A 111,820-nucleotide genomic window follows, 5' to 3' on the forward strand; every position below is an offset into this window, starting at 1 on the left:
CAGGGCGACCCGCGACTGGTACAGGTCGTCGGCACGGGGCGACAACAGCCTGCTGGCCTCGTCGTGACGCCCGTTCGCAGCCAGCTGCCCGGCTTGCACGATCCGTTGCATTGCCGCGGTGGTTGTGCCCAGCCTCTCCTTGTCAGGCAATGCATCGACCTGTCTCAGCGCATTGGCCGCCAGGCTGGTGTCCCCCTCACGCTGCGCCAGCCAGGCGTTGGCCAGCAACATCGACGTGAGATCCGCGCGGTTGGAAGGATCCCAGGCGGGGTCGGCGATCGCGCTCACCAGCGCCTGGGCGGTCGCCAAACGGCGCGATCTCAGCAAGGACACACCGGCCGTCTGCGCCACCACGCTTGAGATGAAGCGGAACTGCAGGTTCATGAACGCATCCTGCTGGCCGCTCGTCTCAACGGCGTTTTCCACTGCTGCCCGGGCCTGCTCCCACCTTCCCTGGTCAAGCGCCAACGACACCCGGTCGATCATGGGCACCAGATCGGTAGCCGCATAGCCGCTGGGCCTGATGGCCTCCAGTGCGGCCATGGCTTCGACGGGTCGTTCAAGCACCGCCAGCACATTGGCGATACGCCGGCCCTGGCCCGCCTGAGTCTCGTTCCCGATTTCCCGCAAGCGCTTCAACGCAGGTTCCGCCGCTCCCTTGGCGAGCAGGACGCGCGCCAGGAAGTCGGCCGCCAGCGGTCGCAACGGATCCTGCGGTACATCGGCCGCCTGTGCATATGGCAAAGCCTCGTCCATGCGATTGACGGTGAAAAGGTGCCACGCGGAGTTCGCCTGGCCGGCGAAGTCGTCGGGATAGAGACCGGCCATCAGTTGCCATTTTTCCAACGCCTGCACCGGCGCCCGCAACTCGGCCTCCCAGGCATCCAGGTAGAGGCGCTCCCGATCGGGCAGGCGGTGCCGCAGGGCCAGTGCGCGGTCGAGGAAAGGCATCGCAGACGGCCGCTGCGAACGCGCCACCATGACCCGCGCCGCGCCAAGGTAGCCAAGCGCGAACTCGGGATCCAGCGTGGTGGCCTCGTTATACATCTGCATCGCCTGCTGCCACTTTCCCTCACGCGTGGCCTGCAATCCGAGCGCATATGCGCGCAAGGCATGAAGGTTTGACGTCGTCACCGATGGCAATGGCTGTGACGCAGCCTTGACCGATGCCCGGGTTTCACCCAGATGCCCGCGCAGCCGCGAGGCGATGGCATCGACCGAGGCCAGCAGCGAATCCAGGCCGCGGCCATCGACGAAATCCGAACGGATCGTGGCCTGCGTATGCGGGTCGACGATCTCCATGCTCAGGCGCAGCTTGCCCCCAACCTCGGAGACCGCCGGCAGTATGACCAGACGTGCGCCGTCACGCAGCGCCACTTCGGAAGCCAGCGTACGGTCCAGTCGCGAAGCCACGGGATCGCGGCGCATGCGGGACAGGGTGTCGCGCGTCTTCATGTCGCTGAGCACGTTGACGTGCCGCGACTGCTCCAGGCTGACACGCAGGGCCTGCATCACCGAATCATCCAGCAGGGCATTGCCGGTCAGGTTGCGCAGATCGCCCATCACCACCCAGTCGCGTTCGGCGAAAGCGATGGCCGGCTCCGGGCGCATGAAGAACCAGGCGCCCACGCACAGCGCCGCCAGCAGCGCCGCCTCCGCCACCAGCGCCATCGGGCGCCGCCAGAACGGTAGGTCGCGCCACGCCTTGGGCGTGCTGCGCGGCGTGCGCAGCGGGGCGAACCCCGGTTCGCCGACCTCGAACACTTCCTGGGTGGTCGGCACGCCCTTGAAATGCCAGCGGCCATGCGACTTCCACAGCAGGTGCCCGCTGCGCGCGCCCAGTTCGCGCGCGGAGCGGTGCGCCAGCGATTCGGCCACCGCCGAGAGCAGGATCTGCCCGGGCCGCGCCAGCGCCATCAGGCGCGCCGCCAGGGGCTTGGCCAGCCCCTCGACCTCCAGCGGCTTGGCGCCGGCCTGCACCGCCTCGACACTGTTGTGCCAGGTCAGCACCTCGCCGACGTGCATGCCGGTGCGCGCCTGCAGGTCGATGCCGCGCAATTTGCCCAGCTGCTCCAGGCCCTGCCGGTAATCCAGGGCGAAGCCGAGGCCGTTGACCGGGCGCTCGAACAACAGCAGCAGGCCGTCGGAGCGGTCGATCATGCGCCCCTTCCACTGCTGCTGCAGGCGCAGCACCAGCCGGTCGTGCTCCTGGAACAGTTCCGCGGCCGCGGTGTCGCCGAGCCGCTCCACCAGTGCCACCGAATCGCACAGGTCGGTCAGCAGCAGCGTGTGCACGCGGGGGGCCGGCGCTTCCGCCGCGGGATCCATGTCGGGGGTGGCGGGCGCCTGCTGCATGTCAGCCGGCTCCCAGCCAGTCCACCGGCCATTGCAGCCGGTTGCCGCCACGCCGCTTGGCCTCGTACAGGGCGCTGTCGGCATGGGCGTACCAGTCGTTCCAGTCGCGCGCCGGGTCGAGCAGGCAGGCGCCGATGCTCACCGGGCAGACCCGCGGCACCGGCTGCGAACGCTCCAGCAGGCCATGCACGGCGTGCAGGATGAAGCCGGCCACGTGCTCGAGCGCCGCGGCATCGGCCTCATGCACCAGCAGGCAGAACTCGTCGCCGCCCAGGCGGCAGGCCAGGCCGCCGGGCTGCACCACCGAGCGCAGGATGTTGGCGACCGCCTGCAGCACGCGGTCGCCGACCAGGTGGCCGTGCTCGTCGTTGATGCACTTGAAGCGGTCGCAGTCGATCAGCAGCAGCCCCTGCGGCGGGGTCCGCGACGGCTGCCGGCATTCCTGCAGGTAAAGGGTCAGCCCGCGGCGGTTGTGCAGGCCGGTCAGCTCGTCGGTCCGCACCAGTTCCTCGGTGTGGTTGAGCTGGTGCGTGGTGGTGTAGAGGTTGTCCAGCGCCGCTTCCAGGTCGTGGTTGCGGCGGCGCAGCTGCCGGATCAGCATCTGTTCGTTGGAGACCACACGCATGATCGTGCGGCGCAGGAAGAACGCGACGCGGCCGGGGTCGTGGTCCACCAGTTTCTGGAAATCGGGGTGCCCGAGTTCGAGCAGGGACAGTTCCGTCGCGGCGCGGGCATCGGCACCGCGGCGATGGTCGCCGATCAGCAGGCCCAGCTCGCCGAAGAACTCGCCCGGACCCAGGTACTTGACCACCAGGTCCTCGCCGAAGTTGAGGTCGACGATGCCGCTGACGATGACGAACATGGCATCGCCGGAATCGCCACGGCGGAACAGCACCTCGCCGGCGGCGACCTCGCGCTGCCGGCCGAACCGCGAGAACAGCGCGAACTCGTCGGGCGACAGGACCGGATGCACGATTTCGGCCATCGCCATATGAGCGACGCCCAGCTCGCGATCATCGGCCATGATTGCAGCATTGTCGCTGGTCATTCCCTCAGCCCCACCGCCCCTCCGTCCCCAGGGGCTAGCGCGGAAGGATAGCACCGCCACCCGGCGCGGACGATGCCGGAAACCGGCTTGAGCCCCATTCAGCCGGCCAAGAACAAGGGCGGCCGTCGCGGCCGCCCCAACACCATACCCCGGCTGCTGAAAACGTATCGAAAACGCCGTTCAGGCGGCCTTGCCGGCCTGGAACTGGGCCTCCTCGGTGGACCCGGTGAGCGCGGTGACGCTGGAGGCGCCGCCCTGGATCACCGTGGTCACGTCATCGAAGTAGCCGGCGCCCACTTCCTGCTGATGCGACACGAAGGTGTAGCCCTGCCCGCGGGCGGCGAACTCCGGCTCCTGCACCTGCTCCACGTAGTGGCGCATGCCTTCGCCGCGGGCGTAGTCGTGGGCGAACTTGAAGGTGTTGAACCAGTTGATGTGGATGCCGGCTAGGGTGATGAACTGGTACTTGTAGCCCAGTGCCGACAGTTCGTCCTGGAAGCGGGCGATGGTGCGGTCGTCCAGGTTCTTCTTCCAGTTGAACGACGGCGAGCAGTTGTAGGACAGCAGCTTGCCGGGGCTGGCCGCATGCACCGCCTGGGCGAACTCGCGGGCGAAGCCCAGGTCCGGGGTGCCGGTCTCGCACCACACCAGGTCGGCATACGGCGCGTAGGCCACGCCGCGGCTGATCGACTGCTCCAGCCCGTTGCGCACCCGGTAGAAGCCCTCGGCGGTGCGCTCGCCGGTGACGAACGGCGCGTCGTTGGGGTCGAAGTCGCTGGTCAGCAGGTTGGCGGCCTCGGCGTCGGTCCGCGCCAGCACGATCGTCGGCACCCCCAGCACGTCGGCCGCCAGGCGCGCGGCGACCAACTTCTGGATCGCCTCCTGGGTGGGCACCAGCACCTTGCCGCCCATGTGGCCGCACTTCTTCACCGCCGCCAGCTGGTCCTCGAAGTGCACGCCCGCGGCACCGGCCACGATCATGTTCTTCATCAGTTCGTAGGCGTTGAGCACGCCCCCGAAACCGGCTTCGCCGTCGGCCACGATCGGCAGGAAGAAGTCGATGGCGTCCTCGGCCTTGAGCTTGCCGTCGACGATGTTCTTCCACTGGATCTCGTCGGCGCGCTGGAAGGTGTTGTTGATGCGGCGGACCATGGTCGGCACCGAGTCGTAGGCGTACAGCGACTGGTCCGGGTACATGGTCTCGGAGGTGTTGCCGTCGGCGGCCACCTGCCAGCCGGACAGGTACACCGCTTCCAGCCCGGCCTTGGCCTGCTGCATCGCCTGGCCGGCGCTGATCGCGCCGAACGCGTTGACGTAGCCCTTCCGGGCATCGCCGTTGAGCAGTTTCCACAACCGTTCGGCGCCGCGCCGGGCCAGGGTGTGCTCGGGCTGCACGGTGCCGCGCAGGCGCACCACGTCGGCGGCGCTGTACGGGCGGCGCACGCCGGCCCAGCGCGGGTTGCTGTCCCAGTCGTGCTGCAGGGCGTCGATCTGTTGCGTGTAGGTGCTCATGGTGGAACTCCTTGGGGGGCGGGCGTGCGGGAAGGGGGAATGGCAGCGCGGGACTCAGTCGATCTGCCGGTAAGCGGGCAGGGTCAGGAACTCGGCCAGCTCGTCGGCGCGGCTGAGCGTGTCGAGCAGGTCGATGGCCTGGGCGATGCGGCCGCCGCCGGGCAGCGTGGCGGTGTCGCCCAGGCGCGCGGGCAGCGCGCGCAGGGTGGCGTCGAGCAGCGCGCCGTCGATGGCGGTGCCGTCGTCCAGGTGCTGGTTGCCGGCGTGCAGCCACTGCCAGAGCTGGCTGCGGCTGATCTCGGCGGTGGCGGCGTCCTCCATCAGGTTGTGGATCGGCACGCAGCCGTTGCCGTCCAGCCACGCGGCCATGTAGCGCACGCACACTTCCACGCTGTTCTCGAACCCGGCGCGGGTGATGGTGCCGGCGCAGGGGGCCACCAGCTGGTCGCGGGTGACGTGCACGTCGCGGCGCAGCACGTGGTGCTGGTTGGGGCCGGGCATGTGCTCGTCGAAGATCGCGCGCGCCACCGGGATCAACGCCGGGTGCGCCACCCAGGTGCCGTCGTGGCCGGCGCTGACCTCGCGCAGCTTGTCCGCGCGCACCCGCGCCATGGCCTGCTCGTTGGCGGCCGGGTCGTGGTTGATCGGGATCTGCGCGGCCATGCCGCCCATCGCATGCGCGCCGCGGCGGTGGCAGGTCTGGATCAGCAGCTCCGAATACGCCTTCAGGAACGGCTGGGTCATGGTCACCTGGCCGCGCTCGGGCAGCACCTTGTCGGCATGCCGGCGGAAGGTCTTCAGGTAGGAGAAGATGTAGTCCCAGCGGCCGCAGTTCAGGCCGACGATGCGCCCGCGCAGCGCGTGCAGGATCTCGTCCATCTCGAACACCGCCGGCAGCGTCTCGATCAGCACCGTGACCTTGATCTGCCCGTGCGGCAGGCCGAGCATGCCCTCGATGTGCGCCAGCGCGGTTTCCCACAGCGCCGCCTCCTCCATTGACTGCAGCTTGGGCAGGTAGAAGTACGGGCCGCGGTCGCGGCGCATCAGCGCACGGGCGTTGTGGAAGGCGAACAGCGCCGCGTCGAACAGGCCGCCGGCGATCGGCTGGCCGTCGACCAGCACGTGCTTCTCGTCCAGGTGCCAGCCGCGCGGGCGCACGATCAGGACCGCCTGCTCGGCGAACGGCCGCAGCGTGTAGTGCTTGCCGGGCGTACCGTCGGCCGCCGCCGGCGCGGTGTACTCCAGGTCGCCGCGCACCGCGCCGATCAGCGCCTGCTGGCCGGCCAGCAGGTTGCGCCAGGTCGGCGAAGTCGAATCCTCGAAATCGGCCATGAACACCCGCGCGCCGGAGTTCAGCGCGTTGATGACCATCTTCGGGTCGGTCGGGCCGGTGATCTCGACGCGGCGGTCCTGCAGCGCGGCCGGGATCGGCGCCACCGTCCAGTCGCCCTGGCGGAGGTGCGCGGTGTCGGCGCGGAAATCCGGCAGCCCGCCCTGGTCGAAGAACGCCTGGCGCTGGCGCCGCGCCGCCAGCCGCGCCTGGCGCTCGGGCTCCACCGCCCGGTGCAGCGACACCAGCAGCGCCAGCACCCCGGCCGGCAGCAGTTCCGCCTGGCCGGCGAGCCGGGCGGCCACGGTGATGCCCGGCGTCGGGCGGGCGGGCGTGGACGGGACAGAGGGGGCGACGGCGGACATGGCGGAACCCTGCGGGTGTCGGGGGACTCCACCGTGCCGCCGGGGTCACTTATTTATCAAAACAGTTTTTGCAATACACAACATAAGTTGTGCTAATAATCCGCCGAAATGACGCCGAAGACGCCCGCAAACCCGCGTTTTTCCTACAAGTCCGACCGGCTCAAACCGCTGCGCGCGTTCTGCCAGACGGTCCGCCTGGGCTCGGTGTCGCGTGCTTCGGAGGCGCTGTTCGTCAGCCAGCCGGCGGTGAGCCTGCAGTTGCAGGCGCTGGAGCGGGAGCTGGGGGTGGTGCTGTTCGAGCGCAGCGGCCGGCGCCTGGTGCCCAGCCGCGAGGGCCAGCTGCTGTACGAGATGGCGCAGCCGCTGGTGGAGAGCCTGGACGGGCTGGAAGCCAGCTTCCGCGACAAGGTCCGCGGCCTGGATGCCGGGGAACTGACCGTCGCCGCCAACACCTCGACGATCCTGTACCTGCTGCCGAAGATCGTCGAGGCGTTCCGCCAGCGCCACCCCGACGTGCGGCTGGTGCTGCAGGACGCGATCAGCGCCGACGGCACCGAACTGCTGCGCGGCGATGCCGCCGACCTCGCCGTGGGCTCGATGCTGGACGTGCCGGGCGACCTGAGCTACGCGCCGGTCTACGACTTCGAGCAGGTGCTGATCACCCCGCGCGGGCACCCGCTGGCCGGCAGGCGCGAGATCACCCTGGAGGACCTGTCGGCATTCCCCCTGATCCTGCCGCCCAAGCGGCAGATCACCTGGCGGCTGGTGGACCTGGTGTTCCAGCGCCACCGCGTGCCGTACACCGTGGCGCTGGAGGTCGGCGGCTGGGAGGTGATCAAGCAGTACGTGGCGATGGGCATGGGCATTTCCATCGTCACCGCGCTGTGCCTCAACGACGCCGACCGCGAACGCCTGGCGATCCGCCCGATGACGCGTTATTTCCCCACGCGCAGCTACGGGGTGACGGTGCGCCGCGGCAAGGTGCTGTCGCCGCAGGCGCGCGCCTTCATCGCATTGATCCGGCCCGACCTGTTCGCCCCGCGCCAGTACGACGACACCGGCCATTCGGAGCGCTGAGCCGCGCCAGGCGCGGCTTAACGCAGCAGGCGCGGTTCCGCGCTAGCGTGGCCGCACCCGCCAGCGCGGCATACCGGAGCTCCGCCATGGATCGCACTCTGCTGTTCGCTGTCAGTCTCGCCCTCACCCTGTCCCTTTCCGCCTGCAACCGCACGCCGGCCGGCAACGACGCCCCGCCCGCACCGGCCGCCAGCGGCACGCCCGCCGCGCCGCCCGGGCTGATCCCGCGCGATGCCCTGTTCGGCAACCCCGAGCGTGCCAACGTGCAGATCAGCCCCGACGGCCGCTACCTGGGCTGGGTCGCCGCGGTCGACGGCGTGCTCAACGTCTGGGTCGCCCCGGCCGACGACCTGGGCAAGGCGCGCGCGGTCACCACGGACAAGACCCGTGGCATCCGCCAGTACTTCTGGAGCCACCGTCCCGACACCCTGCTGTACCTGCGCGACACCGGCGGCGACGAGAACTTCCACCTGTTCGCGGTGGACCTGGCCAGCGGCCAGGCGCGCGACCTGAGCGATTTCCCGGCCACCCGCGCCGAGGTCGTCGGGGTCAGCCACCTGCACCCGGAATCGGTGCTGGTGGCGATGAACGACCGCGACCCGAAGTGGCACGACCTGTACCGGGTGGATCTGGCCAGCGGGCAGCGCACGCTGCTGGAGAAGAACACCCGGCAGATCGCCGGCTACATCGCCGACCCGGACTTCAAGGTGCGCATGGCCAGCCGCGCGCGCGAGGACGGCGGCAACGACCTGCTCGAACCCGATGGCAAGGGCGGCTGGAAGGTCACCGGGCAGATCCCGTTCGCCGATTCCCTGACCAGCTTCCCCGGCGGCTACACCAGCGACGGCAAGACCCGCTACTTCTTCGACTCGCGCGACCGCGACACCGCCGCGCTGTATGCCATCGACACCGGCACGGGGGCGAAGACCCTGGTCTACGAGGACGCCCGCGCCGATATCGACAGCGCGCTGGACGACCCCATGACCCAGCGCGCGCAGGCGGTGGCGGTCAATTACCTGAAGAACGAATGGAAGGCGGTCGACCCGGCCATCGCACCGGACCTGGACAAGCTCAAGGCGATCGGCCCGGGCAGCTTCAGCGTCACCTCGCGCACGCTCGACGACAAGACCTGGATCGTGGCCTACTCCGCCGCCGAGTCGCCGGTCACCTACTACCGCTATGTGCGCGGCGGCACGCCGGAGAAGCTGTTCGTCGCGCGCCCGGCGCTGGAGGGCAAGGCGCTGGTGCCGCAATGGCCGCAGGAGATCCGTTCGCGCGACGGGCTGACCCTGGTCAGCTACCTCAGCCTGCCGCGCAGCGCCGACGCCAACGGCGACGGCAAGGCCGATGCCCCGGTACCGATGGTGCTGCTGGTGCACGGCGGGCCGTGGGCGCGAGACGACTACGGCTACAACGCCTACCACCAGTGGCTGGCCAACCGCGGCTATGCGGTGCTGTCGGTCAATTACCGCGGCTCCACCGGCTTCGGCAAGGCCTTCACCAACGCCGGCGACGGCGAATGGGCCGGCAGGATGCACGACGACCTGATCGACGCGGTGGACTGGGCGGTGAAGAACGGCGTGACCACCCGCGAGCAGGTGGCGATCATGGGCGGCAGCTATGGCGGCTACGCCACCCTGGTCGGGCTGACCTTCACCCCCGACACGTTCAAGTGCGGCGTGGACATCGTCGGCCCCTCGAACCTGGACACCCTGCTGTCCACCATCCCGCCCTACTGGGCCGCGTTCTTCGAGCAGTTCGCCAAGCGCGTGGGCGACCCGCGCACCGCGGCCGGCAAGCAGCTGCTGGCCGAGCGCTCGCCGCTGACCCGCGTGTCCGCCATCCGCCGGCCGCTGCTGATCGGCCAGGGCGCCAACGACCCGCGCGTGCGCCAGGCCGAGAGCGACCAGATCGTCAAGGCGATGACCGAGCGGAAGATCCCGGTCACCTACGTGCTGTTCCCGGACGAAGGCCATGGCTTCGCGCGCCCGGAGAACAGCAAGGCGTTCAACGCCGTGGCGGAGGGTTTCCTGGCGCAGTGCCTGGGCGGCCGCGCGCAGCCCATCGGCGCTGACTTCCAGGGCTCGAGCATCACCGTGCCGACCGGCGCGGACGGGGTGCCCGGCCTGGCCGAGGCGGTCGGCACCCACGTGCAGGACATCCGCCGCTGACGCGGTGCGCGTTGCGGGCGGCCCGGTCGCGGTGACCGGGCCGCCAACTCATTGGCCCCTCCCGGCGCATGGCGCGCTCAATGCGCGCAGTCGCAGCCCTTCCAGCCGGCCCGCTTGCTGGTCTGGCCGATGCCCGGATTGAAGACATTGCCAGGATCGAGCTGCCGGTAGAACGCGGCCAGCGCCGGCTTGGCCGGATACAGGTGGCCGACATTGTGTTCGGCCGGGTACTCGGCGCCGCGCGCGTCCAGCAGCGCCCACATCGCATGCTCGATCGCCAGCGGGTCTTCGCCCTTGCGCGCGATGTAGTCCTGGTGGAACACGTGGCACAGGAAATGGCCGTAATACAGCTTGTGCAGCAGGCGCGCGTCGAGCCCGGCCGGCAACCGCTCGAACCAGTCGCGGTCGTCGCGGCGCAGCGCCACGTCCAGGGCGACGATGTCCTGCACCCGGTCGCGGTGCACTTCGCGGTAGCGCACCGCCGCGCTGGCCACCGCGAAGCGGTGCAAAAACGCCTTGCGTCCCTCCTCCGCGGTGCAGTGGAAGAAGCCGCCTTCGTGGCCGTCGAAGAAGCCGCGCAGCCAGGCCCCGGTCTGCGCCGCGTCGCGCGCGGACACCTTCAGCAGCAGATGATGTTCGTAGCGCAGGCGGAACTCGCCCATGCGCCTGGGCAGGTGCGATGGCAGCAGGCCGGCCAGCACCTGCAGCACCCGGTCGCTCACCCCGCGCAGGCCCAGCCGCTCGAACCAGCCATCGACCCGGCTTTTGCAGGCGAAGGCAGCCGGCACGCGCGCGGTGCCGAGCCGGTCGATCAGCAGGAACACGTCCTTGCCGTAGCGCTCGCCGATGTCGTAGGCATCGCGGTGGATGTACTCGCCGGCGATCGGCAGGCGTTCGAAACCGGTGAGCAGCTGGCGCCGCAGCGCGGTGAGGCTGTCGGTGCGGTTGCTGCCGATGTAGAAGACCTCGGCCGGCTCTTTCTCGAAGGTATCCAGGCGCACCGCGAACACCGCCAGCTTGCCGGCCGAGCCGGCTGCCTCGTGCAGCCGTGCCGGGTCGGCGTTGAAGCGCGCCGGGGTGCCGGCATCCACCTGCCGCACCTGCGTGGCGTAATGCGGGTCGGAGGCGACGCGGCCGCCACCACTGCCAACGTCGGCCGGCGTGTAGTCGCCGGCCTGCAGGCGCGTCAGGATCTCCTCGGGGCTGTCGCCCAGCGCGATGCCAAGGTGGTTGACCAGGTGCAGCCGGCCCTCGGCATCGACCTGCGCGAACAGCGCCAGCTCGGTATAGGCCGGCCCGCGCCGCACCAGCGCGCCGCCGGAGTTGTTGCAGATGCCGCCCAGCACCGAGGCGCCGATGCACGAGGAGCCGATCACCGAGTGCGGCTCGCGCCCGAGCGGTGCCAACACCTGTTCCAGCCGGTCGAGGGTGGCGCCCGGCAGGCACAGCACCTGGCGGCCGCCGTCCAGCAGCTGGATGCCGTGCAGGCGCAGCGTGCTGACCAGCACCACCGGGCGGCCATAGTCATCGCCATCGGGCGTGGAGCCACCGGTGAGCCCGGTGTTGGCCGCCTGCAGGATGATCGCCGCGCCGCCCTGCACCGCCGCCTGCAGCACCTGCCACAGCTCCAGCAGCGTGCCGGGCCGCACCACCGCCAGCACCGGGCCCTCGCCGAAGCGGTAGCCCCGGCGGAAGCGGCGCGTGGCCCGGTCGCCGGTCAGCACGTGGCGCTGGCCGACGACCGCGCGCAGGCGCCCCAGCAGCGCCGCGCTCACCGCAGCCGCACCAGCGAATCGCGGCCGATGTCGGCAATGCGGCGCGCACCGGTCAGGGTCATCGCCACCCGCATCTCGCTGGCGACCAGGTCCAGCAGGTGGGCGACACCGGCCTCGCCGCGCGCCGCCAGCGCGTAGACGAAGGCGCGGCCCAGCAGCACGGCATCGGCGCCGAGGGCGAGCATGCGCACCACGTCCAGGCCGCTGCGGATGCCCGAATCGGCCAGGATCTTCAGCTCGCCCTGCACCGCATCGGCGATCGCCGGCAGCGCACGTGCGGTGGACGGCACGCCGTCGAGCTGGCGCCCGCCGTGGTTGGACACGACGATGCCATCGGCGCCGAACTTCACCGCGTCGCGCGCGTCGTCCGGGTCGAGGATGCCCTTGATCAGCATCGGCCCCTTCCAGAACGCACGGATCCACTCCAGGTCCTTCCATGAGATCGACGGGTCGAAGTTGCTGCCGAGCCAGCCGATGTAGTCCTCCAGCCCGGTCGGGTGGCCACGGTAGGCGGAGATGTTGCCCAGGTCATGCGGCCGCCCGCACAGGCCCACGTCGAAGGCCCAGCGCGGATGGGTCACGGCCTGCAGGTAGCGGCGCAGCGCCGCGTTGGGCCCGCTCATGCCCGAATGCGCATCGCGGTAGCGCGCGCCCGGCACCGGCATGTCCACGGTGAACACCAGGGTGGTGACGCCCGCCGCCTGCGCCCGCTCCAGCGCGTTGCGCATGAAGCCGCGGTCACGCAGCACGTACAGCTGGAACCACATCGGCCGCCGGATCGCCGGTGCCACTTCCTCGATCGGGCAGACCGAAACGGTGGACAGGGTGAACGGAACGCCGCGGCTGTCGGCCGCGCGCGCGGCCTGCACCTCGCCACGGCGCGCATACATGCCGGTCAGCCCGACCGGCGCCAGCGCCACCGGCATCGCCAGCTTTTCGCCGAACAACTCGGTCTCCAGGCTCAGGTCGGCCATGTCGCGCAGCACGCGCTGGCGCAGGGCCACGTCGGCCAGGTCGGACACGTTGCGGCGCAGCGTGTGCTCGGCGTAGGCGCCGCCATCGATGTAGTGGAACAGGAACGGCGGCAGGCGGCGGCGTGCGGCCGCGCGGTAGTCGGTGGAAGCGGAGATGATCATGGGTCGGCCGTGGCGGAAGGCAGGCGCGAGGCCCGCGCGCGCCGGGCCTCGTTCTCGTCGAGCGTGCGCAGCGTGGTGTGCACGAACTCCAGGTGGGACAGCGCGGCGGCGCGCGCGCGTTGCGGGTCGCCGGCCAGCACCGCATCCATCATCTCGCGGTGCTGCGCGGACAGCGGCGAGAAGGTGCGCGGCGAGGTGTACAGCCGCTCGCGGCTCTGCGAGATGTTGGTCTGCAGCAGGTCGAACAGGCCGCGCATCACCTGCAGCAGCACCAGGTTGTGCGACGCCTCGGCGATGGACAGGTGGAAGTCGGCGTCGGCGCGGGCTTCGCCGGCGGGGTCGTCCCTGCCGTGCGCATCCAGCATCGCGGCGTAGGCGCCGGCGATGCGCGCGCGGTCCTCGGCGGTGGCGCGCAGCGCGGCATGCCAGGCCGCGGCGCCTTCCAGCGCATGGCGGATCTCCAGCACGTCGAAGCGGTACTCCGGGTCGCCCTGGAACAGCGGCAGGTATGGCGCCAGCGGTTGTTCAATGGCCTGCCGCGCGCGTGCCGCCGGTTCGGCGACGAAGGTGCCGCCGCCCACGCGCGCGACCAGCAGGCCCTGGCTGCCCAGGCGCGCGATGGCCTCGCGCAGCGCGGTGCGCGATACGCCCAGCTGCGCCGCCAGCAGGCGCTCGGCCGGCAGCCGGTCGCCGGGCCGCAGCCGCCGCTCGCGCACCAGCGCTTGCAGTTGTTCGGCGACCCTGTCCGACACCCGCTGTGGCGGGCGGCGCGGCACGTTCACGAGCGCCGCTCCCCGGGCCGCGCGCAGGCGGCCGGGCGCGACACCCCGGCACGACGCGCCCGCTCATGGAAGTGTGGCGAATGCTTCATGTCCACTCCGGTCGCACGCGGCCGGCGCTGCCTTGCCGGCCCGCCGCGGTCACGATTGGTATTACCAAATGATCCATAACTGCCGGTTCGGGCCCGCACGGCAGGGACAGGCCCCGCGAAGAACGTATTAGATCATGGCAGCGCGCATGTATTGGACAGACCAATCCTGACGCAGAAACGCGTCGGTACCTGCTACAGCGGCCGCCAGGCCGGGCCGCTGCCCCGCCGCCAGTACACCGCCCGCGCCCTGCCGTACACCGCGTCGGCATCCACCAGGCCGAAGAAGCGGCCATCGAGGCTGTTGCCGCGGTGATCGCCGAGCACCAGCAGCTTGCCGGCGGGGATGAGGATGCCGTCGATGTCGGGGCCTCCGCCGGCCGCCAGGTCCAGCGTCACCTGCCGCTCGCCGAAGCGCTCCTGGCGCGGCACGCGGCTCAGCCGCTGGCCGTTGATGCGCAGGTAGCCGTCGTGCAGTTCCACCCGGTCGCCCGCCACCGCCACCACGCGCTTGATCAGCCGCGTGCCATCGACCGGCGAGTCGAACACGGCGACGTCGCCGCGCCGCGGGTGGCCGGTATCGAGCAGGCGCAGTCCGGTGAACGGCAGGCGCAGCCCGTACGCGCGCATGTCCACCATGACCCGGTCACCGGGCTGCAGCGTGGGCTGCATCGAGCCGCTGGGCACCTGGTAGTGATTGGCCAGCGTGTCGCGCGCGGCGCACAGCAACAGCAGCATCAGCGCCAGCGGCGGCGCCTCCCTGCGCAGCCACTGCCATGGCCCGCGCGGCGCGCGGCCGCTGCGGGCGGACGAATCGATGCGCATGACGTGCTCCCCGTGGGTGGTGTGGCATGCGACCGCGGCGCCGGCCGGCAAGTTCCCGGCGCTACGCATTGTTTACGCCGCCAGCGGCCTGGCTGCATGGCGGTTTTACGCGCCGGCGGCGCATCGTGGCGTCACCGCGCTTCCCGCGCCTGACATCCAGCCATCATGCCTCGTCCCTGCCTGCACCCCACCCCCGCGCCGGCCCACAGGCCGCAGTCGGTCTTCCTGCTGCGCGGGCCCGACCTGCCCGGCAACGCGCCCCACATGCCCGCCCCGCTGCCCGCCGCGGTGCTGCAGTCGGTGGTCAGCCGTGCGCTCGAGGCCGACACCACGCTGGCCCTGCGCGACTGCCGCTCCGAACAGGAACTGCTCGAGGCCCTGTGCGTTGCCGACCACGACCCGGCCGACGTCGTGCTGCTGGCGCCCGGCGCCTGCGTCTCAAGCGAGCGGCTGCGGCGGCTGTTGCCGCGCCTGCGCAACGCCTATGTCGAAGTACATGACACTGCCGCCGATGCCAACCCAGCGCAGCTGCCGGAAAACGCGGGCCACCGCCTTGCGGTCGCCCACGGGTGCGGCGCGCAGAGCTACGTGCTGGCGCTGGAGGTGGCATTGGAGCACCTGGCCTGCAACGACGCCGGTGAGCGGGTGCATGTCGGCACCTGACGGCGGCACCCGCCACTACGCGGCCGGCTACGAGATCATCGCCGACGGCCACCCCCGCTGGTGGGGCCAGATCGGCGTCAGCGTCGGCGCCGGCGATCTGCCGGGCGACGATCCGCAGGCGCTGCTGCAGCACATCTGCGGGTTGGCGGCGCGCCGGCACGACGCGCTGCCGGCGCAGGTACGCCTGTTGCTGCTGGTGCGCCTGTGAGCGCGCCACCGGCGGCACAGGCACGAACGGCAGGGCTGCCCCTGCCGTTCGTGCAGCCGGCGGACGCCGGATCGAGCGCTTACTTCAGCCCGCGGTGCTTCAGCAGCGGCTCCACGCTCGGATCCTTGCCGCGGAACTCGCGGTAGGCGGTGGCCAGGTCGCGGGTATTGCCGATGGACAGGATCCGGTCGCGGAACACCTGGCCGTTCTCGCGGGTCAGGCCGCCGTGCTCCTTGAACCACTCGAAAGCGTCATGGTCGATCATCTCCGCCCAGAAGTAGGCGTAGTAGCCGGCCGAATAGCCGCCGCCCCAGATGTGGTCGAAGTAGCTGCTGCGGTAACGCGGCGGTACCTGCGGCAGGTCGACGCGGTACTGCTTCAGCGCCGCGGCCTCGAACGCATCCACGTCCTGCCGTGGGGCATCGGCGCCCTGCGTGTGCCAGGCCAGGTCGAGCAGCGCCGCGGCCAGGTACTCGGTGGTGGCGTAGCCCTGGTTGAAGGTCCTGGCCTTGGCGATCCGGTCCACCAGCGCCTGCGGCATCGGCTCCCCGCTCTGGTAGTGCTTGGCGTAGTTGGCGAACACCTTCGGGTCCGACGCCCAGTGCTCGTTGAACTGCGACGGGAACTCGACGAAATCGCGCGGCACCGCGGTACCGGCCACGCTCGGGTACTTCGTATTGGAGAACATGCCGTGCAGGGCATGGCCGAACTCATGGAACATCGTGGTGACGTCGTCCCAGCTCAGCAGCGCCGGCTGCCCGGCGGCGGGCTTGGTGAAGTTGCACACGTTGTAGACCACCGGGCGGGTACCGGCCAGGCCGTCCTGCTCGACGAACACGTCCATCCACGCGCCACCGGACTTGCTGTCGCGCTTGTAGAAGTCGGCGTAGAACAGCGCCAGCGGCTGGCCGTTGGCATCGGTGACCTCGAACACGCGCACGTCCGGGTGGTAGACCGGGATGTCCTTGCGTTCCTTGAAGGTCAGCCCATAGAGCTGGTTGGCGGCGAAGAACACGCCGTTCTGCAGCACGTTGTCCAGTTCGAAGTACGGCTTGATCTGCGCCTCGTCCAGGTCGTAGCGGGCCTTGCGTACCTGCTCGGCGTAGAAATCCCAGTCCGAGGCCGCGGCCTTGAAGCCGCCGTTCTGGGCGTCGATGACCTTCTGGATCTCGGCCAGTTCACCGCGCGCCTTGGCGGTGGCCGCCGGCACGGTGTCGGTCAGCAGTTTCAGCGCGTTGGCCGGGGTCTGCGCCATCTGGTCGCCGAGGTTGTAGGCGGCGTAGTTGGGGAAGCCCAGCAGTTTCGCCTTGGCCGCGCGCAGCTGCGCCAGGCGCTGGATGATCGCGCGGGTGTCGTTGCCGTCGCCCTGCTCGGTGCGGGTCTCCGACGCCTGCAGCACCCGTGCGCGCAGGTCGCGGTCGCGCAGCGAGGCCAGCACCGGCTGCTGGGTGGTGTTCTGCAGCGCCAGCACCCACTTGCCGTCGAGCTTGCGGCCCTTGGCCGCCTCCCCGGCGGCGGCGATGTCGCCGTCGGACAGGCCGGCCAGTTTCGCCTTGTCGTCGACCACCACCGCGCCGGCGGCGGTGGCCGCGACCAGCTTGTTGTGGAAGTCGTTGGCGAGCGTGGCTTCCTCGGCGTTGTACTGCTTGAGCGTTTCCTTGTCGGCGTCGTTGAGCTGGGCGCCGGCCTTGACGAAGCCCTTGTAGGTTTCCTCGACCACGCGCAGCTGCTCCGGATCCAGCCCGGCGCCGGCGCGCGCGTCATAGACCGCCTTCACCCGCGCGAACAGCCTGGGGTCCAGGTGGATGGCGTCGCTGTGCGCGGCCAGCTTCGGGATCACCTGTTCCTGGATCTTCTGCCGTTCCGGATTGGTGTCGGCCTGCACCACGCCGAAGAACACGCGGCTGGTGCGGTCGAGGATGGCGCCGGACTGCTCCAGCGGCAGCAGGGTGTTGTCGAACGTGGCCGGCTCGGCGTTGGCGGTGATCCGGGCGATCTCGGCCAGCTGCTGGCGCATGCCTTCCTCGAACGCCGGCAGGTAGTCGCTGTCCTTGATGCGGTCGAACGCCGGCGCCTGGAACGGCAGCGTGCTGGCGCTCATGAACGGGTTGGTCGACGCGGCGGCGGGATGCGCGGCGGTAGCGGTTTCGGGGGTCACGGGGGCAGTGGACTCCTTGCCGGAACAGGCCGCCAGCGCGAGGCTGATGGCGGCGGCCAGGGTGAGGGTACGCGACATGTGATGTGCTCCTGCGGAACGGGGATGCGTGCGATCACGCACCCTACTCCGTCGGCCGCGCGCTGGCATGTGCCGGTGGTGGCGCCTGGGTGTGCGGCCGCTGCCGGCTGCTCAGCCCGCCCGCCCGCCGCGCAGCGCGGCGAAGGCGGCCAGTGCATCGGCGCGGCCCGCGGCCAGGTCCACCTGCGGCCGCGCCGGGTAGCCCGGCGCCAGCCGGCGGGCCAGCTCCGGGTGCTCCCAGAGCGCGAACCGCGCCGGCAGCGGCAGCCGCGCCAGTTCCGGCACCCAGCGCGCGACATAGGCGCCCTCCGGGTCGAACCGGCGCGCCTGGCTGACCGGGTTGAACACGCGGAAATACGGTGCGGCGTCGGCGCCGGTGCCGGCGGTCCACTGCCAGCCCTGGGTGTTGTTGGCCAGGTTGGCATCCAGCAGCGTGTCCCAGAACCAGCGCGCGCCGTGCAGCCAGTGCTGGCGCAGGTGCTTGGTCAGCCAGCTGGCCACCACCATGCGCACGCGGTTGTGCATCCAGCCGGTATGCCACAGCTCGCGCATGCCTGCATCGACGATCGGCACCCCGGTGCGCCCGCGCCGCCACGCCTCCAGCCGCGGCTCGTCGGGCGCCGCCCACGGGAAATCGTCGAAGCGCGGGTCGAGGTTGTGCTCCGGCACCCGCGGGTAGTGGTGCAGCACGTGGTGGGCGAACTCGCGCCAGCCCAGCTCGGCGAGGAAGCGGTCGCGGTCCGGTTCGGCGATGGCATCGCCAGCATCCAGCACCGCCGCGGCGATCCGGCGTACCGACAGCTCGCCATGGTGCAGGTGCGGCGAGAGCCGCGAGGTACCGGCCTCGGCGGCGAAATCACGGCGCTGCGCGTAGCCGTGCACGGCACCGTCGAGGAATGCCTGCATGGCCGCGCGGGCACCGGCCTCGCCGGGGCTGAAGTGCTCCCAGAAGCCCGTATCCCAGGCCGGCACCGGCGCCGGCAGCAGGTCGTCCAGGCGCTCACCGGGGGGCAGGCCGGGGACGTCCGCCGACGGCAGCCGTGCCGGCGCATCCCAGGTCGACAGCGGCCGCCACTGCGCGCGCGCCGATTTCCAGAACGGGGTGAACACCCGGTACGGGTCGCCCTGGCGGGTGGCCAGTTCCCACGGCTCGAACAGCAGCGCGCCGTTGAAGCTCTCCGCGTGCAGGCCGGCCTGGCGCAGGCTGCGCTTGATGTGCGCGTCGCGCTGCTCGATGGCCGGCTCGTAGCGGCGCGTCCACAGCACCGCCTCGGCACCGGTGCGCGCGGCCAGCGCCTGCAGGGTGGCGAGCGTCGGCCCGCGCGCCAGCAGCAGCCGCGAACCGCGCCGCTGCAGTTCTTCGGCGAGCGCCGCCAGGGCGCGCCGGCGCCACGCGCGCGACGCCGCGCCGGGCGCCCAGTCGCCTTCCTCTTGCGGGGCGTGGATGTAGACCGGCAGCGGCCGCAGGCCGCGGTCCAGCGCCGCACGCAGCGCCGGGTGGTCATCCAGGCGCAGGTCGTCGCGCAGCCAGATCAGTGCGATGCCCATGGCCTACACCGTGCCGCGGTTGCGGCCGATCCACGGCCGGTACCAGTGGCGCACCGCCACCATGTCCGCGTTGTCGTCGCCGCTGGTATGGAACGGCGGGCCGAAGCCGATGACCTTGTCCGGGTAGTGGAAGTACGCCGGCACGATCGGCACCTGCGCCATGCGCGCGATGCGGATGAAGCCGCTCTTCCATTCCTTCACCGGCTTGCGCGTGCCTTCCGGCGCCAGCGCGAACCAGATGCGTTCGCTGCCCTGGATCATCGCCACCGCCTGCCCCACCGTGCCCTGCGGCGAACTGCGGTCCAGCGGCACCACGCCCAGCCGCCGCAGCACCGTGCCCAGCGGCCACCAGAACAGTTTGTCCTTGCCGAGGATGCGCGCCTCGATGCCCAGCGCCATCTTCGCCGCCAGGCCCCACAGGCCGTCCCAGTTGGACGAATGCGGCGCGGCGATGACCACGGCCTTGCGCAGGTCGGGGATCGGCCCGACCACACGCCAGCCGCCCAGGCGCAGGACCGTGCGCCCGAGCCAGCGCACGAAGCCGCTGCCGCCCACGTGCGGCACGTTCGCGGGAACGGGCGGAACCACCGGCCCCCGGGCCGGCGAGGAAGGGTTGTCCAAGCGTTACTCCCAGTTGCGTTGCGAGCGGCCGCGCTTGACCTGCGCGCGCTCCTTCTTCTGTTCCAGCCGGCGCATCCTGGAGCCGTGGGTGGGCTTGGTCGCGACCCGCGCCTTGGGGACCACCATCCCGGCGCGGATGAACTCCGCCAGGCGCTCGCGCGCATCGGCGCGGTTGCGCTCCTGGGTACGGAAGCGCTGCGCGTCGATCACCAGCACGCCGCCCTCGGTGAGCCGCCGGTCGCGCCGCGCCAGCAGGCGCGCGCGCAGCGGCTCCGGCAGCGACGGCGAGCCGGCCACGTCGAAACGCAGCTCGACCGCGCTGGACACCTTGTTCACGTTCTGCCCGCCGGCGCCACTGGCGCGCACGAAGCGCTCGACGATCTCCGCTTCCGGAATCGCCAGCCGCGCCGAGACCTGGAGGGCTTCACTGACCATCGGCGCATTGTAAGCGCGTCGCCGGCCGCCGCGAGGGGGCACGGCGGCCGCGCGGGCTACAGGTCGGGCCAGTCGCGGGCGGCCCAGCGCCGGTAGGCGCGGTAGTGGTGGATGGCGAAGCCGGCGAACGACGGTTCGGCGCCCAGCGCCTGCTCGACCTTGCGCACCTCGCGCTCGAACACCCTCGGGCCTTCCTCGTGGAAGGTGACCTTGTTGATATCGTTGGAGGACACCTCCAGCCCGATCACCACCTGCTTGCCGACGCGGTTGGCGTAGGCGATCTCCTCGGCCGCGTGCGAGAGGATGCTGTCGCGACCCTCGGCCTTGTCGCGGTAGTCCATCAGCGCGACATAGTCGTAAATGTCGATGGCATGCTCGCTGACCGGGCGCAGCGTGCCCTTCCATTCCAGGGTGATGCCGTCCAGCCAGAACGGGATGGCCGGGCCCACCTGCAACTGAGCGCCGGACGCGCGTTTGATCCGCATCAGCGCGTCGCTCATGTCCAGGAAGCCGACCAGCAGGCGCTCGCGGGTTTGGTCGTTCCACTCGTCGAGGATGTGCGGCTCGATGTCGAGGTTGACGCCGTCGAAGCGCGCCGCCGCCGGCGCCGCGGCGTTGTACTCGACCACCCGCCGGAACATGGCCTCGGCCTCGGCGCGGTAGGCCGGCAGCACGTAGTTCTCGGTGTTGAGGTAGGCCGAGCCCAGCAGCGCGTACACCTTCATGCGCTGCCCGTGCAGGCGCTCGATGAAGGCACGGTACAGCTGCGGCTGGTCGACGATGAGGTTACGGCCGCGGTAGGCGTCGGCGTACAGGTACACCGTGTCGATATGCTGCGACTTGAGGTAGGCCACCGCCTCCTCGGCCACGGCCGGATCCTCGACCATCGCGTAGGACTCCGCCTCCCAGGTCCAGATCGCGCGGCTGGCGCCGGCGGATGCCGCCAGCGGCAGGACGCACAGAACCAACAGCAGGCCCAGACTGATGCGCAGGTGTGTCACGGCGAGGTTCCCGTTGCGTTGACCGCGTCCACCGGCAGGCGATAGCGCCCCTGCCCGATGGCCTTGCCGGTGTCCGGATCGGACGGAAACACGGAGACATAGCAGCGCGCGCTGCAGGCGTCGGGCCGCGGCAGCTGCAGCTGCACCTGCTGCCGTCCGCCCGCGGGCAGGGCCAGCGCCTGGCCGTACACTTCGTGCAGTTCGCTGCCGTCGGCGGCGGTCAGCACCGCCAGCGGCACGAAGGTGCGGCTGGGTGTGCCGTCGCCATTGCCGAACACCATCGACAGGCGCAGGCCGTTGCCGGCCGGCACCACCTGCGCCGATTCCATGGACAGCCCGGCCATGGCCGGGCCCGCCGGTGCCTGCACCTGTATCTGCGGCGCGGCCTGGTAGGCCACCAGCACCGGTCTGGCCGCGTCCGGGTCCAGCGCCTGCTGCTGCATGAAGATCGCATTGGCCTGCGTGTAGCGCTGCAGGCGCGCATTGGCCCACGCCAGCAGCGACGCATCATCGACCTCGGCCAGGTGCATGCCCTCCTGCAGCTGGTAGAGCTTGCCGTCGTACAGCCACCAGCGGTCGGCCAGGTACTCCACCGCGCTGGTCTTGGTCTGCTTCAGCGGCAACGCGTGGATGTTGCGGAACGTGTCGGCCATGTCCAGGCCGGTGCCGAGCCACGGCGTCCGCGCCGGCCGCTTCAGCCCATAGGTGTTCGACAACAGGGCCAGCAGCGACGGCGTCACGTCCAGCTGCGACGAAACCGCGCGGATGCGCGCGGCGCGCTTGAGCAGCGGCGAGAAGATGATCAGCGGCACGTGGTAGCGGTCGACGTGCTCGCCCATCGGGATTTCCGGCAGGCGATGGTCGCCGGTGATCAGGAACACGGTGTTGGCATACCACGGCGCCTTGGCCACTTCGTCGAAGTAGCGGCGCAGCTGGTCGTCGGTGTAGAGGATGCTGCTGTAGATGTCCGCCTGCGCCTGGTAGGACGGCAGCTGCGCCGCCGGAATCCGCAGCTGGGCCAGGCGCTGGGCGAACTGCGCGCGGTAGGCGTCCTGGCCGGGGAAGCGGTAGCTGGTGTGCATGGTGATGGTCTGCATCGCCAGCAGGAACGGCGGCTGCAGGCGGCCACTGTCGGCCAGCACCCGCGACACCAGCTCCTTGTCCGGGTAGCCCCAGGTACTGAACGGGTTGCGCGCGTAGCCCGGACCGAAGGAGTTCATGTCCACCAGCGTCTGCACCTGCTGCAGGCGCATGTAACCGCTCTCGTTGTCGAAGCCGGTGTCGGTGCCGTTGTAGAAGGCCGTGTGGTAGCCCTGCTGGCCAAGCACGCTGAACAGGCCCGGATGCGGCGGCATGCGGTCGCCCAGCGCGGTGAACCCCTGGTCGGCGAACGGCGCCGAGCCCAGCAGGCTGGGCAGCACGCCGAAGGTACGGCCCTGGTTGGCCAGGAAATTGTCGAAGTACAGGCTGCGCGTCGCCAGCTCGTCGAGGAACGGGGTGAAGCTGCCCAGCGTGGCCTCCGGGCCGGAGAACGAGCGCCCCAGCCCCTCCACCACGATGACCACCACGTTCGGCGGGTGGCCGTCGGCGGTGGGCGAGAACCAGGGACCGAGCGTGTCCGGCGTGCGTTCGTCGTGCAGGAACGGGTAGTGCGGATCCAGCGCCGGCTCGCCGGGGTCGGCGGCCGCGGCCGCGCCGCCGGCCGCGGCAGGCGCGGCTGCGTCCTGCCAGCGCCATACGTCGGCGCCGAACCAGGCCAGCTTGTTGCTGGCCAGTCCGCGCGCCGGTTCGTCCTTCAGTGCGGCGGCGCCGGCCGGCAGCGGTACCAGCCAGGCCAGCAACCCGGCCACCAGCAGCAGCGTGGTCCACAGCACCGAGCCACGCGCATCGCGCCGCACCCACCACCACAGCCCGGCCCACAGCGCCAGCAGCGGCAGGCCGATGGCCAGCACGGTGCCGGCGTCCAGCGGCGCCCCGTCGCCGAGCGCGGTGCGTATTTCGGCCAGGCTGTAGCCGAACAGGTCCGCGCCCAGCGGCACGCGCGCCACCTGGTAGTACTGGTCGAGCATGCCCTGCACGATGATCAGCAGCGACCAGGGCACGGCCACCGCCACCGCGCGCAGCAGCGGCCGCCGCAGCGCCAGCAGCGGCAGCGACAGCAGCAGCAGTACCGGCACCGTGCGCAACAGCACCAGCAGCGCCTGCGCCAGCGCGACCCCGGCGACCGTCCACTTTTCCCCGCTGCTCCACGCCATGCCGGCGCTGCCGCCGATCACGCTGGCCGCGACCAGTACGCACTGCGCCAGCAGCAGCGCCCGGAAACCGGAGGAGAACCGCGGGTACGCACTGCCCTGGCGTCCGGTGTTCATCGATGCACTCCCGTCACCAGCGCGAATAGACCGACAGCGACAGCCGCTTCTCGGCAAAGCCACCGTCGTCGTCGGCATAGCCGGCGCCGAGCTTGAGGCCCCAGTGCGGCGCGAAATAGTGCATCCACGCAACACCGACCGCGGCATTGCTGTTGCGCACCACGGTGCCGAAACGGTCCATGTCGGTGCTGCGGCCGGTGCCGGCGTTCACCTCCCAGTAGTCGTCCGCATCGCCGCGGTAGTAGTTGCGCAGCAGCAGCCGGTGGCTCCAGCTGCCCGAGCCCACGCCCGGCACGTGCTGCAGCTTGTAGCGGCCATACCAGTTGCCGACGTAGCGGCCCACGCCGATGCCGTAGAACTCGGTGTTGCCGGAGAAACGCAGGTGGTCGACGCTGGCCGACAGCTCCCAGCCACTGCCCACGCCCTGGAACACCTCGGCGCGCCAGGCCTGCTTCGGCAGCACGCCGGCCGACGGCCCCTGCTGGTAGCGCAGGTTGGCATAGGCGCGGGTCCACAACGGCACGTAGCCATCCAGCGCCCAGGCGGTGTCGTTGCGGCCGAAATGGTCGGCGCGCAGCAGTTCCAGGCCCAGCGAACCACGCTCGAAGTAGCGGCGCAGCGTCAGGTTGGCGTCGTTCCAGCTCTGCCGCCCGCCACTGAAGCCGGTGTGGTCCCAACCGGCATTGGCACCCCACCTGTAGCCGCCGGCGATCATCGCGTCGGGGTTGGCCGTGCGCGGCAGCAGGCTCTGCCGCAGCGAATCGACCTCGGCCGGGTCCGCACCCATCGCCAGCGCGGCATCGAAGTCGGCGCGCGCGGCCGCCGGCTGGCCGGCGTCGCGCAGCGCACGGCCACGCGCGATCCGCGCCTGCGGGTCCTGCGGCGCCAGTTCCACCCAGCGCGCGTAGGCGTCCACGGCCTGCTGCGGGCGGTCGCTCCAGCGGTACAGGTCGCCCAGTGCCGACCACGCGTCGGCGTAGCCGGGGCTGGTGCGTACCACGGTGCCCAGGTCCGCCTCGGCGGCCGCGTACTGGCCGTCCCAGGCATAGGTGCGGCCGCGCGCCAGCAGCAGGTCGCCGTTGCCGGGGTGTTCGGCCAGCAGCGCGGTGTAGCGCTCGATCGCCTCGGCGCGCTGCCCGCCGGTGGCCAGGCCGCGGATCTGCGCCATCTGCGCGGTGAGGCTGTCCGGCGCGCCGTCCTGCGCCAGCGCCGGGCCGGCCATGACGGCCAACGCCAATGCCAGGCCCTTTGCCAGCGACCGGTGGGTGGATTGGAAACGCGATGACTCGGCCACGGGAATATTCCTGTTGGTCACGGGGTGGGTCCGCCACGGTCCGGGCGGAGGGGGGCTGCCGGCACCGCGGCCGGCGGCAGGTCGTCTTCCGGCAGCTGCTGCCAGGAGCCGTCGCGCTGGATGCGGCCCCAGCCATGGCGCTTGCGCGGCCGCAGCAGCCAGTTGACGGTGCCGGCCAGGCGCCACAGCGAGTTGATCTGGCGGTAGCCGAAGTTCTCCAGCACCGCCACCACGAACAGCCGCAGTTGCTGGCGCGGGCGCGCATACAGGCCGAAGGACAGCTCCTCCAGCAGCATGGCGTTGACCGACAGCAGCACGCCCATGCCCACCGCCGCGACCAGGAACACCAGGAACACATCCAGCGGCACCAGGCCGAGGATGGCCAGCGAGATCATCGCCACGTAGCCGATGACCTCGATCGCCGGCCCGAAGAACTCGAACAGCAGCATGAACGGGAAGGCGATCCAGCCGACGACGCCGCCGCGGCGGTTGAACATCAGCGACAGGTTCGACCACAGGCTTTCGGCCAGGCCGTACTGCCAGCGCATGCGCTGGCTGCGCAGCGACTTCAGGTCGGCCGGCACCTCGGTCCAGCACACCGGGTCGGGCACGAACACGATGCGGTAGTCGCGGCCTTCCCTGCGCAGGCTGCGGTGCATGCGCACCACCAGGTCCATGTCCTCGCCCACGGTGTCGGCGCGGTAGCCGCCGACCGCGACCACGCGCTCCTTGTAGAACACCCCGAACGCGCCGGAGATGATCAGCAGCGCGTTCATCGGCGACCAGCCCACGCGCCCGAACAGGAACGCGCGCAGATACTCGACCAGCTGGAAGCTGGGCAGCCAGCGGTCGGGCAGGCCGATCCGCGACAGCTGCCCGTCGCTGACGGTGCAGCCGTTGAGCACGCGCACCACGCCACCGCTGGCCACCACCCGGCGGTCCTCGAGGAACGGCCGCACCACCCGCGACAGGCTCTCCGGCTGCAGGATGCTGTCGGCATCCATCACGCAGAACAGCGGATAGCGCGCGCAGTTGATGCCGGCGTTGATCGCATCGGCCTTGCCGCCGTTGGCCTTGTCCACCATGCGCACGCGCGGATGGGTCGGCGACGCGTAGACGCCCTTCACCGCCTCGGTCTTCAGCCGCGCGCGGTAGGCCTCGGGCACCATCACCAGGCCGAACGCCTGGATCAGCGCCTCGCGGGTACCGTCGGTGGAGCCGTCGTTGATCACCACGATCTCGTAGTCCGGGTAGCAGGTCTTGAGCAGCGAGCGCACCGAGGACACCACCGATTTTTCCTCGTTGTGCGCCGGCAGCAGCACGCTCACCGGCGGCTGGTACTCGCGCAGCGCCTCCGGCAGGTAGTTGGCGCGGTGCTCGCGCATGTAGCGCACGATCTGGTACGCCGAGATGTAGTTCAGCACCAGGTACGCCAGGTTGATGGCCACGAAGTAGGCCATGAAGAACCATTGCAGCGAGACCATCAGGTGCACCCACGGCACCTGGTAGAAATGATCGAGGACCATCTGCCAGTAGGTGTTCATGCCTTGATCCCCAGGCGGTGCTCGGACAGCACGTGGTCGATGATGTCGCGGCCATAGGCGTCGGCCAGCCGCTCCTTGATCTGCAGCAGCGCCTGCTGGCCCGCGCCGGGCAGCGCCAGCAACGCCTGCGCGGTGCGGTAGCGCACCCACCAGACACTGTCCGCCAGCAGCGGTTCCAGCAGGCCGCGGTCGCCCGGCTCGCCCATGCGTCCGAGCGCCGCGGCCGCGTGCATGCGTACGTGCCAGCGCGGCGAATCGAGGAAGCGCTTGGCCCGCTCGCGGTCCTGCGGGTCATTGAGCAGCTGCAGGCACACCGAGATGACGTGGTCGTCCACCTGCGCGTCGAGCAGCTGCCGCACCACCCCGGCCGCCTGCGCGGGGGCGATGCGCGCCAGCAGGCGCACCAGGGTCGCGGCCGTGTCGGTGTTGGCGCGCAGCAGCACGCTGGACAGCTCGCGCGCCGCGCTGCCGTCGTGGTTGTCGGTGAGGATCCGCGCCACGCTGCCCGGGAACCAGTCCTCGCGCGAGGCGATCATCGGCACGAACAGCGCCATCGCCCGCGGCGGGTCGATCTGCGCCAGCGCGCGCGCGGCGCACAGCGACACGATCGGGCTGGGGTTCTCGAGGAAGCCGGACAGCTCGTCGAACAGCCGCGGGTCGCGCAGGTGGCCGAGGGCGATGATCGCCATCGCGCGGTCGTGGTAGCGTCCATCGAGTTGCCGGCGCGCGGCCTCGACCAGTCCGACCCGCTCGCCCAGCGCCGCCAGCCGGCGCGAATCGGCCTCGGGCAGCGATTCATGGATCGTGTTCCACGCCTCGATGAACCCGTGCGCCTGGCGCGCGTCAAGCCGACGCAACGGCGGGGAGGCGCCGGCCAGCTCCTGTTTCAGTACCTGCATCCAGTGCTCGCGCTCGCGGAAATCGCGCCTTTCCCGCCGCAATGCGCGCATCCTGAGCAGCACGACCCCGGCCAGCAGCAGACAGGACATCGTGATGGTCAGCACCGCAACCCAGAATGCAATCACCACTACCGGCGAACCGTGCAAAAGACTGTCCATGTTCTTCTCCCTGTCACAGAAGCGGCATCCATGTCCGCGTTGGAATATCTCTAGGCTAATACCGGCAAAAAGACGCAAAGTTTTTGTGACTTGAGTCACAATAATCACACATGCTCACCAACGTGCAACTGCATCGGGAGTGGGAAGATGAAGAAATCGTTAAGAAACAAGCTGCTGATCCTCGGCGCATGCCTGGCGCTGCTCGGCGGTGCCGCCGGCGTCTGGGTCCTGCTGCACCCGGCCAGCTTCGTGGTGCAGCCGTGGCGCGCCCAGCAATCGGTGACCGGTGCGCGCTTCGTGTTCGGTCCCTACCCGGTGGATGCGGACATGCACCGGCTCAAGGCCGAGGGCATCACCACCATCATCAGCCTGCTCAACCCGCAACTGCCCTACGAGGCGGCGTTGCTCGACGATGAGAAGGAACGTGCCGCGCGCCTGGGCATGCGGGTGCTCAATTTCCCGATGGGCAGCATCCTCGGGCAGCGCTTCGGCGCCGACTACGAACGCAATTCGCGCGCCGCGGCCGATGCCGCCATCGCCAGCCCGGGCACGGTCTACATCCACTGCTATCTGGGACTGCACCGCGCCGCCAGCGTGCGCGATTACCTGGAGCAGCACGCCGGCCAGGCCGCCACCAGCGAGTTCGACGGCTCGCTCGAACACGGGCGCAGCGAACGACAGCTGGCCAACGAACGCGCCCAGGGCCTGTACGAGCAGGACGACTATGCGGGCGCCCTGCGCGAGCTGGCCACCGTGCAGCCGATGGACTATGCCGCGTACGTGCTCACCGGCTGGGTCCAGCTGCGCCGCGGCGAGAACGTGCTGGCGCGCGATGCGTTCCGGCGGGCCACGCTGATGCCCGATCCCAAGGCCGACGCCTGGGGTGGCCTGGGCTTCGCGCTGCTGCGCCTGGACGACCTGCAGGGCGCGTCCACCGCGTTCGAGCAGGCGCTCAGGCTCTCGCCCGACGACAACGACGCGATGCAGGGCATGGCCCAGGTGCTCTACCGGCAGGACCGGACGGAGCAGGCGCGCGCCCTGCTCGAGCGGCTGCACGCCCAGGCCCCGGACAACGCCGAGGTCAATGCGCTGCTGGAGCGGCTGAAGCAGCCGGCGGACGCTTCCCGCTAGGCCGGGCGGGGAGCCGACAACGGGCGGCGGCATCGGCTAGGCTGCACCTTTCCCGGAAGGAGCAGCCCATGTCGACCGCTTACTGGTGTGTGTTGATCGCCGCGATCCTGCCTTACGTCTGGGTGGCGGTGGCCAAGATGCGGCCCGGCTACAACAACCGCAATCCACGCGCCTGGGTCGCCAGAAGCGACAACTACCTCGTGCAGCGCGCCAACGGCGCGCACCTGAACGCGTTCGAGAACTTCGCCCCGTTCGCCGCCGGCGTGATCCTGGCGCAGCTGGCCGGCGTGGACCCGGCGACGGTCAATCCGCTGGCCATCGCCTTCGTGGTGTTCCGCGTCCTGCATGGCGTGCTCTATGTCGGCGACAAGCCGTTGCCGCGCAGCCTGGCGTGGCTGGGCGGCTTCGCCTGCAGCGTGGCGCTGATCGTGCTGGCCGCGCTGGCCGCCGGCCGCTGATCCAGCGGCGCTTGCCGGCCACCGGCAGAGGCATCCAGCGCCGCCGCGGAAGGCCGCTTTGCCGGCTCGCGGTTGGGCGCATACGCGGCGGCTGCCGGATCAGTCGCGCCGCGGGTCCAGCGCGTCCTGGTCCCAGCCCAGCAGCGCGAACGCCTTGCGGAACTCCGCGTCCAGCGGCGCGCTCACCTCGATACGGCGCCCGTCCTGCGGGTGCGGGAACGACAGCCGCTGCGCGTGCAGCAGCATGCGGTGCACGCCGTGCATGCGGAACGTGCGGTTGTGGCGGCCGTCGCCGTGGCTGGTGTCGCCGATCAGGTGGTGGAACACGTGTTTCAAGTGGCGGCGGATCTGGCGGAAGCGCCCGGTCTGCGGCTGGCAGCGCAGCAGCGCGTAGCGCGAGGTCGGGAAGCCGTTGGAGGGCACCGGCAACTCGCCGGTCAGCAGCTTCTGGAAGTGGGTGACGGCCGGCTTCTTCAGCGGCTTGCCGGGGCCGCCGTCGAGGTCGTGGTCGACGCTGAAGACGTCCTCCGCCGGCCAGCCGCGGCACACGGCCAGGTAGTGCTTGCCGACGTCGCCGCCCATCAGCGTCTTGCCCAGCGCACTGGCGGTGTCGCGGTCGAAGGCCAGCAGCAGGCAGCCGCTGGTGGCACGGTCCAGGCGGTGGATCAGGAAGATCGGCCGGCCCAGCTGTTCGCGCAGGCGGTCGGCGAGGAAGTCGTCCTCGCCGCGCGCCAGCTTGCTGTCGTGGACCATCAGCCCGGCCGGCTTGTCGACCACCGCCAGCCAGTCGTCGGCGTACAGCACCGGCAACGTCCGGTCAGGCAGCGATGGCGTGGTGTCGTGATCCATGGTTCGGCATACCTGCTCGGGCACGCCCTGCGCGCCCGGTTCGTGGAAGCCCCGTTGCAGCGGAGCGGGGAAGACGCCGGGCGTCAGGACTTCATCGGCGCGACGGTGATGCCCATGCGCAGCATCAGCTGCGCGACCTGCAGGGTGTCCAGCCGCGCACCTTCCAGGTCGACCACGCGCAGGTCCAGGTCGCCCAGTTCCGAGGCGGTCAGGTCGCAGTGGGTGAAGTCGGCCGAGCGCCAGTCCAGCGCCGAGAAATCCCCGCCGGACAGGTCCGAGCCGCTGAAGCTCGCACCGGCGACGTTGGCGCCGGTCCAGCGGTTGTCCGGCAGCGCGCACTTCTCCAGCGTCACCCCGGAGAAATCGGCATAGGCAAGATTGGACTGGCGGATCACCGCGCTGCAGAACCAGCTGCGCGCGGTGATCTGGTTCATGAAGCTGGCCCTGGAGAAATCCGCGCCCTGCGCCCGGCATTCCACGATCTCCAGCCCGAGCGCCTTGGCGAAGGCGAAACCGCACAGGCTCAGGTCGCACTGGCGGAAACGGGCCTCCTTGAGCTGGGCGCCGTTGAAGCGGCAACCGGCCTGGGTGTCCGCATCGTAGAAAACGCAGTTCACGAACGTCGTGCCAGTCAGGTCGGCACCGGAGAAATCGCAGTTGCGGAAATGCGTGCTGGCAACCGTGGCACCGGTGAAGCGGTCCCGGTCGATGCGCGCGTTGCTGACGACCGTGGCTGCCGTGGCGGCGCCGGCGCTCATCGCCGCAGCCATGCCGAGGCCAGCGCCAGCGCACCCACGCCGCCGCTGATCCACGACCACAGCGGCACCGTGGCCCACTGCGGGCCGCCGGCATGCAGGCCGTGCAGCAGCGCCGCCACCACCAGCAGGCCGGCACCGGCCACCGCGGTGACCACGCGCCGCTGCATGCGCTGCAGGGTGTGGTCGAGGTTGACGATGTCGCGCGAGCGCATCGACAAGGCATGCTGGCCCTCGACCTGCTGGCGCAGCCAGGCATGCACCAGCACCGGCATGTCCGGGGTGCGGGTCATGATCTCCGGCAACCGGCGGCGCAGTTCCCGCAGCGCGCGGCGCGGGCTGTAGCGCTCGCGCAGGATGCGCTCGAGCACCGGCCGGGCCACCGCCCAGATGTCGATCTGCGGGTCGAGCTGGCGGCCCACGCCCTCGATGTTGAGCAGGGTCTTCTGCAGCAGGATCAGCTGCGGCTGCAGGGTCAGCTGGTAGCGCTGCGCGGTGCGGAACAGCTTGAGCAGCACTTCGGCCAGCGAGATCTGCGACAGCGGGCGGGTGAAGTACGGCTCGCACACCGCGCGCACCGCCGCCTCCAGGTCGTCGATGCGCACCGTGGCCGGCATCCAGCGTGCCTGCACGTGCAGTTCGGCGATGCGCCGGTAGTCGCGGTTGAAGATGGCCATGAAGTTCTCGGCCAGGTAGTACTGGTCCTCTTCCGAGAGCTGGCCCATGATGCCGAAATCCAGCGCGATGAAGCGCGGGTTGTCGCGCCGCGCCGGATCGGTGTCGACCCAGATGTTGCCGGCGTGCGCGTCGGCATGGAAGAAGTTGTCGCGGAACACCTGCGTGTAGAACACGCGCACGCCCTTGGCGGCCAGTGCGCTGCGGTCGATGCCGGCCACGTCCAGCGCGGCGATGTCGTCCGAGGGAATGCCCCAGACCCGCTCCAGGGTCAGCGCGCGCTCGGCGGTGTGGCTCCAGATCACCTCGGGCACGTACAGGTCGTCCGAGTCCTGCCAGAAGCGGCGCAGCACGCTGGCGTTGGCGCCCTCGCGCTGCAGGTCCAGCTCCGCGGCCAGGGTGGTCTCGATTTCCGCCACCACCTCGCGCGGGCGGATCTTGTCCGCACGCGGGTGGGTGCGCTCGACCAGCGCGGCCAGCGAACGCAGCAGCGCGATGTCGGCGTCGATCTGCCGTTCGATGTCCGGGCGCAGCACCTTGACCACCACCTGGCGGCCGCCGGCCAGGGTGGCCGCGTGCACCTGCGCGATCGAGGCCGACGCCAGCGGCACGGTGTCGAAGCTGGCGAACGCCTCGGCGACCGGCCGGCCCAGCGCCTGCTCGACGATCTGCCGCGCGCGCTCGCCGTCGAACGGCTGCACCCGGTCCTGCAGCAGGGTGAGTTCGACCGCCACGTCCGGCGGCACCAGGTCGCGGCGGGTGGACAGGATCTGCCCGAACTTGACGAAGATCGGCCCCAGCTCCTGCAGCGCCAGGCGCAGGCGCGCGCCGCGCGGCAGCGAGGCGATGTCGCCGCGCGCGCGCGGCACGAATGGCCTGGCGATGCGCAGCCAGCGTTCGGCCGGGGTACCGTCGAACAGGTCGTCGAGCCGGTAGCGCAGCATCACCCGGCCGATGCGGCTGGCGCGGAACATCGCGCGGGTCGCCTTCATGCCCGGCCCCCGCTGCGCAGCCTGGCCACGCGCGCGGCCAGGCGTTCGACGTCGTCGCGGATCGCATCGACGTCATCGTGGAAGGCATCCAGTTCGGCCCGCGGCAACACGTCGCGCGATTCCTCGGTCACGTATTCGGCCGCGGTCCGGGCCAGGTCGGTGGCGCTGCGACGGGCCTGCACCAGCGCCGCGCGCAGGGTCTGCGCCACCTGCACCCCCAGCACCTCGCCGAACACCGCCACGAACGGCTGCTGCCAGTCCGGATCGAAACGCGTGGCCAGCTGCTGCAGGCGCCGCGCCAGTTCGGCGTCGCCGGATACCTTCACCCGCCCGGCCGGTGCCGCGCCGGCGCTGCGCCGCGCGTTGGCCAGCAGCGGCAGCTGCGCCAACACCCCGCCCAGGGTGCTGCGCACGGCCAGGTCCGGCTCCTGCGCGGCGTCCACCGGGCCGACCGTCAGGCGCTGCCCGGCCACCCCGATCTGCAGCGCCAGCGCGGGCGACTCCAGGGTCAGGGCGATGCGCCGGCCGTCCAAAGGCGCCAGCGCGGCGCGGGTATCGGGGTCCAGCGCCAGCGCACGGTTGAGCGCCGTTTCCAGCGCGCGGCCGGCCAGCGGCTTGATGAACTTGAAGGGGGATGCAGGCATGCGCGGCATTCTACCGAAGCGGGAACGCGGGAATGGCGAACGCGGACTGCCCGGGCGCGGCGGGCGGGGGGTGCCGCGCACCGGGGCGGGCAGGTGAACGCACCGGGCACCGGCGAGCCCGTCCGCGCCTTTGCCTGTTCCCCATTCCCGGCCATTCCCCCATGCTATGCACACCCGCATCAGTGCAATCGGCAGGAGCAACAGGCAATGGGCAAGACCCGGGTCGGCATCATCTTCGGCGGTCGTTCGGCCGAACACGAGGTCTCGCTGCAGTCGGCGAAGAACATCCTCGACGCGCTGGACAAGGAGCGCTTCGACGTCAGCCTGATCGGCATCGACAAGCAGGGCCACTGGCACCTGAGCGACCCGCAGCAGTTCCTGCTCAACCCCGGCGACCCGGCGAAGATCGCGCTGAACCGCTCCGGCAACGCGCTGGCGGTGCTGCCCGGCCGCGAGCAGGCGCAGCTGGTGCCCAGCGACCCGGCCACGGCGCTGGCGCAGATCGACGTGGTGTTCCCGATCGTGCACGGCACGCTGGGCGAGGATGGCTCGCTGCAGGGCCTGCTGCGCATGGCCAACCTGCCCTTCGTCGGCTCCGGCGTGCTCGGCTCGGCGGTGGCGATGGACAAGGACGTGGCCAAGCGCCTGCTGCGCGATGCCGGCCTGCCGGTGGCGCCGTTCGTGTGCTTCAGCCGCGCCACCGCGGCCAGCGCCGACTACGACACGCTGGTCGCGCGGCTGGGCACGCCGCTGTTCGTCAAACCGGCCAACCAGGGTTCGTCGGTGGGCGTGAGCAAGGTGCGCGATGCCGGCGAGTTCGCCCGCGCGATGGCGCTGGCGCTGTCCTTCGACCACAAGGTACTGGTGGAATCGGCCATCGTCGGCCGCGAGATCGAGTGCGCGGTGCTCGGCAACGACCACCCCGAGGCCAGCGTCTGCGGCGAGGTGGTGGTGCACGACGACTTCTACGCCTACGACACCAAGTACATCAGCGCCAACGGCGCCGAGACGGTGATCCCGGCCGACATCCCGGCCGAGGCGCAGGAGCGCATCCGCGCCATCGCCATCCGTGCCTACCAGGCGCTGGACTGCGCCGGCATGGCCCGGGTGGACGTGTTCCTGACCCCGGCCGGCGAGGTGGTCATCAACGAGATCAACACCCTGCCCGGCTTCACCCGCATCAGCATGTATCCCAAGCTGTGGGGCGCAAGCGGGCTGGACTACACCGCGCTGATCACCCGCCTGGTGGAGCTGGCGCTGGAGCGCCACGCCGCCGACAAGGCGCTGCGCAGCTCGATCACCGGCGCCTGATGATGGCCGCCCGCGCCGCCGGCCATCGCGCGCCGCGGGCCTGACCGGGAGCCGTTGCGCGCATGGCCGCCCAGCCCCCACGCCCATTGCCGCGCATCCCGGCCATGGTCTGGGCGCTGGGCCTGGTCAGCCTGCTGACCGACATCTCCTCGGAGATGATCCACAGCCTGCTGCCGATGTTCATGGTCGGCACGCTCGGCCTCACGGCGCTGGCGGTCGGCCTGATTGAAGGGCTGGCCGAGGCCACCGCGCTGATCGTCAAGGTGTTCTCCGGCGTGCTCAGCGACTGGCTGGGCAGGCGCAAGGCGCTGGCGCTGCTGGGCTATGCGCTGGGCGCTTTCAGCAAACCGCTGTTCGCCCTCGCCCCCGGCGCCGGGCTCATCGTGGCCGCGCGCCTCACCGACCGGGTCGGCAAGGGCATTCGCGGCGCACCGCGCGACGCGCTGATCGCCGACATCACCCCGGCCGCGATCCGCGGCGCCGCGTTCGGGCTGCGGCAGTCGCTCGACACCGTCGGTGCGTTCGTCGGGCCGTTGCTGGCGGTGGGACTGATGCTGCTGTGGGCCAACGATTTCCGCGCGGTGTTCTGGGTGGCGGTGATTCCCGGGCTGCTCGCGGTGGCGGTGCTGGCGCTGGGCGTGCGCGAACCGCCGCGCCAGGACGGCGTGCGGCGCGGCAATCCGATCCGCCGCGACAATCTGCGCCGGTTGCACGGGACGTACTGGTGGGTGGTGGCACTGGGCGCGGTCTTCACCCTGGCCCGTTTCAGCGAAGCGTTCCTGGTGCTGCGCGCCCAACAGGTGGGCATCGCGGTGGCGCTGGTGCCGCTGGTGATGGTGGCGATGAACCTGGTCTATGCCGCCAGCGCCTACCCGTTCGGCAGGCTTTCCGACCGGCTGAGCCATGTCCACCTGCTGGGCGGGGGCCTGGCCGTGCTCATCGTGTCCGACGTGCTGCTGGCGACGGCGCGGCACTGGGGCATGGTGATCGCCGGCGTCGCGCTGTGGGGCATCCACATGGGCATGACCCAGGGGCTGTTGTCGGTGATGGTCGCCAACACCGCGCCGGCCGACCTGCGCGGGACCGCCTACGGCATGTTCAACCTGGTCAGCGGCGTCGCCCTGCTCGCGGCCAGCCTCATCGCCGGCGCGCTGTGGGATGCCTGGGGGCCGTCGGCGACCTTCTGGGCCGGGGGCGTGTTCGCGGCCCTGTGCCTGGCCGGGCTGCCCGTCCTCCAGCGCAGGCTGCCGCAGGAAACTGGCCCCACGCCCTGAGCGGGGGCCATCCCTGCGCCTGCGGGGTCATCCCTTCTTGCGGAACAGCGAGATCACCGCCAGGACCAGGAACACCACGAACAGGATCCAGGCGATGTTGCTGGCGGCGCCGGCAATGCCGGAAAAACCCAGCAGCGCGGCGATGATGGCGATGACGAAGAACACGACGGCGTAGTGGAGCATCAGCATCTCCCTTTGTGTGAGAACCCGGGCTCCATCCTCGGCAAAGCGCGGTGGCGGCACGGTGACGGGGACGTGATCGCCAGATGATGGGCGCCAGCGTGCCTCAGCCGGCCGCCCGTACGCTGTCGCGCAGCCGGCGCAGGCCCTCCTCGATCGATACCCGCGGCACGTAACCGAAATCGCGGCGCGCCGGTTCCATCGAATACCAGTGCGGCGTGCACAGCTGCTCGGCGAGGAAGCGCGTCATCGGCGGCTCTCCGCGCAGGCGCAGCAGCGGCCACAGCGTTTCGCACACTGCGCCGATGCGGTAGGCCGCCTTGAACGAAATCGACTTCTCCACCGGCGGCGCGCCCATCGCCGCGAGTAGCTTGTTGAGCAGCTCGCGCATCGGCAACGGCTCGCCGTTGGAGATGAAGTAGGCCTTGCCGGCGCAGGCCGCGCCCGCCACCAGGTGGTCGAAGGCGTCGAAGTGCGCCTGCGCGGCGTTGTCGATGTAGGTGGTATCGACCTTGTTCAGGCCGTCGCCGACGAAGCGCAGGCGTCCGGCGCGGGCGCGCTCGGCCAGGCGCGGCACCAGCTGGTTGTCGCCCGGGCCCCAGATCAACCGCGGGCGCAGCGCCACGGTCGCCAGCTCCGGGCCGTTGGCGGCCAGCACTTCCTGTTCGGCGATGGCCTTGGTGGCCGCATACGGTGCCTGGAAATCCTCGCCGTAGGGCACCTGGTCCGCGCCCAGCCCCTCCACCGGATGGGTGGCGCGGTGGGTCACGCTCGGCGTGGAGGTGTACACCAGCCGGCCGATGCCGTGCGCGCGGCAGGCATCGAGCACGTTGCGGGTACCCACCACGTTGGCCTGGAAGTAACTGTCGTAGCTGCCCCACGCACCGGCCTTGGCGGCGTTGTGGAACACCGCATCCACGCCCGCGGCGGCATGGCGCACGGCGCTGGCATCGGCCAGGTCGCCGCGGATCTGGCCCACCCCCAGCGTGGCCAGCGCCGGGTAATGGCCGCGGTTGAAGCTGAGCACTTCGTGTCCGCGCTCGACCAGCCCGCGGCACAGCGCCTGCCCGAGGAAACCGCCGCCACCGGTGACCAGGATCTTCATGCGTGTTCCTTCAGTTGCGTGGCGGCCCAGGCGGCGAGTTTCTCGCGGCCGATCTTGGCGTTGTGGCGGATATCGACCGGGAACCCGGCATGGCGCAGGAAATGGCCGATGCCAGCCAGGTGCGGGTGGCGTGCGGCCAGTGTGCGCAGCTGTGGCTCGACCGTGGCCGCATCGGCGCCGGGCAGCAGTTCGTAACACAGCACCGGCAACTGTCTGCCGAACTCGCCGACGCCGACCAGCGCGGTGCGGCGCACGCCGGGTACGGTGTTGAACACCGGCTCGGCCTGTTCGGTGTACAGCGGCCCGGTGGCGGTTTCCACGCGCTGGGTCTTGCGCCCGCAGAACCACAGCCGGCCTTGGTCGTCGAACCAGCCGACATCGCCCATGCGGTGCACGATGCGTTCGCCGCCATCGCCCAGCGCCTCGCGGATCTTGGCCGCGGCGGTGGCCTGCGGGCGGTTGTAATAGCTGTCGGTGGTGGTGGGGCCGGCGACGGTGATCTCGCCCACCTGCCCGGCCGGCAGTTCGCGTACGCCGCTCCAGTCGGGGATCGGCGCGTCGTCGATGGCGATGATGCGCACCACGTTCGGCGCCACCACGCGGCCGACGCAGGTGCCGGCGCCGGCTTCGGTCGCCTCGCGGGTGTCCTCCAGCTCGCGGCCTTCGATGACCGCCACCGGCAGGCATTCGGTGGCGCCGTAGGGCGTCCAGAACTGCGCGTGCGCCGGCAGCAGTCCGCGCATCTTCGCCACGATCTGCGGCGGTACCGGCGCGCCGGCCGAGGTCACCCGGGTCACCGTCGGCAGCGGCTGGCCGTGCTCGGCCAGCACCCGCATCAGCGCCGGCGAGCCGAACAGCTGGGTCACGCCGAAGCGGGCGATGGCGTCGTGCAGCCGGCGCGGGTCGGCGCTGCCCGGCCGGGTCGGGTCCATGTCCGGAATCACGCTGGTCAGCCCCAGCGCCGGGTCGAACAACGCGAACGGCGGGAAGGTCGGCAGGTCCACGCCGCCGGCCTCGATGCCGAACGCATTGCGCAGCAGCTCGACCTGGCCGAGGAAGTGACGGTGGCGGTAGACCACGCCTTTGGGCACGCCGGTGGAGCCGCTGGTGAACAGGATCGCGGCGACGTCGTCGGGCGCGGTGTCGGCCAACTGGCTGCCGGCACCGGCGCCGGCCGCCTCGATCTTCGCCAGGGTGGTGCCACCCCAGCCCCAGCGGGGGCCGACAGTGACCAGCCGGGTGGCCGATTTCGCCCAGCCCAGCAGCAGCCGCGCCACGTGCGCCAGGCCGATGCCGACGAAGGCCTGCGGCTGCGCCTCGTCCAGGCACTGGCGCAGCGCGCGGCGGTCGATGCCGGGGTCGACCAGCACCGGCACCGCGCCGATCTTGAACAGGGCGAACATCAGCAGGAAGAACGCCGGTCCCGGGCGCACCATCACCACCGTGCGCACGCCACGGCCGATGCCATGGGCGGCCAGGCCGGCGGCGATGGCGTCGCTGCGGGCATCCAGGGTGCGGTAGTCCAGGGCCACGTCGTAGGCGGCCATGCCGCCGGCGCCGGGCCGGCCGGGGCAGCGGATGGCGATCTGGTCGGGCCGTTCGCGCGCCAGTTGCGGCAGGCGCGCGGCGATGTTGCACGGTTCGTTCATCTTCCTATTGTCGCCGCTGAAGAAAATTCTTGCGCGTGGCCCGGCCGCGTGGAAAATTTTCCACCTCCTCCCGCCCGCACCGCCGCCCGAAGGCCGGCCGCCATGCTCCATCCCTGCCTCACCTGCGGCGCCTGCTGCACCCAGTACCGCGTCGCCTTCCACTGGATGGAATCGGACGAGGTCACCGAAGGCGGCGTGCCGCACCAGCTGACCGAACGCCTGGATGCGCACCGGCTGTGCATGCGCGGCACCTATTCGGACCCGATCCGCTGCGTGGCGCTGGATTCGGAGATCGGCGTGTATTCGCGCTGCAGCATCCACCCCAACCGCCCCAGCGTGTGCCGCGAGGTCGATGCCTCGTGGGAATACGGCAAGGCCAGTTCGCAGTGCGACCGCGCGCGCATCGCCCATGGCATGGCGCCGCTGACCCTGGCCGACTGGCGCTGGCGCGACGACGCCGACAACGACGACCATCCGGACGACAGCGGCAACAGCCCGTCCTCGCCGCGCGCGGCTTGAGCGCGGATTCGCGCTACGCCACCCCACGGTTTGCATTGCAGACCGCGGGCCCCGGCTCACCCTTTTCCAGATCCCCCGCGCCTGTCGGCGCGCGCCCTTGACCCAAGGGGGCGCTTCGTTGGTCGCAGATGGCGCCAGGCCGTCGCGTTGCAGGAGCAGGGCAGGGGCACGCCGAGGCTCAGTCGAGCGGATTGCGCTCCAGGAAGGCGCGCACCGCCGGCACGATGACGACGTGCTTGTCTTCGAGCACGTAGTGGTTGGCGTCCTCGAAGGCCATCACCTCGGCCTGCGGCAAGGCCTTGCGGAAGCCGGCAAGGAAGTGGTGGTCGAAGCAGATGTCGCGCAGGCCCCAGGCGATGAACGCCGGGCGGTCGGCGAAGGACGGCAGCGCCGCGGCGGCGCGCTCCAGCAGCGGCCAGGCCTTGTCGGCGGGGGACAGCGGGATGTCCTGCATGAAACGGATGGTGGCGATGCGGTTGGCCCAGCTGTCATAGGGCGCCACGTAGGCGCGGCGTACGTCGGCCGGCATGCGCCGCGACACGCCCAGCCACGAGGCGCCGGCCGAGAACGCATTGAAGGTGCGGATGAACCACTCGCCCGGTTTCCAGTGCCGGCCCATGGCGATCTGCCACGGCATCGGCTTTTCCGCCGGCAGCGGGAAGGCGGCGGTATTGGTGATGACCAGCCGCCTGACCTGGGCGTGGTGCGACAGCGCCCAACCGAAGCCAATCATGCCGCCCCAGTCATGCACCGCCAGCGTCACCGGTCCGCGGATGCCGAGGTGGTCGAGCAGCGCGGTGAGGTCGTCCACCCGCGACTGCAGGGTGTAGTCGTAGCGGCTGTCGTCCGGTTTGTCGGACAGGCCCATGCCGATGTGGTCGGGGACGATGCAGCGATATTTATCGCTCAGGCCGTTGACCAGGTGCCGCCATAGGTAGCTCCACGACGGATTGCCGTGCAGCATCACGACCACCTCGCCGTCGCGCGGGCCTGCGTCGATGTAGTTCATCGACAGGCCGGGGCGGACATCGAAACGGTGGCGGGTGGCGGGGTAACCGGGAAAGTTCAAGCGCGGACCTGTCTGGATCGGATACGTCCGCCGCGGACGCTGCCGGCGGCGGACGATGGACGGATGGCCCGTTGCGGGCGCGGCAGATTGTCGTGCCAAACCGCCGGATTGACCAGTTCGGACGCGCCGTTCAGCCGCAGCTCGTCTTGAACGACGCCGACGAGGCGGACCCGATCGACAGCAGGATCACCCGGCAGTTCTGCCCGGCCGCGCTCTGGTAGGCGATGGAATCCCCGCTTTTCAGCCACTTGGTCTGGTCGTCCTGCCCACTCGCGCTGATGCTGACCTGGGCGCTGGAGGAGCGGATCATCTGCACGCCCAGCACCGACGACGCGTCCAGCGCCATCCCCGTGTTCTCGGACAGGATGATGTCGTAACCGCCCTGGACCCCCGACTGCCGGCCGGCCACCTGCGACAGCCGCTCGTTCTCCTGCCTGGCCAGCGACAGCTGGGCGAACAGGCCCGCGTTCATGGCCTTCATCTCCCCGACCGCCCCCTTCACCTCGGCCAGCGCCGCGCGTCCGCCGCCGTCCACCGAACTGCCGAGCGCGCCCAGGCTGTCCTGCAGTTTCTTGAACGCGGCGTCCTGGTCTTCCTTCATGCGCACCAGATAGGCGTCCGGATCGCGGAACTTGTCGCGCACATGGCCATAGGCCTCGCTGCCCGCCACGCCCACCGCGAGCAGGGCCAGCGCCACCAGCGTGCGCTTGACCGGTTCGCCCTTGCTCGCGCTGTCGCGCTGCCCCCAGTACCAGCCTAGCGCGCGCCGGACCATCCCCTGCCGTGCCGGCGGATCGCCCTTCTCCACCGCAGCACCCTTGTCGTTGTCCCTGTTTTCCATGACGCCCCCTGATGGCTCGATAGCGCGAAGCCGGCAAGCGCGCTTCGCGCTCCGAGCATAATCCAGGCACAGGCGTACCGCCCGCGCACGCCTCCAGCCATGGGAGAGGAAGAAGGACATGCACGACTTCGATGCGCTGATGGCACGCATCCGCGCCTGCCGGCTCTGCCAGGCGCAGTTGCCGCTGGGCTGCCGGCCGGTGCTGCAGGCCTCGCCGGGCGCGCGCCTGCTGATCGTCAGCCAGGCACCGGGGCGCAAGGTGCACGAGAGCGGCATTCCCTTCAACGATCCCAGCGGCGAGCGCCTGCGCGACTGGCTGGGCATCGACCGGCCGACGTTCTACGACGCCGCCAGGGTCGCCATCGTGCCGATGGGCTTCTGCTTCCCCGGCACCGGCAGCAACGGCGACCTGCCGCCGCGCCCCGAATGCGCCCCCACGTGGCATCCGCAGTTGCTGCCACGGCTGGAACAACTGCGCCTTACGCTGGCGATCGGCCAGTACGCACAGGCCGGCCTGCTCGGCGACCGACGTGGCCGCACGCTCACCGGGACCGTGCAGGCCTGGCGCCAGCACCTGCAGCGCGGCGTGCTGCCGCTGCCCCACCCCAGCCCGCGCAACCGGCTGTGGCTGGTGCGCAACCCGTGGTTCGAAAGCGACCTGCTGCCGGTACTGCGCGCGCGGGTGGCCGACGCGCTGGCCGGCTGAGCCGGCCGAGCACCGCGATCCCCATGCCGGCCAGCGCCGGATACCGCTAAAGCGGAACGTCGCGCCTGCCGGTCCGATCCGCTGCGATCCGCGCGGATGCGGGATCCAGGCCCGCAGCGACTACCATGCACGCCCACCCCACCGAGCGGCCGCCATGTCCACGCCTCCCAGTTTCCTCGACGACCACCAGATCGAACGGCTGTCCAGCCTGCTCGAACAGCGCGCGGTGCCCTTCAAGGGCCTCAACCTCGAAGCGCTGGACGGCTTCCTGTCGGCCCTGGTGGTCGCGCCGGTGGCTGCACCGCCGGGCCAATGGCAGCCGCAGGTCTGGGGCGGCCAGGCACCGCGCTGGAACGACGAGGACGAAGCCCTGCAGGTACAGAACCTGCTGATGGGCCACTGGAACATGTGCGCCGCGCGCGCGCGGTTCGAGGGCGACGACCTGCCCGACCACCTCGCGCCGCTGATGTGGTTGCCGGAGGACCCGGAGCAGGCCGAGGAAGCCCTGGACGAATCCGAGCTGGATGTCGGCCGGGACTGGGCGATGGGCTTTTTCACCGCGGTCATGCTGCATGAAGCGCAATGGGACGCGTGGCTGGACGAACACGCATGGATCGAGGAGATCTTCGACCTGCTCGACCAGTTGGCCAGCGGCGAACGGATCGATCCGGAGAACCCCGACGCCCCGCCGGCCAGGGTCAGCTATCGCGAACGCCTGGATATCTGCATGGAACTGCCGGCGATGCTGGCCGACCTCAACCACCACCGCGTGGATACCCTGACCCCGCGCGTGCCGATCCGCCGCGACGCCGGACCCGGCCGCAACGACGACTGCCCCTGCGGCAGCGGAAAGAAATACAAGAAGTGCTGTGGGCTGAACTGAGCGCGCCCGGCAAGCGTGCCCAACCGGTCGCTGCCGGGCGACGGAGCCACGGCCAGCACGAACGCGCGACACCGGGCCGGGGATGCACTGCCGGCCTCTCCGGCCCGGCACAGGTCCGGGGATCGCGCCACGCGCTCCCGCCCCGGTAGTACGGGCCGGGCCCCGCCTCCGCCAGGCGCCTGGCTGGCGCCGACCTGCGCGGCGGGTGCTGTCACGCAAAACGCCCGCAAGTGCGGCTTGCGGGCGTTTCACGGGCTCACACCGGTACGGCCGGGCGGGCCATTGCGGCAACGCAGCCGCTGGCTTACCAGACCACCTCGGCCATGGTGCAGTTCAGGCCCGAGCCGATGCCCATCAGCGCCACGCGGTCGCCCTTCTTGAGCTTGCCCAGCTGGCGCAGCTTGCTCAGCACGATCGGCACCGACGCCGGACCGACGTTGCCGTGCTCGCCGAAGATGGTCATCACCTTCTTCGGGTCGATGCCGAACGCCTTGATGAAGGCGTTGGTATGCGGCTGGCTGACCTGGTGGATGACGAACTGGTCGATCTCGTCCACCGCCCAGCCCAGCGCCTGGCGGGTGGCCTCGAAGGTCTTGGTGGCCAGCTTGATGCCTTCGATCAGCAGCAGCCGGGTGTCGGTGACCATGCGATCGAGGTTGCCCACGCACAGCTTGTTCCACTGGTTGGCCGCGCGGGTCACGCCGCCCTTGTAGCGCGGCGCGTCGGGCACCAGCTCGGCGCGGGCCAGCACCATGGCGGCGGCACCGGAGCCGGTGGTCAGCGCGGCGAACTCGTCGCGCAGCTGCTGCGCGGTGACGTCGGGCGCGCTCATCCGCTCCAGGGTCTTTTCATAGACCAGGTTGGAGCTTTCGCCGTCGACGATCAGCGCATAGTCGATGTCGCCGCGCTCGATCATGCGCGCGGCCACGTCCATGCCATTGATGAAGGCCAGGCAGGCGTTGGCGATATCGAAGGTGACGCAGTCCTCGCCGATGCCCAGGTTGCCCGAGACGATCGACGCGGTGGACGGCTCCAGGTAGTCGCGGCTGACCGAGGTGTTGACCAGCAGGCCGATACGGTCCGGCGACACGCCCGCATCCTCCAGCGCCTTGCGCCCGGCCAGGGTGGCCGCGTCGGACGCCTGCATACCCGGGTCCCACAGGCGGCGCGCATGGATGCCGGCGACATCGCCCAGCATGTCCGCACGGATGCCCAGACGGTCCAGCGTCGGCTGCAGACGCTCGTTGATTTCCTTGGAGGTCAGGGTATGCGGCGCGTCGACATGCGCCAGTCCCGCGATGGAGACATTCTGGAAGGGCATCGGAAGGCGCCAGGACTCAGGCGAAGGGGGCGCCATTCTAGCGGCTGCCCGGGTTTGACGCATCTTTAACGGTTTGCGGCCGCTGCGTATGGGGAGCGGACCAGCACCCGATCGGCCGGATGCCCGGCAGCGGGCGTGCTTCCGGGCGCCGCGTACGCCGGTGGCGGCCCCGCCCAACGCGGGCGGGCGACGCTGGCGCGGGCCCGCGCGCGTCGCGTCAGCGGCACTGCCAGGCGGCGTAGCGCTGGCTGCCGTCGGCCGGCGCGGCCAGGGCCTGGATCGCGTTGGCACCGGCACTGGGCGCCTCGTTGCGCGCCAGGGTTTCCAGCTCTTCCTGCACGCGCAGCGGGTTGCGGTTGTAGAAGCCGACCTTGCTCTTGACCGAGACCACGATCTCGCCCTTGGCCACGCAGCCCGGCGCCACCGGACCGGCCGGCAGCACGCGCACCGCCTTGCCACCGCTTTCGATCGGCACCCAGGTGCAGGCGGCGGTGCTGGCAATCAGGGCGGTAAGGAGCAGAGCGCGCATGGACAGGTCCTTGTTGGAATCGGAACGGATTGTGCCGGGCATGGATGAATCGGTGATGATCCGCGGCCCGCTCGCGGGGGAGCGGGCCGCGATGGTGCTGCATCACTTGGCGGCCGGCACCGGGTTGCCGTCGCTGTCGATCACGGTCACCTCGCCCAGGCCCAACGCACGCACCGGTGCCTCGGTCTGCTTGAGGTCGCCCACCACCACCCAGGTCAGCCGCGCCGGGTCCAGCGTCCGCGCCGCTTCGGCCACCTGCGCCGGGGTCATCGCCTCGATCTCGGCCTTGCGCTTGAACACGTAGTCGTCCGGGCGCTGGTAGCGCACGATGCCGCCGATGGTGTTCATCACCGCCGAGGCGGTCTCGTAGGCGCCCGGCAGGCTCAGCGTCTGGATGTTGCGGATGCGGGCGACTTCGTCCGTCGTCGGCGGCCGCTGGCCGCTGGCGAACTGGCTGATCTCGGCCTGCATTTCCTTCATCGCGTCGCCGGTCTTGTCGATCTGCACCGGCGCCACCGCCATCCACGGCCGCTGCCCCAGCGCGCCGCTGGCGCTGGAACGGGCACCGTAGGACCAGTGCTTGTCCTCGCGAAGGTTCATGTTCAGGCGCGAGGTGAAGTCGCCGCCCAGCACGCCGTTGGCGATGTCGAAGCGGGTCGCGCCGGCGTCCATGGTGGAGGGCACCACCTGGCCGGCGAACAGGTTGGCCTGCACCGCGCCGGGCTGGTCGATCAGGTACACGCGGGCCTTGTCCGGGCGCGCGACCGCAGCCGGTGCGGCCACCTTGGGCGCCGGGCCCTCGCCCTTCCAGTCGCCGAGCTGGCGGTCCAGCAGCGGCACGATCTCCTTCAGCGTGGTGTCGCCGACCACGACCAGGGTGGCGTTCTCCGGGCGCACCCAGTCCTTGTGGAAGGACAGCAGGTCTTCGCGGCCCAGCGCCTGGATCGCCGCTTCGTCGCCGCTGCCGGTGAACGGGATGGCGTACGGGTGGCCCTTGCCGTACAGCAACGGCGGCAACACCCGCATCGCCACCGCGTTCGGGTTGACCTTCTCCTGCTTGATGCCGGCGATCCAGGTGGCCTTGATGCGGTCGATCTCGCTCTGGTCGAAGCGCGGCGCGCGCAGCGCGTCGGCATACAGCGCCAGCGACGGCGCCAGGTTCTCCTTCAGCGCCGACAGGTAGACATTGGCGCCGTCGAGCGAGGCGCCGGCGCCGATGCGCGCACCCAGCGCGTCGGCGGCATCGGCGAAGGCCAGCGAGCCGAGCTTGCCGGCGCCTTCGTCGAGCATGCCCATGGTGAAGTTGGCGGTGCCCGGCTTGCGGCCCTGGTCGGCGGTGAATCCGCCCGGGAACTCGTAGCTGAACTGCACCACCGGGATGTCATGGCGTTCGGCCAGCACCACCCGCGTGCCGTTCTTCAGCGTGGCGCGCTGCAGCTGCGGGAACTTCAGCTCCGGGAAGGTCGCGGTCTGCGGCACGCCGGCGCTGCGGTCCACCTGCGAGGGCAGCACGCGGTACTTGGGGTCGACCGCCGGCACGTTGAACGGCGCGGGCTTGCCCGAGGGCAGCTCGGCCAGCGCCACGCGCTCGCCCGGCTCGACCACCAGGGTGTGGTCTCCCACCCCCAGCCACTTGGCGCCGACCGCCTTGAGGTCGGCGACGCTGGCGTTCTGGATGTTGGACAGCGAGGCGCGGAAGCAACCCGGGTCGCCCTCGTACACGGCGCACTCGGCCAGCGCATCGGCCTTGCCGCCGAAGCCGCCGATGCGCTCGATGCCGCGGATGAAGCCGGCACGGAACGCGGTCTTGGCGCGCGCCAGCTCCTCGGCGCTGGGGCCGTCGGCCACCAGCCGCTTCAGTTCCTCGTCGATGACCGCTTCGACCTTGGCCGGGTCCACGCCCTGCTTGACCGTGGCCATGATGATGAAGTTCGAGCCCAGCTGCGACGGGCCGACCATGGTGCCGATGTTGTCCACCAGCTTGTCCTGGTGCAGCAGCCGCTGGTCCAGGCGCGAGGACTTGGCGCCACCGAGCACCTGCGCGAACAGCTGCAGCTGGTCGATGTCGGTGGTGCCGACCTGGGCCACGTTCCAGGCGCGGTAGATGCGTGCCTGCGGCACCTTGTCGGTCATCACCTCGCGGGTGGAGGCGGCGCGCTTGGCCACGTCCACCTTCGGCTGGGCCATGGTCGGGCCGGCCGGGATGTCGCCGAAGTAACGGGCGACCTTTTCCTTGGCGGTGGCCACGTCGATGTCGCCGGCCAGCACCAGCACCGCGTTGTTCGGGCCGTACCAGGTGCGGAACCAGGTCTTGACGTCTTCCAGCGAGGCGGCGTTGAGGTCGTTCATCGAACCGATCACGCCGTGGTGGTACGGATGGCCGGCCGGGTACAGCGCTCGGGTCAGCTTGTCCCACACCTGGCCATAGGGCTGGTTCTCGCCCTGGCGCTTCTCGTTCTGCACCACGCCGCGCTGCTCGTCGAGCGCGGCCTGGTCGATCGCGCCGAGCAGGTGGCCCATGCGGTCGGACTCCATCCACAGCGCCATGTCCAGGGCGGTGGTGGGCACGTTCTGGAAGTAATTGGTGCGGTCGGTGTTGGTGGTGCCGTTCTGGTCGGTGGCGCCGACCTGCTTGAAGGGCTCGAAGAACTCGCCGTGGTGGTTCTCGCTGCCCTGGAACATCAGGTGCTCGAACAGGTGGGCGAAACCGGTGCGGCCGGACGGCTCGTCCTTGGCGCCGACGTGGTACCAGATGTTGACCGCCACGATCGGCGCCTTGCGGTCGGTGTGCACCACCACGCGCAGGCCGTTGGGCAGGGTGAACTCCTCGAACGGGATGTCCACGGCCGTGGCCGGGGCGGGTGCCTTGGCGGCGGCCGGCAGGGGCAGGCCGGCGAATCCGCCCAGGGCAAGGCCGAGCGCGGTGGCGAGAAGCGCGGTCCGGGGTGTTGCTGCGTTCATCCCACTTTCCTTGAGCAATGAATATGAACGCCGATCCTAACCGCCCGGGCCGGCCGGCCGCATACGCCATGGGTCATGGGGGGGGATCGGCACGGGGGCGGTCCTGTCGCGCCGCGTCTCCCCTCCGCGCGGCCTGCGTGGGTCATGACCGCTGCGGCATTCACGGCCGCGCGGATGTCCGCGGACGCCGGTCACCGACGCCGCCGTCCGGACAGCGGACACCGTGCATCGAGATAAAACACATAATAATCAACAGGATAAATGTGGCACGCATCCTGCTTCATGGTTACCTGCAGCGCAGCCGGATCAAACAAAACATGACTGGACGCTGAACAAATCAACGGAAAGCAAAAAATCACTTGCGTCCCGAGATTTGGTGTACTACCTTACTACCACACCACCGCTCACACACACCAAACAGGCCCGCCATGAACACCAAATCCATCGCCATCGCCTTCGCGCTTGCCGCCGGCTTCGCCACCTCCGCGCATGCATCCAACATCGTCACCCTGGAAACCGTGCAGGTGCGTCCGTCCGCCGACCAGCTGGCCCAGGCCGAGCACGAACGTTCCAGCGCCATCCCGACCCTGTCCTCGGTGCAGGTGCGCCCGACCGCCGGCCAGATCGTCGAACTGGCCGCCGAGCAGGCCGCCGCCCAGCTGGCCGCACACACCCCGGTGGCGATCGGCGCCAGCATCGGCCAGTGGATGGTCTCGCTGCCGGCCATCACCGTCCGCCCGGACGCCCAGCAGGTCAAGGCGCTGGCTACCGAGCTGGCCAGCGATACCCTGGGCCAGGTCGCCAACGGGATGGTCGCCAAGTGAGTCGTCATCGCGATCCGGACCTGTCCGTGCCACGGCGGTACCAGGCACGCAGCACCGCTTCGCCCGCGGCAGGCTGCAGCGGCGCGGACAGGTCCTAGCCGGATTGCCACGGCGTAAACTGCGCCGATGACCGTCGCCCCCGTTTTCCATGTACTGCTGTACCAGCCCGAGATCCCGCCCAATACCGGCAACGTGATCCGGCTCTGCGCCAACACCGGCGCGCGGCTCCACCTGATCGAACCGCTCGGCTTCGACCTCAGCGACAGGCAGCTCAAGCGGGCCGGCCTGGATTACCACGAATACGCGCGCCTGCAGGTCCATCCGGACCTGGACACCGCGCTGGCGCGGATCGCGCCCAGCCGCCTGTTCGCCATGAGTACCCGCGCCAGCGTGCGCTACGACACGGTGCACTTTGCCGACGGCGACGCCTTCCTGTTCGGCCCGGAAACGCGCGGCCTGCCACAGGCACTGCTCGACGCCCTGCCCGCCGGCCATCGCCTGCGCCTGCCGATGCAGCCGGACAACCGCAGCCTCAACCTGTCCAACTCGGTCGCCGTGGTGGTGTTCGAGGCCTGGCGCCAGCACGGCTTCGCCGGCGGCCAGTAACCGCAGCGCCCGGCAACGGCGAAAGGCGGCGCCGCTCCGGTATGCTCGCCGGCCCCGCATACCCATGCGCCAATCAATGGAAGGATCAATGCAGCGCATCGCAATTGCCATCGGGCTGATCGGCCTGGTGGCCCTGGGCCCGCTCCGCGCCTCGGCGAACCCGGTCATCGACACCACCCGGCCCACGGCCGCGCAGATCGAGCGCATCCAGGCCGAGCTGGCCGGGCACAAGATCTACAGCGAACTGAAACCGGCCGACCATGCGCAGGTGGTCAATGCGCTGTCGCGCATCCAGGAAAAGCTGGGCAGCGACGGCGTCCTGTCCGGCCTGCATCCGGCCGCGCAGGCGGACGTGGTCAACGACCAGGAACTGGTCAACACCCTGCTTGCCAAGGCCAGGGCGGACAGCCGCCTGGTGTGCCGCCGGGAAGTGCCAACCGGCAGCAATCGCCCGCAGACCATCTGCATGACGGTCGCCGAACGCGCCGCCGCGCGCGAGCGCAGCATGGACGTCATGCGCAAGACCGGCATCAGCCGGCCGGAAATAATTCCCTGACCCCCGGTGGCGGCGGACTCACCCGCCGCCCACCACGCCCGCCGCCTGCAACGCCCGCAGGCGGCCGGCATCGAGCGACAGCACCTCTTCGAGCACCTGCGCGGTGTGCTGCCCCAGCACCGGGGCGGCCTGCCGGTACTGCAGTGGCGTAGCCGAGAACCGCACCGGGTTGCGCACCCCCGGCACGCTGCCGCCCGCCGCATGCGGCAGGTCGATGCGCAGTCCGCGCGCGCGGACCTGCGGATCGTCGAAGACCTGGTCGACGCGGTTGACCGGGCTGGCCGGCACCTGCGCCCGTTCCAGCTCCTGCAGCCATTCGCCGGCGCTGCGCGTGCGCAGCCGCTGCTGCAGCAGCGGCACCAGTGCGGCGCGATGCGCCACCCGCCCGCTGTTGGTCGCATAGCGGGCATCGGCGGCCAGCTCCGGGGTGCCGATCACCTCGCACAGGCGCGCGAACTGCGCGTCGTTGCCCACCGCCAGCATGAAATGGCCATCGGCCGCCGGCATCACCTGGTACGGCACGATGTTCGGGTGCGCGGTGCCCTGGCGGCCCGGCACCTGGCCACCGACCAGCCAGTTGGACGCCTGGTTGGCCAGCCACGCCACCTGCGTGTCCAGCAGCGCCAGGTCGATCTGCTGGCCCTGGCCGGTGCGTTCGGCATGGCGCAGCGCCGCCAGGATCGCGGTGGCCGCGTACATGCCGGTCATCAGGTCGGTCGCGGCCACGCCCACCTTCTGCGGGCCACCGCCGGGCGCGTCGTCGGGTTCACCGGTCACGCTCATCAATCCGCCGATGGCCTGGATGGCGGCGTCGTAGCCGGCGCGTCGCGCGTAAGGCCCGTCCTGGCCGTAACCGGTGATCGAGCAGTACACCAGCGCCGGGTTGAGCGCGCGCAGGCTGGCGTAGTCCAGCCCGTACTTCGCCAGCCCGCCGACCTTGTAGTTTTCCACCAGTACCTGGCAGCGCGCGGCCAGCGCGCGGATCAGCGCCTGCCCCTGCGGCTGGGTGAAGTCGATGGCGACCGAACGCTTGCCGCGGTTGGCGCACAGGTAGTACGCCGACTCGGTGGTGTCATTGCCCGCGGCGTCCCTGAGGAACGGCGGCCCCCAGCCACGGGTGTCGTCGCCCACGCCCGGGCGCTCGACCTTGATGACATCGGCGCCGAAATCGGCCAGCACCTGGGTGGCCCACGGCCCGGCCAGGATGCGCGACAGGTCGAGCACGCGCACGCCGTCGAGCAGGTTCATCGCGGTGTTCCCCATTGCGCCCCGGAAGCGCGGCTTCCGGGGCGTCCAGCGTTCGTCGCGATACCGCTCAGAACGCGTTGATGCCGGTCAGTTCGCGGCCGACCACCAGCTGGTGCACGGTTTCGGTGCCTTCATAGGTGATCACCGACTCCAGGTTCAGCGCATGGCGGATGGCCGCGTGCTCGGTGGTGATGCCGGCGCCGCCCAGCAGGTCGCGGCACTCGCGGGCGATGTCGATGGCCAGGCGGCAGTTGTTCCACTTGGCCAGCGACACCTGCTGCGGCTGCATTTCCCCGGCATCCTTCAGGCGGCCCAGCTGCAGCACCAGCAGCTGGCCGGCGGTGATGCGCCGGGCCATGTCGGCCATCTTGATCTGCGCGCTCTGGGTGGCCGCCACCGGACGCCCGAACAGGATGCGCTCCTTGGTGTAGGCCAGCACTTCGTCCAGGCAGGCGATGGCCGCGCCGAGCGGGCCCCAGGTGATGCCGTAGCGGGCCTGGGTCAGGCAGCCCAGCGGGCCCTTGAGCCCCTTTACGTTGGGCAGCCGGTTGGCGTCGGGTACGCGCACGTTGTCGAAGAACAGCGCGCCGGTCACCGAGGCGCGCAGGCTCATCTTGTGCTTGATCTCCTGCGCGGTGAAGCCCGGGGTGCCCTTCTCGATGACGAAGCCCTGCACGCCCTCGTCGGTGTTGGCCCAGACGATGGCGATGTCGGCCACCGAGCCGTTGGTGATCCACATCTTGGAGCCGTTGATGATCCAGTCACCGCCGTCCTTGACCGCGCGGGTCTTCATGCTGGCCGGGTCCGAGCCGCCATGCGCCTCGGTCAGGCCGAAGCAGCCGATGACCTTGCCGCGCGCCATGTCCGGCAGCCAGCGCATGCGCTGCTCTTCCGAGCCGTAGGCGTAGATCGGGTACATGCACAGCGAGCTCTGCACCGAGACGAAGCTGCGCAGGCCGGAATCGCCGCGCTCCAGCTCCTGGCAGATCAGGCCGTAGCTGACGCCATTGAGTCCGGCGCCGCCGTACTGCTCCGGCAGCGTGCTGCCCAGCAGGCCCATGTCGGCGATCTCGGGGATCAGCTCGTCGGGGAAGCGGCCCTGGTCGAAACAGTCGCCGATGATCGGCAGCACGCGTTCGTCGGTGAAGCGGGCAACGGAGTCCTGCACGGCGCGCTCTTCCTCGCTCAGCAGCGAACGCACATCGAACAGGTCGAAGGGGTTGAGGGTCTTCAAAGTCATTGCTGTCTCGGAAAGTGCCATCACGGCCGGGAAGGTGGATGAATAAGGTAGTCCATCCGCACGGGGAAAGTCGCTGCGAGCGCACGTGGACCCGGGGCTGGCCGCCACCGGCGGCCCGGCAACGGCCTCCATACCCCCCCGCCGGGCGCGGGCCGGCCCAACCAACGGAACAGGCACGGCACGCGGCCGACGCGGTATGGTGTCGCCCTTTCCGCCCTCCGAAGCCCGCCGATGCCCGCCAACCCGTCCGTCGCCGCCCCGGCTCCGCCGTCGCAGAAACTGGAACGCGCGCTCAAACCGCGCCAGCTGATCATGATGGGCCTGGGCAGCGCGATCGGCGCCGGCCTGTTCCTGGGCTCGGGGGTGGGCATCCATGCCGCCGGCCCGGCGGTGCTGCTGTCCTACCTGGTCGCCGGCACGCTGGTGATCATCATGATGCACGCCATGGGCGAAATGGCCGCGGCGCGCCCGGCCAGCGGTGCGTTCTCGGTCTACGCGGCCGATGCGCTGGGCGCCACCGCCGGCGCCACCATCGGCTGGCTGTGGTGGGTGCAGCTGGTGATCGTGATCGCGGCCGAGTCGGTCGGCGCCGCCGGCCTGCTGGCCACGCTGTGGCCGCAGCTGTCGGTGCCGCTGACCTCGCTGGCATTCATGGTGGCCTTCACCGTCATCAACCTGATGGGCGTGCGCAACTACGGCGAGTTCGAATTCTGGTTCGCCATCCTCAAGGTCGCCGCGATCGTCGCCTTCATCGTGATCGGCATCGCGCTGCTGTGCGGGCTGCTGCCCGGCGTGCCCTCGCCCGGCCTGTCCAACCTGTTCGGGCACGGCGGCTTCGCGCCCAATGGCCTGGCCGGCATCGGCGCGGCACTGCTGGTGGTGGTGTTCGCCTTCGGCGGCACCGAGATCGTGGCCGTCGCCGCGGCCGAGACCCAGGACCCGGAACGCAGCCTGGCGCGCGCGATCCGCACCGTGGCCTGGCGCATCCTGGTGTTCTACATCGGCTCGATCGGGGTGATCATCGCGGTGGTGCCGTGGACCAGCGAATCGCTGAAGTCGCCGTTCGCGGCGGTGCTGCAGGTCGCCAACATCCCCGGCGCGGCCACCGCCATCACCCTGATCGCGGTGATCGCGCTGCTGTCGGCGCTCAACGCCAATCTCTACGGCGCCTCGCGCATGATCCATTCGCTGGCGGCGCGCGGCGAGGCGCCACGCGGGCTGGCCCGGGTCAGCCGCCGCCAGGTCCCGGTGCTGGCGGTGCTGGCCAGCGTGCTGTTCGGCTTCGCCGCCACCGTGCTGGAGCTGCTGTATCCGGACCGGGTGCTGCCGGTGCTGCTGAACGTGGTCGGTTCGACCTGCCTGCTGGTGTGGACCATCACCCTAGTCTCGCAGCTGGTGCTGCGGCGCCGCGCCGAGCGCCTGGGCACGCCGCTGCCGTTCCGCATGGCCGGCTTCCCCTACCTGACGGTACTGGCGCTGGCGATCCTGGTGCTGATCTTCGCGCTGCTGCTGTCGGCGCCCGAGACCCGCCTGCAGTTCCTGTCGATGGCCGCCTTGACCGCCGCCATCGCCGTGTTCAACGCGCTGGCGCGGCGCTTCCGCGGCGGCTGACGACGCCACCGGGCCCGCGCGAACCGGGCCCGTCCAGGCCGGGCTTGTATTGGCGCGCGGGGGGCGGCAGGCTCCGCCCATCCGAGACCCGCGCCATGCCCACGCCCGATCCCCGTGTCGACGCCTACATCGCCCGCGCCGCCGCCTTCGCGCAGCCGATCCTGCGTGAGATCCGCCAGCGCGTGCACGCGGCCTGCCCCGGGGTGGAAGAAGCCATCAGATGGGGCATGCCGGCCTTCCTGCACCGTGGCCGGTTGCTGTGCGGAATGGCCGCGTTCAAGGCGCACGCCGCGCTGAACCTGTGGGCGCGGGACGCCGGGGACGGCGGCGCCGGCGGGGGCATGGGCCAGTACGGGCGGCTGCGCTCGGTGGCCGACCTGCCCGCCAGGCGCGGGTTCGCCGCCCAGCTGCGCCAGGCCATGCAGCGCATCGAGGGCGGCGCGCCCGTCCTCAAGCGCGCGCCGCGGCCGCCGCTACCCATGCTGCCGGCGTTCGCCCAGGCGCTGGCCGCGGCGCCACAGGCCGGGGCCACGTTCGACGGCTTCGCGCCCGGCGCCCGCCGCGATTACCTGGAATGGATCGGCCAGGCCAGGCGCGAAACCACCCGCCAGCAACGCATCGCCCAGGCCATCGAATGGCTGGCCCAGGGCAAGCGCCGCCACTGGAAACACGAAAGGCATTGACGCCGGCCCCGCCAACGATTCCACTTGCCCCCGAAAGTACGACACGACTCCCCACGCAACGCCATGACCGACCTCGAAGACCTCATCCAGCGCGCCATAGACCCGTCATCCGTCAAGCTGGAAGGCACCCTCACCAATCCCCCTTCCTTCGGCGTCTACCTGGTCCAGGACACCGACAACGACAGCCAGCACTACCGGTTCGGCAGTCACCCGGTGCGCATGCAGGAACTGGAGGACAGGTTCGGCGGCTGCGAGCTGGAATACCTGTTCCTGTCGCGCGAGGACGCCGCGGCAGTGACCTCGGCGCTGAACAAGCGCGAGGAATGAAGCACGCCCTTCGCGGCGCCGCGCCGGTGCCGCCGAAGCGGCGCCGGCAGGCGGCCGGCGGCGTCAGCCGATCACCCGCCTGAACGGCGGCAGCGCGTCGATGATGCGCTTGCCGTAGCGGCGCGTGAGCAGCCGCGAATCGAGGATGACCACGCGCCCGGTATCGGTGGAGGTGCGGATCAGGCGCCCGGCGAACTGGGTCAGCGTGCGCAGCGCATGCGGGATCGCGATCAGGTTGAAGGAATTCAACCCGCGGCTCTCGAACCATTCGCTCAACGTCGAGGTCTGCGGATCGGTCGGCACCGCGAACGGCACCTGGGTGATGACCACCGTGGTACAGGCCTCGCCCGGCAGGTCCAGGCCCTCGCCGAAGGAATTGAGCCCGAACAGCACCGAGCCCTCGCCGGCGGCGGTGCGGCGCAGGTGCTCGTCGATCATCTTCTGCTTGGCGCCTTCGCCCTGCACCAGCACCTTCCGGCGCAGCGTGGCCGGCATCAGCTCGGCCACCTTCTCCATCTTCCAGCGCGAAGTGAACAGCACGATGCTGCCCTTGTCCCAGTCCAGCTCGGCGGCCAGGTACTTCGCCACTTCCTTCGGGTGGCGCTCGCGGTCGTCCGGCGTCACCGGGAACGGCGGCACCACCAGCTGCGCCTGGTTGGGCAGGTCGAACGGCGAGGCCAGCGACACCATTTCCGCCTCGGCGGGAATACCGTTGTCGATGGCCAGCGCCTGGAAATCGCCGCCGCCGGTGAGCGTGGCCGAGGTCATCACCACCGAATCCACTTCGTCCCACAACAGCTTGCGCAGCACCATCGCCGCCGACACCGGCGAGCAGTGCAGCACATGCTCGCCGTCGCGGGTCAGGGTGATCCAGCGCGCCATCGGCGGCTGGCCTTCCTTGTCCTCGCGGCGCCAGCCGGCCCACAGGTCGTACTGCTGCTGGATCATCTCCAGTGCCATGCCCAGGCTGCGCTGCAGGCGCTCGTGGGCGGCGTCCTCGGGCTTGCCCTTGGCCACCTGCGCGGCCGCGGCCGTGGCCCAGTTGAGCAGGGTGCGGGTCTCGTCGGCCAGTTCCTCGACCGGCTGCCGCCAGGCCTCCGGCAGGCGGCCGTTGGCGGCGCGCCACAGCGGCTCGCGTTCGTCCGGCGCCGGCGTCCACACCTGCGCGATGCCGTCGGCGAACGCCTTGAGCAGCTTGGCCACGCGCGCCGCGGCGTCGATCGCCTCGTTCGGCAGCAGGTTGCCGATCCTGTCCTTGTCCACCGCGCGGTAAGCGCCGGCGATGATGATCTGCAGGCGCCCGGTGCGCCGCGCCATGTCATCCAGCGGCAGGCTGGCCGCGCCCTGGTCGATGGCGACGTTACCGATGTGGTGGCCTTCGTCCAGCACCAGCAGCATGTCGGCGGGCGCGGCGATCAGCGGCTGGCCGTTGTCGGATTCGCCGATGGACAGCGCCGACAGCAGCAGCGCGTGGTTGGTCACCACGATCTGCGCCTCACGCACCTCGTTGCGCGCGCGCAGCACCGGGCACTGGGTCGAATAGGCACAGCGGCGTCCGGCGCAGCCCGAGGCCGGGGTGGTGATGCGCAGGCGCAGGCCGGGCGTGACCGCTTCCGGTGCATTGTCCAGGTCGCCGTTCCAGCGGCCTTCGCTGAAGGCCCGCACCAGCCGGCCGGCCACGTCCATCTCGATCGGCGCCAGCGGCCGCTCGTAGAGCAGCACTTCGTCGCCGAACATGCCCTCCTGCGCGCCCTCACCCTGCGCTTCGGCGGCATTGCGCGTGCACAGGTAGCGGGTGCGGCCCTTGGCCAGCGCCACCGTGGCCTGCAGGCCGGTGGCCTTGAGGAAACTGGGAATGTCGCGCTCGACCAGCTGCGACTGCAGCGCCACCGTGCCGGTGCTGATCACCAGCTTCTTCTTCGAGGCCAGCGCGATGGGCACGCCGGCGGTCAGGTAGCCCAGGCTCTTGCCGACCCCGGTCGGCGCCTCGACCACGCCCACGCCACCGCTGGCCAGCGCGCGCGAGACCACGCCGATCATCTGGCTCTGCGAGCGCCGCGTGCTGAATCCGGGCGTGTTGGCCTGCAGCTTCGCGTAGGCGTCGCGGATGGCCGTCTTCACTTCCTCGGTCAACGCACGCGGCGCTTCCACTTTCTCCGTCACGCCGACCTGCCGCCTGCTACCTTCATGCCCGGCATTTTCCCATACCAGCGCGGCACATGCCCCGTAGGCGCCGGGCTTACCCGGCACAGGGGCTCTCCCGGCACGGGGCTTCACCGGCGCAGCTTCATGCGGGGCAAGCCCCGCATCTACGGGGCGCATGGATTCCGGCAGGAAACACGCCGACCCCGGCAAGCATTCCGTAGGTGCCGGGCTTGCGCGGCACGGAGCTTCACCGGCCCGGCTTCATGCGGGGCAAGCCCCGCGTCTACGGCGGGCATGGATTCCGGCATGAAACACGCCGACCCCGGCATGCATTCCGTAGGTGCCGGGCTTGCCCGGCACAGAGGCTCTCCCGGCACGGGCTTCACCGGCGCGGCTTCATGCCGGGGCCCCGCATCCATGACAGGCATGCGCCTGCGCGTGGCACTCCGACAAAGACCGCGGAGCTCACTGATACACGCCGTCGCCACTGGTCGATACGGTGCCGCCATGCCCAGCCCAAAGCTCCGAAAAGGCCGCCACTCCGTGCAGGGCGCCGTCTATGCCGTCACCGTGGTCACGCACCACCGGCAGGCCCTGTTCCGGGATGCCGCGTTGGCCGAGATCGTCCGCGGGCAAGTACGCCGCAGCGATCTGGAGGGCGGCAGCCAGACCCACGCCTGGGTAGCGATGCCCGACCACCTGCATTGGTTGTTCACCCTCGACCATGGTGAGCTTTCCGCTTGCCTGCGCCGCTTCAAGTCACGGTCCGCAAGGGCCATGAATCGCGCGCGCGGGCAGAGCGGCGCGATCTGGCAGCCAGGCTTCTACGACCATTGCCTGCGCCACGACGAAGACCTGCTGATACAGGCACGCTACATCCTCGCCAACCCGGTGCGAGCGGGGCTGGTCACCGATGTCCGCGAATATCCACACTGGGGGTGCCATTGGGTTCCGCCTCCCATTGGACTTGATGGTCTATAGACGTTTCATGCGGGGCAAGCCCCGCATCTACGGGCGCATGAATTCCGGCACGAAACACGCCGACCCCGACACGCACCCGTAGGTGCCGGGCTTGCCCGGTACGGGGGCTTCACCGGCGCAGCTTCATGCGGGGCAAGCTCCGCATCTACGGGGGCATGGATTCCGTCAGGAAACACGCCGCCCCCGGCCATGGATTTCGGTATGAAACACCCCGACGTCGGCACGCACCCCGTAGGTGCCGGGCTTGCCCGGCACAGGGGCTCGCCCGGCACAGGTTCGCGGCCACGCGTGGCAGCTCAGGCTTTCGCCGGCCCGCGCAGGGCCCTGGCCAGCGCCCAGGCCAACAGCACGAAGCCGCCGGCTTCCAGCAGCGACACCGCGAAGTGGCCGACGCCCAGCGCGGTATTGAGCGCGGCGATGCCATCGAAGTTGCCCGCGGCGATCAGCAGCAGCGGCAACACCGCCAGCACCGCGCCGGACAGCGTGCTCGCCATCAGGATCGCCAGCGCCCACAGCGCGGCGCTGCGCGCCACCGCCTTCGGCGCCCCCAGCAGCAGGACCAGCGCCACGCCCAGCGCGACCATCACCGGCAGGCGGTAGCCCACCGATACCAGCAGCGAGCCCAGCAATTGCGTCTGGTCCACGCCGCTCAGTCCGCGGTGACCAGGGTGGCGGCGCGTGCGCGCAGCGCGGCGTAGACCGCGTCGGTCTCCGGGCGCACCCCGTGCCACTGCTGGAAGCTTTCCGCCGCCTGCTCGACCAGCATGCCCAGGCCGTCGAACTCATTGCGGCACCCGGCCGCGCGCGCCCAGGCCAGGAACGGAATCGCCGCCTCGCCGTAGTTCAGGTCGACCGCGGTGGTCAGGCTGTTGACCAGCGACAGCGGCAGGGTGAAGGCCGCGCCCTCGCCCCGGCCGGCCGAGGTGGCGTTGATGATCAGCTCGAAGTCGCCCTGCTCGCGCAGTGCGTCCCAATAGGCCGAGATGACGCGGCCCGGTTCGCTCATCGCGTCCACCAGCGCATCGGCCCGCTCCGGGGTGCGGTTGGCCACCACCAGTTCGAGGATGCCGGCGTCGAGCAGCGCCGGGGCCACGCCGCGCGCGGCGCCACCGGCGCCGAGCAGCAGCACGCGGCGACCGCGCAGGTCCAGCCCGTTGCGGCCGGTGAGATCGCGCACCAGGCCGATGCCGTCGGTGTTGTCGCCATGCCAGCGCTCGCCCTTGCGCAGCAGGGTGTTGACCGCGCCGGCACGCTGCGCGCGCGAAGTGGTGGTGGCGCACAGCGCGAACGCCGCTTCCTTGTGCGGCAGGGTCACGTTGGCGCCCACCCCGCCGTCGGCGGCGAACGCGTCCAGCGCCGCGGCGAAATCCTGCGCGGTGGCATCGATGGCGCGGTAATCGATCTCGATCCCCTGCGCCCTGGCGAAGGCGGCGTGGATGTGCGGCGACTGCGAATGGGCGATGGGGTGGCCAAAGACGGCGTAGCGGGCGACGCTCATGGTGATCCTCTGCATGACCTAGACTGGCGCGATCCCTGGCTTGCGGAACCTCCATGCGGACCCGATCGCTGCTGCTCGCGCTGTCCATGAGTCTACTCTTTGCGCCGCGGGTGACGGCACTGGCGGAGTTCGGCATCGAAGGCATCGGCGTGGTGTCCACCCGTGCCGACGAGCTGCGCGCCACGCGCTCGGCCGATGGCCGGCGCCTGGTCTGGGCCAGCAACCGCGACGGTGGCGCAGGCGGCTGGGACCTGTGGCAGGCCACCTGGCAGGACGCGCGCTGGAGCGACCCGCGCCCGCTGCCACTGGGCACCGCGGCCGATGAGGTCGATCCGTTCCTGGATGCCGCCGGCCGCTGGCTGTACTTCGCCTCCAACCGCAAGGGCGGCCATGGCGGCTTCGACCTGTACCGCGCGGCGCTGCGCGACGACGGCGGCTTCGGCCCGGCGCAGAACCTGGGCGCGGCCATCAATGGCGCCGACCACGAACGCTCGCCGGCCGTGCACGACCACGACGGCAGCCTGCTGCTGGCCAGCGACCGCGCGGGCGGCGCCGGCGGCTGGGATCTGTGGCGCGCGCACCGTGCCGGCGACGGGTTCGCCGCGCCGCAGCCGATGACCGGCCTCAACGGTGCCGACGACGAACTGGACGGCGCTTGGCTGGCCGGTGGGCGCGCGGTGGTGTTCGCACGCGGCAAGGGCGAAAGGCGCGCGCAGCTGCAGCTGTCGCACTGCCACCAGGGACAGTGGAGCGCGGCGCAACCGCTGGCGCTGTCGTTCAACAGCGCCGAGGGCGAAACCCGGGCGGCGCTGGTCGACGCCAGTACCCCGGGCGAACTGCTGGTCAGCGGCCATGCGCGCGCGCCGCGTGCCGGCGGCTTCGACCTGTACCGGATGCGGGCGCCGGCCAGCGACGGCAGCGGCGACTGCCGCTAGCGGGAGCCAACGCCCCGGCACCGCGCATGCGACGTGCGACGTGCGGCGTGCGGCGGTGAGGACGGTCAAGGTTCATGCGGGGCAAGCCCCGCATCTACGCAGCGCATTGGGTTGTGGCAGCAGATCCATAGGTGCCGGGCTCGCCCGGCACGGGCTTCACCGGGACGGCCACATGCGCGGCAAGCCCCGCATCCACCGAGTGCATGGATTGTGGCCGCAGGCCCGTAGGTGCCGGGCTTGCCCGGCACAGGCTTCCCCGGGAAGGCCACATGCGCGGCAAACCCCGCGTCCACGGAGTGCGTGGATGGTGACAGCAGGCCCGTAGGTGCCGGGCTCGCCCGGCACAGGCTTCACCGGCACGGCCACATGCGCGGCAAGCCCATCCACGGAGGGCCACATGCGGGGCAAGCCCCGCATCTACGGAGCACGGGCTTCCCCGGGAAGGCCACATGCGGGGCGGGCCCCGCCTCTACGGTTGGGGGTCGTTACCGGGAGCCGGGTTGCCGGCAAGCACTTCGGCGCGCCGCCGCTCGTACTCCACTTCACCGATGCGCCCGGCCTGCCGCAGGCCGGCCAGTTCGCGCAGCCGTGCCTCGACCTCCGGTGGCAGCGGTGATTGCCGCTGCAGCCGTTGCGCGGCCGACGGCAGCTCCGGCGGTCGCCGCGCGGCGCGGACAACCGCGGCGATCACCAACCCGATCACCACCGCGAACGCGGTCACCCCGACCACCCACACCCCCCATTGCCAGGGCTGCATGCCGGGCGCGTCCATCAGCCTTCCCGCAGCCAGCGCGCGATCTGCGGCGCGTAGTAGGTCAGCACGCCGTCGGCGCCGGCGCGCTTGAAGCCGATCATGGTTTCCATCACGCAGCGGCGTTCGTCCAGCCAGCCGTTGGCGGCGGCCGCCTTGAGCATCGCGTACTCGCCACTGACGTGGTATGCGAAGGTCGGCACGCCGAACTCCTGCTTCACCCGGTACACCACGTCCAGGTACGGCATGCCCGGCTTGACCATCACCATGTCCGCGCCTTCGTCCAGGTCCAGCGCGATCTCGCGCAGCGCCTCGTCGCTGTTGGCCGGGTCCATCTGGTAGGTGTGCTTGTCGGCTTTGCCCAGGTTGCCGGCGCTGCCCAGCGCATCGCGGAACGGGCCGTAGAAGGCCGAGGCGTACTTGGCCGAATAGGCCATGATGCGGGTGTTGATGTGGCCGGCGTCGTCCAGCGCCTGGCGGATCGCGCCGATGCGCCCGTCCATCATGTCCGAGGGCGAGACGATGTCCACGCCGGCCTCGGCATGCGACAGCGACTGCTTCACCAGGGCATCGACGGTGACGTCGTTGAGCACGTAGCCACGCGCGTCGATGATGCCGTCCTGGCCGTGCACGGTGAACGGGTCCAGGGCCACGTCGGTCATCACCCCCAGCTCGGGGAAGCGCTGCTTGAGCGCGCGCACCGCGCGCTGCGCCAACCCGTCGGGGTTCCAGGCTTCGGCGGCGTCGAGCGACTTGCACGACGGGTCGACCACCGGGAACAGGTCGATCACCGGCACCCCCAGTTCCAGCGCCTGCTCGGCCTCGCGCAGCAGTTCGTCGATGGACAGGCGCTCCACGCCCGGCATCGATGCCACCGGCGCGCGGCCGGCCAGCTCGTGCACGAACACCGGCCAGATCAGGTCGTCGGCGGTGAAGGTGTTCTCGCGCATCAGCCGGCGCGAGAAGGCATCGTGGCGCATGCGGCGCGGGCGGTAACGGGGGTGGAACATGGTGGGACTCCGGATGGGGGAATGGCTATTGCAGCAGGTAGCCCTGCGGTTGCAGCGGTTCGGGCAGCGGGTGCTCGCCCAGTGCGTCGAGCACGTCGATCTCGAGGGTGCGCACCATGGCGTCCAGCGGCAGGTCGTTGGGTTCCAGGCCGAACGGCTCTTCCAGCTCCTCGCCGAGCTGGTCCAGGCCGAAGAACGCGTAGGCCAGCAGCATCGACACCACCGGCGTGGCCCAGCCGAGCGCGCCGGCCAGGCCGAACGGCAGCAGCACGCAGAACAGCCACGCGCAGCGGTGCAGCAGCAGGGTGTAGGCGAACGGCAGTGGCGTGCCGGCGATGCGCTCGCACGCCGCCTGCACCGAGGACAGCGCATGCAGGCGCTGTTCGAAGCAGGCGTACAGGTAAGGGTCGAGGCGGCCGGCGCGCAGCGGCACCGCCAGTTCGGCGGCGACCAGCGCCAGCAGGCCGTCGGGGATGTTCTGCCGCTGCAGCAACGCCTGCTGCCCGGGCGCCAGCCACGGCGCGGCCGCGGCGGCGGCGTCGCGGCCGCGCAGGCGCGCGGCCAGGGCATGGGCGAAACCGACCAGCAGCCGCGACACCCGCCGGCGCAGTGGCGCGTCGTCGGCCAGCAGCGCGTTGGCCTGGCGCACGAAGCTGCGGGTCTCGACCAGCAGCTGCCCCCACTGCTTGCGACCTTCCCACCAGCGCTCGTGGCAGGCGTTGTTGCGGAAGCTCAGGAAGATCGACAGCACCAGCCCCAGCAGGGTGAACGGCGCCACCGCCAGGCCATTGGCGGCGAATGGATGATGCAGCTTGGCCAGCAGTGCCACGGCCACCGCCAGCACCCCGATCGCCAGCACCCGCGGGGCGATGGCCGGCACGATCGAACCGCGCAGTATGTAAAGCAGCTGCCAGCCGCGGGGGCGGGGTCGGATGATCATCGGTGGGGGGTCGCGCCGGCTGCGGGCCCTGGGCGCCGGACCGTCAGCCGGCAGGGTCCGCCATTCTACGCCCCGCGGTCAGACCAGGCCGCCACCCAGGCCCAGGCGGATCACCCCGACCACGATCACCGCCACGTTGAGCAGCAGCCCGGCCTTGGCGCGGCCGCGGTTGCCCTCACGGGTGAACAGCAGGCCGATGCCGGCGATGACCGCGCCGACCGCGGCGAACGGGATCAGGAACCAGTTGCCCCAGCCCAGCAGCGGGATGAAGGCCAACACCATCCACAGCAGCGCCACGATGCCCCAGACCAGGCTGATCAGTCCCATGTCGTTCCCTCCGCTGGTTGATGCGCGCAAGATAGCCCGGAAATCCCCGCGATCAAACGTTCCACGCGGTTCGCGGCCGATTCACGCGTGCGCGCCGATGATCCCGTCATCACCCACCCGGGAGTGAACCCATGAAATTACCGCTCGCCATCGCATTGGGCGTCGCCCTGGCCACCGGCGGCTGCGCCAGCACCTCTCGGGTCATGCTCGGCCAGGCGCGCGCGCCGGTCGATCCAGCCAGCGTGCAGATCTATTCCACGCCACCGGCCGGCGCGGTGGAGATCGCCCAGCTGGAGGCCTCCAGCGCGGTCGGCTTCGGCACCCAGGGCCAGACCGATGCGGCCATTGCCCGGCTCAAGCGCGAGGCCGCGGCGCTGGGCGCCAACGGCGTGATCCTGATGGGGGTGGGCGCCGGCGGCTCGCCGGTGGGCATGTCGGTCGGCGGTGGCAGCTACGGCCGGCATGGTGGCGGGGGCCTGAGCGTGGGCATCCCGACCCAGCAGAAGCGCGCCGCCGGCGTGGCGATCTGGGTGCCGCCGGGCGCCAGGTAGGCGCTGCTACGCCGGTCAGGTGTCGCGGCTGGCGCCGCCGCCACTTGGGCAGCGGGCGCCGATGACGCTTACCTGCGGCGCTGCGCCGGGATGAAGACCTCGTCCACGGCGGTGGCCAACTGGTCCGGCGGCAGCAGCCCCTGGTCGAGCAGGAAGTTGTTGAACGCCAAGCGGTCGAAGCGGTCGCCCAGCGCCAGCTCGGTGCGCATGCGCAGTTCCATGATCCGGGTATAGCCGTAGAAGTAGCTGCAGGCCTGGCCCGGCGCCCGCACGGTGTAGCGGTCCAGTTCCTGGGTGGCCATGGCCTCGGACAGGCCGACGCCTTCCACCAGCACCTTGCGCGCCTGCTCGCGGTCGGTCAGGCCGAGGTTGAGCATCGGGTCGAGCATGGCGCGGGCGGCGCGCAGCAGCCGGAACTGCAGCGCGATCATCTGCCCGTCCAGCGGCTCGAACGGCACCAGCTCGGCCTCGGCGTACAGCGCCCAGCCCTCGACGTTGACCGAATTGAACGCGAACAGCGTGCGCGCCAGCGAGATGCCGCGCTCGACCATCGCCGCGAACTGCAGGTCATGGCCCGGGCGGCCTTCGTGCGCGCTCAGCGTCCATGCCGCCGAACCGAAGTTGAAATCGTCGTACTGCGCCTTGCCGCCCGAGGCCGGATTGCCCAGCGGCAGCACGAAGGTGCCCTGCTGCCCGGTGTTGCCGACCAGCGGCGGCGGCAGGTAATGCGGCGCCGGCGACGCGGCGCTTTCGGCCGCGCTGCCCAGGCGCATCTGCAGCGGGCGCTGCGGCACGTCGACGATGCGCTGGCGGCGGATGATCGGGTCGATGGCGTCGATGATGCCGCGGTAGTGCGCCTCCAGGCGGTCGTTGCCGATCGTGTCCTGCTTCAGCGCGCGGATCACCGCGGCGTAGTCGTTGGCATCATCCACCTTCAGGCCCTTGGCCTGCACCACCAGCGGCGCCAGCTGGCGCATCATCGCGCGGGTTTCCATGTACTCCAGTTGCGCGCGCTGCACCAGCAGCGCCGGGTCGATGTCCACGCCCACGTCCTTGAGCTGGAAGGCATACAACTCGGCCGGCAGGCGGGTGTCGGTGCGCGCCTGTGGCAGCACGTCCCGGCGCGTCCATGCGATGTACTCCTTCATCTGCGTGGCCAGGGTGGCCAGCGCGGCGTCCGCGCCCTTGATGTCGTACTTTGCGAACAGCTTGCCGATGCCGTCGATGTAGGTATCGACATTGGCGATGGCCTGTTCGACCTCGATCCGGGTCGGCTGCAGCAGGCCCGGGGTGCCGCTCTTCTCGGCGTAGCGCTGCCGCGCCAGGGTGGCCAGCGGCTGGCTGCCCGGGGCCTGGCCGATATAGGCCTTGAGCCGGTCCAGCGCCCGGGCACGGCGCTCCGCCGGCACCTGGTCGGACAGCAGCCCGTTGAGGCCGCCGAACACGCTCTGCGGCACGTCCACCCACGGCATCAGGTGCTGCTCCTCGAGCGCGCTGCCCTCGATGCCGCGGCCGGCCGCGGCGATCATGATCTCCAGGTCCTGGCGCACGTTGGGGTCGCGTTCGAGCTGGAGCTTTTCGCGCAGCTGGGTACGCGCCTGCTCCAGCGCGGCGCGGTAGCGCGCGGCGTTGTCCGGACCAAGGTCGACGACCTTGTCGTCGTAGCCCGGGACGCCGAAGAAGCTGGCCATCTCCGGCCGGAACGGTGCCTGCGCGCGCAGCAGGATCTGCGCCAGCGCGTTGCTGTGCGCCACCCAGGCCGGCGCGGATGTGGCCGCCGGGGACGACGGCGTGGTGGCCGCGGCCAGCGGCAAGGGCGCGGCCAGGGCAAGGGCGACGGCGAGGACGATCGGTTTCATGCGCGCGGCTCTGGGGGTGGAGCCGTGACCCTACGCAGTCAGCGGCAACCGGGCAAGATCGCGCAGTCGCGGTCGCGTTCGTCGCGCAGGTCCACCGGCGCATGCCGGCCCGGCAGTTCCGCCTGCAGCCGCGGGTACGACCAGCGCCCCTGGCGGCGTTGCGCGCGCACGTCGAGCTTGCCGCTGCCATGCGGTCCCTGGATGCGGATCACCATGTCGGCGCCGCCGTCATCACCGAACTGGTTGATGCTGCCGAACGGGAACGACTTGGCCCGCAGCGGCTGCCCGAGCGCCGCGGCCACTTCCGGGTCGCGGCCGGCGCGCGCCAGCGCCTCGCGGTAGGGCTCGCTGCGCTCCAGCGGCGCGGCCATCTGCCGCAGCCCCATCCACGAGGTCAGCGACCAGCCACCGACGATCAGCAGCACGAACAGCGGCAACGCCCACTTGAGGTTGCGTTGCAGCCAGTTGCGCGGCGGCCGCTGGCCGGGCGTGCGGGCGCCCGGCAAGGGAGGGGGCGGTGACGACATCCGTGTCCTCCTGTCCGGCTCAGGGCTTGAGGCAGCGCGCGAGGAAGTCCTCGGCGACGCGGTAGCGGTGCAGCGCGTTGCTGCCGGACAGGCCATGCTTGGCGCCCGGGTAGGTCATCAGTTCGAACGGCTGGCCGCGCTTCTGCAGCGCGCTCATCAGATTGGTCGAGTGGGTGAACAGCACGTTGTCGTCGGCCATCCCATGGATCAGCAGCAGCGGCGAGGTCAGCCCATCGATGTGGGTGAGGATGCGCCCTTCGCGGTAACCGTCGGGGTTGGCCGCCGGCAGGTTCATGTAGCGCTCGGTGTAGTGCGTGTCGTACAGGCCCCAGTCGGTGACCGGCGCGCCGGCCACGCCGCAGGCGTACTGGTCCGACGCCTTGGCCAGCAGCATCAGGGTCATGTAGCCGCCGTTGGACCAGCCCTGCACGCCGATGCGCGCACCGTCCACCCACGGCTGCCGCTTCAGCCATTCCACGCCCTTGAGCTGGTCGGCCACTTCCACCGTGCCCTGCACGCCGTACAGCGCGCCGCCGAAGTCGCGGCCGCGGCGCGGCGTGCCGCGGTTGTCCAGCGAGAACACCACGTAGCCGTGCTGCGCCAGGTACTGGTTGAACAGGTGGTCGCCGCGGCCGGGCCAGCTGTCGGTGACCGTCTGCGACGCCGGGCCGCCATACACGTAGACCGCCACCGGGTACTGCTTCGCCGGGTCGAAGCCGGCCGGCTTGATCAGGCTGTAGTGCAGCTCGGTGCGGCCATCGGCGGCGGTGAGCGTGCCGTACTCGACCGGCCGCTGCGCGTCGCGGTACTTCGCGTACGGATGCGCCGGGTCGGCCAGGTCGTTGTCCAGCAGCGTGGCGATCTTCTCGCCATTGGCGCGGTACAGCTCGATCTGCGGCGGCGTGGTGCTGTTGGACCAGCTGTCCACGTAGACGCTGGCGTTGTTGGCGAACGCGGCGCTGTGCATGCCCCCCGCGCGCGAGAGCTTCACCGGCGCGCCGCCGGCCAGCGGCACGGCATGGATCTCGCTGCGCAGCGGCGACTCGATCCCGGCGCGGAAATAGACCTTGCCCGCGTCCTCGTCCACCGCCAGCAGTTCGTCCACCGGCCAGGCGCCGGAGGTCAGCGGGGTCAGCGTGGCGCCGTCCTCGCTGGCCAGGTACAGGTGCTCGAAGCCGCTGCGCTCGGACGACCACACGAAGCGGCCATCCTTGAGGAAGCGCAGGTCGTTGTGCAGCGGCACCCAGGTCCGGCTGGTCTCGGTGACCAGGGTGCGCTGGCGGCCGTCGGCCAGCGTGGTCTCTATCAGTTCCAGCGTCTTCTGGTCGCGGCTCTGGCGCTGGAAGGTCAGGCGCTGCGGGTCGCGCCAGGTGACGCGGGCCAGGTAGATGTCCTGCTCCCTGCCCAGGTCGACCCACTTCGGCGCGGCACCGGCACGCGGTGCGACCACACCGAGCTTGACCCGCACGTTGGGGTCGCCGGCCGCCGGGTAGCGCTGTTCGATCATCTCCACGCGGTCGGCGTACATCTCATAGCGCTTCTGCGCCGGCACCGGCGATTCATCGATGCGGGCGAAGGCGATCGCCGAGTCGTCCGGTGCCCACCAGTAGCCGGTGTGGCGGTCCATTTCCTCGTCGGCGACGAATTCGGCCACGCCGTTGCCGATGGTGGCGCTGCCGTCGCGGGTCAGCTGCAGCGGCTTGCCGTTGGCCAGGTCGATCACCCACAGGTTGCGCTCGCGCACGAAGCTGACGAACCCGCCCCTGGGCGAGATCTTCGGGTCGGTGGCGAAGCCTTCGCCGTGGGTGAGCTGGCGCACCGCGTCGCGGCCCTGCCGGCCCAGGTCGTACAGGTAGAGTTCGCCGCCGAGCGGGAACAGCAGGGTCTTCGCATCGGGCGACCACTGGTAATCGACGATGCCGGTCATCGCCGCGATGCGCTGGCGTTCACGCCGCGCCTTTTCCTCGTCGCTCAGGGTCTCGGTGCCGGGCAGCACCACCTTGGAATCGACCAGCAGCCGGGTCTGGCCGCTGGCGATGTCGTATTCCCACAGGTCCAGCTGGTTGCGGTCGCTGTCCTTGCCGCGCAGGAAGGTCACACGCGAACCATCCGGCGCCACCTTGGGCTTCATCAGCGTCGGCCCGGACAGCGGCGCGCTGCCGGTGATGGCTTCCAGGGTGAGTTTTTCGGCGTGGACGGCGGGCGTGGCGAGCATCATGGCAAGGGCGAGGAACAAGGGGCGCATGGGCTTCCTGTCATGGACAGCATGGATCGCACCATCCTAGCCGAGCCCGCCCGCGCCTGCCCCCTGCCGTCAGTCCCGCCCGCGGCTCAGCGCTGGTTGCGCTGCTCCTCGCGCAGCCGGCGACGGATGAAGAACACCGTGAAAACCGGAATCCCCAGGATGATCAACGCCCCGCAGATCGTCAGCCAGCCCACCGGTTGCGTCAGCATGTCGCGCAGTATCGGATGCATCGTCCCCTCCCCGTGCCGTTGTCGATAGAGGCAGCGTAGGGAGGGCTGCCGTGGCTGGCCTTGCGTTGGATCAATCCGGACGGCGGGCCGGCCTGCGGCCATTGGCCGCAGGCCGCCACGGCACCGCGGCTCAGCGCTTGCCGAACAGGTGCTGCCGCTCCTCCTCGCTCAGCGGCTTGCCGGCGTCCGGGTTCACCGTCGGGCCGAGCGCGTAGGCGCGCTGCGTGGCCGGGCGCATGGCGATGGCCTGGTGCCAGCGGTGCAGGTGCGGGAAGGCGTCGAAGTCGGCCGGCAACTTGCTGTAGGCGCCGATCCACGGGTAGCTGGCCATGTCGGCGATGCCGTACTCGTCGCCGCCCAGGTAGGCCGATTCGGACAGGCGCTTGTCCATCACCCGGTGCAGGCGCCGTACCTCGCTGTCGTAGCGCTCGATGGCATAGGCGATGCGCTCAGGCGCATACACGTTGAAGTGGCCCATCTGCCCGCTCATCGGCCCCAGCCCGCCCATCTGCCAGAACAGCCACTCCAGCGCGGTGGCGCGACCGCGCAGGTCGCTCGGCAGGAAGCGGCCGGTCTTCTCGGCCAGGTACAGCAGGATCGCGCCGGACTCGAACACGCTCAGCGGCGCGCCGCCGTCGGCCGGTGCATGGTCGACGATCGCCGGCATCTTGTTGTTCGGCGAAATGGCGAGGAACTCGGGCTGGAACTGGTCGCCCTTGCCGATGTTGACCGGTACCAGACGGTACGGCAGCCCGGCCTCTTCCAGGAACAGGGTGATCTTGTGGCCGTTGGGGGTGGGCCAGTAATAGAGGTCGATCATGAATGCGTCTCCGTGGGGGGAACCGTCACCGGGGATCGATACGGTAACGCTTGGCAGCCTACCGGACGACCGTTAACCTGCCGCCTTCCCGCAACGCAGCATTCCTGCCATGTCCGAACACAAACCGCTCAGCCCCCTCCCGGCCCTGATCTTCGCCTCGCGCTGGCTGCAGTTGCCGCTCTATCTCGGCCTGATCATCGCCCAATGCGTCTACGTGTTCCTGTTCGGCAAGGAACTGTGGCACCTGATCCACGACGCCAACGCCCTGGGCGAGCAGCAGATCATGCTGATCGTGCTCGGCCTGATCGACGTGGTGATGATCTCCAACCTGCTGGTGATGGTGATCGTCGGCGGCTACGAGACCTTCGTCTCGCGCCTGGGCCTGCAGGGTCACCCGGACCAGCCGGAGTGGCTCAGCCACGTCAACGCATCGGTACTGAAGGTGAAGCTGGCGATGGCGATCATCGGCATCTCCTCGATCCACCTGCTCAAGACCTTCATCGAGGCCGGGCAGCTGGGGCTGCCGCTGTGCGGGTCGGAAGCGGCCACGGGCGTTGCGTGTACCAAGTTCACCTCCACCGGGGTGATGTGGCAGACCATCATCCACTGCGTGTTCATCCTGTCGGCGGTCGGCATCGCCTGGACCGACAAACTGATGTCCAACGGGCATTCCAAACAGAACGGGCACTGATCGACGCCCCCGCGCGGCCGCTGGCCCCGCCGTGCGGCGGCCATCGGCGGCAGCGCCATGCGCCCCCCGCCTCGTGCAACCCGGGGCGGCAATGCTAGATTCTCCCTTCGCACCGGGTCCGGCCGACGTGGGGAAACGCCGCGCATCCATGACGGCCCGGGCGAACCACCATTCGCGTTCGTCGATTCAAGGGGAAGATTGATGTCGTACGTCACGATCCACGGCAAAGCGCGCCTGCTGGCGCCCGCCCTGCTGGCCGTCGCCCTGGCGGCCTGCTCGGGCAAGGACGATTCCGCCCCGGCGGCTGCCGCCGGCACGCCCGCCAGCCCCGCCGCGACCCCCGCCGAGCCCGCGGTTTCGGCCAAGGTGCAGTCGATGGGCACCGACCAGCTGCGCGACTCGGCCAGCACCGCACTGCGCGAGAACCGCATGTACGCGCCGGCCGGCGACAACGCCATGGAGTACTACCTGGCCCTGCGCGACAAGCTGCCCGACGACGCGGCAGTCAAGAGCGCGCTGACCGACCTGCAGCCCTACACCCTGATCGCCGCCGAGCAGAGCCTGGCGCGCGAGGACTTCCCCGAAGCGCAGCGCCTGGTGGCGCTGATCGAGAAGGTGGACCCGTCGGCACCGGCGCTGCCGCGCCTGAAGCAGGGCATCACCCGCGGCATGGAAGTGGCGGTCAAGCGCACCCAGGAAGAGACCGACAAGGTCAAGAAGGACGCCGAGAACCGCGCCAAGCAGCTGGTCGAACAGCAGCGGCTGGCACAGCAGCAGGCCGCCGAGGCCAGTGCCGCGCAGCAGCTGGCCGCGCGCCAGGAAGCGGCGCGCAAGGAAAGCGAGCGGCTGGAGGCCGAGCGCCAGGCCGCGGCCAAGCGCGAGGCCGACGCCCGCGCCGCGGCGCAGCAGGTGGCGGCCGCACCGAAGCCGGCCGCGGCCGCGCCGACCCTGCGCGCGGTGAGCACGCCGGCCCCGCGCTACCCCGCCGACGCGCTGCGGTCGGGCACTTCCGGCGAAGTGCTGGTGGAACTCACCATCGGTACCGACGGCTCGGTGACCGATGCCCGCGTGCTGCGTGCCAACCCGCCGCGGGTATTCGACCGCGAGGCGCTGAACGCGGTCCGGCGCTGGCGCTTCGAGCCGATTTCCAGCCCGACCACCACCCGCCGCACGCTGGCATTCCAGCCCAACCAGTAGCCGCAGGAGGCTTACCGGCGGAAGGCGTGTGCGACGAAGCGTGCGCCGGGCATTGAAGCGTGCGCGGCAAGCCGCGCACCTACGAAGGCGGAAGGCCCGGAGCGATCCGGGCCTTCATTTCGTTGCGGGTCCGGAATGTTCCGTCCGTAGAGGCGGGGCTTGCCCCGCCTGGGCCTTGCCGATGCGGCACGTGAAGCGTGCGCGGCAAGCATTGAAGCGTGCGCGGCAAGCCGCGCACCTACGAGGACGAAAGGCCCGGAACGATCCGGGCCTTCATTTCGTTGCGGGTCCGGAATGCTCCAAAATGCTCCCATTCGTAGAGGCGGGGCTCGCCCCGCCTGGACCTTGCCGCCGCGGCAGGTGAAGCGTGCGCGGCAAGCATTGAAGCGTGCGCGGCAAGCCGCGCACCTACGAGGGCGGAAGGCCCGGGGCGATCCGGCCTCCATTCTTGTTGCGGGACCGAAGCGTTCCCATTCGTAGCGGCGGGGCTTGCCCCGCCTGGGCCTTCGCCGCGGCGCGTGAAGCGTGCGCGGCAAACATTGAAGCGTGCGCGGCAAGCCGCGCACCTACGAAGACGGAACGCCCGGAGCACCCACAAAAACGAAAGGCCCGGAGCGATCCGGGCCTTTCGCTTCTCCTGCGCCGATGTGGGCTCAGCCCGAGATCGCCAGCTTTTCCTGTTTGTAGCGCCACACCGCCATGGCCCACAGCACCACGGTCAGCAGCAGCGAGGCCCCGAGGTAGACGCCCCACTGCTCGGCGCCCGGCATTTCGCCGCGGGTCACCTTCACCAGCATCTGGTTCTGCGACAGGAACGGCACCGCGTACTGCCACAGCTGGGTGTCCTTCAGCGGATAGGCCATCAGCGCGTAGCCAGGCATCATCGCCATCATCATCAGCCAGACGATGTGGCTCTGCGCTTCCTTCATGCTCTTGGCGCCGGCAGCCAGGCAGGTCAGCAGCGCGGTGCCGATCAGCACCAGCGGCAGCAGCACCAGTAGCAGCTTGCCCATCGCCATGAAGCTCACGTCCAGCGAACTGCCCACGCCACGGCCGAGGCTGGCGCTGAACTTGAACGACAGCAGGATCAGCAGGATCGCGGTCAGCCCGACCAGGGTCGATGCCAGCATCTTGCCGCTGACCAGGGCGCCGCGTGGCGCCGGGGTGGCCAGCAGCGGTTCCAGCGACTGCCGTTCGCGCTCGCCGGCGGTGGTGTCCATGACCAGGTGCGAGCCACCGATGAAGGCGGACATCATCAACAGGATCGGCAGGATGACCGACAGCAGGATGCCGCGCTTGGCCTCGGCGGTGGCCAGGTCGCGCGTGCCCACGCTGACCGGCATGGCCACCGCGGGATTGACGCCGCGCGCCATCAGCCGCAGTGCGCCCACCTGCTGGCCGTAGGCCGCCAGCACCTTGCGCACGCGCGCCACCTGCACGTCGCTGGTGCGGCGGGTGGTGTCGGCGACGACCTCGACCTTGGCCGGCTTGCCGGCATGCCAGTCGTCGGCGAAGTCCGCCGCGACCACCAGCGCCACGTCCTCGCGCTGGGCGCGGATGCGGGCTTCGTAGTCGTCCGGCGCCTCGCGCGGGGTGATGCCCTGGCTGGCCAGGAACGCCATCAGGTTGGGCGCGCGCTCCATGCCGACCACGGACAGCGCCATGTCCTTTTCCAGCTGGTTGGACACCCGCAGGTTGCTGAGCTTGTCGATGCCCAGGAACAGCAGCGGGTACAGCAGCGGCGCGATGAACAGGGTCAGGAAGAAGGTGCGGCGGTCGCGGGCGAAATCGCGCAGCTCCTTGCGCATCACCGTGAACATGCTGCCAATGAATCCGGTCTTGTTCATGCGTGCAGGCCCTCTTCGCTGCCGATCAGCTTGACGAACGCGTCTTCCAGGTTGCTCTCGCCGGCATGCTCACGCAGCTCGTCCGGCGTGCCCTGCGCCACCACGCGGCCATGGGCGACGATGACGATGCGGTCGCACAGCGCCGCCACCTCCTGCATGATGTGGCTGGAGAAGATCACGCAGCGGCCTTCGCCGCGCAGCTCCTTGAGGAAACCGCGCAGGCCGCGGGTGGTCATCACGTCCAGGCCGTTGGTCGGTTCGTCGAGAATCACGTTCTTCGGGTCGTGCACCAGCGCGCGGGCGATGGCGGTCTTGGTGCGCTGGCCCTGGCTGAAGCCTTCGGTCGAGCGGTCGAGGAAGTCCTCCATCTGCAGCGCCGCGGCCAGGCGCGCGATGCGCGCGGCGATCGCCGCCGCATCCATGCCATGCAGCTGGCCGAAGTACTCGATGTTCTCGCGCGCGGTCAGGCGCTTGTACACGCCGCGCGCGTCCGGCAGCACGCCCAGGCTGCGGCGCACCGTGTCGGGGTCGGCCGCGGCGTCCACGCCATCGACCATGACCTTGCCGGTCTCGGGGGTCATCAGCGTGTAGAGCATGCGCAGCGTGGTGGTCTTGCCGGCGCCGTTGGGGCCGAGCAGGCCGGTGATCTGGCCGTCGTGGGCGGTGAAGCCGACGTCGTCCACCGCGATCACCGGCGTCTTGTCCTTGCCCTTGCCGGGGAAGGTCTTGCGGAGTCGTTCTGCAACGATCATGGAAGCGGATTCCTCAGGGGTGCGTGGACGGTCACGGTTCCCAGCCATTGAAGCTGGTGAACGGCGGCACGTAGGTGAGTTTTTCCAGGCAGGTGGCATCGAGCGCGGCGGCGTCGGTGGTGTCGACGAACTGCGCGAACAGCTTGGGCATGCAGCCGGCGCCGATGACCGCGTGGCCCTGGCCGCGCAGCACGAACAGGCGCCCCTTGGGCAGCTGCTTGGCCACCTCCTCGCCATAGCGCGGCGGGGTGACCGGATCGAACTCGCCTTCCAGCACCAGCGCGGGCACCGCGGTGGCCAGGGGCGTGTGGAAATCGGCCGGCATCCGGCCCTTCGGCCAGGTGCTGCACATCGCCGCCAGGCTATCGGCCATGCGGTTGCCGAGCACGGTGTCCGCGTCCTCGGCGCGGGCGGCCATGCCCTGGTCGTCTTCGCTGCAGATCACCGACAGCTGCATGCCCATGGCCATGCTGTCCTTCATGCCGCCCTGCAGCATCTTCGCCAGCGCCATCAGGTCGCCGTAGCGGCCATTGCGCGCCTCGTGGATGAGCTTGGGCAGCAACGCGGCGGCTTCCGGCATGTAGGCGTACATGCGCACCAGCCCGGCGACGGTATCGGCGCGCAGCACGTCCTCGTGCTCCTGCCCGGTGCTGGCATCGCGGTAGCGCACCGTCACCGGGTTGGCGCGCAGTGCGGCCAGCAATGCGTCCAGTTCGGCGCGCGGGTCGCCCAGCGCGGCCTTGCACGCGGGGTTGCCGGTGCATTGGGCGAACTGCAGGGCCAGCGCATCGTCCAGGTTGCGGGCGAAGATGTTGCCCAGCTGCAGGGTGTTGGGCACCACCGAGTCGAGCACGATGCTGCGCGTGCTGGCCGGGTGGCGCATGGCGTACTGCTGCGCGACGCGGGTGCCGTAGCTGACACCGACCAGGTTGATCTGCGCCGCGCCGATCGCCTGGCGCACCGCGTCCAGGTCGGCCACCGCGTCGGTGGTGGTGTAGTGGCGCAGGTCGGCCTTGCCCGACAACGCCGCCACGCAGGCGGCGGCGCTGGCCTGCATCGCCTCGACGCTGGCGTCGTCGTCCTCCGGCGGCTCGCACGACAACAGGTTGGATTTGCCGGTGCCGCGCTGGTCGAGCAGGATCACGTTGCGCCGCTTGCGCACCTCGGCGAAGGCCGGGTCGATCTGCGGATAGCTCTGCGTGGCGGACTGCCCGGGGCCGCCGGCCAGGAAGAACACCGGGTCCGGCAGCGCGCTTTCGGGCTTGTCCGGGGTCAGCAGCGCGATGTTCAGCGCGATCTTGCGGCCCTGCGGGTTGCCGCGGTCCTCGGCGACCTCGAAGGTGGTGCACTGGGCTTCCAGGCTGTCGCGGCTGTTCGGCGAATCGAGGGTGCACGGACGGAACGCGAGGCTGCCGAGCATCAGCGGCTTGACCTCCGCCTCGGTGGCGGGCAGCGGCGCCTTGGCGGCCTCGGCCTCATCGGGTGCGGGCTTGAGCGCGCGGTAGCCGAGCACGGCGCCAAGCGCGGCCACCGCCAGGAGGATACGGGTCTTGCGGGACATCATCGGAACAGCCCCTTGTGGTTGATGGAACGGGTTGGGTCCTGCCAGCCCAAGACGGGGCTGGCGGCGTCATGTGACAGCGGGAAAGAAAATATCCTCGATCCTGGCATCGAACAGGCGGGCGATGCGAAACGCCAGCGGCAGGCTGGGGTCGTACTTGCCGGTCTCCAGCGCGTTGACCGTCTGCCGCGAGACCTCCAGCCGCTCGGCCAGTTCCCCTTGCGACCAGCCGTGGGCTTCGCGCAGTTCACGCAGTCGGTTGTCCATGCCGGTCGGTTCAACCGTAGCGCCGGGAGACGACGATCTTGGCCAGGCCGTAGGCCAGGCACACCAGCGGGAACACCCAGATCATCGCCGCGCTGGCCGCCACGTCCAGCACCCGCGCCGATTGCAGCAGGCCGCCGGTGAGATACAGCAGCGAGACGAACGCCGCGGCGAAGCTGACCGCCTGCAGCTCGATGCGCTGCTGCAGTTCGTCGGCGTCGCGGATGTAGCGGATCATCGCCCGCAGGGTCATCGCGATCGGCGGCACCGGCAGCAGCGCGATGCAGGCACGCAGCGCGGTGCCTTCCACGCGCTTGAGCAGCAGGATCGACAGCACCAGCAGCACCACGTAGCCGCTCATGGCGATCATCATCTCGCGGCTGTAGCGCCGGCGCAGCGCCAGCGGCGCGGTGTCGCAGGCATTGGGCAGCTGCCGCCGCAGCAGCAGCACGAACAACAGGCCCACGGCCACGCCGAGGCAGATCCCGCCCAGCATGTCGGCGCTGTCGCCCGGCATCAGCCGCAGCAGCGCCAGGCCCGTCGCCGCGGTGGCGAAGGCGGCGGCGATGATCCAGCGGTCGAGTGCGCGTGCCATGGTTCAGCCCCCTCCGCGCACGCGCGCCAGCACCACCCGGCCCGCCGCGACGGTGGCCGTGCGTCCAGCGACGAACACGACCTGGCCGGTCGCGGCGACGCACGCGAACGCCGCGCCGGTACCTGCCTGGCTTACTGCTGCTTTCATGTCCGCGCCCCCCATGGCCCCATCCTTGTCAAGCAAGCTTTACAGGAGGATGCAGCGGCCATCCGCCATCTGTCAAGCGAGCTTTACAGCCCGGTGCCGCGCGGGCGCCGCCATCGACGGGCCCGCTGCCGGCGCGGATGCGGCCGGACGCTCAAGGTCGCGGCGCCGGCGCTACCCCAGGTCGCCGGCAACGCGGTTGCGGCCAGCGGCCTTGGCCCGGTACAGCGCCGCATCGGCCCGCGCCAGCAGGCTCTCCAGCCCGGGCACGGCATCGGCGACGGCCACGCCGATGCTGGCGGTGATGACGATCGTGCCGCCATCGCGCTGCAGCGGGCTGGCCTCCAGGGTCGCGCGCAGGCGTTCGGCCAAGGCCATCGCCTGTTCCATGCCGGTGTCCGGCAGCAGCAGCACGAACTCCTCGCCGCCATAGCGGCCGAGCAGCTGGTCGCGGCCGCGCAGGGAGCGCCGCAGGGTCCGTGCGGCGTGGTGCAGCACCTCGTCCCCGACCGGATGGCCGCGGGTGTCGTTGATCCGCTTGAAGTGGTCCAGGTCCAGCAGCATCGCCGCGAACGGCTGCTGCTGGTGCAGGCTCTGCGCCAGCTGCTGCTCGCCGTCGCCCATCAGCGCGGTGCGGTTGAGCAGCCCGGTCAGGCCGTCGCGACGGGCCAGCCGGCGCAGGTCCACCATCTGCCGCTCGACGATCAGCAGCACCAGCGCGAAGGTGTGGGCGAGCATCACGAACATGCCGCCGACGTAGGTGACGTTCATCGGCAGGCCGGCGCGCAGGATGTCGCCATCGGCGCCGGGCGCGACCGGGATCAGCGCCCGCACCAGGAACAGCGCCGCATCCAGCAGGAACACCACCGCCGCCAGCCGGCAGCTGCGGCGCACGTCGACCGGGGCATGGCGCAGCAGCAGCCAGGCCTCCCAGGTCTTCCAGATGATGATCAGCCCGCTGTACAGCGCCAGGCGGATGCCGAGGTCGGGCCTGGCCACGCTGAACCAGGCGATCGCCAGCAGGTAGCCTGCGCCCAGCACCAGGGCCGGGCGCACCGGCGCGCGGCGGCCGACATGCAGGGCCACGCCGAACAGCATCAGCATGCTGCCCAGCACCGCGAATCCGTTGCGCGCCAGGATGCCCACCGCCACCGGCAGCGGCAGCGGCACGCTGACCAGCACCGTGCTGGCCGCGCCCGCCCACATGCTTGCGGCCCACAGCCGGGGCACGGTCTGGCGGCGCAGGACCAGCAGGATCAGCGAAAAACCGGCGGCCAGGCCGATGTTCAGCAGCAGGCCGATGGCGGCGATGGTGGGAAAGTCCAGCGTGGTCATGCCCGGTGTCCTTGCGTCGAGCGGCACCGCCGAGGGTGGAGCAGCCTGCCGGATCATCGCGCCGCGTGGCGCGTGGGCACAAGCCTACTTGCTGCTGACGTACTTCTCGCGGCGCAGTTGCGGCAGCGGCAGGCCGGCCGCGCGGAGCGCCTCGAAACAGGCATCGACCATGACCGGGTTGCCGCACAGGTAGGCGATGTCGCGGGCCGGGTCCGGGGCGATTTCGGCCAGCTGCTGCTGCACGTAGCCGCTGCGCACGTCCGGGTGCGGATCGGCCGGCAGCTCGCGCGACAGGCACGGCATGTAGCGGAAGCCCGGGTGGGCATCGGCGAAGGCGCGGAAATCATCGGCGTACAGCAGTTCGGCCGGGGTACGCGCGCCCTGCAGCAGCACCACTTCCACCCCGCGCCCGGCCATCGCCCTGGCCAGCAGCGGCAGCATCGAGCGGTACGGGGTGACGCCGGTGCCGGTGGCGATCAGCAGGTAACGGCCGTTGTGGTCGCCCGGCTGCAGGCAGAAGCGCCCGAACGGGCCGCTGGCGGTGACGCACTGGCCGGTCTCCAGGCCCTCGAACAGGGCCGTGGCGGCACCGCCGGGCACGAAGCTGACCGCGATGTCCACCGCGTCGCCCGGGCCGAGCGCGTGGTCGTGGAGGGTCGCCAGCGAGTAGCTGCGCTTGGTGGCGGTGCCGTCGGCGTAGTGGAAGTGCACCTGGATGAACTGCCCGGGCTGGAAATCCAGCGGCTGGCCGTCGTCGCGGACGAACTGGTAATGACCGACGGTGGGCGCCAGCATGCGGCGACCGACCAGCTTGAGGGGGAATTGGACAGGCACGAACGGGAAACAGTGTGTAGCCGGGCTGGTGCCGCGGGGCCTCCTATAATAGCCCCTCGCACTCATCCGGCGCCGTCACCCCGGCGCGAAGGCCCGAGCTTGGACTCCCGAATCCCTCCCGTCGCGCCGGCACTGCGCGTCCATGATCTCCGCAAGACCTACGACAACGGCGTGGAGGCGCTCAAGGGCGTCTCGCTGGAGGTCGCCCCGGGCGATTTCTTCGCCCTGCTCGGCCCCAACGGCGCCGGCAAGTCCACCCTGATCGGCATCGTCTCGTCGCTGGTGAACCTGAGCGCGGGCAGCGTGCAGGTGTTCGGCACCGACCTGGTGGCCGAACGCAGCGCGACCATGCGCCTGATCGGGCTGGTGCCGCAGGAGATCAACTTCAACCTGTTCGAAAAGCCCTTCGACATCCTGGTCAACTACGCCGGGTTCTACGGCATCCCGCGCGCCGAGGCCGAGGCCCGCGCCGAGCAGGAGCTCAAGCGCGCGCACCTGTGGAACAAGGCGCAGATGATGAGCCGCACGCTGTCCGGCGGCATGAAGCGGCGGTTGATGATCGCCCGCGCGATGATGACCCGCCCGCGCCTGCTGATCCTGGACGAGCCCACCGCCGGGGTGGACATCGAGATCCGCCGCGACATGTGGAAGACGCTGCAGGAGATCAACGCCGCCGGCACCACCATCATCCTCACCACGCACTACCTGGAAGAGGCCGAGCAGCTGTGCCGCAACCTGGCCATCATCAACCACGGCCGGATCGTCGAGCAGGGGCCGATGCGCGCGCTGCTGGCCAAGCTGGACGTGGAAGGGTTCGTGCTGGACATCGACGGCGAGCTGCCGGCGCAGCTGCCGCACATCGAAGGCGCGCAGCTGGCCGCGGTCGACGCGCACACCCTGGACCTGGACATGCCGCGGGCGATGGACCTGAACCGCGTGTTCGACGCGCTGGGCGCCGCCGGCATCCGCGTGCGCTCGATGCGCACCAAGAGCAACCGCCTGGAGGAGCTGTTCGTGCGCCTCACCGGCAACCTGGAGAACACCGCCGCATGAGCACGCCCGCTCCCCTGACCGACAGCGCCCGCAACCGCGTGGCGCTGGGCACCATCGTCCGCCGCGAGGTCAACCGCATCCTGCGCATCTGGGGCCAGACCCTGGTGCCGCCGGCCATCACCATGACCCTGTACTTCCTGATCTTCGGTGGCCTGATCGGCTCGAAGATCGGCGACATGGGCGGCTACAGCTACATGCAGTTCATCGTGCCCGGGCTGGTGATGATGAGCGTGATCCAGAACAGCTACGGCAACATCAGCTCCTCGTTCTTCGGCGCCAAGTTCGGCCGCCACGTCGAGGAACTGCTGGTCAGCCCGATGCCGAACTGGGTGATCCTGTGGGGCTACGTCGCCGGTGCGGTGCTGCGCGGGCTGATGGTCGGCGCCATCGTGCTGATGATCGCGCTGTTCTTCACCCGCGTGCACGTGCCGCATCCGCTGGTGACGCTGAGCACGGTGCTGCTGGGGTCGACGATCTTCTCGCTGGCCGGCTTCATCAACGCGGTGTACGCCAAGAAGTTCGACGACGTGGCCATCGTGCCGACCTTCATCCTGACCCCGCTGACCTACCTGGGCGGCGTGTTCTACTCGGTCACGCTGCTGCCGGGCTGGGCACAGGCGCTGACCAAGGCCAACCCGATCTTCTACATGGTCAACGCGTTCCGCTATGGCCTGCTGGGCACCAGCGACGTGCCGCTGTGGGTGTCCTACGCGCTGATGCTCGGCTTCGTCGCCGCGCTGACCGCGCTGTCGCTGTGGCTGCTGCGGCGCGGCGTCGGCCTGCGCAGCTGAGCGCGCCCGTTTTTTCCCTGATCCCGATGGAGCCGGCAACATGCGCATCCTGATCCTTGGCGCCGGCGGTACCGGCGGCTACTTCGGCGGCCGCCTGGCCCAGGCCGGCGGCGACGTGACCTTCCTGGTGCGGCCGGCGCGCGCGGCGCAGCTGCAGCGCGACGGGCTGGTGATCCGCAGCCCGCTCGGCGACGCCGCGTTCGCGGTGGCGCATGTCACCGCCGACGCGCTGCCGGCCGTGGCCGCGGCGCGGCCGTTCGACCTGGTGGTGCTCAGCTGCAAGGCCTATGACCTGGACAGCTCGATCGAGGCCATTGCACCGGCGATGGGCGCGGACACCACGCTGTTGCCGATCCTCAACGGCCTGCGCCACTACCCCGCGCTGGACGCCCGCTTCGGCCGCGCGGCGGTGCTCGGCGGGCTGTGCTTCATCAGTGCCACCAAGGCCGCGGACGGTGCCATCGTGCACCTGGACCGGCCGGCGCGGCTGACCTTCGGCGAGCGCGACGGCGCCGGTGCAAGCGCACGCGTCGCCGCCCTGGCGGGCGCATGCCAGTCCGCCGGCATCGACCATCTCGCCACGGACGACATCGCCGGCGAGCAGTGGATCAAGTTCACCTTCCTCGCCGCGCTGGCCGCCGCCACCTGCGCAATGCGCGCCGATGTCGGCCACATCGTCGCCACCGACCACGGCGTCGCGTTCCTGCAGGCGCTGTACGGCGAATGCCTGGCCGCGGCCGCGCACGCCGGCCAGCCGATACCGGCCAAGGCGCAGGAGATCGCCCTGTCGGCGCTGACCCGGGCCGGCTCGCCGATCAAGGCGTCGATGCTGCGCGACCTGGAGGCCGGCCAGCCGGTGGAAGCGGCGCACATCGTCGGCGACATGCTCGACCGCGCACTGGCCGCCGCACACTCCGCGCCGCACCTGCGCGCTGCGTACTGCCATCTGCAGGCCTACGAAGCGCAGCGGCACGCATGACCACCGCCGGGGCGCTGCCGCAGCGGGTGCTGATCCTGGGGCTGGGCTTTGCCGGGCGCGCGCTTGCGCTGCACCTGCAGGCGCTGGGCGTCGCGGTGGCGGGCACGGTGCGCGATCCGGCGGCCGCGCCCGGCGATGGCATCGCGCGCCACCGCCTGCATCCGGACCACGCCCCCGACCCGGCGCTGCTGGCCGCCGTCGCCCGCGCCGACGCGGTGCTGTGCAGCGTGCCGCCCGACGCCGATGGCGACCCCGCGCTGCGCCTGCTCGGCGCTGCCCTGCAGGCCAGCCCGGCGCTGCGCTGGGTGGGCTACCTGTCCTCGACCGGGGTCTACGGCGACCGCGGCGGCGGCTGGGTCGACGAACACGCCGAAGCCGATGCCGGCGATGCCGTCGCGCTGCGGCGGCTGCGCGCCGAAGCGCAATGGCGCGCGCTGGCCGCCGCGCGCGGCATCGCCTCGGCCACGTTGCGCCTGCCCGGCCTGTACGGCCGCGGCCGCAACGCGCTGGTGCGGCTGGCCCAGGGCAACGCGCGCCACATCGTGCGGCCCGGGCTGGTGTTCAACCGGCTGCACGTCGATGACCTGGCCGAAGCGGTGGTCGCGGCGATGCGCCGTCCGCTCCGCGATGCGTTGTACCTGCCGGCGGACGACGAACCGGCACCGCCGCAGGACGTGCTGGCGCATGCGGCGCGGCTCGGCGGCTTCGCGATGCCGCCGGCGCAGGCCTGGGATGACGCCTCGCTGGAGCCGATGCTGCGCCGCTTCCATGCGAGCAACAAACGCATCGACAGCCGTGGCACGCGCCAGGCGCTGCAATGGCAGCCGCGTTTCCGCAGCTACCGCGAGGGGTTGGCGGACGCCTGGGAAGCGGGCGACGGGCGCCCCGGTCCGGCCGGCCCCACGCCCTAGCCGGCCTCGGGCAGGCGGAAGAACGCGCGGGTGGCAGCGGTGGCGTTGGCCGCGGTGAGCGTCACCGGCTCGCCGCGGTCGCGTGCCAGCTCCTCGACGATGTGTGCCAGGAACGCCGGTTCATTGCGGCGGTCCTTGGGCAACGGCCGCAGCGTGCGCGGCAGCAGGTAGGGCGCGTCGGTCTCGATCATCAACCGCCCGGCCGGGATGTGCTTCACCAGCTCGCGCAGGTGCGCGCCGCGGCGCTCGTCGCACAGCCAGCCGGTGATGCCGATATGCCAGTCGCGGTCCAGGTAGTCGAACAGCTCGCGGCGCTCGGCGGTGAAGCAGTGCACCACCGCCGGGCCCAGCCGGCCGTCGAAGTTCTTCATCATCGCCAGGAAATCGTCGTGCGCGTCGCGCTGGTGCAGGAACAGCGGCTTGCCCACGCCGTCCACGGCAAGGTCCGCGGCCAGCTGCAGCTGCCGCTCGAACGCGCGGCGCTGGGCCGGTCGCGGCGAGAAATCGCGGTTGTAGTCCAGTCCGCATTCGCCCACCGCGACCACTTCCGGGTGCGCGTGCAGCGCACGCATCTGCGCGTCGCATTCATCGGTGTATTCGACCGCGTGGTGCGGATGCACCCCGGCGGTGGCGTACAGGAACCCCGGATGCCGCTGCGCCAGCGCCAGCGCCAGCGGCGAGTGCTCGCGGCTGGCGCCGGTCACCACCATCTGCGCCACGCCGGCGGCACGCGCGCGCTCCAGCACCGCGTCCAGGTCATGGGCAAAGGACTCGTGGGTGAGGTTGGCGCCGATGTCGATCAGTTGCATGGCCGTGGGCAGGGGTGCGGAGACGGGAACCGCGCATTGTAGGCGGTCGCGCCGGCACGAACCCTTATCCTTGCGCGATGGCTCGCCCCGACTTCCCCATTTCCCCGCTGCTGCCGGCCATCGCCGACAGCCTGGCCGCGCACCCGCGGCTGGTACTCGAAGCCCCGCCCGGTGCCGGCAAGACCACCCAGGTGCCGCTGGCGCTGCTCGAAGCGCCCTGGCTGCAGGGCGGCCGCATTCTGATGCTGGAGCCGCGCCGCGTCGCCGCGCGCAGCGCCGCCCAGTTCATGGCCCGGCAGCTCGGCGAAGCGGTCGGCGAGACCGTCGGCTACCGCATCCGCTTCGAGAACAAGGTTTCCGCGCGCACCCGCATCGAGGTCGTCACCGAGGGCATCCTCACCCGCATGCTGCAGGACGACCCGCTGCTGGAAGGCGTCGGCGCGCTGCTGTTCGACGAATTCCACGAGCGCCACCTGTCCGCCGACCTCGGCCTGGCCCTGGCGCTGGACGTGCAGGCCGGGCTGCGCGAGGACCTGCGCGTCGTGGTGATGTCGGCCACCCTCGACGGTGAGCGGCTGGCGGCGTTCCTGGACGCGCCGCGCCTGTCCAGCGAGGGCCGCGGCTTTCCGGTGGAGATCACGCATTTCCCGGCGCGGCGCGACGAGGCGCTGGAAGCGCAGGCGCGGCGCGCGGTCGAGCACGCGCTGGCGGCGCATCCGGGCGACGTGCTGGTATTCCTGCCGGGCCAGCGCGAGATCGCGCGCGTGCAGGCCGCGCTGGAGCCGGTGCTCCCCGCCGCCACGGACGTCCTGCCGCTGCACGGCGAACTGCCGGTCGAGCAGCAGTCGCGGGTGCTGCAGCCCGACCCCGACGGCCGCCGCCGCGTGGTGCTGGCCACCAACGTCGCCGAATCCTCGGTGACCCTGCCCGGCGTGCGCGTGGTGGTCGACGCCGGCCTCGCGCGCGAGCCGCGTTACGACCCCAACAGCGGCTTTTCCCGGCTGGACGCGGTGGCGATCTCGCAGGCCTCGGCCGACCAGCGCGCCGGCCGTGCCGGCCGCGTGGCCGCCGGCTGGGCGCTGCGGCTGTGGCCGCAATCGCAGCGGCTGGAACCGCAGCGGCGCCCGGAGATGGCACAGGTGGAGCTGGCCGGGCTGGCGCTGGAGCTGGCCGCCTGGGGCAGCGACGCGCTGCGCTTCGTCGATCCACCACCGGCCGGCGCGCTGGCCGCCGCGCGCGAGCTGCTGCAGCGGCTTGGCGCGCTCGACGGCACCGCGATCACCGGCAGCGGCCGGCGCATGCTGGCGCTGGGCACCCACCCACGGCTGGCGGCGATGCTGCTCGCCGCGGCCAATCCGCGCGAACAGGCCCTGGCCGCCGATCTGGCCGCACTGCTGGAGGCGCGCGACCCGCTGCGCCAGGGCGGCGATGCGCTGGCCGCCCGCTGGCGCGCGCTGGCCGCGTTCCGCAACGGGCGCGCCCCGCACGATGCCAGCCGCAGCGCCCTGGCCGCCATCGACACGGCGGCGCGGCAATGGCGGCGGCGCCTGCGCTGCGATGCCACGCCGCCGGCCGACCTCGAGGCGCACGAACTGGGCGACCTGCTCGCCCACGCCTTTCCCGACCGCATCGCCGCGCGCCATCCCACCGACCCCCTGCGCTACCAGCTGGCCAACGGCCGCAGCGCGCGCCTGTTCGACACCAGCGACCTGCGCGGCGAACCCTGGCTGGTGGTCAGCGAGCTGCGCTTCGAGGCGCGCGACGCGTTGCTGCTGCGCGCCGCGCCGGTGGACGAGGCGCGGCTGCGTGCCGATTTCCCGCAGCGCTTCCAGCAGCGCGACGTGGTGCGCTGGAACGGCGAGCGGCGCGCGCTGGAGGCGCGGCGCGAATCCGGCTTCGACCGCATCGTGCTGGACAGCCGCCCGGCCGGCAGGGTCGATCCGGCACAGGCCGCGCGCGCGCTCACCGACGCGGTGCGCGAACTGGGGCTGGAAGCACTGCCGTGGACCGACGCCCTGCGCCAGTGGCGCTACCGGGTGCAGGGCCTGCGCCAGTGGATGCCGGAACTGGAACTGCCCGACCTGTCCGACGCGGCGCTGCTGGGCACGCTCGACGACTGGCTGCTGCCGGCCTTCGCCGGCAAGACCCGGCTCGACGCGCTGGCCGAAGCGGAGCTGGGCGAAGCACTGAAGTCGCGCATCGACTGGAACCTGCGCCAGCAGATCGACCGCCACGCCCCGGTACGGATCAACGTGCCGTCGGGGCTGGAGCGCGCCATCGACTACGCCCTGGACGACGACGGCATCAGCCCGCGTCCGCCGGTGCTGGCGGTGAAGCTGCAGGAACTGTTCGGCCTGGCCGACACCCCGCGCATCGCCGACGGCCGCGTGCCGCTGCTGCTGCACCTGCTCTCGCCCGGCGGCAAGCCGCTGCAGGTGACCGGCGACCTGCGCAACTTCTGGGAGAACACCTATGCGGAGGTGCGCAAGGAGATGAAGGGCAGGTACCCCCGACATCCGTGGCCTGATGATCCTTGGAGCGCAACTGCCACGCATCGCGCAAAACCTCGCGGGACGTGAAAGATCGTCTCCCGTGGCGACGGTGAAAGGGGAATGGACTATGGATTCATGCCTGACGCGGCCCGACACCCCGTGGCATGCGGATCATCGTAGGTGCGGGGCTCGCCCCGCACGCAACGACCGGAAGGCCGTGTGGGGCGAGCCCCACACCTACGGAGGAGTGCGTCCGCCCCGCTGGTGACTAACATTTCCTGCACGCGCATCCCGCGACACTGCATGCCCGCCCCCGCAACCGAGGATTCCCCCATGAGCAAGTTCAGCGACATCACCGGATCGGCCCTGGAACGGGCCATGGAACTGGCCGGCCACGCCGGCGACAGCCTCAGGCACGGCGGCTCCAACGCCGCCGACTGGCTCAAGGCCGGCGCCGCGATCGGCGCCATGAAGACCGGCGGTCGGGCCGTGGGCCGGGTGGCACGACGCAATCCCACCGCCACCATCGCCGTGGCCGCGGTCGGCCTGGGCCTGATCGGCTACGCGGTCTATCGCAAGAACAAGCGCGACAACGCCGCACTGGAGGCCAAGTCGCAGCAGATCGCCCAGCGCCGCCGCGCGCAGACCACGGTGGACGAGACCAGCGACATCGGCAGCGACGCCTGACCCATGCGGGCGCGCCACGCGGCGCGCCCGTCCCTGTCCTACCCCTGCAACACCCGCCACTGCCCGGGCTGCAGGCCATCGAGCGCATGCGCGCCCATCGCGGCGCGCACCAGGCGCAGCGTCGGCAGGCCCACCGCCGCGGTCATGCGCCGCACCTGGCGGTTGCGGCCCTCGCGCAGGGTGATCGCCAGCCACGCGTCGGGCACGGTCTTGCGGAACCGCACCGGCGGGTCGCGCGGCCACAGCGCCGGCGGTGTTTCCAGCAGCTGCACCCGCGCCGGCAGCGTCGGCCCGTCATTGAGCAGCACGCCGTCACGCAATGCCTGCAGCCGCTCCGGGCTCGGCACGCCTTCCACCTGCACCCAGTAGGTCTTGTCCTGCTTGTGCCGCGGATCGGTCAGGCGGTGCGCCAGGCCGCCGTCGTCGGTGAGCAGCAGCAGGCCTTCGCTGTCGTAGTCCAGGCGCCCTGCCGCGTACACGTTCGAGGGCAGGCCGAACCCGGCCAGCGTCGCCCGTGGCGGCTGGCTGCGGTCGGTGAACTGGCACAGCACGTTGAAGGGTTTGTTGAAGGCGATGAGCATGGCAGCCGGGCAAAACGATGACGATGACGATGACGACGGCAGACGGGGATGGCCGCAGCCGCGGCGTCATCCCCGCGCTGTGCAACCGGCCGCAACGGCAGGGCGCGCGGCCGCCGGCAAGGCGTGCCGCGCGGGCGTCCACGCGCCCAGCCCTGCGTTCGGCCCCGGTCAGGGCTTCACGAAGCGCAGCGTCATCCGGTCACTTTCGCCGATCGCCTTGTACCGGGCGGCATCGGCGGCGTCGTGGTTGTTGGACGGCGGCAGCGTCCACACGCCATTGGGGTGATCCTTGGTGTCGCGCGGGTTGGCGTTGATCTCGCTGCTCTGCTGCAGCCTGAAGCCGGCGGCTTCGGCCATGGCGATCACCTGCGCCTGGCCGACGTAACCGCTCTTGTCGTCGGCGGCGACGTCGGCCTTGGCGCGGTGTTCCACCACGCCCAGCGTGCCGCCGGGCTTGAGCACCGCGAAGAACGCACGGAACATGCCCTCGGCCTGGTCGGCCGCGCGCCAGTTGTGCACGTTGCGGAAGGTCAGCACCACGTCGGCCGAACCCGGCTTGCCCAGCACCGGCGCCGCCGGGTCATAGGCGACCACGGTGGCCTTGTCGAACAGCGCCGGCGCGGCGGCGAACTTCTTCTCCAGCCCGTCGCGGGTACGTTGCTGGTAGTCGCGGCCCTTGCCGGCCGGCAGCGCCATCGGGTCGACCACCGCGGCCACGTACTGGCCGTGGGCACGCAGGTAGGGCGCGAGGATCTCGGCGTACCAGCCGCCGCCCGGGGTGATCTCGACCACGGTCTGCTGCGGCTGCACGCCGAAGAACTCCAGAGTCTGCAGCGGGTGCCGGTACGCGTCGCGCGCGGTATTGGCCGGGCTGCGCCAGTCACCGCCGACCGCGGCCTGCAGCTGCGCGGACGCAGACGCGGCCGGCGCAGCATGCATGGCGGCGTGGTCGTGGCCGGCGTGTGCGTGGTCCTGCGCGGCGGCAGGCAGGGCGGCGAACAGCAGACAGGCGGCAACCAGCGGGGCAATGGTCTTCATCGGGAGATTCCACGGTTGGAGTCCGGCGAGCCTAGCATGCGTGCGCGGCGGGCCGCCGGCCGCTGCGTATATGCTGGAGCGCCGACGCCAAGGAGCTGCGCATGACCCGTTTACGCGAACTCGGCCGTTCCGGCCTGCAGGTGGCCCCCGTCGCCTTCGGCGGCAACGTGTTCGGCTGGAGCGTGGACGAAAAGACCGCCTTCGCCCTGCTGGACGCATTCGTCGAGGCCGGCTTCAACCTGGTCGACAGCGCCGACGTGTATCCGGCGTGGGTGCCGGGCAACACCGGCGGCGAGTCGGAAACCATGATCGGCCGCTGGCTCCGGCGCAGCGGCAAGCGCGACCAGGTGGTGCTGGCGACCAAGGTCGGCAAATGGGCCGAGCGCCCCGGGCTGTCGGCCGGCAACATCCATGCTGCGGCGGAGGATTCGCTGCGGCGCCTGCAGACCGACGTGATCGACCTGTACCAGGCGCACGAGGACGACGCGTCGGTGCCGCTGGAGGAGACCCTGGGCGCCTTCGCGCGCCTGGTCGAGGCCGGCAAGGTGCGCGCCATCGGCGCCTCCAATTACAGCGCCACGCGCCTGCGCGACGCGCTGAAGGTATCGGCCGACTACCACCTGCCGCGCTACGAGAGCCTGCAGCCGGAGTACAACCTCTACGACCGTGCCGGCTACGAAGCGGAACTGGAGCCGCTGGCGCGCGAACAGGGGCTGGGGGTGATCGGCTACTACGCGCTGGCCAGCGGCTTCCTCAGCGGCAAGTACCGCAGCGCCGACGACGCCGGCAAGAGCGGCGCGCGCGGTGCCAGGGTGGTCGCGCGCTACCTGGATGCGCGTGGCCTGCGCATCCTCGCCGCGCTCGACGATATCGCCGCCGCGCACCGGGCGACACCGGCGCAGGTCGCGCTGGCGTGGCTGATCGCGCGGCCCGGGATCACCGCGCCGATCGTCAGCGCCACCGGCGTGGAACAGCTGCACGAGGTGCTCGCCGCCGCGCGGCTGGCACTGTCTGCCGCGGACATCGCCCAGCTCGACACGGCCAGCGCGGGGGACTGAATGCGCCGCGGGTTGAACCCGGCGCCGACGCGGTCGTAGCATCCGTGCCACAGGGGGCGGACCGCGAACGGAGACCGCTCATGCAGAACCCGCACGGTGCAGACCACCACGGCCTGGATGTGGACGCGGAGATGGCGTACTGGCGCAGCGTCCATGCCATCGGCCGGCTCGGCCGGCACGCGTTCGAGCAGTACCGGCGACTGCTGCAGATGGGCCTGGAGCTCTACCGGGCATGGCCGCACGCCAGCGAGGAGCAGCTCTACCGCGCGCTGCAGGACAGCTACCATCGCCATGCACCGGCGCTGGCGGTGCCCTGGGACGAGGCCCGCTGGCGGGTGCGCCACGCCTGGCACCACGCCCGCCAGGCGCAATCCCTGGATCAGGCGCGCCGCTTCAGCCCGGTGCCAGCAACCAGTCGCGCAGCGCCGCACTGACCTCATCGGGCTTTTCCATCGGCGCCAGGTGCCCGCAGCCGGGTAGCAGCAACAGCCGCGAGTGCGGCGCCAGCGCGTGCATTTCCTCGCTGACCGCCGGCGGTGTGATGCGGTCGTTGGCCCCGCACACGATCAGCAGCGGGTCGCGGTAGGCGGCCAGCACGTCGTGGCCATCGCGCCGTTCCAGTGCGCTCTGCCGCAGGAACACCGCCGCGCCCAGGCGCGTGGTCATGTCGCGCACGCGCCGCACCAGCGCCTCGTCGTGCAGGCGCGAGGCATCGATGTAGCTGCGCATCAGCCGGTCGCCGAAACCGTGGAAGGTGCCGGGCAGGCGCACGCTGGCCTGCTGCGCGCGGCGCTGCGCGGCGCGCTGCGGCGAATCGGCGTGGATCGAAGTACCGATCAGCGCCAGCCGCCCGACCCGCTGCGGGGCGACGCGCAGGATCTGCTGGGCGACGAAGCCGCCCAGCGAGAACCCGGCCAGCGCGAAGCGCGGCGGCGCCTGCGCCAGCACGTCGGCGGCCACCGCCTGCAGGGTCGTCCCGCGGGTCTGGTCGCCAACGATGCAGTCGGTGATGCCGGACAGGTCGGCGATCTGCGCGCGCCACAGCTCGGCGTCGTTGAGCAGGCCCGGCAGCAACAGCAGCGGGATCTTCCCGGGAGCATTCCCGGCGGCGGTGGTGTGCATGGCGCCTATTGTCGCGCCGCTGGCACTCAGCCGGTACCGTCACCCGTGGAATGCACCGGCAGGGTGACGTTCATGATCGCCGGGTCGTCGGGATCGGGCTTGACCTTGAAACCGAGCGTGCGGCACATCGCCAGCATGGTGCTGTTCTCGCGCAGCACCTGGCCCTCGACCACGTTCAGGCCCTGCCAGCCGGCGTACTCGATCATGATCTGCATCAGCTTCCAGCCGATGCCGTGGCCCTTGAGGTCGGAGCGGATCAGGATGCCGTACTCGCCGCGGTCGTAGTCGGCGTCGGCGTGCAGGCGCACCGCGCCGAGCATGTCGCCGCTCTTCGGGTCGATCGCCACCAGCGCGATCGAGCGGGCATAGTCGAGCTGGGTCAGGCGTGCGATGAACTCGTGGCTGAAATGCTTGACCGACTGGAAGAAGCGCAGGCGCAGGTCGTCGTCGGTGACGCGGGCGAAGAACGCGCGGAACAGCGCGTCGTCCTCCGGCCGCACCGGGCGCACGAAGGCGCGGGCACCGTCGGACAGTTCGATGTTGCGCTCCCATTCGGTCGGATACGGGAAGATCGCGAAGCGCGGATGGCCGCGGCCTTTGTGCAGGCGCCGCACCGGGGCGATGGCGATGCGTGCGTCCAGCGCCATCACCCCGTCGCGGTCGGCCAGCAGCGGGTTGAGGTCCAGGCCGCGGATCTCGGGGATGTCGGCGGCCAGCTGCGCCAGCTTGACCAGCACCAGCGCCACCGCGCGTTCGTCGGCGGCCGGCACGTCGCCGTACGCTTTGAGGATGCGCGAGACCCGGGTGCGGCCGATCACCTCGTGCGCCAGGCGCAGGTCCAGCGGCGGCAGCGCCAGGGTCTTGTCGTCGATCACTTCCACCGCGGTGCCGCCGCGGCCGAACACCAGCACCGGCCCGAACACCGGATCGTCGGCGATGCCGGCGATCAGTTCGCGCGCCTTGGGCCGCACCAGGGTCTGCTGCAGCAGCACGCCCTCGATGCGTGCCTGCGGGCGCAGTTCGCGCGCGCGCTGCAGGATCGAGGTCGCCGCCATGTGCACCGCCTGCAGCGTGCCCAGGTTCAGGCGCACGCCATCGACGTCGGACTTGTGCGGGATGTCCGGCGACAGCACCTTGACCGCCACGGTCGCGCCGCGCTCGAGCAGCGGCTGCGCCAGCTCCATCGCCTCGTGCGCGTCGCGCGCGACCATCACCGCCAGCGACGGGATGCCATAGGCCTGCAGCAGCGCGTGCGTGGCCACCGGGTCCAGCCACTGCTGGCCGCGCGCCAGCGCCGACTCCACCAGCGCGCGCGCGGCCGCCGCGTCCACCACGAAATCGGCCGGCAGGCTGGGCGGCGTCTCCATCAGCGCCGCCTGCGCCTGGCGGTAGCGCACCAGGTGCTGGAACCCGCGCACCGCCTCGGCCTCGCTGGGATAGGTGGGCACCCGCGCGGTATTGAGCGTGGCGGTGGCCTGCTCGTCGTTGCCCAGCCACACCGCGAACACCGGCTTGTCGCGCAGCTGCCGCGAGCGCAGCCCGAGGGTGCGGGTCAATGCCTGCGCCGCATCGGCCGACGAGGTGAACGCGGTGGGCACGTTGACCACCAGCAGCGCGTCGTTGGCCTCGTCGGCCAGCAGCGCCTCCACCGCCGCGGCGTAACGGTCGCCGCCGGCATCGACGATGATGTCCACCGGGTTGTCGCGCGACCAGCCCTGCGGCAGCGCCTGGTCCAGGTGCGCCACGGTCGCCGGCGACAACGCCGCCAGGGTGCCGCCCAGGGCCTGCAGCTGGTCCACCGCCAGCCGGCCGATGCCGCCGCCGTTGCTGAGGATCGCCAGCCGGTTGCCCGGAAACGTGCCGAGCCGGCCCAGGGTCTCGGCGGCGGTGAACAGTTCGTCGAGCGCGTTCACCCGCAGCAGGCCGGCGCGGTTGAACGCCGCCCCGTACACCGCATCGGATGCGGCCAGGGTCTGCGCGTGGGTCTCGGCGCGCGCCCCGGCGCTGCGCGGCTGGCGCCCGGACTTGACCACCACCACCGGCTTGGCGCGCGCCGCCGCGCGCGCGGCGGACATGAATTTGCGGGCGTCGCTGATCTGGTCGACGTAGAGCAGGATCGCGCGGGTACGGTAGTCGGCGGCGAAGTAGTCGAGCAGGTCGCCGAAATCCACGTCCAGCGCGTCGCCCAGCGACACCACCGCCGAGAACCCGATCGAACGTGCCACGCCCCACTCCACCAGCGCGGCGGCGATCGCGCTGGATTCGGAGATCAGCGCCAGGTCGCCGGCCTGCGGGGTGTGCGCGGCGATGGAGGCGTTGAGCCGCGCGTGCGGCGCGATCACCCCCAGGCAGTGCGGGCCGAGGATGCGCATGCCCTTCGGCCGCGCCGCCGCTTCCACCTGCGCGGCCAGCGAGCCGGGGCCGCGGCCGAGCCCGGCGGTGAGGATGATGGCCGCGGCCACCCCCAGCCCGGCGGCGGCGGCCACCACCTGCGGCACCATCGCCGCCGGCGTGGTCACCACCACCAGGTCCGGTATCCACGGCAGGTCCTTGAGCCGCTTGACCGTGCGCATGCCGTCGATCTCGGCGTGGCGCGGGTTGACCCAGCCGATCTGCCCGGCGAAGCCGCCCGCGCGCAGGTTGCGCACCACCGCGCGCCCGGCCGAGCGCTCGCGCGGGCTGCCGCCGACCACGGCCACGGAACGGGGACGGAACACGGTCTGCAGGTGGTAGGTGCTCATCGCGATGCCGGCAACGGGAACGCGGTCAAAGGTACACGCGTCGTGGTACCCGCGGCATGAGCACGATCAAGCGGCACGGTGCCCTGCGCGCCCGTCGCGACGGCAGGCGGCGGGGCACGCCGGGCCGTGCCGGCCGGGCGCACCGCGCCCCACGGGCGGCCATCGGCGGCGCGTGACGCCGGTGGGCAGCGCCTGGCGTCACCCAGGCGACGGCACCGGAGCCCTGCCCCGCGCCTGCCGTGGCAGCGCCGGCGGCGCCGACGCCGGCCACGTGCCGCGTGCGTGCCAACCGGCCCTTGCCCGCTACAGCAGCGTTCCGCCGAGGATCATCGCCGCGATGCTGAAGTAGATGACCAGCCCGGTGACGTCGACCAGGGTGGCCACGAACGGCGCCGACGCACTGGCCGGGTCGAAGCCCAGCCGCTTGAGCACGAACGGCAGCATCGACCCGGACAGCGAGCCGAAGGTGACGATGCCCACCAGCGCCGCGCCGATGGTCAGCGCCAGCAGCTTCCAGTGCGCGCCGTAGTCGTGCAGGCCGGTCAGTTGCCAGATGCTGATGCGGGCGATGGCCAGCAGGCCGAGGATGCCGCCCAGCACCGCGCCGGTCGGCAGTTCGCGCAGCGCCACCTTCCACCAGTCGCGCAGGCGCAGTTCATGCAGCGCCAGCGAGCGGATCAGCAGCGAGGTCGCCTGCGAACCCGAGTTGCCGCCCGAACTCATGATCAGCGGGATGAACAGGGTCAGCACCACCGCGCGCGCCAGTTCGTCCTCGTAGTGCTGCATGGCGCTGGCGGTGAGCATTTCGCCCAGGAACAACACGCTCAGCCAGCCGGCGCGCTTGCGGATCATGTCGAAGAACCCGATCTGCATGTACGGCCGGTCCAGCGCCTCGACGCCACCGAACTTGTGCACGTCCTCGGTGGATTCGTCGATCAGCGCGTCGAGGATGTCGTCCACGGTGACGATGCCCAGCATGCGCCGCTGCGCGTCCACCACCGGGATCGCCAGCAGGTCGTGGCGGCGGATCAGCTGCGCCACTTCCTCCTGGTCCAGCTCCGGGCCGACGCTCACCGGCGGGTTGACCTGGGCCACGTCGAGGATCGAGTCCGACGGCGCGCCGGTGATCAGCCGGCGCATGGTCACCACCTGCAGCAGCTGCGCGGTGCGCGGGTCGAGCACGTAGATCGCGTAGACCGTCTCGCGGCTGCGCTCGACCTCGCGGATGTGCTGCAGCGTGCGCGCCACGGTCCAGTCGGCGGGGACGCTGACGAACTCGGTGGTCATCAGTGCGCCGGCGGTGTTGGGCGGGTAGCTGAGCAGCAGCTGGATCGAGCGGCGCGCGGCCGGGTCGAGCAGCGGGATCAGCCGCGCGCGCTCGTCCTCGTCCAGCTCATGGACGATGTCGGTGGCGCGGTCGTCGGCCATCAGCCCCAGCAGCGCGGCGGCCCGGGCCGGCGGCATCGCCGCGACCAGCTCGCCGGCATGCTGCAGCTCCGGCGCTTCCAGCAGCTTGACCGCGCGCGGCAACGGCAATGCCGCCAGCACCGCGCCGGCTTCGGCCTGTTCGAGCTGGTTGAGATAGACCACCGCGTCGGCGGTGTTGAACCCGGCCAGGGGTGCGCCCAGGGCGCTGGCGTCCGCTGCCGGACGCAGGAGTTGCTTCTGGTTCATCGTGTTTCGCCTTGCCGACCGGGTCGGCTGCTGGGTTGCGGGCGCAACGCCGGCAGCGGCGAAACACCCACTCAGGCGTTGGCCGTCACCGACGTCGGACGAGATCGACTTGTACTGTCGCTGGGCATGGGTGGGACTCCGAAGGGTCGCCGCGACGGCAGGGGCCGGCGGCTGCGCGAGTCTGCGACCGGCGCGCGGCGCGGTCAAGCGGCGTGCCGTGAAATTTTCCAAGGCCGCGGGCGCGCGGTACTCTTTCGTACAGGCATCGGCATGCGCCCGCCCCGGCTGCCGCTCCGCCTTTCCCCTTCTCTATTCTCCGAGCGTGATCCCGATGCATGGCGGCGGTCTGGAACTGGCCCTGGTGCTGCTGTTGGCGGCGGTGATCGCCGTGCCGGTGTTCAAGCGCTTCGGGCTGGGCGCGGTGCTGGGCTATCTGGCCGCCGGCGTGGTGCTGGGCCCGCACGTGCTGGCGTTCGTGCACGACGCCGACCGCATCCTCAACGCCGCCGAGATCGGCGTGGTGATGCTGCTGTTCGTGATCGGGCTGGAGCTTTCGCCGTCGCGGCTGATGGTGATGCGGCGCACGGTGTTCGGCGGCGGCGCGCTGCAGGTGCTGGTCACCGCCGGGGTGCTCGGCGGGCTGTTGCTGCTGTACCACTTCCAGTGGAAGAGCGCGCTGGTGATCGGCACCGCGCTGGCGCTGTCCTCCACCGCGATCGGCCTGCAGCTGCTGTCCGAGCACAAGGCCCTGAACACCGACTACGGGCGGCTGGGCTTCGCCATCCTGCTGTTCCAGGACCTGGTCGCGATCCCGCTGCTGGCGGCGATTCCGCTGCTGGGCGGGATCCGCAACGAGACCCTGACCTGGCAGAACGTGGCCACCGCGGTCGGCGCGCTGGCCGTGGTGATCCTGCTGGGCCGGCCGGTGCTGCGCCACCTGTTCGGCATGGTCGCGCGCACGCGCATGCCCGAGGTGTTCACCGCCAGCGCGCTGCTGGTGGTGCTGGGCACCGCATGGCTGATGCAGAAGGCCGGGCTGAGCCCGAGCCTGGGCGCGTTCCTGGCCGGCGTGCTGCTGGCCGACTCCGAGTTCCGCCACGAGATCGAGTCGCAGATCGAGCCGTTCAAGGGCCTGCTGCTGGGGCTGTTCTTCATCGCCGTGGGCATGAGCATCGACCTGGCGCGGATCGCCGCCGAGCCGACCGTGATCGCGATCGGCGTCGGCGTGCTGCTGGCGGTGAAATTCGGGCTGCTGGTGCTGATCGGCCTGGCCGCGCGGATGCCGCTGCGCAGCGCGCTGATGCTGGGCAGCGTGCTGTGGCTGGGCGGCGAGTTCGCCTTCGTCGTGTTCAACGAGGCCGAGCGCGTCAACCTGCTGGGGCGCATCAACCACGACCGCCTGGTCGCCATCGTCAGCCTGTCGATGGCGCTGACCCCGCTGCTGATGATCGGGCTCAAGCAACTTGTGCGGCCGCGCGCCCCGAACCGGGGCCCGGAACGCGCGCCGGACAACCTGAACGAGGCCCAGGCGCAGCACCCGCAGGTGCTGATCGCGGGCATGGGCCGCTTCGGCCAGATCGTCGCGCGGCTGCTCACCGCGCAGCGCATCCCGTTCGTCGCGCTGGAAGCCGACCCGGGTACGGTGGAAGACCTGCGCCGCTTCGGCAACCATCTGTATTACGGCGATCCCACCCGGCCAGACCTGCTGCGCGCGGCCGGCGGCGACCAGATCCGGGTGTTCGTGATGGCCATGGACGACCCCGACACCAACCTGCGCGCGGTGCGCCTGGTGCGACGGCTGTACCCGCAGGCCAAGGTGCTGGCGCGCGCGCGCAACCGCCAGCACGCCTGGAAGCTGATGGACATGTCGGCCGAGCCGTTCCGCGAAGTGTTCGGGTCGAGCCTGGAGATCAGCGAACGGGTGCTCACCGCGCTGGGCATCGCCGAGAACACCGCGCGCGAGCACGTGCGCCGTTTCCGCGAGCATGACGAGAAGCTGCTCAAGGCCCAGCACCTGGTCTACGACGACGAGGCGGCGGTGATGCAGACCTCGCGCGATGCGCGCGCCGACCTGATGCAGCTGTTCGAGGCCGATGCCGGCGACGGCGAGGACGACGGGACGCCGGAGCGGCCGGCGACGAACCGCGAATGAGGCCCGCGCGCCGCGGCAGCGGCGACTGAAACCGCGGCGCGGCGGCCTGCGACAGCGGCGGCCGCCAGGGTCGCGGGCGGGCCGCGCTCAGCCGCGGTCGCGCAGGAACCGGGCCATCGACGACACCCCCGGCACCGCCGGCTCGAACTCGCCGGCGACGTCGATGAAGCCGCGCATGACCGCGATCTCGCGCGGGCTGCGGCCCAGCGCGTCGCGCAGGTCGGGGTCGGCGCCGGCGCGCAGCAGGCGCTGCACCAGCAACGGCAGGCCATGCAGCGCGGCCAGGTGCAGCGGGCCGAAGCCGCGCGGATCGCGCACGTCCAGCGCCACTTCTTCATCGAGCAGGCGTTCGACCGCGGCCAGCACCACCTGCTCGTCGCAGGCGGTGCCCGGCTCGGCGCGCGCGCCCAGCAGCAGCAGCAGCGGGGTGACCGTACCGGCCGAAGCCTGGTCCGGCTCGGCGCCGGCCAGCAGCAGGGTGTCGAGCAGCGCCAGCAGCCGGGTGCGGTCGCGCGCGGTGAACCCGTAGAGCGCGGCGCAGTGCAGCGGCGCCAGCTGCTGGTCGTCGCCGGCGTGCACGTCGGCGCCGGCGGTCAGCAGTTTGGCGGCGATGTCGGGCAAGCCGAGCGCGGCAGCCAGCATCAGCACGGTGACGCCGCCCGGCAGCCGGTGGTCGATGCGCGCGCCGGCGTCGAGCAGGGCGGTGACGATGGCCGCCTGGCGCATGCTCACCGCCGCCGACAGCGGCGTGGCGCCGCTGGCGGCCGCATGCTGCGGATCGGCGCCGCGCGCCAGCAGCAGGTCCACGGTGGCGACGTGGCCGCCACCGGCCGCGCGCAGCAGGCCGGTGCAGCCCTGCGCATCGACCGCATCCACCGGCAGGCCCAGTTCGATCAGCCGGCGCACGGCGTCGGCATCGCCGGCCATCGCCGCGGCCGGCACGTCGGCTTCGCGCAGCGGCCGCAGCGGCAGCGGCCAGCCGCGCCAGTCCAGCCAGTCGGCCAGGTCGCGGCGACCGCTGGACAGAGCCACGCCGAGCGGCGTCTGCCCGTCTGCGGCGCGCGCGTCCGGCGAGGCGCCCTGCATCACCAGCTGCTTCAGCGACGCCTCGCGTGCCAGCGCGGTGGCCAGGTGCAACGCGGTCATGCCGTGGCTGTCGCGCGCTTCGCGGTCCGCCCCGTGCACCAGCAGCCAGTGCTGCACCTTCAACCAGCCCAGGCGTACCGCCAGCGCCAGCGGCGGATCGCCGGCAGGCGAGCCGCCGAACGGATCGGCGCCGCGCTCCAGCAGCTCCAGTACGAACTGTTCGGTACCGCGCGAGCCCTGGTCGTGCTGCACGCAGGCGGCCAACAGGCGCCCCAGCCCACCGCGCCCGGCGGGCGAAACGCCGTGCCGCAGCAGCACCTGCAGCGTCGGGATGGCATCCACCCCGCGCGCCAGCAACGCGAACATCGGCGTGTCGCCGCAGGCGTCGAGCACTTCGGCATCGGCACCGTGGGCCAGCAGCCAGTCGACCACGCGCGGCTGCAGCGCCAGTTCCACGGCGTGCAGCAGGGTGCCCAGCTCGCGCGCCGAACACAGCCGCGCCAGCGGCGCCATGCCCTCGGTGTTGCCGAAGGCCAGCGCCTCGCGCAGCAGGGTCAGCGGCGGGCGGTCGTTGAGCGGCGGCGCCGCGGCGGCGCCATCGCCGGCGTCGGTGCCGGCCAGCGCGTCGCTGACCGCGGCGGGCAGCGGATAGGCCGGGTCCAGCAGCGAGACGATGCTCCAGCGCCCGGCCGCGGCCGCGTGGTCGATGGCGCGGCGGCCGTCGGCGGCGACCGCATCGGCGGCGATGCCCAGGTCCAGCAGGCGCCGCACCAGCGCCGCGGTCACGTTCTCCGCGCGGCAGGCCAGCAGCACCGCGTTGCAGCCCTCGCCATCGACCGCGGTGACATCGGGCTTGTGCGCGAGCAGGCGCTCGAGCACGCCGGCATGGCCATGCGCGGCAGCGTCCAGCCACGGCGTGCGGCCGGCGGCATCGCGCGGTTCGACATTGGCGCCGGCCGCGAGCAGCGCATCGACGATGTCGCCATGGCCGGCCGCGGCGGCCTCGTGCAGGGCGCTGCGGCGGCGGCGGTCGCGCGCGTCCAGCCGTGCCTTGTGCTTGAGCAGCAGCTGCACGCCGGCGGCATCGTCGTCTTCGGTGGCCGCGGCGGGAATGAGGACCGGCACGCCGTCGGCGGGCTCCACCTTGGCGCCGCGCTCGAGCAGGAACCGCGCCAGCCGCCAGTTGCCGGCCTGGCAGGCCACCGCCAGCGGACTGTGGCCGTCGTGGTTGAGCGCGTCGATCTCGGCCGCGGCATCGCGCAGCAGTGCGGCCACGCCGGGGTCGGAACTGCGCGCGGCATGGTGCAGCGGAGTGTTGCCGTCGGCGTCGGTGGCGCGCGGATCGGCGCCGTTGGCCAGCAGGGTCATCACCGCCTCGGGACGCCCGTGCCAGCTGTCGCGGGTGGCCGCCAGCAGCGGGGTCATGCCGCGATGGGCCAGGTTCACGTCCACGCCGCGGCCGATCAGCGCGCGCAGCAGGCGCAGGTCGGGCAGCACCGCGGCCAGCACCACCAGGCTGCGCTGGTCGCGCGAATCGGCCGGCGGCGGCGCATGCGGATCGGCGCCGGCGTCGAGCAGCTGCAGGGCGCGGTCCACGCGTCCGGCGCGCGCGGCCTCGTACAGCTGCGGCACCCATTCGTGCTGCGCCATCGGCTCCAGCGGCGCCGGTTCGGCCAGGGCCTCGGCGAACGGATCGAACGCCGGCGTCGCCATCGCCGGCGCGGCCGCTGGCGCCGCGGGCAACGCCTGCAGCGCAGCGTGCAGCAACGGCGAAAGGAGCACGGTGGCGATGGCCAGCGGCCAGCGCAGGCCGTCGCCGAGCAGACCCGGCCAGGCCGGCGCCACCACCGCCGCGCACAGCAGGCACAGCAGCAGCGCCGCGCCGATGCCGTGCCACGAATCCATGGCGCGCGCGGACAACGCCTGGGCCTGCGCGCGCAGGGTGCCGCCTTCGCGCTCCAGCGCCTGCCACAGCGGCCAGGTGCGCCACAGCGCCGCCACCGCGATGCTCAGCGCCACGCACAGTGCCAGCACCGCCTGCAGGCTGCCGCTGTCGTGCAGCGCCGCCAATGGCCAGGACACCAGCAGCGCCAGCAGCCCGGTGCCCGCGGCCCAGACCACAAGCAGCCCCGGCAGGTCGTGCCGCGGCAGCGCGGCCAGCGGCGCGGTGGCGCGCGTGCGCCGCCACCACGACACCGCCAGCGCGAACGCCGGCTGCGCCAGCAGGCCGCACACGGCGGCCGGCAGGCCACCGAACGCGGTGGCGAGCGCGAGCAACCCGCCGAGCGCCAGCGCGCCGAGGGCACGGCTGCGGCGGGCGTCAGTCATCGCGGCCGTCGATGCGGGCGATCTTCACCGGCGCCAGGGGCTGCGGCGGCAACTGCAGGTGGAAGCCGTGCGTGACCAGGTTGGCGCGCACGAGCGCGGCGTCGGCCTGGGCCAGCCGCCGTTCCGGGGTCAGCGCGACTTCCAGCACGAACGCGAACGGTGCCAGGGTGGCGCCGAGCGTGGCCGGGATCGCGTCGAAGTCGTCGCGCTTGGCAAGGTAGACGTAGGTGTCCGGCTTGCGTTGGCTTTTGTAGACGTAGGCTTGCATGCCCGCGGGCGTTGCCCTGCTTGGGAATGCAGGAGATTGTGTCGGAAACCCGACGCCGGTGAAAGGCATTGCCGTACGCAGCCGTCCGCGGCTTTGCCGGAGCTTCATTCATTTTCATCAAGAAATGCGCACGCCATCACCCTGCCGGGACGCCGTACGGTGGACGGGCACCCCGATATACTCGCGCCCCGCCCCATGTCCGGAAGACCGCGTGACCGCCGCAATGCCACCGCGCCTGCTCCCGCTGAACATCCTCGCGCACAGCGCCACCACCGCGCTGGGCGCGGGACTGGATGCGCAGCGCCAGGCGCTGGCGCACGGTCGCAGCGGCCTGCGCCGCAACGACTTCGGCAACGACCCGCTGGACTGCTGGATCGGCCGCGTCGACGGCGTGGAGGACGTGACGCTGCCGCCGGCGCTGGCCGGCTTCGACTGCCGCAACAACGCGCTGGCATGGCTGGCGCTGCAGCAGGACGGCCTGCTCGACGCGGTGGCCGCGGTTGTCGCCCGCCACGGCGCGCACCGCGTGGCGGTGGTGATGGGCACCTCCACCTCGGCCATCGGCGCCACCGAAGCGGCATATGCGCGGCTGCACACCGATGAAGCGGGCGTGGCGCATTTCCCGCCGGAGCTGCAGCGCCCGCGCATCCACACCCCGCACGCGCTCGGCGATTTCGTCCGCGCCGCCACCGGGCTCGGCGGCCCGTGCGTGACCGTGGCCACCGCCTGTTCGTCGAGCGCCAAGGTGTTCGCGCAGGCCGCGCGGCTGATCCATGCCGGCTTCGCCGATGCCGCCCTGGTCGGCGGCGTCGATACCCTGTGCGGCAGCGTGCTGTTCGGTTTCCATTCGCTGCAGCTGGTCGCCACGGCGCCCTGCCAGCCGTTCGACGCGCGCCGCAGCGGGCTGTCGCTGGGCGAGGCCGGCGGCTATGCGGTGCTGGAACGCGCCGACGCCGGCCCGGAGACCGCGCTGCAGCTGGGCGGCTACGGCGAATCCAGCGACGCCCACCACATGTCGGCGCCGCATCCGCAGGGGCTGGGCGCGCGCCTGGCGATGCGCCAGGCGCTGCACAGCGCCGGGCTCGAGCCCGCGCAGCTGGGCTACCTCAACCTGCACGGCACCTCGACCCCGGCCAACGACGGCATCGAGGCCGCCGCGGTGGCGGCGCTGTTCCCACCGTCGCTGCATGCCAGCTCGACCAAGGGCTGGACCGGCCACACCCTGGGCGCGGCCGGCATCGTCGAGTCGGTGTTCGCGCTGCTGGCCTTGTCCGACGGGCTGCTGCCGGGCACGCTCAACAGCACGGTTCCCGACCCGGCCTGCGGACCGCAGATCCGGTTCGACAATGCGCGGGCGGATATCCGCCACGCGATGAACAACTCTTTCGGCTTCGGCGGCAACAACTGCTCGCTGGTATTCAGTAAGGTGGGATGAGGGGCATGCGCGAGGCGGTCGTCGAAGGCATCGGATTCTGGGGCAGCGGGCTGCCCGACTGGGACGCGGCGTGCGCCTGGGCGCGGGGCGGCGTGCATCCAGCGCAGGTGCCGGCGCGCCCGGCCCCGCTGCTGCTGGCCGCCAACGAGCGCCGCCGCGCGCCGGCCACGGTGGCGGTGGCGCTGGAAGCCGCGCTCGCCGCCTGCGAGGCGGCCGGGCGCGAGGCAGCGACGCTGCCGTCGGTGTTCGCGTCCACCCATGGCGAAATGTCGATCAGCGACTACATGTGCACCACGCTGGCCAGCGACCCGCGCGCGGTGTCGCCCACCCGCTTCCACAACTCGGTGCACAACGCCGCCGCCGGCTACTGGACGATCGGCACCGGCGCGCATGTACCGGCCACCGCGATCAGCGCCGGCCGCGGCAGTTTCGCGCAGGGCCTGATCGAAGCGATGGCGCAGCTGGCCGCCGGCAGCGAGGCGGTGCTGCTGGTCGCCTACGACGGCCCGGCCTGTGGCCCGCTCGGCGAAATGGCCCCCAGCGAGGGCCTGCTGGGCGTCGCCCTGGTGCTGTCGAACAGCCCCTGCGCCGGGCTGCCGACGCTGCGCGTGGCGATGGCCACCGGCAGCGGCGACGGCAGTGCCGACGCGCCCGGGCCGTTGACCCGGCTGCTGGCCGGCAACGCGATGCAGCCGGCGCTGCCGCTGCTCGAAGCGCTGGCGCTGGAGCGCCCCCAGGTGCTGCTGCCGGCCGGGCCGGAACAATGGCTGCAGGTCGGGATCGGCCATGGCTGAGCAACGCATGCTGGGCCCGGATGACGTGGCGGTGGTGATCCCCGCCCTGAACGAAGCGCTGCGCATCCGCGAGGTCGTGAGCGGCGCGCTTGCGTTCTGCCCGCACGTGATCGTGGTCGACGACGGCTCCGACGACGGGACCGTGGACTGCATCGCCGACCTGCCGGTCACCGTGCTGCGCCATGCGCGGCGCAGCGGCAAGGGCCAGGCGCTGCGCAGCGGCTTCGCCGAAGCCGTGCGGCGCGGCCTGCGCGGGGTGCTGACCATGGACGGCGACGGCCAGCACGCGGCCGCCGACCTGCCGCGGCTGCTGGCCTGCGCCAACCGCCACCCCGGCTGCATCGTCATCGGCGCGCGGCTGCGCAAGCGCGCCTCGCAGCCGCTGCTGCGGCGCCTGGCCAACGAGTTCGGCGACTGGGGCGTGGCCTGGGGTACGCACTACCAGGTGGCCGACAGCCAGAGCGGCCAGCGTTTCTACCCGGCCGCGGTGATCGCCATGCGCGACATTCCCGGCGAGGATTTCGTGTTCGAGGCGCAGGTGCTGATCTCGGCGGCGCGGCAGCTCGGCACGCGCTGCGTGTCGGTGCCGATCGAATCGCGCTACCGCAGCGCCGACCGCGACGAGTGCTTCCGCCCCAGCCACTTCCGCCCGCTGCGCGACCTGACCCGGATCACCGTGCACATCGTGCGGCTGGCGCTGCGCCATGGCGACGTGCGCAGGGTCCACCGCCGCATCCGCGCCAACCCGCCACTGATCGACGACGGCGCGGGCGGGCAAGCGCAGCCGCGGTGAAGCCGGTCCAGCGGCTGCACCTGCGCGCGGCTCAGCCCATGCCGCCGTTGATGCCGATCACCTGGCCGTTGACGTAACCGGCGTCGTCGCTGCACAGGAACGCCACCAGTGCCGCCACTTCCTCCGGGCGGCCCGCGCGCGCGGCCGGTACGGTCTGCCGGATCAGCTCCGGCGGAAACGCATCGCCGGCCATCCGCCCTTCGATCACCCCGGGGGCGACGACGTTGACGCTGATGCCGCGGCTGGCCATTTCCCGCGCCAGCGACTTCGAGGCCCCGTGCAGCGCCGCCTTGGCCGCGGCGTAGTTGGTCTGGCCGCGGTTGCCGAGCACCGCCGCCACCGACGAGACGCTGACGATGCGACCCCAGCGCGTGCGCGCCATCGGCAGCAGCAGCGGCTGGGTGACGTGGAAGAAGCCATGCAGCGACACGTCGATCACCCGCCGCCAGCGCGCCGCGTCCATGCCGGCCATCGGCGCGTCGTCGTGCACCCCGGCGTTGTTGACCACGATCTGGATCGGGCCGTCGGCCAGCAGGCCTTCCAGCGCCGCCGCGGTGGCCTCGCCGTCGGCCACGTCGAATGCCACCGGCTGCGCGCTGCCGCCGGCGGCCGCGATCTCCGCGGCCACCGCCTGCGCGCGCGCCAGGTTGCCGTTGGCATGCACGATCACATGCGCGCCGGCCGCGGCCAGGCGCCGGCAGATCGCCCCGCCCAGGTCGCCGCTGCCACCGGTCACCAGCGCGCGTCGCTTCGTATTCATCACGATTTCTTCCTGCATGTCGTTGCGCTCATTGTCCGGGTTGCAGCATCACCGCCGCGCGTCCTTCGGCCAGCAGCCGCCCGCCGTGGCTGATCCGGAACGCGTACTGCTGGCTGGCCCCGGTCTCGGCCAGGACCTGCGCGGTCGCTTCGATGGCGCCATCGAGATCGTCGATGCGCGCGACATGCAGCCGCACGTCGCGCAGCGCCACCAGCACGCCGGGCAGCACCGCGCCGCCGCCCTGGCGCGCGCGCAGGCCGCCGTGCACCGCCATCGCCTGCGCGCCGTACTCGCACAGGTGGACCGCGCGCAGCCGGCCGTCGCTGCGCAGCGGGTGCGCCGGATTGCGGTGGTTGTGCGCGCGCAGGACGATGTCGCTGGCGCTCCACGCCAGCACTTCGTCCCACAGGCACATGTCGCCCTGGTGCGGCACCAGCGGCAGGATGTCCTCACGCCGCAGCATCGGCGGCCTCCTGCCAGGGGTGGCGCGAGACCAGCAGCGCCAGCACGAAATTGCACACCACGCCCAGCGCCACGGTGCTGCCGATCGCGCGCAGCACCGGGATCGAGGACAGCCCGAGCAGGCTGAACACCAGCAGCGTCATCGCGCTGCACACCAGCAGGCCATGCAGGGTGCGCAGCTGGTCGGCGTGGCTGTCGCCGGCGTGCTCGAAGAACAGGCCGTAGTCCAGGCCCAGGCCGGCGGCGAGGATCAGCCCGATCAGGTGGAACAGGTTCAGCTCGACGCCGCTGGCGCGCAGCAGCGCCAGCACCACCAGCGTGGTCAGCAGCATCGGCAGCAGCACCCGCAGCGCGCGGCGCGGCGAGCGCAGCGCGGCCCACACCGTGGCCGACAACAGCAGTACCGCCACCGCCAGCGCCATCAGCACGCGGCCGCGGTATTCGGCCACCAGCGATTCGGAGGCGTGCTTCAGGTCCAGCAGTTCGGCGCCGTGCAGGCGCGCGCTGGTGGCGACCGCGGCCACGTCGTGCAGTCCGCTCAGCGACACCAGCGCGGTGGCGTGGCCCTGGCCCTGCAGCAGCAGGCCATCGACCGCGCTGGCCAGCGGCGTGCCGTGCAGGTCCTGCGGCTGCAGCGCGGGTGCGCTGCGGGCGCGCTGCACATCGGCGATGAACGGCTCGAACGCGTCGTCGCGGAACGGGGTCCCGGCCACCGCGGTGGCCAGTGCGCCGCGCAGCGTGGCTTCGTCCGGCAACAGCTGTTGGCGCTGGCGCTGCAGCGCGGCGCTGGGCAGGTAGCGCGCGGCCATGTCGTAGCGGTCCAGCGCGCCATCGGCGACCAGCTGCTGCAGCACCGGCCGCAAGCCTTCGCTGGCGGCCAGCGCCGCCTGCGCGTCGGCGCCGCGCACGGTGATCACGTAGCGCACGTCAGGCGCGCCGAGTTCGCCGCGCAGCTGCGCATCGCGCTGCAGGTCGGCCGGATCCACCGGGGTCAGCTTGCCCAGGTCGTTCTGCCAGAATGGCCCCGGCGCCCACACCAGCACCCCCAGCGCCGCCACCGCCAGCAGCGCCAGCGAACGGCGCGGGCGCGGCAGCCGCCGGGTGTGGCGCCACAGCCGCGCCAGGGCTGCCGAATCGGCGAAATCGCGGGTCGCCGGGTCGACCAGCGCCGGCAGCAGGTAACGGGTGGCCAGCGCCGCGGTGGCCAGCGCGGTGATGGTGAACACCGACAACTGCTTCAACCCGTCGACCCCGGAGAACAGGAAGGTGAGATAGGCGATGCAGGTGGCGACCACGCCGGTGCCCAGGGTCGGCCACAGCGCGCGCACGTTGTCCCATGGCGAGCGGCCCGGGCGCTGGTGGCTGAAGAAATGGATCGGGTAGTCCTGCACCACGCCGATCAGGGTGAAGCCGAAGGCGATGGTGATGCCGTGCACGCCATCGAAAGCCAGCGCCACCGCCGACAGCCCGGCCAGGCCGGCGCTGGCCAGCGGCAGGAAGCCCAGAATCGGCATCTTCCAGCTGCGGTAGGCGATCCACAGCAGCAGGATCATGCCGAGCGTGTCGATGGTGCCGATGGTGCCGGCCTCGCGCGCGGTGCGGTTGCCGATCTTCACCGAGAACGCGCCCGGCCCGCTCATCTCCAGGCGGCTGCCGCTGTCGCCGGTGATGCCCGCGAACGCGGCCGTGATGGTGTCCACCGCCTGCTGCTGCGCGCCGGGGTCGAACCCGGCCGCGCGCGTCTGCACCAGCAGCAGCGCCTGGCGGCCGCTGCGGTCGAACCAGACCTCGTCGATGCGCTGCGGTGCGTTGGCCGGCTGCAGCGCCTCGGCCACGCGCAGCACCTGCAACGTGGGATCGGACGGCAGCAGCGGCTCGACCAGCGCCCCCGCCGGCGAGCCCAGGTCCTGCAGCCGCGCCTGCAGTTCCTCGCCCAGGCGATCGGCGCTGAACGCATCGGCGGGCAACGCGTCGATCAGGTAGCGATAGGGCAGCAGCCGCTCGGGGAAGGCCTCCAGCCCGGCCTGGCCGCCATTGGCGACCAGCTCGAACTGCGGGTCTTCCGCCAGCGCCTGCTGCAGTTGCCGCGACTGCCCGGCGAGCTGCTCCGGCGCGGCACCGGACAGCGCCAGCAGCAGCAGCCGCGCGCCCGGGCCTTCGCCCAGTTCGTCGAGCAGCAGCTTCTGCGCCGGGGTGCGCGCATCGGGCATGAACTTGCGCAGGTCGCCGCTGACCTGCATGCGCCCGCTCAGCCAGGCGGTGAGCAGGCCCAGCAGCAGCATCCAGGTGATCGCCAGGCCGATGCGCAGGCGCGGGGTCAGCTTCAACGCCGGCTCCCGTCCAGGCCGGCCGCGGCAGCGCCGTCGTGCGCGCCGTCATGGCACAGCGTGGCCAGCGCATCGGCCCGGCGCACGCGGTCGGCGGCCGTGGCCGCGGCGCCCAGCAGGGTGCGCTGCAGTTCGCCCCGTGCCGGTTGCGTTTCGATGCAGCGCAGCTCGCCCTCGCGCCCACGCAGCGTCACCGCGCGTACCCGCGCCGCCAGCGCCGGTGCCGTGGGCGTGAGCACCAGTTGCCAGCGCTGCGCGGTACCCGATGCCTGCAGGCGATAGGCCTGCTCCAGCGCGGCCAGGTCGCCGGACAGCAGCGCACCGAAGCTGGCCTGCAGGTCCGACAACTCGGGCACCCGCTGCAGCGAAAACACCCGCGGCGGCTTGCCGGCGCGGGCGATGCTGACCTTGCCGTCGGCGATGGTGGTGGTTTCGGCGTAGGGCACGCGCACTTCGCGTACCAGCGTAGCCGGGTCCGGGCGGCGGTACTGGCCTTCCACCCGCAGCGGCTCCTTCAGCAGCGCCGAACCGCGCAGTTCCACGAAGCCGGTCTGGCTGGGCACCGGTTGCGCCAGCCGGCGCAGGATCCAGCCGGCATCAACGTCGGCCGCCAGCGCCGGCGCGCTGCTGCACGCGGCCAGGAGCACCGCCACCATCCAGCGGTGCGGGGAGTGAGGCTTGGGAATGCCAGAAATCATAGAAGTTGAACCAGTTCCAGGGGGCGCCGCGCAGGTGGTGTTCGAGCCTGCCGGCATAACGGTGAACCAGCGCCGACAGCGCCTCGGCCCGCTGCGCGCGGGGTACGTCGACCGCCGTGGCGAACGGCTCGAACAGCAGATCGTAGCGGTTGCCGCCGCGGTACAGGCCGAAGGCCAGCATCACCGGTGCCTTGAGTACGCTGGCGATCAGCCACGGTGCGGTCGGGAACGGTGCCGGCGCGCCCAGCAGCGGCGCGGCCAGCGCGGTTTCGCCCGGCCGCGCGCGGTCCACCAGCAGCGCCACCATGGCCCCTTCCTGCAGTGCCTGCTGGATCGCAAGCACCACCGCGGGCCCGCCCTGCCCGGCATCGATGATGCCCGCGGCCAGGCCGGGGTCGAGCTCGGCCAGCAGTTCGGTGATGGCGGCATTGTGGCCGCGGTCCAGCAGCACGCGCAGTTTCAGGTCCGGCCGCTGCCGGCCCAGCGCGCGCAGCGCGTCGAAGCTGCCCAGGTGCGAGCCGAACAACAGCACGCCGCGGCCTTCGTCCAGTTGCGCAAGCAGCTCGCCGGTGCCTTCGGTGCGGATATCGAACAGGTCCATGCGCCCGCCGAGCAGGAATACCCGGTCGAGAATGGTCGCGGCGAAAGTGTGGATATGGCGCGCCACGTCGCGCAGCCGGGCGCGGCGGCCCAGCACGCGGCCGAGGTAGGCGCGCGAGGCGCGGCGCTCGCTGGCGCGTACCAGCAGGAAGTAGCCGGTGATCGGGTACAGGCAGAGCCGGGCGATGCCACGCCCGCCGTGGCGGGCGATGGCCGCGATCAGGCGGACCGCGGCGCGGCCACCGCCCTCGGGACGGCGCTTCCAGTCGGCATCGCTCATGCCGCCGGCCCGTCGCCGGCCACCAGTTCGCCGCGCGCAAGCAGCGCGTCGCCACGCCACACCCGGAACTTCCAGTGCGGCGCTGCGCCGTCCAGTTCGATCCGCGCGACCTGCCCGGGCAACAGCGGCGCCATGAACTTCACCTGCGGCAGGCGCAGCGCGCCCAGCGGTTCCCCGGCCGCGGCCTCGGCCGCGCGCAGGACCTGTTCCAGCACCACCACGCCCGGCACCAGCGGCCGCCCCGGGAAATGGCCGGGCAGGCAGGGATGGTCGGGATGGATGCTGAACTGCATGGCGGGGCGTGCGGCGGCGGGGGCCACAGGATACCCGCGGCCCCGCCGGTTCAGCGCAGCAGGTCGCGCCAGAACGCCGGGCCCAGCTGCCCCATCTGGCGCACGAACTGGCCGGCGCTGCGGTACGGCCGGTGCGGGAACAACCGGCAGCGCAGCGCGTACTCGGCGACGAAGAAGCCGCCGATCAGGCCCCAATCGGCGACGTTCGCCCACCACGACCATTGCGCGTGGCTCAACGGCCAGCGCGGCTGGTGGCCGAACGCGGCCAGCAGGCCGTCGGGCACCGCGCTCATCGCCAGCGCCAGGTTGATCGCCGCCAGCAGCGCCAGCAGCAGCGCCCAGGCCGCGGTCAGGCGCCGCGCATAGCGTTGCAGCCGTGGCTCCACCGGCACCCCGGCGCGCGCGTGCAGCGCCTGCACGATGCGGGTGATCAACGGCACCCGGCCGGCCCGCAGCGAACGCGCGAAGCCCCAGGCCACCAGCAGCGGGAACACCACCGGTGGCGCCAGCAGCAGCATCCACGCCCACGGCGAGCGCCCCAACCAGGCCAGCAGCAGCGCCGATGCAAGCAGCGCGGCCCATGCCAGCGGCCGGCGACGTCCGAGTGCGTCGAGCAGGCACAGCAGCACCAGCCCGAACAGCGCCAGCGCCGCCCAGCCGCCCTCGCTGCGCAGGCTGGCCACGTGCGACAGCACCGGGTAGGACAGCAGCAACGCGATCCGCAGCAGGTGGGCGGCCGCCCCGGGGCCGGGCGCATGGCCGGCGTGGTTCATGGCGTTCAGGTGGTGCGGTGCGCCTGCACGTGCGCGGACAGCGCGCGCAGCGAGGCGAAGATGCGGCGGTTGTCGTCGTTGTCCGAACGCAGCTGGAAGCCGTAGCGCTTGCCGATGGCCAGCGCCAGCTCCAGCGCGTCGATCGAATCCAGGCCCAGTCCGTCGTTGAACAGCGCCGCCTCCGGGTCGATCGACGCAGAGTCCACGTCTTCCAGGTTCAGGCTCTCGACCAGCAGTTCGGCCAGCTCGCGCTCGGCCTCGGTTTGTTGCGACATTGCCACTTCCATGAAGAGATTGATGCGCAACGATCCGGTATCACCGCCCGCGGCGCAACCATGGCCCTCACCGCGCGCGCGGTATCATGGCGGTTTCTGCAGCACCGATCCGCCCGCACGATGACGTCCCTGCTCCCCTGCCCCGCTTCCGCTCCCCCGCCCGCCCGCGCTGCCGGCCGCCCTGGTCGCCGGAGCGCGCGATGAACGCGGTATCCGGCTTCGCGCCCGCGGCCGGGCTGGAGGTGGACTACGCCGACCCGGCGCGGCTGCCCGCGCTGCTGGCCGACCCCCGGGTGCTGGCGGTGTTCGGCTTCCAGGCCGGCGACGGCGCCCCGGCCAGCGACGACCCGCGCTACCTGCAGGTCGGCCTGCAACCGGAAGGCGAACCACGGCTGGAGGTCTGGCGCAGCGCCGGCACGGTGCACAGCGGCCGCGAGGCCGACGGCCTGGCCTGGGCCAGCGACGGCGCGCTGATGTTCGGCGCGCTGCAGATCGACGAAGTCCGCCACGGCGGCATCCTGGAAGCCGGCGCGCACGCCTATGCCCGGCTGCTGTCGTCATTGCCCCGGCAGGGCTATCCGCACCTGCTGCGGATCTGGAACTACCTGGACGCGATCACCGAGGGCGAGGGCGACGACGAGCGCTACCGCCAGTTCTGCGTGGGCCGCGCACGCGGCATCGGCACCATCGACCCCGGCACCCTGCCGGCGGCCACCGCCATCGGCCGCCTCGACGGCGTGCGCGTGCTGCAGGTCTACTGGCTGGCCGCGCGCGTGCCGGGCACGCCGCTGGAGAACCCGCGCCAGGTCAGCGCCTGGCGCTACCCGCGGCAGTACGGCCCGCAGTCGCCCAGCTTCGCCCGCGGCATGCTGGCCGCGCCGGGCAGCAGCGTGCCGCTGCTGCTGTCGGGCACCGCCAGCGTGGTCGGCCACGCCACCCTGCACGGCGAGGACACGCTGCGGCAGCTGGAGGAGACGTTCGCCAATCTCGACGCGCTGGTGGGCACCGCGCGCGCGCGCCTGCCGTCCCTGCCGGCGCATTTCGGCGCGGGCAGCCGGCTGAAGGTGTACGTGCGCGACGCGGCGGAGATCCCGGCGATACGGCAGGCGCTGGCGCGGCATCTGCCGCCGGAGGTGGCGTACATCGTGCTGCACGCCGAAGTGTGCCGGCGCGACCTGCGGGTGGAGATCGACGGGGTACACGGCGCCTGACCGCGGCTGCGGTAGCCGTTGCCGTTGCTCCCCGCTTTTGACTGCCGGGTCCCCTTCCGAAGCGACGGAGCCGGCGGGAATAACCCAGAGGGCGACGCGCATGGACGCGCGTCGTTTTTCTACGCGACAGGGATGTCGCGTAGAAAAATCCCGCCGGCGGAGTGGACCCGGCGCGCGTAGCGCGGCGGGCGCGTAGGCAGGGGCGTGTTTCTTTTGGCTACCTTTTCTTTGCACGAGCAAAGAAAAGTAGCTCGCGCCCCGAAGGGGAGCGAAAGCCTTTGATCCTGCTCCTGCCCTTGCTGTGCATCCCTTGGAGGTCTGTGTCAAAGCGATAGGCAGAGCCGGAGCCAACCATTAAGCGGAAGCTTGAAAGCAGAGCGTTCGCCCCTGCTTCGCAGGAGCGAGTTACTTCTCTTTGCTCGTGCAAAGAGAAGTAACCAAGAGAAAGCACGCCCTGCCTACGCGCCCACGGCACTGCGTGCCGCGGGTCCACTCCGCCGGCGGGATTTTTCTACGCGACATCCATGTCGCGTAGAAAAACGACGCACATCCATGTGCGTCGCCCTCCGGGTTTTTCCCGCCGGCTCCGTCGCTGCGGAAGGGAACCCGGAAGTCAAATGCGGGGAGCAACGGCAAAATCACGGCAACGGCAACCGCAGAACTATTCCCCGCCGCGCAGCAACGCCAGCACCGCATCTCTGGGCAACTTCCCCGTCTCGTTGCGCGGCAGGCACGCCACCCGGCGCAACGGCCGCGGCAGGAACACCGGGTCCATGCCCGCGCGCAGTTCGCGCAGGATGTCCGCCTCCTCACGCTCCGGTGCCACCACCAGCGCCGCAATGCGCCCCACCGCCTGGCCCGGCTCCGGGTCCAGCTGCACCATCACCGCGTCGCGCACCCCGGGCACCGCCTGCAGGCGCCGCG

At 71.2% G+C, this 111,820-nt stretch carries 103 protein-coding genes (1 of these 103 cut by a window edge); 35 read left to right on the forward strand and 68 right to left on the reverse strand.

What is annotated here, in order from left to right; all coding sequences use genetic code 11:
- The 4 genes from AC06E6_RS12350 to aceB form a co-directional block, all read right to left on the reverse strand.
- Positions 1-2,355: putative peptide modification system cyclase (locus tag AC06E6_RS12350; RefSeq protein WP_478061532.1), on the reverse strand; the 2,355-nt coding region annotated here is incomplete at its 3' end.
- Between the two features lies 1 nt (position 2,356).
- Positions 2,357-3,403: a GGDEF domain-containing protein gene (locus tag AC06E6_RS12355; protein WP_161614504.1), complete on the reverse strand. Its 1,047-nt coding sequence runs from the start codon at positions 3,401-3,403 to the stop codon at positions 2,357-2,359.
- Between the two features lie 180 nt (positions 3,404-3,583).
- Complete coding sequence (gene aceA / locus AC06E6_RS12360) at positions 3,584-4,915, reverse strand: isocitrate lyase (RefSeq protein WP_240212477.1); 1,332 nt, start codon at positions 4,913-4,915, stop codon at positions 3,584-3,586.
- Positions 4,916-4,969: 54 nt separating this feature from the next.
- Complete coding sequence (aceB, locus tag AC06E6_RS12365) at positions 4,970-6,610, reverse strand: malate synthase A (RefSeq protein ID WP_478061533.1); 1,641 nt, start codon at positions 6,608-6,610, stop codon at positions 4,970-4,972.
- 108 nt (positions 6,611-6,718) lie between these two features.
- Between aceB and AC06E6_RS12370 the strand changes: the two genes are divergently transcribed.
- Entirely contained in the window at positions 6,719-7,687 is a 969-nt protein-coding gene (locus tag AC06E6_RS12370) for a LysR family transcriptional regulator (protein ID WP_104939851.1), read from the forward strand.
- A gap of 86 nt (positions 7,688-7,773) precedes the next feature.
- The gene (locus tag AC06E6_RS12375; protein ID WP_293755788.1) at positions 7,774-9,858 is read left to right on the forward strand and encodes a S9 family peptidase; all 2,085 of its coding nucleotides are present in this window, start codon (positions 7,774-7,776) and stop codon (positions 9,856-9,858) included.
- A gap of 77 nt (positions 9,859-9,935) precedes the next feature.
- Here AC06E6_RS12375 and dld read toward each other — a convergent pair whose 3' ends face one another.
- The 4 genes from dld to lepB all read right to left on the reverse strand — a co-directional run bounded on the left by dld (position 9,936) and on the right by lepB (position 14,456).
- The gene (gene dld / locus AC06E6_RS12380; protein WP_478061535.1) at positions 9,936-11,633 is read right to left on the reverse strand and encodes a D-lactate dehydrogenase; all 1,698 of its coding nucleotides are present in this window, start codon (positions 11,631-11,633) and stop codon (positions 9,936-9,938) included.
- Entirely contained in the window at positions 11,630-12,769 is a 1,140-nt protein-coding gene (gene lldD, locus AC06E6_RS12385; RefSeq protein WP_478061537.1) for an FMN-dependent L-lactate dehydrogenase LldD, read from the reverse strand. The genes dld and lldD overlap by 4 nt, the downstream gene beginning before the upstream one ends.
- Complete coding sequence (gene lldR / locus AC06E6_RS12390; RefSeq protein ID WP_240212482.1) at positions 12,766-13,551, reverse strand: transcriptional regulator LldR; 786 nt, start codon at positions 13,549-13,551, stop codon at positions 12,766-12,768. Before lldR ends, lldD begins: the two co-directional genes overlap by 4 nt.
- A 281-nt stretch (positions 13,552-13,832) precedes the next feature.
- Positions 13,833-14,456, reverse strand: coding sequence for a signal peptidase I (lepB, locus tag AC06E6_RS12395; protein WP_478061611.1), 624 nt, complete (start codon positions 14,454-14,456; stop codon positions 13,833-13,835).
- Positions 14,457-14,726: 270 nt separating this feature from the next.
- Between lepB and AC06E6_RS12400 the strand changes: the two genes are divergently transcribed.
- Together AC06E6_RS12400 and AC06E6_RS12405 are read left to right on the forward strand one after the other, a co-directional pair.
- Complete coding sequence (locus AC06E6_RS12400; RefSeq protein ID WP_321989502.1) at positions 14,727-15,125, forward strand: 3-dehydroquinate dehydratase; 399 nt, start codon at positions 14,727-14,729, stop codon at positions 15,123-15,125.
- Positions 15,112-15,333, forward strand: coding sequence for a hypothetical protein (locus AC06E6_RS12405; protein ID WP_240212484.1), 222 nt, complete (start codon positions 15,112-15,114; stop codon positions 15,331-15,333). The genes AC06E6_RS12400 and AC06E6_RS12405 overlap by 14 nt, the downstream gene beginning before the upstream one ends.
- A 79-nt stretch (positions 15,334-15,412) precedes the next feature.
- Here AC06E6_RS12405 and dcp read toward each other — a convergent pair whose 3' ends face one another.
- From dcp to AC06E6_RS12450, 9 genes are all read right to left on the reverse strand, one after another.
- On the reverse strand, positions 15,413-17,569 hold the full coding sequence (dcp, locus tag AC06E6_RS12410) for a peptidyl-dipeptidase Dcp (protein ID WP_478061540.1): 2,157 nt from the start codon (positions 17,567-17,569) through the stop codon (positions 15,413-15,415).
- Positions 17,570-17,680: 111 nt separating this feature from the next.
- Positions 17,681-19,117, reverse strand: coding sequence for a cryptochrome/photolyase family protein (locus tag AC06E6_RS12415; protein ID WP_478061542.1), 1,437 nt, complete (start codon positions 19,115-19,117; stop codon positions 17,681-17,683).
- 3 nt (positions 19,118-19,120) lie between these two features.
- Positions 19,121-19,705: a lysophospholipid acyltransferase family protein gene (locus tag AC06E6_RS12420; protein ID WP_233996395.1), complete on the reverse strand. Its 585-nt coding sequence runs from the start codon at positions 19,703-19,705 to the stop codon at positions 19,121-19,123.
- Positions 19,706-19,741: 36 nt separating this feature from the next.
- Positions 19,742-20,173 (reverse strand): alternative ribosome rescue aminoacyl-tRNA hydrolase ArfB, encoded by a 432-nt coding sequence (gene arfB / locus AC06E6_RS12425; RefSeq protein WP_161614492.1) that lies wholly within the window; start codon positions 20,171-20,173, stop codon positions 19,742-19,744.
- Positions 20,174-20,229: 56 nt separating this feature from the next.
- Positions 20,230-21,174 (reverse strand): hypothetical protein, encoded by a 945-nt coding sequence (locus tag AC06E6_RS12430; protein WP_240212487.1) that lies wholly within the window; start codon positions 21,172-21,174, stop codon positions 20,230-20,232.
- Complete coding sequence (locus AC06E6_RS12435) at positions 21,171-23,543, reverse strand: LTA synthase family protein (RefSeq protein WP_240212488.1); 2,373 nt, start codon at positions 23,541-23,543, stop codon at positions 21,171-21,173. The genes AC06E6_RS12430 and AC06E6_RS12435 overlap by 4 nt, the downstream gene beginning before the upstream one ends.
- Positions 23,544-23,556: 13 nt before the next feature.
- Positions 23,557-24,837, reverse strand: a complete 1,281-nt coding sequence (locus tag AC06E6_RS12440) for a YaiO family outer membrane beta-barrel protein (RefSeq protein WP_240212489.1) — start codon at positions 24,835-24,837, stop codon at positions 23,557-23,559.
- 17 nt (positions 24,838-24,854) lie between these two features.
- Positions 24,855-26,381 carry a glycosyltransferase family 2 protein gene (locus AC06E6_RS12445; RefSeq protein ID WP_202626413.1) on the reverse strand — a complete coding sequence of 509 codons (1,527 nt, stop codon included), beginning with the start codon at positions 26,379-26,381 and terminating at the stop codon, positions 24,855-24,857.
- Positions 26,378-27,439: a HEAT repeat domain-containing protein gene (locus AC06E6_RS12450; RefSeq protein ID WP_240212490.1), complete on the reverse strand. Its 1,062-nt coding sequence runs from the start codon at positions 27,437-27,439 to the stop codon at positions 26,378-26,380. Before AC06E6_RS12450 ends, AC06E6_RS12445 begins: the two co-directional genes overlap by 4 nt.
- A 147-nt stretch (positions 27,440-27,586) precedes the next feature.
- On the opposite strand from AC06E6_RS12450, the gene AC06E6_RS12455 reads away from it, so the two are divergent.
- Together AC06E6_RS12455 and AC06E6_RS12460 are read left to right on the forward strand one after the other, a co-directional pair.
- Positions 27,587-28,570 carry a tetratricopeptide repeat protein gene (locus AC06E6_RS12455; RefSeq protein ID WP_240212491.1) on the forward strand — a complete coding sequence of 328 codons (984 nt, stop codon included), beginning with the start codon at positions 27,587-27,589 and terminating at the stop codon, positions 28,568-28,570.
- Between the two features lie 68 nt (positions 28,571-28,638).
- Positions 28,639-29,028, forward strand: a complete 390-nt coding sequence (locus AC06E6_RS12460) for an MAPEG family protein (RefSeq protein WP_240212492.1) — start codon at positions 28,639-28,641, stop codon at positions 29,026-29,028.
- Between the two features lie 99 nt (positions 29,029-29,127).
- Here the strand turns inward: AC06E6_RS12460 and AC06E6_RS12465 are convergent, their stop codons facing one another.
- The 4 genes from AC06E6_RS12465 to AC06E6_RS12480 form a co-directional block, all read right to left on the reverse strand.
- On the reverse strand, positions 29,128-29,877 hold the full coding sequence (locus AC06E6_RS12465) for a pseudouridine synthase (protein ID WP_240212493.1): 750 nt from the start codon (positions 29,875-29,877) through the stop codon (positions 29,128-29,130).
- A gap of 83 nt (positions 29,878-29,960) precedes the next feature.
- The gene (locus AC06E6_RS12470; RefSeq protein WP_240212494.1) at positions 29,961-30,635 is read right to left on the reverse strand and encodes a Qnr family pentapeptide repeat protein; all 675 of its coding nucleotides are present in this window, start codon (positions 30,633-30,635) and stop codon (positions 29,961-29,963) included.
- Complete coding sequence (gene ubiB / locus AC06E6_RS12475) at positions 30,632-32,299, reverse strand: ubiquinone biosynthesis regulatory protein kinase UbiB (RefSeq protein ID WP_240212495.1); 1,668 nt, start codon at positions 32,297-32,299, stop codon at positions 30,632-30,634. The genes AC06E6_RS12470 and ubiB overlap by 4 nt, the downstream gene beginning before the upstream one ends.
- A complete protein-coding gene (locus tag AC06E6_RS12480; protein WP_240212496.1) occupies positions 32,296-32,943 on the reverse strand; it encodes a ubiquinone biosynthesis accessory factor UbiJ in 648 nt (215 codons plus the stop codon). The genes ubiB and AC06E6_RS12480 overlap by 4 nt, the downstream gene beginning before the upstream one ends.
- 207 nt (positions 32,944-33,150) lie before the next feature.
- Here AC06E6_RS12480 and ddlA point away from each other — a divergent pair, with 207 nt between their 5' ends.
- Together ddlA and AC06E6_RS12490 are read left to right on the forward strand one after the other, a co-directional pair.
- Positions 33,151-34,254, forward strand: a complete 1,104-nt coding sequence (ddlA, locus tag AC06E6_RS12485) for a D-alanine--D-alanine ligase (protein ID WP_104939868.1) — start codon at positions 33,151-33,153, stop codon at positions 34,252-34,254.
- A gap of 62 nt (positions 34,255-34,316) precedes the next feature.
- Entirely contained in the window at positions 34,317-35,528 is a 1,212-nt protein-coding gene (locus AC06E6_RS12490; protein WP_240212498.1) for an MFS transporter, read from the forward strand.
- A 27-nt stretch (positions 35,529-35,555) separates the two neighbouring features.
- Here AC06E6_RS12490 and AC06E6_RS12495 read toward each other — a convergent pair whose 3' ends face one another.
- The 3 genes from AC06E6_RS12495 to oleC form a co-directional block, all read right to left on the reverse strand.
- Positions 35,556-35,711 (reverse strand): DUF1328 domain-containing protein, encoded by a 156-nt coding sequence (locus AC06E6_RS12495; protein WP_161614482.1) that lies wholly within the window; start codon positions 35,709-35,711, stop codon positions 35,556-35,558.
- A gap of 103 nt (positions 35,712-35,814) precedes the next feature.
- Entirely contained in the window at positions 35,815-36,813 is a 999-nt protein-coding gene (gene oleD / locus AC06E6_RS12500) for a 2-alkyl-3-oxoalkanoate reductase (protein WP_240212499.1), read from the reverse strand.
- Entirely contained in the window at positions 36,810-38,462 is a 1,653-nt protein-coding gene (gene oleC, locus AC06E6_RS12505; protein WP_240212500.1) for an olefin beta-lactone synthetase, read from the reverse strand. The genes oleD and oleC overlap by 4 nt, the downstream gene beginning before the upstream one ends.
- A gap of 102 nt (positions 38,463-38,564) precedes the next feature.
- Here oleC and AC06E6_RS12510 point away from each other — a divergent pair, with 102 nt between their 5' ends.
- On the forward strand, positions 38,565-38,981 hold the full coding sequence (locus AC06E6_RS12510) for a YkgJ family cysteine cluster protein (protein ID WP_104939872.1): 417 nt from the start codon (positions 38,565-38,567) through the stop codon (positions 38,979-38,981).
- Positions 38,982-39,159: 178 nt separating this feature from the next.
- Here the strand turns inward: AC06E6_RS12510 and AC06E6_RS12515 are convergent, their stop codons facing one another.
- Positions 39,160-40,050, reverse strand: a complete 891-nt coding sequence (locus tag AC06E6_RS12515) for an alpha/beta fold hydrolase (protein ID WP_478061552.1) — start codon at positions 40,048-40,050, stop codon at positions 39,160-39,162.
- 130 nt (positions 40,051-40,180) lie between these two features.
- Positions 40,181-40,891, reverse strand: a complete 711-nt coding sequence (locus AC06E6_RS12520; protein WP_478061554.1) for a hypothetical protein — start codon at positions 40,889-40,891, stop codon at positions 40,181-40,183.
- Positions 40,892-41,009: 118 nt separating this feature from the next.
- Here AC06E6_RS12520 and AC06E6_RS12525 point away from each other — a divergent pair, with 118 nt between their 5' ends.
- Together AC06E6_RS12525 and AC06E6_RS12530 are read left to right on the forward strand one after the other, a co-directional pair.
- On the forward strand, positions 41,010-41,597 hold the full coding sequence (locus AC06E6_RS12525) for a uracil-DNA glycosylase family protein (RefSeq protein ID WP_478061556.1): 588 nt from the start codon (positions 41,010-41,012) through the stop codon (positions 41,595-41,597).
- Positions 41,598-41,751: 154 nt separating this feature from the next.
- Positions 41,752-42,480 (forward strand): UPF0149 family protein, encoded by a 729-nt coding sequence (locus tag AC06E6_RS12530; RefSeq protein WP_161614478.1) that lies wholly within the window; start codon positions 41,752-41,754, stop codon positions 42,478-42,480.
- Positions 42,481-42,784: 304 nt separating this feature from the next.
- On the opposite strand, the gene AC06E6_RS12535 is transcribed toward AC06E6_RS12530, so the two are convergent.
- From AC06E6_RS12535 to AC06E6_RS12545, 3 genes are all read right to left on the reverse strand, one after another.
- Positions 42,785-43,801: a 3-oxoacyl-ACP synthase III gene (locus AC06E6_RS12535; protein ID WP_161614477.1), complete on the reverse strand. Its 1,017-nt coding sequence runs from the start codon at positions 43,799-43,801 to the stop codon at positions 42,785-42,787.
- Positions 43,802-44,018: 217 nt separating this feature from the next.
- The gene (locus AC06E6_RS12540) at positions 44,019-44,330 is read right to left on the reverse strand and encodes a DUF4156 domain-containing protein (protein WP_104939875.1); all 312 of its coding nucleotides are present in this window, start codon (positions 44,328-44,330) and stop codon (positions 44,019-44,021) included.
- Positions 44,331-44,432: 102 nt separating this feature from the next.
- Complete coding sequence (locus AC06E6_RS12545) at positions 44,433-47,291, reverse strand: M16 family metallopeptidase (RefSeq protein WP_478061558.1); 2,859 nt, start codon at positions 47,289-47,291, stop codon at positions 44,433-44,435.
- Between the two features lie 428 nt (positions 47,292-47,719).
- Here AC06E6_RS12545 and AC06E6_RS12550 point away from each other — a divergent pair, with 428 nt between their 5' ends.
- The 3 genes from AC06E6_RS12550 (at position 47,720) to AC06E6_RS12560 (ending at position 49,277) form a co-directional block, all read left to right on the forward strand.
- Complete coding sequence (locus AC06E6_RS12550; RefSeq protein ID WP_104939877.1) at positions 47,720-48,115, forward strand: hypothetical protein; 396 nt, start codon at positions 47,720-47,722, stop codon at positions 48,113-48,115.
- A gap of 126 nt (positions 48,116-48,241) precedes the next feature.
- A complete protein-coding gene (locus tag AC06E6_RS12555; RefSeq protein WP_478061560.1) occupies positions 48,242-48,721 on the forward strand; it encodes a tRNA (cytidine(34)-2'-O)-methyltransferase in 480 nt (159 codons plus the stop codon).
- Positions 48,722-48,809: 88 nt separating this feature from the next.
- Positions 48,810-49,277 carry a hypothetical protein gene (locus AC06E6_RS12560; protein WP_161614466.1) on the forward strand — a complete coding sequence of 156 codons (468 nt, stop codon included), beginning with the start codon at positions 48,810-48,812 and terminating at the stop codon, positions 49,275-49,277.
- A gap of 18 nt (positions 49,278-49,295) precedes the next feature.
- On the opposite strand, the gene AC06E6_RS12565 is transcribed toward AC06E6_RS12560, so the two are convergent.
- Together AC06E6_RS12565 and AC06E6_RS12570 are read right to left on the reverse strand one after the other, a co-directional pair.
- Positions 49,296-50,525: a CaiB/BaiF CoA transferase family protein gene (locus AC06E6_RS12565; protein ID WP_240212506.1), complete on the reverse strand. Its 1,230-nt coding sequence runs from the start codon at positions 50,523-50,525 to the stop codon at positions 49,296-49,298.
- 67 nt (positions 50,526-50,592) lie between these two features.
- On the reverse strand, positions 50,593-51,765 hold the full coding sequence (locus AC06E6_RS12570; protein ID WP_161614464.1) for an acyl-CoA dehydrogenase family protein: 1,173 nt from the start codon (positions 51,763-51,765) through the stop codon (positions 50,593-50,595).
- A 231-nt stretch (positions 51,766-51,996) separates the two neighbouring features.
- Between AC06E6_RS12570 and AC06E6_RS12575 the strand changes: the two genes are divergently transcribed.
- The 3 genes from AC06E6_RS12575 to AC06E6_RS12585 all read left to right on the forward strand — a co-directional run bounded on the left by AC06E6_RS12575 (position 51,997) and on the right by AC06E6_RS12585 (position 54,386).
- The gene (locus AC06E6_RS12575) at positions 51,997-53,376 is read left to right on the forward strand and encodes an amino acid permease (protein ID WP_161614463.1); all 1,380 of its coding nucleotides are present in this window, start codon (positions 51,997-51,999) and stop codon (positions 53,374-53,376) included.
- A 95-nt stretch (positions 53,377-53,471) separates the two neighbouring features.
- On the forward strand, positions 53,472-54,059 hold the full coding sequence (locus AC06E6_RS12580) for a YdeI/OmpD-associated family protein (RefSeq protein WP_478061564.1): 588 nt from the start codon (positions 53,472-53,474) through the stop codon (positions 54,057-54,059).
- Between the two features lie 63 nt (positions 54,060-54,122).
- The gene (locus AC06E6_RS12585) at positions 54,123-54,386 is read left to right on the forward strand and encodes a hypothetical protein (protein WP_104939881.1); all 264 of its coding nucleotides are present in this window, start codon (positions 54,123-54,125) and stop codon (positions 54,384-54,386) included.
- Between the two features lie 63 nt (positions 54,387-54,449).
- On the opposite strand, the gene dinG is transcribed toward AC06E6_RS12585, so the two are convergent.
- On the reverse strand, positions 54,450-56,549 hold the full coding sequence (gene dinG / locus AC06E6_RS12590; protein WP_240212508.1) for an ATP-dependent DNA helicase DinG: 2,100 nt from the start codon (positions 56,547-56,549) through the stop codon (positions 54,450-54,452).
- 489 nt (positions 56,550-57,038) lie between these two features.
- On the opposite strand from dinG, the gene AC06E6_RS12595 reads away from it, so the two are divergent.
- Positions 57,039-57,512 carry an REP-associated tyrosine transposase gene (locus AC06E6_RS12595; protein WP_240212509.1) on the forward strand — a complete coding sequence of 158 codons (474 nt, stop codon included), beginning with the start codon at positions 57,039-57,041 and terminating at the stop codon, positions 57,510-57,512.
- 296 nt (positions 57,513-57,808) lie between these two features.
- Here the strand turns inward: AC06E6_RS12595 and AC06E6_RS12600 are convergent, their stop codons facing one another.
- Positions 57,809-58,156: a hypothetical protein gene (locus AC06E6_RS12600; RefSeq protein ID WP_240212510.1), complete on the reverse strand. Its 348-nt coding sequence runs from the start codon at positions 58,154-58,156 to the stop codon at positions 57,809-57,811.
- 5 nt (positions 58,157-58,161) lie between these two features.
- Positions 58,162-59,010 (reverse strand): shikimate dehydrogenase, encoded by an 849-nt coding sequence (aroE, locus tag AC06E6_RS12605; RefSeq protein WP_478061565.1) that lies wholly within the window; start codon positions 59,008-59,010, stop codon positions 58,162-58,164.
- Between the two features lie 53 nt (positions 59,011-59,063).
- Between aroE and AC06E6_RS12610 the strand changes: the two genes are divergently transcribed.
- Positions 59,064-59,945, forward strand: coding sequence for a TolB family protein (locus tag AC06E6_RS12610; RefSeq protein ID WP_478061566.1), 882 nt, complete (start codon positions 59,064-59,066; stop codon positions 59,943-59,945).
- 469 nt (positions 59,946-60,414) lie between these two features.
- Here AC06E6_RS12610 and AC06E6_RS12615 read toward each other — a convergent pair whose 3' ends face one another.
- From AC06E6_RS12615 to AC06E6_RS12630, 4 genes are all read right to left on the reverse strand, one after another.
- Positions 60,415-60,717 carry an SHOCT domain-containing protein gene (locus tag AC06E6_RS12615; protein WP_293755692.1) on the reverse strand — a complete coding sequence of 101 codons (303 nt, stop codon included), beginning with the start codon at positions 60,715-60,717 and terminating at the stop codon, positions 60,415-60,417.
- The gene (gene hemB / locus AC06E6_RS12620; RefSeq protein ID WP_240212514.1) at positions 60,717-61,706 is read right to left on the reverse strand and encodes a porphobilinogen synthase; all 990 of its coding nucleotides are present in this window, start codon (positions 61,704-61,706) and stop codon (positions 60,717-60,719) included. Before hemB ends, AC06E6_RS12615 begins: the two co-directional genes overlap by 1 nt.
- Before the next feature lie 25 nt (positions 61,707-61,731).
- A complete protein-coding gene (locus AC06E6_RS12625) occupies positions 61,732-62,646 on the reverse strand; it encodes a bestrophin family protein (protein WP_478061569.1) in 915 nt (304 codons plus the stop codon).
- A 78-nt stretch (positions 62,647-62,724) separates the two neighbouring features.
- The gene (locus AC06E6_RS12630; RefSeq protein ID WP_161615614.1) at positions 62,725-62,973 is read right to left on the reverse strand and encodes a hypothetical protein; all 249 of its coding nucleotides are present in this window, start codon (positions 62,971-62,973) and stop codon (positions 62,725-62,727) included.
- Between the two features lie 131 nt (positions 62,974-63,104).
- Between AC06E6_RS12630 and AC06E6_RS12635 the strand changes: the two genes are divergently transcribed.
- Entirely contained in the window at positions 63,105-63,524 is a 420-nt protein-coding gene (locus tag AC06E6_RS12635; RefSeq protein WP_104939887.1) for a hypothetical protein, read from the forward strand.
- A gap of 68 nt (positions 63,525-63,592) precedes the next feature.
- On the opposite strand, the gene AC06E6_RS12640 is transcribed toward AC06E6_RS12635, so the two are convergent.
- From AC06E6_RS12640 to AC06E6_RS12660, 5 genes are all read right to left on the reverse strand, one after another.
- The gene (locus AC06E6_RS12640) at positions 63,593-65,383 is read right to left on the reverse strand and encodes a DUF885 domain-containing protein (RefSeq protein ID WP_313229880.1); all 1,791 of its coding nucleotides are present in this window, start codon (positions 65,381-65,383) and stop codon (positions 63,593-63,595) included.
- A gap of 38 nt (positions 65,384-65,421) precedes the next feature.
- Positions 65,422-65,910, reverse strand: a complete 489-nt coding sequence (locus AC06E6_RS12645) for a cytochrome c oxidase assembly factor Coa1 family protein (RefSeq protein ID WP_478061572.1) — start codon at positions 65,908-65,910, stop codon at positions 65,422-65,424.
- 19 nt (positions 65,911-65,929) lie between these two features.
- On the reverse strand, positions 65,930-68,155 hold the full coding sequence (locus AC06E6_RS12650) for a S9 family peptidase (protein ID WP_478061574.1): 2,226 nt from the start codon (positions 68,153-68,155) through the stop codon (positions 65,930-65,932).
- Positions 68,156-68,241: 86 nt separating this feature from the next.
- Positions 68,242-68,385 carry a hypothetical protein gene (locus AC06E6_RS12655; RefSeq protein WP_161615619.1) on the reverse strand — a complete coding sequence of 48 codons (144 nt, stop codon included), beginning with the start codon at positions 68,383-68,385 and terminating at the stop codon, positions 68,242-68,244.
- Positions 68,386-68,515: 130 nt separating this feature from the next.
- Positions 68,516-69,205, reverse strand: a complete 690-nt coding sequence (locus AC06E6_RS12660) for a glutathione binding-like protein (RefSeq protein WP_240212519.1) — start codon at positions 69,203-69,205, stop codon at positions 68,516-68,518.
- A 109-nt stretch (positions 69,206-69,314) separates the two neighbouring features.
- On the opposite strand from AC06E6_RS12660, the gene AC06E6_RS12665 reads away from it, so the two are divergent.
- Both AC06E6_RS12665 and AC06E6_RS12670 read left to right on the forward strand, forming a co-directional pair.
- Positions 69,315-69,896, forward strand: coding sequence for a TIGR00645 family protein (locus AC06E6_RS12665; protein ID WP_104939895.1), 582 nt, complete (start codon positions 69,315-69,317; stop codon positions 69,894-69,896).
- 201 nt (positions 69,897-70,097) lie between these two features.
- Entirely contained in the window at positions 70,098-71,093 is a 996-nt protein-coding gene (locus AC06E6_RS12670) for an energy transducer TonB (protein ID WP_104939896.1), read from the forward strand.
- Between the two features lie 653 nt (positions 71,094-71,746).
- Here AC06E6_RS12670 and AC06E6_RS12675 read toward each other — a convergent pair.
- The 8 genes from AC06E6_RS12675 to AC06E6_RS12710 all read right to left on the reverse strand — a co-directional run bounded on the left by AC06E6_RS12675 (position 71,747) and on the right by AC06E6_RS12710 (position 78,425).
- Entirely contained in the window at positions 71,747-72,940 is a 1,194-nt protein-coding gene (locus AC06E6_RS12675; RefSeq protein WP_161614630.1) for an ABC transporter permease, read from the reverse strand.
- On the reverse strand, positions 72,937-73,692 hold the full coding sequence (locus AC06E6_RS12680) for an ABC transporter ATP-binding protein (protein WP_161614629.1): 756 nt from the start codon (positions 73,690-73,692) through the stop codon (positions 72,937-72,939). Before AC06E6_RS12680 ends, AC06E6_RS12675 begins: the two co-directional genes overlap by 4 nt.
- 31 nt (positions 73,693-73,723) lie before the next feature.
- The gene (locus AC06E6_RS12685) at positions 73,724-75,256 is read right to left on the reverse strand and encodes an alpha/beta hydrolase (protein ID WP_240212520.1); all 1,533 of its coding nucleotides are present in this window, start codon (positions 75,254-75,256) and stop codon (positions 73,724-73,726) included.
- 66 nt (positions 75,257-75,322) lie between these two features.
- Complete coding sequence (locus tag AC06E6_RS12690) at positions 75,323-75,520, reverse strand: helix-turn-helix transcriptional regulator (protein WP_104939899.1); 198 nt, start codon at positions 75,518-75,520, stop codon at positions 75,323-75,325.
- 10 nt (positions 75,521-75,530) lie between these two features.
- Positions 75,531-76,112 carry a hypothetical protein gene (locus tag AC06E6_RS12695; RefSeq protein WP_240212521.1) on the reverse strand — a complete coding sequence of 194 codons (582 nt, stop codon included), beginning with the start codon at positions 76,110-76,112 and terminating at the stop codon, positions 75,531-75,533.
- 3 nt (positions 76,113-76,115) lie between these two features.
- On the reverse strand, positions 76,116-76,259 hold the full coding sequence (locus AC06E6_RS12700; RefSeq protein ID WP_240212522.1) for a hypothetical protein: 144 nt from the start codon (positions 76,257-76,259) through the stop codon (positions 76,116-76,118).
- Positions 76,260-76,430: 171 nt separating this feature from the next.
- Positions 76,431-77,591: a GGDEF domain-containing protein gene (locus AC06E6_RS12705; RefSeq protein WP_240212523.1), complete on the reverse strand. Its 1,161-nt coding sequence runs from the start codon at positions 77,589-77,591 to the stop codon at positions 76,431-76,433.
- Positions 77,592-77,675: 84 nt separating this feature from the next.
- Positions 77,676-78,425 carry an FAD-binding oxidoreductase gene (locus tag AC06E6_RS12710; RefSeq protein WP_240212524.1) on the reverse strand — a complete coding sequence of 250 codons (750 nt, stop codon included), beginning with the start codon at positions 78,423-78,425 and terminating at the stop codon, positions 77,676-77,678.
- 99 nt (positions 78,426-78,524) lie between these two features.
- On the opposite strand from AC06E6_RS12710, the gene AC06E6_RS12715 reads away from it, so the two are divergent.
- Genes AC06E6_RS12715 through AC06E6_RS12730 form a run of 4 tightly spaced genes read left to right on the forward strand, consistent with a single transcriptional unit; the run spans position 78,525 to position 82,159 of the window.
- Complete coding sequence (locus AC06E6_RS12715; RefSeq protein WP_104939903.1) at positions 78,525-79,478, forward strand: ABC transporter ATP-binding protein; 954 nt, start codon at positions 78,525-78,527, stop codon at positions 79,476-79,478.
- Complete coding sequence (locus tag AC06E6_RS12720; protein ID WP_104939904.1) at positions 79,475-80,269, forward strand: ABC transporter permease; 795 nt, start codon at positions 79,475-79,477, stop codon at positions 80,267-80,269. The genes AC06E6_RS12715 and AC06E6_RS12720 overlap by 4 nt, the downstream gene beginning before the upstream one ends.
- A gap of 40 nt (positions 80,270-80,309) precedes the next feature.
- Positions 80,310-81,248 (forward strand): 2-dehydropantoate 2-reductase, encoded by a 939-nt coding sequence (gene panE, locus AC06E6_RS12725; RefSeq protein WP_240212525.1) that lies wholly within the window; start codon positions 80,310-80,312, stop codon positions 81,246-81,248.
- Positions 81,245-82,159: an NAD-dependent epimerase/dehydratase family protein gene (locus tag AC06E6_RS12730; protein WP_478061581.1), complete on the forward strand. Its 915-nt coding sequence runs from the start codon at positions 81,245-81,247 to the stop codon at positions 82,157-82,159. Before panE ends, AC06E6_RS12730 begins: the two co-directional genes overlap by 4 nt.
- On the opposite strand, the gene AC06E6_RS12735 is transcribed toward AC06E6_RS12730, so the two are convergent.
- Positions 82,156-82,968 (reverse strand): TatD family hydrolase, encoded by an 813-nt coding sequence (locus AC06E6_RS12735; protein WP_478061583.1) that lies wholly within the window; start codon positions 82,966-82,968, stop codon positions 82,156-82,158. The genes AC06E6_RS12730 and AC06E6_RS12735 overlap by 4 nt on opposite strands.
- A gap of 77 nt (positions 82,969-83,045) precedes the next feature.
- Between AC06E6_RS12735 and hrpB the strand changes: the two genes are divergently transcribed.
- Positions 83,046-85,547 carry an ATP-dependent helicase HrpB gene (hrpB, locus tag AC06E6_RS12740; RefSeq protein ID WP_240212528.1) on the forward strand — a complete coding sequence of 834 codons (2,502 nt, stop codon included), beginning with the start codon at positions 83,046-83,048 and terminating at the stop codon, positions 85,545-85,547.
- A gap of 246 nt (positions 85,548-85,793) precedes the next feature.
- Positions 85,794-86,147, forward strand: coding sequence for a mitochondrial import receptor subunit TOM20 (locus AC06E6_RS12745; protein WP_240212529.1), 354 nt, complete (start codon positions 85,794-85,796; stop codon positions 86,145-86,147).
- A 38-nt stretch (positions 86,148-86,185) separates the two neighbouring features.
- Here AC06E6_RS12745 and AC06E6_RS12750 read toward each other — a convergent pair whose 3' ends face one another.
- Together AC06E6_RS12750 and AC06E6_RS12755 are read right to left on the reverse strand one after the other, a co-directional pair.
- Positions 86,186-86,728 carry a pseudouridine synthase gene (locus AC06E6_RS12750; RefSeq protein ID WP_240212530.1) on the reverse strand — a complete coding sequence of 181 codons (543 nt, stop codon included), beginning with the start codon at positions 86,726-86,728 and terminating at the stop codon, positions 86,186-86,188.
- 168 nt (positions 86,729-86,896) lie between these two features.
- Positions 86,897-87,766: a class I SAM-dependent methyltransferase gene (locus tag AC06E6_RS12755; protein ID WP_478061584.1), complete on the reverse strand. Its 870-nt coding sequence runs from the start codon at positions 87,764-87,766 to the stop codon at positions 86,897-86,899.
- Between the two features lie 101 nt (positions 87,767-87,867).
- On the opposite strand from AC06E6_RS12755, the gene AC06E6_RS12760 reads away from it, so the two are divergent.
- Positions 87,868-88,824 carry an aldo/keto reductase gene (locus AC06E6_RS12760; protein WP_240212531.1) on the forward strand — a complete coding sequence of 319 codons (957 nt, stop codon included), beginning with the start codon at positions 87,868-87,870 and terminating at the stop codon, positions 88,822-88,824.
- 80 nt (positions 88,825-88,904) lie between these two features.
- A complete protein-coding gene (locus tag AC06E6_RS12765) occupies positions 88,905-89,258 on the forward strand; it encodes a hypothetical protein (RefSeq protein ID WP_240212532.1) in 354 nt (117 codons plus the stop codon).
- Here AC06E6_RS12765 and AC06E6_RS12770 read toward each other — a convergent pair.
- The 3 genes from AC06E6_RS12770 to mgtE form a co-directional block, all read right to left on the reverse strand.
- On the reverse strand, positions 89,218-89,946 hold the full coding sequence (locus AC06E6_RS12770) for an alpha/beta fold hydrolase (protein WP_240212533.1): 729 nt from the start codon (positions 89,944-89,946) through the stop codon (positions 89,218-89,220). The two genes, AC06E6_RS12765 and AC06E6_RS12770, sit on opposite strands and share 41 nt — an antisense overlap.
- A gap of 26 nt (positions 89,947-89,972) precedes the next feature.
- Complete coding sequence (locus tag AC06E6_RS12775) at positions 89,973-92,687, reverse strand: bifunctional acetate--CoA ligase family protein/GNAT family N-acetyltransferase (RefSeq protein ID WP_240212534.1); 2,715 nt, start codon at positions 92,685-92,687, stop codon at positions 89,973-89,975.
- Between the two features lie 303 nt (positions 92,688-92,990).
- Complete coding sequence (mgtE, locus tag AC06E6_RS12780; RefSeq protein WP_104939913.1) at positions 92,991-94,361, reverse strand: magnesium transporter; 1,371 nt, start codon at positions 94,359-94,361, stop codon at positions 92,991-92,993.
- A gap of 331 nt (positions 94,362-94,692) precedes the next feature.
- On the opposite strand from mgtE, the gene AC06E6_RS12785 reads away from it, so the two are divergent.
- Positions 94,693-96,513: a monovalent cation:proton antiporter-2 (CPA2) family protein gene (locus AC06E6_RS12785; protein WP_161614635.1), complete on the forward strand. Its 1,821-nt coding sequence runs from the start codon at positions 94,693-94,695 to the stop codon at positions 96,511-96,513.
- Positions 96,514-96,600: 87 nt separating this feature from the next.
- Here AC06E6_RS12785 and AC06E6_RS12790 read toward each other — a convergent pair whose 3' ends face one another.
- Positions 96,601-99,927 (reverse strand): ankyrin repeat domain-containing protein, encoded by a 3,327-nt coding sequence (locus tag AC06E6_RS12790; protein WP_240212535.1) that lies wholly within the window; start codon positions 99,925-99,927, stop codon positions 96,601-96,603.
- Complete coding sequence (locus tag AC06E6_RS12795; protein WP_240212536.1) at positions 99,920-100,195, reverse strand: YcgL domain-containing protein; 276 nt, start codon at positions 100,193-100,195, stop codon at positions 99,920-99,922. The genes AC06E6_RS12790 and AC06E6_RS12795 overlap by 8 nt, the downstream gene beginning before the upstream one ends.
- A 223-nt stretch (positions 100,196-100,418) precedes the next feature.
- On the opposite strand from AC06E6_RS12795, the gene AC06E6_RS12800 reads away from it, so the two are divergent.
- From AC06E6_RS12800 to AC06E6_RS12810, 3 genes are read left to right on the forward strand one after another with little or no spacing between them, the layout of a single operon-like run.
- Positions 100,419-101,630, forward strand: a complete 1,212-nt coding sequence (locus tag AC06E6_RS12800) for a beta-ketoacyl-[acyl-carrier-protein] synthase family protein (RefSeq protein ID WP_478061614.1) — start codon at positions 100,419-100,421, stop codon at positions 101,628-101,630.
- A gap of 5 nt (positions 101,631-101,635) precedes the next feature.
- Positions 101,636-102,424 (forward strand): beta-ketoacyl synthase chain length factor, encoded by a 789-nt coding sequence (locus tag AC06E6_RS12805; protein ID WP_240212537.1) that lies wholly within the window; start codon positions 101,636-101,638, stop codon positions 102,422-102,424.
- A complete protein-coding gene (locus tag AC06E6_RS12810; protein WP_240212538.1) occupies positions 102,417-103,217 on the forward strand; it encodes a glycosyltransferase family 2 protein in 801 nt (266 codons plus the stop codon). Before AC06E6_RS12805 ends, AC06E6_RS12810 begins: the two co-directional genes overlap by 8 nt.
- Before the next feature lie 31 nt (positions 103,218-103,248).
- Here AC06E6_RS12810 and fabG read toward each other — a convergent pair whose 3' ends face one another.
- From fabG to AC06E6_RS12850, 8 genes are read right to left on the reverse strand one after another with little or no spacing between them, the layout of a single operon-like run.
- Positions 103,249-103,977 carry a 3-oxoacyl-ACP reductase FabG gene (fabG, locus tag AC06E6_RS12815; protein WP_240212539.1) on the reverse strand — a complete coding sequence of 243 codons (729 nt, stop codon included), beginning with the start codon at positions 103,975-103,977 and terminating at the stop codon, positions 103,249-103,251.
- 28 nt (positions 103,978-104,005) lie between these two features.
- On the reverse strand, positions 104,006-104,440 hold the full coding sequence (locus tag AC06E6_RS12820) for a hotdog family protein (RefSeq protein WP_240212540.1): 435 nt from the start codon (positions 104,438-104,440) through the stop codon (positions 104,006-104,008).
- Positions 104,427-106,721: an MMPL family transporter gene (locus tag AC06E6_RS12825; RefSeq protein ID WP_240212561.1), complete on the reverse strand. Its 2,295-nt coding sequence runs from the start codon at positions 106,719-106,721 to the stop codon at positions 104,427-104,429. Before AC06E6_RS12825 ends, AC06E6_RS12820 begins: the two co-directional genes overlap by 14 nt.
- A gap of 41 nt (positions 106,722-106,762) precedes the next feature.
- Positions 106,763-107,422 carry a LolA-related protein gene (locus AC06E6_RS12830; protein ID WP_275692528.1) on the reverse strand — a complete coding sequence of 220 codons (660 nt, stop codon included), beginning with the start codon at positions 107,420-107,422 and terminating at the stop codon, positions 106,763-106,765.
- Entirely contained in the window at positions 107,364-108,344 is a 981-nt protein-coding gene (locus AC06E6_RS12835) for an LpxL/LpxP family acyltransferase (RefSeq protein ID WP_240212542.1), read from the reverse strand. Before AC06E6_RS12835 ends, AC06E6_RS12830 begins: the two co-directional genes overlap by 59 nt.
- Positions 108,341-108,637, reverse strand: coding sequence for an ApeI family dehydratase (locus tag AC06E6_RS12840; protein WP_104939920.1), 297 nt, complete (start codon positions 108,635-108,637; stop codon positions 108,341-108,343). Before AC06E6_RS12840 ends, AC06E6_RS12835 begins: the two co-directional genes overlap by 4 nt.
- Positions 108,638-108,687: 50 nt before the next feature.
- Entirely contained in the window at positions 108,688-109,410 is a 723-nt protein-coding gene (locus tag AC06E6_RS12845) for a ketosynthase (protein WP_104939921.1), read from the reverse strand.
- A 5-nt stretch (positions 109,411-109,415) separates the two neighbouring features.
- Positions 109,416-109,685, reverse strand: a complete 270-nt coding sequence (locus tag AC06E6_RS12850; RefSeq protein ID WP_240212543.1) for a phosphopantetheine-binding protein — start codon at positions 109,683-109,685, stop codon at positions 109,416-109,418.
- 200 nt (positions 109,686-109,885) lie between these two features.
- Here AC06E6_RS12850 and AC06E6_RS12855 point away from each other — a divergent pair, with 200 nt between their 5' ends.
- Positions 109,886-110,896 carry a chorismate transformation FkbO/Hyg5 family protein gene (locus AC06E6_RS12855; protein ID WP_345778727.1) on the forward strand — a complete coding sequence of 337 codons (1,011 nt, stop codon included), beginning with the start codon at positions 109,886-109,888 and terminating at the stop codon, positions 110,894-110,896.
- 661 nt (positions 110,897-111,557) lie between these two features.
- Here the strand turns inward: AC06E6_RS12855 and AC06E6_RS12860 are convergent.
- Positions 111,558-111,820, reverse strand: partial view of an AMP-binding protein gene (locus AC06E6_RS12860; protein ID WP_240212544.1) — the end only. Its footprint extends 1,009 nt past the window's final position; only the last 263 of its 1,272 coding nucleotides appear in the window; its start codon lies off the right edge, out of view; it ends in the stop codon at positions 111,558-111,560.

This window comes from Stenotrophomonas sp. Steno-Z10-HUANG, from assembly GCF_056393075.1.

Excerpts from the sequence above, each read along its gene's own strand:
- AC06E6_RS12355 (WP_161614504.1), bottom strand. The coding sequence starts at position 3,403 with ATGACCAGCGACAATGCTGCAATCATGGCCGATGATCGCGAGCTGGGC.
- aceA (WP_240212477.1), bottom strand. The coding sequence starts at position 4,915 with ATGAGCACCTACACGCAACAGATCGACGCCCTGCAGCACGACTGGGAC.
- aceB (WP_478061533.1), bottom strand. The coding sequence starts at position 6,610 with ATGTCCGCCGTCGCCCCCTCTGTCCCGTCCACGCCCGCCCGCCCGACG.
- AC06E6_RS12370 (WP_104939851.1), top strand. The coding sequence starts at position 6,719 with ATGACGCCGAAGACGCCCGCAAACCCGCGTTTTTCCTACAAGTCCGAC.
- AC06E6_RS12375 (WP_293755788.1), top strand. The coding sequence starts at position 7,774 with ATGGATCGCACTCTGCTGTTCGCTGTCAGTCTCGCCCTCACCCTGTCC.
- lldD (WP_478061537.1), bottom strand. The coding sequence starts at position 12,769 with ATGATCATCTCCGCTTCCACCGACTACCGCGCGGCCGCACGCCGCCGC.
- AC06E6_RS12400 (WP_321989502.1), top strand. The coding sequence starts at position 14,727 with ATGCCCGCCCCGCTGCCCGCCGCGGTGCTGCAGTCGGTGGTCAGCCGT.
- AC06E6_RS12405 (WP_240212484.1), top strand. The coding sequence starts at position 15,112 with ATGTCGGCACCTGACGGCGGCACCCGCCACTACGCGGCCGGCTACGAG.
- dcp (WP_478061540.1), bottom strand. The coding sequence starts at position 17,569 with ATGTCGCGTACCCTCACCCTGGCCGCCGCCATCAGCCTCGCGCTGGCG.
- AC06E6_RS12415 (WP_478061542.1), bottom strand. The coding sequence starts at position 19,117 with ATGGGCATCGCACTGATCTGGCTGCGCGACGACCTGCGCCTGGATGAC.
- arfB (WP_161614492.1), bottom strand. The coding sequence starts at position 20,173 with ATGGTCAGTGAAGCCCTCCAGGTCTCGGCGCGGCTGGCGATTCCGGAA.
- AC06E6_RS12435 (WP_240212488.1), bottom strand. The coding sequence starts at position 23,543 with ATGAACACCGGACGCCAGGGCAGTGCGTACCCGCGGTTCTCCTCCGGT.
- AC06E6_RS12445 (WP_202626413.1), bottom strand. The coding sequence starts at position 26,381 with ATGAACACCTACTGGCAGATGGTCCTCGATCATTTCTACCAGGTGCCG.
- AC06E6_RS12450 (WP_240212490.1), bottom strand. The coding sequence starts at position 27,439 with ATGGACAGTCTTTTGCACGGTTCGCCGGTAGTGGTGATTGCATTCTGG.
- AC06E6_RS12455 (WP_240212491.1), top strand. The coding sequence starts at position 27,587 with ATGAAGAAATCGTTAAGAAACAAGCTGCTGATCCTCGGCGCATGCCTG.
- AC06E6_RS12460 (WP_240212492.1), top strand. The coding sequence starts at position 28,639 with ATGTCGACCGCTTACTGGTGTGTGTTGATCGCCGCGATCCTGCCTTAC.
- AC06E6_RS12465 (WP_240212493.1), bottom strand. The coding sequence starts at position 29,877 with ATGGATCACGACACCACGCCATCGCTGCCTGACCGGACGTTGCCGGTG.
- AC06E6_RS12470 (WP_240212494.1), bottom strand. The coding sequence starts at position 30,635 with ATGAGCGCCGGCGCCGCCACGGCAGCCACGGTCGTCAGCAACGCGCGC.
- ubiB (WP_240212495.1), bottom strand. The coding sequence starts at position 32,299 with ATGAAGGCGACCCGCGCGATGTTCCGCGCCAGCCGCATCGGCCGGGTG.
- AC06E6_RS12480 (WP_240212496.1), bottom strand. The coding sequence starts at position 32,943 with ATGCCTGCATCCCCCTTCAAGTTCATCAAGCCGCTGGCCGGCCGCGCG.
- ddlA (WP_104939868.1), top strand. The coding sequence starts at position 33,151 with ATGGGCAAGACCCGGGTCGGCATCATCTTCGGCGGTCGTTCGGCCGAA.
- AC06E6_RS12490 (WP_240212498.1), top strand. The coding sequence starts at position 34,317 with ATGGCCGCCCAGCCCCCACGCCCATTGCCGCGCATCCCGGCCATGGTC.
- AC06E6_RS12495 (WP_161614482.1), bottom strand. The coding sequence starts at position 35,711 with ATGCTCCACTACGCCGTCGTGTTCTTCGTCATCGCCATCATCGCCGCG.
- oleD (WP_240212499.1), bottom strand. The coding sequence starts at position 36,813 with ATGAAGATCCTGGTCACCGGTGGCGGCGGTTTCCTCGGGCAGGCGCTG.
- oleC (WP_240212500.1), bottom strand. The coding sequence starts at position 38,462 with ATGAACGAACCGTGCAACATCGCCGCGCGCCTGCCGCAACTGGCGCGC.
- AC06E6_RS12510 (WP_104939872.1), top strand. The coding sequence starts at position 38,565 with ATGCTCCATCCCTGCCTCACCTGCGGCGCCTGCTGCACCCAGTACCGC.
- AC06E6_RS12520 (WP_478061554.1), bottom strand. The coding sequence starts at position 40,891 with ATGGAAAACAGGGACAACGACAAGGGTGCTGCGGTGGAGAAGGGCGAT.
- AC06E6_RS12525 (WP_478061556.1), top strand. The coding sequence starts at position 41,010 with ATGCACGACTTCGATGCGCTGATGGCACGCATCCGCGCCTGCCGGCTC.
- AC06E6_RS12530 (WP_161614478.1), top strand. The coding sequence starts at position 41,752 with ATGTCCACGCCTCCCAGTTTCCTCGACGACCACCAGATCGAACGGCTG.
- AC06E6_RS12535 (WP_161614477.1), bottom strand. The coding sequence starts at position 43,801 with ATGCCCTTCCAGAATGTCTCCATCGCGGGACTGGCGCATGTCGACGCG.
- AC06E6_RS12540 (WP_104939875.1), bottom strand. The coding sequence starts at position 44,330 with ATGCGCGCTCTGCTCCTTACCGCCCTGATTGCCAGCACCGCCGCCTGC.
- AC06E6_RS12545 (WP_478061558.1), bottom strand. The coding sequence starts at position 47,291 with ATGAACGCAGCAACACCCCGGACCGCGCTTCTCGCCACCGCGCTCGGC.
- AC06E6_RS12550 (WP_104939877.1), top strand. The coding sequence starts at position 47,720 with ATGAACACCAAATCCATCGCCATCGCCTTCGCGCTTGCCGCCGGCTTC.
- AC06E6_RS12555 (WP_478061560.1), top strand. The coding sequence starts at position 48,242 with ATGACCGTCGCCCCCGTTTTCCATGTACTGCTGTACCAGCCCGAGATC.
- AC06E6_RS12560 (WP_161614466.1), top strand. The coding sequence starts at position 48,810 with ATGCAGCGCATCGCAATTGCCATCGGGCTGATCGGCCTGGTGGCCCTG.
- AC06E6_RS12565 (WP_240212506.1), bottom strand. The coding sequence starts at position 50,525 with ATGAACCTGCTCGACGGCGTGCGCGTGCTCGACCTGTCGCGCATCCTG.
- AC06E6_RS12570 (WP_161614464.1), bottom strand. The coding sequence starts at position 51,765 with ATGACTTTGAAGACCCTCAACCCCTTCGACCTGTTCGATGTGCGTTCG.
- AC06E6_RS12575 (WP_161614463.1), top strand. The coding sequence starts at position 51,997 with ATGCCCGCCAACCCGTCCGTCGCCGCCCCGGCTCCGCCGTCGCAGAAA.
- AC06E6_RS12580 (WP_478061564.1), top strand. The coding sequence starts at position 53,472 with ATGCCCACGCCCGATCCCCGTGTCGACGCCTACATCGCCCGCGCCGCC.
- AC06E6_RS12585 (WP_104939881.1), top strand. The coding sequence starts at position 54,123 with ATGACCGACCTCGAAGACCTCATCCAGCGCGCCATAGACCCGTCATCC.
- AC06E6_RS12595 (WP_240212509.1), top strand. The coding sequence starts at position 57,039 with ATGCCCAGCCCAAAGCTCCGAAAAGGCCGCCACTCCGTGCAGGGCGCC.
- aroE (WP_478061565.1), bottom strand. The coding sequence starts at position 59,010 with ATGAGCGTCGCCCGCTACGCCGTCTTTGGCCACCCCATCGCCCATTCG.
- AC06E6_RS12610 (WP_478061566.1), top strand. The coding sequence starts at position 59,064 with ATGCGGACCCGATCGCTGCTGCTCGCGCTGTCCATGAGTCTACTCTTT.
- AC06E6_RS12615 (WP_293755692.1), bottom strand. The coding sequence starts at position 60,717 with ATGGACGCGCCCGGCATGCAGCCCTGGCAATGGGGGGTGTGGGTGGTC.
- hemB (WP_240212514.1), bottom strand. The coding sequence starts at position 61,706 with ATGTTCCACCCCCGTTACCGCCCGCGCCGCATGCGCCACGATGCCTTC.
- AC06E6_RS12625 (WP_478061569.1), bottom strand. The coding sequence starts at position 62,646 with ATGATCATCCGACCCCGCCCCCGCGGCTGGCAGCTGCTTTACATACTG.
- AC06E6_RS12630 (WP_161615614.1), bottom strand. The coding sequence starts at position 62,973 with ATGGGACTGATCAGCCTGGTCTGGGGCATCGTGGCGCTGCTGTGGATG.
- AC06E6_RS12635 (WP_104939887.1), top strand. The coding sequence starts at position 63,105 with ATGAAATTACCGCTCGCCATCGCATTGGGCGTCGCCCTGGCCACCGGC.
- AC06E6_RS12640 (WP_313229880.1), bottom strand. The coding sequence starts at position 65,383 with ATGAAACCGATCGTCCTCGCCGTCGCCCTTGCCCTGGCCGCGCCCTTG.
- AC06E6_RS12645 (WP_478061572.1), bottom strand. The coding sequence starts at position 65,910 with ATGTCGTCACCGCCCCCTCCCTTGCCGGGCGCCCGCACGCCCGGCCAG.
- AC06E6_RS12650 (WP_478061574.1), bottom strand. The coding sequence starts at position 68,155 with ATGCGCCCCTTGTTCCTCGCCCTTGCCATGATGCTCGCCACGCCCGCC.
- AC06E6_RS12655 (WP_161615619.1), bottom strand. The coding sequence starts at position 68,385 with ATGCATCCGATACTGCGCGACATGCTGACGCAACCGGTGGGCTGGCTG.
- AC06E6_RS12660 (WP_240212519.1), bottom strand. The coding sequence starts at position 69,205 with ATGATCGACCTCTATTACTGGCCCACCCCCAACGGCCACAAGATCACC.
- AC06E6_RS12665 (WP_104939895.1), top strand. The coding sequence starts at position 69,315 with ATGTCCGAACACAAACCGCTCAGCCCCCTCCCGGCCCTGATCTTCGCC.
- AC06E6_RS12670 (WP_104939896.1), top strand. The coding sequence starts at position 70,098 with ATGTCGTACGTCACGATCCACGGCAAAGCGCGCCTGCTGGCGCCCGCC.
- AC06E6_RS12675 (WP_161614630.1), bottom strand. The coding sequence starts at position 72,940 with ATGAACAAGACCGGATTCATTGGCAGCATGTTCACGGTGATGCGCAAG.
- AC06E6_RS12680 (WP_161614629.1), bottom strand. The coding sequence starts at position 73,692 with ATGATCGTTGCAGAACGACTCCGCAAGACCTTCCCCGGCAAGGGCAAG.
- AC06E6_RS12685 (WP_240212520.1), bottom strand. The coding sequence starts at position 75,256 with ATGATGTCCCGCAAGACCCGTATCCTCCTGGCGGTGGCCGCGCTTGGC.
- AC06E6_RS12690 (WP_104939899.1), bottom strand. The coding sequence starts at position 75,520 with ATGGACAACCGACTGCGTGAACTGCGCGAAGCCCACGGCTGGTCGCAA.
- AC06E6_RS12695 (WP_240212521.1), bottom strand. The coding sequence starts at position 76,112 with ATGGCACGCGCACTCGACCGCTGGATCATCGCCGCCGCCTTCGCCACC.
- AC06E6_RS12700 (WP_240212522.1), bottom strand. The coding sequence starts at position 76,259 with ATGAAAGCAGCAGTAAGCCAGGCAGGTACCGGCGCGGCGTTCGCGTGC.
- AC06E6_RS12705 (WP_240212523.1), bottom strand. The coding sequence starts at position 77,591 with ATGACCACGCTGGACTTTCCCACCATCGCCGCCATCGGCCTGCTGCTG.
- AC06E6_RS12720 (WP_104939904.1), top strand. The coding sequence starts at position 79,475 with ATGAGCACGCCCGCTCCCCTGACCGACAGCGCCCGCAACCGCGTGGCG.
- panE (WP_240212525.1), top strand. The coding sequence starts at position 80,310 with ATGCGCATCCTGATCCTTGGCGCCGGCGGTACCGGCGGCTACTTCGGC.
- AC06E6_RS12730 (WP_478061581.1), top strand. The coding sequence starts at position 81,245 with ATGACCACCGCCGGGGCGCTGCCGCAGCGGGTGCTGATCCTGGGGCTG.
- AC06E6_RS12735 (WP_478061583.1), bottom strand. The coding sequence starts at position 82,968 with ATGCAACTGATCGACATCGGCGCCAACCTCACCCACGAGTCCTTTGCC.
- hrpB (WP_240212528.1), top strand. The coding sequence starts at position 83,046 with ATGGCTCGCCCCGACTTCCCCATTTCCCCGCTGCTGCCGGCCATCGCC.
- AC06E6_RS12745 (WP_240212529.1), top strand. The coding sequence starts at position 85,794 with ATGAGCAAGTTCAGCGACATCACCGGATCGGCCCTGGAACGGGCCATG.
- AC06E6_RS12750 (WP_240212530.1), bottom strand. The coding sequence starts at position 86,728 with ATGCTCATCGCCTTCAACAAACCCTTCAACGTGCTGTGCCAGTTCACC.
- AC06E6_RS12755 (WP_478061584.1), bottom strand. The coding sequence starts at position 87,766 with ATGAAGACCATTGCCCCGCTGGTTGCCGCCTGTCTGCTGTTCGCCGCC.
- AC06E6_RS12760 (WP_240212531.1), top strand. The coding sequence starts at position 87,868 with ATGACCCGTTTACGCGAACTCGGCCGTTCCGGCCTGCAGGTGGCCCCC.
- AC06E6_RS12765 (WP_240212532.1), top strand. The coding sequence starts at position 88,905 with ATGCAGAACCCGCACGGTGCAGACCACCACGGCCTGGATGTGGACGCG.
- AC06E6_RS12770 (WP_240212533.1), bottom strand. The coding sequence starts at position 89,946 with ATGCACACCACCGCCGCCGGGAATGCTCCCGGGAAGATCCCGCTGCTG.
- AC06E6_RS12775 (WP_240212534.1), bottom strand. The coding sequence starts at position 92,687 with ATGAGCACCTACCACCTGCAGACCGTGTTCCGTCCCCGTTCCGTGGCC.
- mgtE (WP_104939913.1), bottom strand. The coding sequence starts at position 94,361 with ATGAACCAGAAGCAACTCCTGCGTCCGGCAGCGGACGCCAGCGCCCTG.
- AC06E6_RS12785 (WP_161614635.1), top strand. The coding sequence starts at position 94,693 with ATGCATGGCGGCGGTCTGGAACTGGCCCTGGTGCTGCTGTTGGCGGCG.
- AC06E6_RS12790 (WP_240212535.1), bottom strand. The coding sequence starts at position 99,927 with ATGACTGACGCCCGCCGCAGCCGTGCCCTCGGCGCGCTGGCGCTCGGC.
- AC06E6_RS12795 (WP_240212536.1), bottom strand. The coding sequence starts at position 100,195 with ATGCAAGCCTACGTCTACAAAAGCCAACGCAAGCCGGACACCTACGTC.
- AC06E6_RS12800 (WP_478061614.1), top strand. The coding sequence starts at position 100,419 with ATGCCACCGCGCCTGCTCCCGCTGAACATCCTCGCGCACAGCGCCACC.
- AC06E6_RS12805 (WP_240212537.1), top strand. The coding sequence starts at position 101,636 with ATGCGCGAGGCGGTCGTCGAAGGCATCGGATTCTGGGGCAGCGGGCTG.
- AC06E6_RS12810 (WP_240212538.1), top strand. The coding sequence starts at position 102,417 with ATGGCTGAGCAACGCATGCTGGGCCCGGATGACGTGGCGGTGGTGATC.
- fabG (WP_240212539.1), bottom strand. The coding sequence starts at position 103,977 with ATGAATACGAAGCGACGCGCGCTGGTGACCGGTGGCAGCGGCGACCTG.
- AC06E6_RS12820 (WP_240212540.1), bottom strand. The coding sequence starts at position 104,440 with ATGCTGCGGCGTGAGGACATCCTGCCGCTGGTGCCGCACCAGGGCGAC.
- AC06E6_RS12825 (WP_240212561.1), bottom strand. The coding sequence starts at position 106,721 with ATGCTGCTGCTGGGCCTGCTCACCGCCTGGCTGAGCGGGCGCATGCAG.
- AC06E6_RS12830 (WP_275692528.1), bottom strand. The coding sequence starts at position 107,422 with ATGGTGGCGGTGCTCCTGGCCGCGTGCAGCAGCGCGCCGGCGCTGGCG.
- AC06E6_RS12835 (WP_240212542.1), bottom strand. The coding sequence starts at position 108,344 with ATGAGCGATGCCGACTGGAAGCGCCGTCCCGAGGGCGGTGGCCGCGCC.
- AC06E6_RS12840 (WP_104939920.1), bottom strand. The coding sequence starts at position 108,637 with ATGCAGTTCAGCATCCATCCCGACCATCCCTGCCTGCCCGGCCATTTC.
- AC06E6_RS12845 (WP_104939921.1), bottom strand. The coding sequence starts at position 109,410 with ATGAACCACGCCGGCCATGCGCCCGGCCCCGGGGCGGCCGCCCACCTG.
- AC06E6_RS12850 (WP_240212543.1), bottom strand. The coding sequence starts at position 109,685 with ATGTCGCAACAAACCGAGGCCGAGCGCGAGCTGGCCGAACTGCTGGTC.
- AC06E6_RS12855 (WP_345778727.1), top strand. The coding sequence starts at position 109,886 with ATGAACGCGGTATCCGGCTTCGCGCCCGCGGCCGGGCTGGAGGTGGAC.